The organism is Bradyrhizobium sp. USDA 372, from assembly GCF_053629095.1.
In genome coordinates this window covers 5020835-5136177 of the sequence record NZ_JBRJHR010000001.1, presented here as the reverse complement: position 1 = coordinate 5136177, position 115343 = coordinate 5020835, and the positions used below count along the sequence as shown (strand labels likewise).

87 protein-coding genes and 12 pseudogenes are annotated in these 115343 nt (G+C 58.2%); 29 read left to right on the top strand and 70 right to left on the bottom strand.

Features of this window, described 5'->3' with window-relative positions; genetic code table 11:
- The first annotated feature begins 770 nt into the window (after positions 1–770).
- Positions 771–3212, top strand: a complete 2442-nt coding sequence (locus AB7M16_RS24170) for a hypothetical protein (protein ID WP_453945379.1) — start codon at positions 771–773, stop codon at positions 3210–3212.
- Between the two features lie 329 nt (positions 3213–3541).
- Here AB7M16_RS24170 and AB7M16_RS24165 read toward each other — a convergent pair whose 3' ends face one another.
- The 11 genes from AB7M16_RS24165 to AB7M16_RS24115 are packed head-to-tail and all read right to left on the bottom strand — an operon-like array spanning position 3542 to position 11962.
- Positions 3542–4579, bottom strand: a complete 1038-nt coding sequence (locus AB7M16_RS24165) for an EscU/YscU/HrcU family type III secretion system export apparatus switch protein (RefSeq protein ID WP_036031186.1) — start codon at positions 4577–4579, stop codon at positions 3542–3544.
- Complete coding sequence (gene sctT / locus AB7M16_RS24160) at positions 4576–5397, bottom strand: type III secretion system export apparatus subunit SctT (RefSeq protein ID WP_453945378.1); 822 nt, start codon at positions 5395–5397, stop codon at positions 4576–4578. The genes AB7M16_RS24165 and sctT overlap by 4 nt, the downstream gene beginning before the upstream one ends.
- Positions 5398–5407: 10 nt before the next feature.
- Entirely contained in the window at positions 5408–5683 is a 276-nt protein-coding gene (locus AB7M16_RS24155; protein ID WP_036014823.1) for an EscS/YscS/HrcS family type III secretion system export apparatus protein, read from the bottom strand.
- Positions 5684–5685: 2 nt separating this feature from the next.
- Positions 5686–6351 carry a type III secretion system export apparatus subunit SctR gene (sctR, locus tag AB7M16_RS24150; protein ID WP_124163629.1) on the bottom strand — a complete coding sequence of 222 codons (666 nt, stop codon included), beginning with the start codon at positions 6349–6351 and terminating at the stop codon, positions 5686–5688.
- Positions 6344–7465 carry a type III secretion system cytoplasmic ring protein SctQ gene (gene sctQ / locus AB7M16_RS24145; RefSeq protein WP_453945377.1) on the bottom strand — a complete coding sequence of 374 codons (1122 nt, stop codon included), beginning with the start codon at positions 7463–7465 and terminating at the stop codon, positions 6344–6346. Before sctQ ends, sctR begins: the two co-directional genes overlap by 8 nt.
- The gene (locus AB7M16_RS24140) at positions 7462–7998 is read right to left on the bottom strand and encodes a hypothetical protein (protein ID WP_124163627.1); all 537 of its coding nucleotides are present in this window, start codon (positions 7996–7998) and stop codon (positions 7462–7464) included. The genes sctQ and AB7M16_RS24140 overlap by 4 nt, the downstream gene beginning before the upstream one ends.
- Complete coding sequence (sctN, locus tag AB7M16_RS24135) at positions 7974–9329, bottom strand: type III secretion system ATPase SctN (protein ID WP_036014832.1); 1356 nt, start codon at positions 9327–9329, stop codon at positions 7974–7976. The genes AB7M16_RS24140 and sctN overlap by 25 nt, the downstream gene beginning before the upstream one ends.
- Complete coding sequence (gene sctL, locus AB7M16_RS24130; protein ID WP_036031175.1) at positions 9326–9946, bottom strand: type III secretion system stator protein SctL; 621 nt, start codon at positions 9944–9946, stop codon at positions 9326–9328. The genes sctN and sctL overlap by 4 nt, the downstream gene beginning before the upstream one ends.
- Positions 9943–10575, bottom strand: coding sequence for a nodulation protein NolU (locus AB7M16_RS24125; protein WP_124163626.1), 633 nt, complete (start codon positions 10573–10575; stop codon positions 9943–9945). The genes sctL and AB7M16_RS24125 overlap by 4 nt, the downstream gene beginning before the upstream one ends.
- Positions 10576–10586: 11 nt before the next feature.
- Complete coding sequence (gene sctJ, locus AB7M16_RS24120; protein ID WP_453945376.1) at positions 10587–11453, bottom strand: type III secretion system inner membrane ring lipoprotein SctJ; 867 nt, start codon at positions 11451–11453, stop codon at positions 10587–10589.
- Between the two features lie 8 nt (positions 11454–11461).
- A complete protein-coding gene (locus AB7M16_RS24115; RefSeq protein ID WP_199752391.1) occupies positions 11462–11962 on the bottom strand; it encodes a nodulation protein NolB in 501 nt (166 codons plus the stop codon).
- A 184-nt stretch (positions 11963–12146) separates the two neighbouring features.
- Between AB7M16_RS24115 and AB7M16_RS24110 the strand changes: the two genes are divergently transcribed.
- The 3 genes from AB7M16_RS24110 (at position 12147) to AB7M16_RS24100 (ending at position 15230) form a co-directional block, all read left to right on the top strand.
- Positions 12147–12842, top strand: a complete 696-nt coding sequence (locus AB7M16_RS24110) for a secretin N-terminal domain-containing protein (protein WP_260374198.1) — start codon at positions 12147–12149, stop codon at positions 12840–12842.
- A 305-nt stretch (positions 12843–13147) separates the two neighbouring features.
- Positions 13148–14014, top strand: coding sequence for a hypothetical protein (locus AB7M16_RS24105; protein ID WP_245454656.1), 867 nt, complete (start codon positions 13148–13150; stop codon positions 14012–14014).
- Positions 14015–14804: 790 nt separating this feature from the next.
- A complete protein-coding gene (locus AB7M16_RS24100) occupies positions 14805–15230 on the top strand; it encodes a hypothetical protein (protein WP_225114932.1) in 426 nt (141 codons plus the stop codon).
- 660 nt (positions 15231–15890) lie between these two features.
- Here the strand turns inward: AB7M16_RS24100 and AB7M16_RS24095 are convergent.
- On the bottom strand, positions 15891–17336 hold the full coding sequence (locus AB7M16_RS24095) for a DUF1521 domain-containing protein (protein ID WP_453945375.1): 1446 nt from the start codon (positions 17334–17336) through the stop codon (positions 15891–15893).
- Positions 17337–18258: 922 nt separating this feature from the next.
- Here AB7M16_RS24095 and AB7M16_RS24090 point away from each other — a divergent pair.
- From AB7M16_RS24090 to AB7M16_RS24040, 11 genes and pseudogenes are all read left to right on the top strand, one after another.
- Positions 18259–18567, top strand: coding sequence for a hypothetical protein (locus tag AB7M16_RS24090; protein ID WP_036031147.1), 309 nt, complete (start codon positions 18259–18261; stop codon positions 18565–18567).
- A gap of 42 nt (positions 18568–18609) precedes the next feature.
- Positions 18610–18801 (top strand): hypothetical protein, encoded by a 192-nt coding sequence (locus tag AB7M16_RS24085; RefSeq protein WP_036014847.1) that lies wholly within the window; start codon positions 18610–18612, stop codon positions 18799–18801.
- A 115-nt stretch (positions 18802–18916) separates the two neighbouring features.
- A complete protein-coding gene (locus AB7M16_RS24080; protein WP_036031142.1) occupies positions 18917–19810 on the top strand; it encodes a SctD/MshK family protein in 894 nt (297 codons plus the stop codon).
- A gap of 33 nt (positions 19811–19843) precedes the next feature.
- Positions 19844–20380: a hypothetical protein gene (locus AB7M16_RS24075; RefSeq protein WP_036031139.1), complete on the top strand. Its 537-nt coding sequence runs from the start codon at positions 19844–19846 to the stop codon at positions 20378–20380.
- 2 nt (positions 20381–20382) lie between these two features.
- Positions 20383–20811, top strand: coding sequence for a tetratricopeptide repeat protein (locus tag AB7M16_RS24070; RefSeq protein WP_036031136.1), 429 nt, complete (start codon positions 20383–20385; stop codon positions 20809–20811).
- Positions 20812–20820: 9 nt separating this feature from the next.
- Positions 20821–22911, top strand: coding sequence for a type III secretion system export apparatus subunit SctV (gene sctV, locus AB7M16_RS24065; protein ID WP_124163623.1), 2091 nt, complete (start codon positions 20821–20823; stop codon positions 22909–22911).
- A 216-nt stretch (positions 22912–23127) separates the two neighbouring features.
- Entirely contained in the window at positions 23128–23532 is a 405-nt protein-coding gene (locus AB7M16_RS24060) for a tetratricopeptide repeat protein (protein ID WP_245333766.1), read from the top strand.
- A gap of 119 nt (positions 23533–23651) precedes the next feature.
- Complete coding sequence (locus AB7M16_RS24055) at positions 23652–24524, top strand: Effector protein NopP (protein WP_245333767.1); 873 nt, start codon at positions 23652–23654, stop codon at positions 24522–24524.
- A 454-nt stretch (positions 24525–24978) separates the two neighbouring features.
- Positions 24979–25218 (top strand): annotated as a pseudogene (locus AB7M16_RS24050) (hypothetical protein); the annotation flags it as partial.
- A gap of 927 nt (positions 25219–26145) precedes the next feature.
- A complete protein-coding gene (locus tag AB7M16_RS24045; protein WP_036031156.1) occupies positions 26146–26895 on the top strand; it encodes a P-loop NTPase family protein in 750 nt (249 codons plus the stop codon).
- A gap of 59 nt (positions 26896–26954) precedes the next feature.
- A pseudogene (locus AB7M16_RS24040) lies at positions 26955–27675 on the top strand (hypothetical protein).
- 461 nt (positions 27676–28136) lie between these two features.
- Here AB7M16_RS24040 and AB7M16_RS24035 read toward each other — a convergent pair.
- From AB7M16_RS24035 to AB7M16_RS24025, 3 genes and pseudogenes are all read right to left on the bottom strand, one after another.
- Positions 28137–28612 (bottom strand): annotated as a pseudogene (locus tag AB7M16_RS24035) (NEL-type E3 ubiquitin ligase domain-containing protein).
- Between the two features lie 63 nt (positions 28613–28675).
- The gene (locus AB7M16_RS24030; protein ID WP_050996249.1) at positions 28676–29254 is read right to left on the bottom strand and encodes a hypothetical protein; all 579 of its coding nucleotides are present in this window, start codon (positions 29252–29254) and stop codon (positions 28676–28678) included.
- A gap of 38 nt (positions 29255–29292) precedes the next feature.
- Positions 29293–29499, bottom strand: a complete 207-nt coding sequence (locus tag AB7M16_RS24025) for a hypothetical protein (RefSeq protein ID WP_050996247.1) — start codon at positions 29497–29499, stop codon at positions 29293–29295.
- A gap of 3360 nt (positions 29500–32859) precedes the next feature.
- Between AB7M16_RS24025 and modC the strand changes: the two genes are divergently transcribed.
- Positions 32860–33972, top strand: a complete 1113-nt coding sequence (gene modC, locus AB7M16_RS24020; protein WP_311740022.1) for a molybdenum ABC transporter ATP-binding protein — start codon at positions 32860–32862, stop codon at positions 33970–33972.
- Between the two features lie 980 nt (positions 33973–34952).
- On the opposite strand, the gene AB7M16_RS24015 is transcribed toward modC, so the two are convergent.
- Positions 34953–36428 (bottom strand): IS4 family transposase, encoded by a 1476-nt coding sequence (locus AB7M16_RS24015; RefSeq protein WP_124163619.1) that lies wholly within the window; start codon positions 36426–36428, stop codon positions 34953–34955.
- A gap of 210 nt (positions 36429–36638) precedes the next feature.
- Here AB7M16_RS24015 and AB7M16_RS24010 point away from each other — a divergent pair, with 210 nt between their 5' ends.
- Together AB7M16_RS24010 and AB7M16_RS24005 are read left to right on the top strand one after the other, a co-directional pair.
- Positions 36639–37193 carry a peroxiredoxin gene (locus AB7M16_RS24010; RefSeq protein ID WP_036031991.1) on the top strand — a complete coding sequence of 185 codons (555 nt, stop codon included), beginning with the start codon at positions 36639–36641 and terminating at the stop codon, positions 37191–37193.
- A 6-nt stretch (positions 37194–37199) separates the two neighbouring features.
- A pseudogene (locus AB7M16_RS24005) lies at positions 37200–37684 on the top strand (carboxymuconolactone decarboxylase family protein).
- A gap of 238 nt (positions 37685–37922) precedes the next feature.
- On the opposite strand, the gene AB7M16_RS24000 reads toward AB7M16_RS24005, so the two are convergent.
- The 7 genes and pseudogenes from AB7M16_RS24000 to nifH all read right to left on the bottom strand — a co-directional run bounded on the left by AB7M16_RS24000 (position 37923) and on the right by nifH (position 45783).
- A complete protein-coding gene (locus AB7M16_RS24000; RefSeq protein WP_036014950.1) occupies positions 37923–38219 on the bottom strand; it encodes a ferredoxin family protein in 297 nt (98 codons plus the stop codon).
- 38 nt (positions 38220–38257) lie between these two features.
- Complete coding sequence (locus AB7M16_RS23995) at positions 38258–39565, bottom strand: FAD-dependent oxidoreductase (RefSeq protein WP_036014868.1); 1308 nt, start codon at positions 39563–39565, stop codon at positions 38258–38260.
- A gap of 11 nt (positions 39566–39576) precedes the next feature.
- Complete coding sequence (locus tag AB7M16_RS23990) at positions 39577–40686, bottom strand: electron transfer flavoprotein subunit alpha/FixB family protein (protein ID WP_074448543.1); 1110 nt, start codon at positions 40684–40686, stop codon at positions 39577–39579.
- Between the two features lie 984 nt (positions 40687–41670).
- Positions 41671–42012: a nitrogenase stabilizing/protective protein NifW gene (gene nifW, locus AB7M16_RS23985; protein ID WP_124163612.1), complete on the bottom strand. Its 342-nt coding sequence runs from the start codon at positions 42010–42012 to the stop codon at positions 41671–41673.
- A 475-nt stretch (positions 42013–42487) separates the two neighbouring features.
- Positions 42488–43694: pseudogene (gene nifV / locus AB7M16_RS23980) on the bottom strand (homocitrate synthase).
- A 264-nt stretch (positions 43695–43958) separates the two neighbouring features.
- Entirely contained in the window at positions 43959–44750 is a 792-nt protein-coding gene (locus AB7M16_RS23975) for a nitrogen fixation protein NifQ (RefSeq protein WP_036032003.1), read from the bottom strand.
- Positions 44751–44898: 148 nt separating this feature from the next.
- Complete coding sequence (nifH, locus tag AB7M16_RS23970) at positions 44899–45783, bottom strand: nitrogenase iron protein (RefSeq protein WP_027571409.1); 885 nt, start codon at positions 45781–45783, stop codon at positions 44899–44901.
- Between the two features lie 569 nt (positions 45784–46352).
- Between nifH and AB7M16_RS23965 the strand changes: the two genes are divergently transcribed.
- Entirely contained in the window at positions 46353–46766 is a 414-nt protein-coding gene (locus AB7M16_RS23965) for an ArsC/Spx/MgsR family protein (protein WP_036032000.1), read from the top strand.
- A 460-nt stretch (positions 46767–47226) separates the two neighbouring features.
- Positions 47227–47970 (top strand): OmpW/AlkL family protein, encoded by a 744-nt coding sequence (locus tag AB7M16_RS23960; RefSeq protein WP_199763379.1) that lies wholly within the window; start codon positions 47227–47229, stop codon positions 47968–47970.
- A gap of 419 nt (positions 47971–48389) precedes the next feature.
- Here the strand turns inward: AB7M16_RS23960 and AB7M16_RS23955 are convergent, their stop codons facing one another.
- From AB7M16_RS23955 to AB7M16_RS23915, 9 genes are all read right to left on the bottom strand, one after another.
- Entirely contained in the window at positions 48390–48758 is a 369-nt protein-coding gene (locus tag AB7M16_RS23955) for a (2Fe-2S) ferredoxin domain-containing protein (protein WP_124163611.1), read from the bottom strand.
- A gap of 1330 nt (positions 48759–50088) precedes the next feature.
- On the bottom strand, positions 50089–50448 hold the full coding sequence (locus AB7M16_RS23950; protein WP_453945374.1) for a DUF3024 domain-containing protein: 360 nt from the start codon (positions 50446–50448) through the stop codon (positions 50089–50091).
- 14 nt (positions 50449–50462) lie between these two features.
- Positions 50463–50702: a nitrogen fixation protein NifZ gene (locus AB7M16_RS23945; RefSeq protein ID WP_124163608.1), complete on the bottom strand. Its 240-nt coding sequence runs from the start codon at positions 50700–50702 to the stop codon at positions 50463–50465.
- A complete protein-coding gene (locus AB7M16_RS23940; protein WP_036031967.1) occupies positions 50699–51013 on the bottom strand; it encodes a nitrogen fixation protein NifZ in 315 nt (104 codons plus the stop codon). Before AB7M16_RS23940 ends, AB7M16_RS23945 begins: the two co-directional genes overlap by 4 nt.
- Positions 51014–51351: 338 nt before the next feature.
- Positions 51352–51576, bottom strand: a complete 225-nt coding sequence (locus tag AB7M16_RS23935; RefSeq protein ID WP_036031964.1) for a 4Fe-4S binding protein — start codon at positions 51574–51576, stop codon at positions 51352–51354.
- A 10-nt stretch (positions 51577–51586) separates the two neighbouring features.
- The gene (gene nifB, locus AB7M16_RS23930; protein WP_199752381.1) at positions 51587–53140 is read right to left on the bottom strand and encodes a nitrogenase cofactor biosynthesis protein NifB; all 1554 of its coding nucleotides are present in this window, start codon (positions 53138–53140) and stop codon (positions 51587–51589) included.
- Between the two features lie 690 nt (positions 53141–53830).
- Entirely contained in the window at positions 53831–54052 is a 222-nt protein-coding gene (gene nifT / locus AB7M16_RS23925) for a putative nitrogen fixation protein NifT (protein ID WP_036031961.1), read from the bottom strand.
- A 5-nt stretch (positions 54053–54057) separates the two neighbouring features.
- On the bottom strand, positions 54058–55230 hold the full coding sequence (gene nifS, locus AB7M16_RS23920; protein WP_124163607.1) for a cysteine desulfurase NifS: 1173 nt from the start codon (positions 55228–55230) through the stop codon (positions 54058–54060).
- A 323-nt stretch (positions 55231–55553) separates the two neighbouring features.
- Entirely contained in the window at positions 55554–55874 is a 321-nt protein-coding gene (locus AB7M16_RS23915) for a HesB/IscA family protein (protein ID WP_036031955.1), read from the bottom strand.
- Positions 55875–56118: 244 nt separating this feature from the next.
- On the opposite strand from AB7M16_RS23915, the gene AB7M16_RS23910 reads away from it, so the two are divergent.
- Positions 56119–56709, top strand: coding sequence for a hypothetical protein (locus AB7M16_RS23910; protein ID WP_036031952.1), 591 nt, complete (start codon positions 56119–56121; stop codon positions 56707–56709).
- 8 nt (positions 56710–56717) lie between these two features.
- On the opposite strand, the gene AB7M16_RS23905 is transcribed toward AB7M16_RS23910, so the two are convergent.
- On the bottom strand, positions 56718–57113 hold the full coding sequence (locus AB7M16_RS23905; protein WP_036031949.1) for a Rieske (2Fe-2S) protein: 396 nt from the start codon (positions 57111–57113) through the stop codon (positions 56718–56720).
- Positions 57114–57918: 805 nt separating this feature from the next.
- Here AB7M16_RS23905 and AB7M16_RS23900 point away from each other — a divergent pair.
- A pseudogene (locus tag AB7M16_RS23900) lies at positions 57919–58768 on the top strand (hypothetical protein); the annotation flags it as partial.
- A gap of 1151 nt (positions 58769–59919) precedes the next feature.
- Here AB7M16_RS23900 and AB7M16_RS23895 read toward each other — a convergent pair.
- Complete coding sequence (locus AB7M16_RS23895; RefSeq protein ID WP_036014963.1) at positions 59920–60795, bottom strand: hypothetical protein; 876 nt, start codon at positions 60793–60795, stop codon at positions 59920–59922.
- Positions 60796–61874: 1079 nt separating this feature from the next.
- Here AB7M16_RS23895 and AB7M16_RS23890 point away from each other — a divergent pair.
- Positions 61875–62033, top strand: coding sequence for a hypothetical protein (locus AB7M16_RS23890; RefSeq protein ID WP_157786094.1), 159 nt, complete (start codon positions 61875–61877; stop codon positions 62031–62033).
- 23 nt (positions 62034–62056) lie between these two features.
- Here the strand turns inward: AB7M16_RS23890 and fdxB are convergent, their stop codons facing one another.
- From fdxB to AB7M16_RS23745, 29 genes and pseudogenes are all read right to left on the bottom strand, one after another.
- Positions 62057–62356, bottom strand: coding sequence for a ferredoxin III, nif-specific (gene fdxB, locus AB7M16_RS23885; RefSeq protein ID WP_124163606.1), 300 nt, complete (start codon positions 62354–62356; stop codon positions 62057–62059).
- 11 nt (positions 62357–62367) lie between these two features.
- Positions 62368–62568 (bottom strand): CCE_0567 family metalloprotein, encoded by a 201-nt coding sequence (locus tag AB7M16_RS23880; protein WP_036014914.1) that lies wholly within the window; start codon positions 62566–62568, stop codon positions 62368–62370.
- Positions 62569–62580: 12 nt separating this feature from the next.
- Positions 62581–63045: a NifX-associated nitrogen fixation protein gene (locus AB7M16_RS23875; protein WP_036032024.1), complete on the bottom strand. Its 465-nt coding sequence runs from the start codon at positions 63043–63045 to the stop codon at positions 62581–62583.
- 6 nt (positions 63046–63051) lie between these two features.
- Positions 63052–63447, bottom strand: coding sequence for a nitrogen fixation protein NifX (gene nifX, locus AB7M16_RS23870; RefSeq protein WP_036014919.1), 396 nt, complete (start codon positions 63445–63447; stop codon positions 63052–63054).
- Complete coding sequence (gene nifN / locus AB7M16_RS23865; protein ID WP_124163604.1) at positions 63444–64853, bottom strand: nitrogenase iron-molybdenum cofactor biosynthesis protein NifN; 1410 nt, start codon at positions 64851–64853, stop codon at positions 63444–63446. Before nifN ends, nifX begins: the two co-directional genes overlap by 4 nt.
- 9 nt (positions 64854–64862) lie before the next feature.
- The gene (gene nifE, locus AB7M16_RS23860) at positions 64863–66506 is read right to left on the bottom strand and encodes a nitrogenase iron-molybdenum cofactor biosynthesis protein NifE (RefSeq protein ID WP_124163603.1); all 1644 of its coding nucleotides are present in this window, start codon (positions 66504–66506) and stop codon (positions 64863–64865) included.
- A gap of 94 nt (positions 66507–66600) precedes the next feature.
- A complete protein-coding gene (gene nifK, locus AB7M16_RS23855; protein ID WP_124163602.1) occupies positions 66601–68157 on the bottom strand; it encodes a nitrogenase molybdenum-iron protein subunit beta in 1557 nt (518 codons plus the stop codon).
- A gap of 65 nt (positions 68158–68222) precedes the next feature.
- Positions 68223–69725, bottom strand: coding sequence for a nitrogenase molybdenum-iron protein alpha chain (gene nifD, locus AB7M16_RS23850; RefSeq protein WP_124163601.1), 1503 nt, complete (start codon positions 69723–69725; stop codon positions 68223–68225).
- 316 nt (positions 69726–70041) lie between these two features.
- On the bottom strand, positions 70042–70593 hold the full coding sequence (locus AB7M16_RS23845) for an aminotransferase class V-fold PLP-dependent enzyme (RefSeq protein WP_370137856.1): 552 nt from the start codon (positions 70591–70593) through the stop codon (positions 70042–70044).
- Between the two features lie 9 nt (positions 70594–70602).
- Complete coding sequence (locus tag AB7M16_RS23840) at positions 70603–70698, bottom strand: aminotransferase class V-fold PLP-dependent enzyme (protein ID WP_074448265.1); 96 nt, start codon at positions 70696–70698, stop codon at positions 70603–70605.
- Between the two features lie 59 nt (positions 70699–70757).
- A pseudogene (gene sufC / locus AB7M16_RS23835) lies at positions 70758–71072 on the bottom strand (Fe-S cluster assembly ATPase SufC); the annotation flags it as partial.
- 32 nt (positions 71073–71104) lie between these two features.
- Positions 71105–71737, bottom strand: coding sequence for a cupin domain-containing protein (locus tag AB7M16_RS23830; RefSeq protein WP_453945373.1), 633 nt, complete (start codon positions 71735–71737; stop codon positions 71105–71107).
- Between the two features lie 328 nt (positions 71738–72065).
- Entirely contained in the window at positions 72066–72269 is a 204-nt protein-coding gene (locus tag AB7M16_RS23825; protein ID WP_036014930.1) for a 4Fe-4S binding protein, read from the bottom strand.
- A gap of 733 nt (positions 72270–73002) precedes the next feature.
- A pseudogene (gene ald, locus AB7M16_RS23820) lies at positions 73003–74112 on the bottom strand (alanine dehydrogenase).
- Between the two features lie 381 nt (positions 74113–74493).
- A pseudogene (hypE, locus tag AB7M16_RS23815) lies at positions 74494–75541 on the bottom strand (hydrogenase expression/formation protein HypE).
- Entirely contained in the window at positions 75538–76680 is a 1143-nt protein-coding gene (hypD, locus tag AB7M16_RS23810; RefSeq protein ID WP_199752373.1) for a hydrogenase formation protein HypD, read from the bottom strand. Before hypD ends, hypE begins: the two are co-directional and overlap by 4 nt.
- Positions 76677–76913, bottom strand: coding sequence for a HypC/HybG/HupF family hydrogenase formation chaperone (locus AB7M16_RS23805; RefSeq protein ID WP_074448267.1), 237 nt, complete (start codon positions 76911–76913; stop codon positions 76677–76679). Before AB7M16_RS23805 ends, hypD begins: the two co-directional genes overlap by 4 nt.
- A 1-nt stretch (position 76914) precedes the next feature.
- Positions 76915–79170, bottom strand: coding sequence for a carbamoyltransferase HypF (gene hypF, locus AB7M16_RS23800; protein WP_036031286.1), 2256 nt, complete (start codon positions 79168–79170; stop codon positions 76915–76917).
- On the bottom strand, positions 79167–80114 hold the full coding sequence (hypB, locus tag AB7M16_RS23795) for a hydrogenase nickel incorporation protein HypB (RefSeq protein WP_158670227.1): 948 nt from the start codon (positions 80112–80114) through the stop codon (positions 79167–79169). Before hypB ends, hypF begins: the two co-directional genes overlap by 4 nt.
- Positions 80114–80455, bottom strand: a complete 342-nt coding sequence (hypA, locus tag AB7M16_RS23790) for a hydrogenase maturation nickel metallochaperone HypA (protein ID WP_036031281.1) — start codon at positions 80453–80455, stop codon at positions 80114–80116. Before hypA ends, hypB begins: the two co-directional genes overlap by 1 nt.
- Positions 80448–81539 carry a hypothetical protein gene (locus tag AB7M16_RS23785; RefSeq protein ID WP_158626802.1) on the bottom strand — a complete coding sequence of 364 codons (1092 nt, stop codon included), beginning with the start codon at positions 81537–81539 and terminating at the stop codon, positions 80448–80450. Before AB7M16_RS23785 ends, hypA begins: the two co-directional genes overlap by 8 nt.
- Positions 81540–81624: 85 nt before the next feature.
- Positions 81625–82482, bottom strand: coding sequence for a hydrogenase expression/formation protein (locus AB7M16_RS23780; protein ID WP_199763125.1), 858 nt, complete (start codon positions 82480–82482; stop codon positions 81625–81627).
- Positions 82483–83099: 617 nt separating this feature from the next.
- Positions 83100–83390 (bottom strand): HypC/HybG/HupF family hydrogenase formation chaperone, encoded by a 291-nt coding sequence (locus AB7M16_RS23775; protein ID WP_036031272.1) that lies wholly within the window; start codon positions 83388–83390, stop codon positions 83100–83102.
- A gap of 16 nt (positions 83391–83406) precedes the next feature.
- Entirely contained in the window at positions 83407–83991 is a 585-nt protein-coding gene (locus AB7M16_RS23770; RefSeq protein WP_124163595.1) for a HyaD/HybD family hydrogenase maturation endopeptidase, read from the bottom strand.
- A 30-nt stretch (positions 83992–84021) separates the two neighbouring features.
- Positions 84022–84717: a Ni/Fe-hydrogenase, b-type cytochrome subunit gene (gene cybH, locus AB7M16_RS23765; protein WP_199752369.1), complete on the bottom strand. Its 696-nt coding sequence runs from the start codon at positions 84715–84717 to the stop codon at positions 84022–84024.
- 4 nt (positions 84718–84721) lie between these two features.
- The gene (locus AB7M16_RS23760) at positions 84722–86512 is read right to left on the bottom strand and encodes a nickel-dependent hydrogenase large subunit (RefSeq protein WP_158670228.1); all 1791 of its coding nucleotides are present in this window, start codon (positions 86510–86512) and stop codon (positions 84722–84724) included.
- Positions 86513–86524: 12 nt separating this feature from the next.
- Positions 86525–87625 carry a hydrogenase small subunit gene (locus tag AB7M16_RS23755; RefSeq protein WP_124163592.1) on the bottom strand — a complete coding sequence of 367 codons (1101 nt, stop codon included), beginning with the start codon at positions 87623–87625 and terminating at the stop codon, positions 86525–86527.
- 798 nt (positions 87626–88423) lie between these two features.
- Positions 88424–89684, bottom strand: a pseudogene (locus AB7M16_RS23750) (serine hydrolase domain-containing protein).
- Positions 89685–89764: 80 nt separating this feature from the next.
- Positions 89765–90445, bottom strand: a pseudogene (locus AB7M16_RS23745) (molybdate ABC transporter permease subunit).
- Positions 90446–91570: 1125 nt separating this feature from the next.
- Between AB7M16_RS23745 and dctA the strand changes: the two are divergent.
- From dctA to AB7M16_RS23725, 4 genes are all read left to right on the top strand, one after another.
- The gene (gene dctA, locus AB7M16_RS23740) at positions 91571–92893 is read left to right on the top strand and encodes a C4-dicarboxylate transporter DctA (RefSeq protein ID WP_050996256.1); all 1323 of its coding nucleotides are present in this window, start codon (positions 91571–91573) and stop codon (positions 92891–92893) included.
- Between the two features lie 819 nt (positions 92894–93712).
- Complete coding sequence (locus AB7M16_RS23735; RefSeq protein ID WP_260374194.1) at positions 93713–96385, top strand: PAS domain S-box protein; 2673 nt, start codon at positions 93713–93715, stop codon at positions 96383–96385.
- Positions 96382–97065: a response regulator transcription factor gene (locus AB7M16_RS23730; protein ID WP_124163590.1), complete on the top strand. Its 684-nt coding sequence runs from the start codon at positions 96382–96384 to the stop codon at positions 97063–97065. Before AB7M16_RS23735 ends, AB7M16_RS23730 begins: the two co-directional genes overlap by 4 nt.
- 87 nt (positions 97066–97152) lie before the next feature.
- Positions 97153–97539 (top strand): response regulator transcription factor, encoded by a 387-nt coding sequence (locus AB7M16_RS23725; RefSeq protein ID WP_199752367.1) that lies wholly within the window; start codon positions 97153–97155, stop codon positions 97537–97539.
- Between the two features lie 793 nt (positions 97540–98332).
- On the opposite strand, the pseudogene AB7M16_RS23720 reads toward AB7M16_RS23725, so the two are convergent.
- The 3 genes and pseudogenes from AB7M16_RS23720 to glmS form a co-directional block, all read right to left on the bottom strand.
- Positions 98333–98779 (bottom strand): annotated as a pseudogene (locus tag AB7M16_RS23720) (kinase/pyrophosphorylase); the annotation flags it as partial.
- Between the two features lie 36 nt (positions 98780–98815).
- Positions 98816–99640, bottom strand: a complete 825-nt coding sequence (locus tag AB7M16_RS23715) for an Effector protein NopP (protein ID WP_124163589.1) — start codon at positions 99638–99640, stop codon at positions 98816–98818.
- A gap of 611 nt (positions 99641–100251) precedes the next feature.
- A complete protein-coding gene (glmS, locus tag AB7M16_RS23710; RefSeq protein ID WP_124163588.1) occupies positions 100252–102078 on the bottom strand; it encodes a glutamine--fructose-6-phosphate transaminase (isomerizing) in 1827 nt (608 codons plus the stop codon).
- 1239 nt (positions 102079–103317) lie between these two features.
- On the opposite strand from glmS, the gene gmd reads away from it, so the two are divergent.
- Positions 103318–104403, top strand: a complete 1086-nt coding sequence (gene gmd / locus AB7M16_RS23705) for a GDP-mannose 4,6-dehydratase (protein ID WP_124163587.1) — start codon at positions 103318–103320, stop codon at positions 104401–104403.
- Positions 104384–105328, top strand: a complete 945-nt coding sequence (locus tag AB7M16_RS23700; RefSeq protein ID WP_124163586.1) for a GDP-L-fucose synthase family protein — start codon at positions 104384–104386, stop codon at positions 105326–105328. The genes gmd and AB7M16_RS23700 overlap by 20 nt, the downstream gene beginning before the upstream one ends.
- A 365-nt stretch (positions 105329–105693) precedes the next feature.
- Here AB7M16_RS23700 and AB7M16_RS23695 read toward each other — a convergent pair whose 3' ends face one another.
- The 4 genes from AB7M16_RS23695 to AB7M16_RS23680 form a co-directional block, all read right to left on the bottom strand.
- Complete coding sequence (locus AB7M16_RS23695; protein ID WP_260374193.1) at positions 105694–108795, bottom strand: efflux RND transporter permease subunit; 3102 nt, start codon at positions 108793–108795, stop codon at positions 105694–105696.
- 692 nt (positions 108796–109487) lie between these two features.
- Positions 109488–110339, bottom strand: coding sequence for a pantoate--beta-alanine ligase (gene panC, locus AB7M16_RS23690; protein WP_453945372.1), 852 nt, complete (start codon positions 110337–110339; stop codon positions 109488–109490).
- Between the two features lie 13 nt (positions 110340–110352).
- A complete protein-coding gene (panB, locus tag AB7M16_RS23685; protein WP_124163216.1) occupies positions 110353–111225 on the bottom strand; it encodes a 3-methyl-2-oxobutanoate hydroxymethyltransferase in 873 nt (290 codons plus the stop codon).
- A gap of 3452 nt (positions 111226–114677) precedes the next feature.
- Positions 114678–114986: a hypothetical protein gene (locus AB7M16_RS23680; RefSeq protein WP_124163218.1), complete on the bottom strand. Its 309-nt coding sequence runs from the start codon at positions 114984–114986 to the stop codon at positions 114678–114680.
- Positions 114987–115343: the final 357 nt, after the last annotated feature.

The following is a 115343-nucleotide window of genomic DNA, read 5'->3' as shown; positions in this document are numbered from 1 at the left end:
CCGATCGATGCAATGCCCTCTTGCGCGAGCGCCACAGTTGCCGCGCGCTGGACGCTATGTAGGAGGCACATCGGATTAAGCCAAACAATAACATGGTTTGTCCTGGGTGTCTGAATGCACGCGGCTTCACAGGCTAGCGTTGCCTCTCAATGGCAACGACCGAGCCATCAGCAGTCAAAACGCGCTCGGCTGCTGGCTTCATGGATCAATGGCCCTCGGCAATCCCGCCCTAATCTGCCACCCAGCATGTCGGAGCGTGTGTGTTGAAAGTGAACATGACCACAAGGTGGTATACGAATGGCTTCGTTTCGCTTCTATTCTCGCAGCAGGCGACCACCAACCAGAGCTTGCGAGCTTTATTGAAAGCGCGCGTTCCTGGGAATGCTGGTCAGGAACGCGCAAGAGTGCCCTCAATTCTGGTGCCGCCCATACCGATATCTCGTTGGTTCAAGGAGCGAGCGCCCCGTCGCCGCCTCAGCCCGACCTCCGAGTAATCGAAAGCCCCCGGATGACCCGGTCCTCACGATCATACCGCCGTGAAGGGACCGAGATCTGAAGCGCTGTGGCGCATCACACCACCATTTCAGCTCAACACTTCAGTTGAAGACGCTGTTTTTTCTTCCGGCGCTTTCTTTTGCCTGCTCGAGCGATGCTACAGCGCACGCCGGCCATCATTCACATGTCATTCTACCTTTCCGCCGGCCACGTCAGATTTTGGAAAGCTAACGTGAGTAGCGAAATGGCGAAAAAGCGATGCCAGCGGACTGACCATGGACCGATTCAACACGATCAACCCAGCCGATAGAGAGTCCACTGCGTCAGATGCCAGCGTGGAACAGCCGCAACAGCCGCATGTTGCGTTTGAGCAGCACCTGGCAGGCGCGCGAGAGGCGGGCCCCGTATATCCTCACGCGGCATTGTATGATGTCACTGACGAAGACGATCGCCTCATCCAGGCGGCATCGGCCGCTGCTCTCGATCGAGGGCCACCGCCGAGTAAAACCACCGTCGAAATTTATGATCGTCGGCTTCGCAAATTCGCCGACGCACTGAAGAAGTCTGGCAAATCAATCTCTGGGCTGGATGACGACACGTTAGCCGGTTACGCTAAGAAGCTGCTGCCAGGCGATAAGGTCATTGCCCCAGCATTGTCAATGGTCAGTCAGTACCGCGAGCCTGACGCCGACGCTGGCCCCATCTCAACACATTATCGTCCTTCCAGGGAAGATGAGAGGGTCATCAGGAAGGCCGCCAACGCAGGTTTTGGTCGACGGATTGGCAAGAGAACGGCCGAGAGCTATGCGAGCCATCTGCGGAAATTGGCGGTAGCGCTCCGCCCCTTGTCCATGGCCGAGCTCAGTGATGATAGACTGCTTGGCCACGCGGACAGGTTGTTTCCAAAGGACAAGACGCTCATCGCCGCCTTGAACGGCCTCCGCGATTATCGCGCGACTACCCTGCAGAACAATTTAGGCGGGGAAGGAGGCAGCTCGCGTCAGGTCATTCAGCCGTCCGCGCCCTCGCCCATGCCCCCGGCCGATGGGCAGCCGATGGGGAGCGGCGCGGATGGGGGCGGCTCATTGCCGCCCGGGTTCGATGTTCCGCAGGTCAGGCATGCAATGGGTTTAGCGGCCCATTCTCCTATACAAAGTGTCGCCCAGGACGAGCTTTTCGATGCGGCGGATCGCGAGGTCCTCTTGCCGGCGACAACACATGCACCGGTGCCTTGGCCAACGACGAGTTCAATCGCCCCCTCGCCGGTGCAAAGTGTCGCTCAGGAAGGGCTTTTCGATGCAGCGGATCGCGAGAACCTCTTGCCAGCGTCGACCTTCGATGCACCGGTGCCTTGGCCAACGATGAGTCCAACCATCCCTTCCCCGGTGCAAGGTATCGCTCAGGAAGAGCTCTTCGATGCCGCGGATCGCGAGAACCTCTTGCCCACCCCAACCTTCGATGCACCGGCGCCTTGGCCAATGATGAATCTAACAATCCCCTCGCCGGTGCAAAGTGTCTCTCAGGAAGAGCTTTTCGATGCCGCGGATCGCGAGAACCTCTTGTTGGCCCCACCCTTCAATGCACCGGTGCCTTGGCCAACGATGAGTCTAACCATCCCCTCGCCGGTTCAAAGTGTCGCTCAGGAAGAGCTTTTCGATGCCGCGGATCGCGAGAACCTCTTGCCGGCCCCGGCCTTCGATGCACCGGTGCCTTGGCCAACGCTCAGTCCAATAATCCCCTCGCCGGTGCAAAGTGTCTCTCAGGAAGAGCTTTTCGATGCCGCGACTTGGCAGCCGAGCTCGCGGCAGCCGAATTCCGCCTCTGAAGACCACCCTGGACGGATGATGAACCAAGGCGCTGCGGCCCAGACCATGCTTGAGCAGACGGTCGCGGCAGCCGGCGACGCCTTTGATGCGTCTTTGAGCGTTCCCGAGGATTTCTCGCACGGCACCCAGGCCGCGCCCAATATGATGCACACGCTTCGCCGCTGGGGCCTCCTGCCGGATGCAGCACAGCGGATAAAGACCTACGATATTCGCGGTGAACGCTATATCGCCGTCTTGGGACCGGGAGGGCTCAATGATGTTCGGCTCGTCCATCTGCGGTCGCCCGCTGTCGGCGATACGTTTGATGTTTCGTTCGCCGTTCCCGAGAATTTTTCCCATCACACCCAGCTGGCCCCCGACATGATGCTGTCCACGTTGGGGGATTGGGACTTCTTGCCTGTTGCGAAACATCCAATCATGAACTACGAAATCGGCGGCGAACGCTACACGGCCATCTTGGGACCGGAAGGCCCCAAGGACGTTCAGCTCATTCATCACCCTCGGCCCGGTTTGCCGGGTGAAGCTACGCCTGCGGCACCGAGGACTTCCTCAGATATTTACGGCGGTCTTGCGCCCGGCTTTGATTGGCTGGCACCTTTCGAATCGCGTGAGGACCCTCCCTCGGCACTGGCACCAAGCCTTTCCCTGCCGTCTGCCGCACCGGCATCAGGTCATCAACCCTTCCCCCAAGTGCCTGAACTGGGAGAGTTGTTGGGCGACGACTGGACGCACGGCCCCCAAGAGGCTTCGCCTGCCGTGATCGACATATTGCAGATCCTTGGCCTTCTGCCGAGTCGCGACGTCCCAATGACCGTGTTTTTGATCCACGGTCAGCGCTACACGGCCGAAAGCCTAGCGGGAGGCGGCGTTCTTCTGTTCCATCGGCTATAATTTGGCTGAACGAGCGGCTCGTCGGCACCACAGGCCCGTTGAGAGCGTGCTCCAGATGGGAGCCGTCCTAGTTCATGATCAGCAGTACCGCGTTATCCGAGTGGCACCCCCTGTAGCTACGGTACAAGTCGACGTCCTCGAGGGTGCAGGCGCGGAAAGCACTCGAAATCGGCGAACAAGTTGTTGCGCTTGGCGCCGCAGCTGATCCAGTGATCCGGTCGGCGAGCCCGTGGCCCAGAGGCTATCTGGGCGAGCCTATCGGCCCGTCGCGCAAGATCCCAGCGTCCATTGGGCGCACTCTGCAGATCGCAGCGTCAGGACAGGATGATCTAGACTAGCCCCGCCGCATAGAGTGCTTTTGCGACCGACTCGAAATATTGCGAGGGAACGGGGTTGCCGAGCTTTGCTTTGCCGAGCAGCTGACGCGTCAGGACATCGTCATCCACAATGTTGAGGCGCAGCGCGCGCGCCTCACCAAGCAGCTGTGAAGCAGCTTCGCCCTCGCCACGGCAGACCAAGACCGGCACGCCGGTCTCGCCGCGAACATAGCGCAGCCCAATCAACGTTGCCGATCCCCGCAATATCAACGTGGCTCGACTGACGCCGACCGGAGCCTCGTTGGCCGACTCTTGCCGCAGACGCCGGTGCTCACGCTTCACCTGCGGATTGCCCTGCTGTTCCTTGTTCTCCCGCTTGGCCTCCGTTTCAGTCATGCGCATGTCCTGCATAAATAGCCAGCGCTGGATTAGGAGGTCAGCCAATCCGCCGACCAGAAAAGCTCCAGCGGCAATCCCAGTCAGCAATTTAACCTCGGTGAAAACGAAGCCAAAACAGCTCATCCCGCAGACTGGCAGGTACACCAGCGCTTTCCAGCTGGCGGTCACCGTGAGAAAGAAAGTCGCACTAAGCAAAACCACTTTAGCCAGTGTCTTGCCAAGCTCGATGGCCGAACGTTTCGAGGCGATGCGTTTCAAGCCTTTGATTGGATCCAGTTTCTCGAGCTTCGGCTTGAGCGGCTCCGAAGCAAACATAAAGCCGCCATTGGCCAGGACATTGGCGAGAAGAGCTGCTGTGACGGCAGCAGCGAGCAACGGAGCGACGGTGGCAATCGAAAGTTCTAGCAAGCCGCTGAGCGCTTGTGGCACTGCGTTTGTGAACGGCTGCTCCTGCAGTTTATCGACCAGTTGGACCGTCTCTTGCCACTTGTCCTTGATCGCACCCGCTCGCCACCACAGACAGCCGAAACCGGCACAGGCGCTGACGCCGCTCACCAGATCCGAGCTGCGGGCGCTCTGCCCCTTCTTGCGGGCATCACGCAGCTTCTTGGGCGTCGGAGGAAGCTTTTTCTCCTCACTTGTAGAGCTCATTTCAACAGCTTCTTCAGATACTCAAGCATGTTGTTCGAGGTCAGGATTTCAGCTCCGGCGTATTCAAGCAGATAGACGGCGTAGCTAACCATGATGACCCCGAATGCAAGATTCTTGATCATTGGGGAGAGATCGTTCAGCTTGAGCTGAGATGCAAAACGGCCGAGTATCATGACCGAGACATCGACCAGCAGCAGCAGGGCCAGCACCGGCCCGGCAACTAACAAGGTCGTCATCATGATGCGATCGAGAAGGGCCAGACATTCCATTGCACCCTGCGCTGTCACGGCAGGCAGAAACTGATAGACAGGCCACACTAGGTAGCTGCCATAAAGGCCGCTCACCATGGTCTGCAGCCCGCCGACCAGTACGAAGATCGTAACTGCCGTAACGCCGAGAAAAAGCCCGGTCCCGGACGCTTGGCTGTGCGTCGCGGGATCCTCCCCCGCAACTTGGCTCGAAATTCCTCGTTGAGTATCGATGATGTCGCCGACTGCCTGTATGCTCCATAGTGGAATACTGAGCAGGATGCCGAGCATAAGACCGACGAACACCTCCTTCAGGCCAAGCATGATAACGCTGACTAGGCGCGTGTTCGGGTCCAGGGTCTGCAGACCGAGCTTGATCTGAGCGAGGCACGGTAGGCCGATCGCAATCGTAAGGCTTCCCCGAACCAGACCGCTGATGCGCGGCCGGGTGAAGACCGGAAGCACCAGCATGATGCCGAGGGCGCGGGCCGCACTCAGGCCGGTTGCGGCGACGAGCTCGATCGTGCCCTGAACGAGAGCTTGCGCCTCCGCGGGTGACAGGCCAGCCATCCAAGCTCTGCTAATATCTTGCGGTGAGTGCTGGAAACTCGCTGAAGATGTGCTCGGCCTGGTCGATCAGAGGAGCGCTGAGCACGGGAGAAAACCCGGCGAGCACGGCTACAACAACCAGAAGCTTGACTGTCAGTGGCAAGGTTTGATCCTGGAGCTGAGTTGCCGCCTGGATGAGGCCAATGATCAGTCCAGAGATGAGAGCTGCGAGCAGCGGCGGCAGAACCCAGATCATGAAGAGCACGAGCGATTGACTCAGGTGCGTAAGGATACTGGCTTCGTTCATGGTCAACCTCCTGGGGTCGTGTAGCTTAATACCAGCCCGTGCATGAGACGTGACCAGCCGTCGATCGTGACGAACAAAAAGAGCTTGAAGGGGACAGATATCACCGTGGGGGATACCATCGACATACCCATGGCCATCAAAATCGTCGTTACAATGAGATCGATCGTGATGAAGGGAAGATAGAGAAGAAAACCGATTTCGAATCCACGCTTGAGTTCGGAGATCAAAAACGACGGCACGAGAATCGCAAAATCATCTGCCGTGACGCTGCCGCGCATGTCCTCCGACCAGACGTGTTCCGTTGAGGACAGGAAGAAGCGGCGTTGCTCTTCATTAGTGAATTTCTTCAGATGAGCTCGGAGCGGCTCCTGTCCCTCCTTGGCGGCCGTCACCCAGTCATCGAAACTTTGGTAGCGAAGTTGCGGATCGGTAAAGCGGTTATAGGTCTGCTCGAAGACCGGAGCGCTGATGAAGACGGTCAGGATCAGTGCCGCTCCGTAGAGGACGATGTTCGGCGGTATCGATTGAGTCCCCAGCGCATTGCGCACGAGGAAGAGAACAACGGAGACCTTGATAAAGGCGGTCGTTGTCACGACAGCAAAGGCCAGCAGGCCAAGGCCGACGGTAATCGCAAGAAGCGCAAGGATGCTGGGTTGAACCTCAGTCATTAAGCGCCAACCTGCCGCGCAGCCTGACGGCCAGCTCGTCCCCGATCCGCACGATGTCGCCCTGGCCGATACGTTGGCCGTTGGCAAGGATATCAACCGGCCCATCCAGAGGCCGGCCAAGTTCGAACACGTGGCCTTCGTTGAGGGTTCGCAAGGTTCCCAAGGGCATCGGCCAGCGGCCACATTCGAATATGAGTGTGATCTCGATGCTGTCGATATCCGCCTCTGACGGAGGCTGCTGTTGCACCTGGTTTTGGGGCATTATATCTTCACTCGTTAGGGGGTGGGATCGCAAGCGGAATGGTCCTCGCAGCACCAGCTTGTCGCCGCCAATCTCTGCAGGGGCCCACAATCGGTCTGCAGCGAGAATGATCTGTCCTCGCGCGAGTGGAATTACGTCCGGGAGCAGCGCGTCGCCTTGCTCTGCTCGGCGAAGAACGCCGATCGCGACGCGAAGCGAACCGACTTGGCCTGCAACGATGACCGGGAGTTCGGAAGGCAGCTTGGCCGTCTGTCGCGGTAATCGGCCGAGCAGCTCGCCGAGGGCGGTGAAGGCCGGCGGAACGGGACCGTCAAGCGGCGAGAATAGAAGCAGCCGCGCCTTGCTGGCGAGCTCACCAAAGGCGACGTCAAATTCAAGATAAGGCCTCGTATTCGGCGCTTCCTCGGTGCGAACAAGCTGCAGATTGCGCTGCGTCATTCTTTCCAGCGGAGCCAGCAAGGGTTCCAGCGCAAGTTCCAGGACCAGCGAACGCGTCGGCTCAGAAGGTAAGGTAAGGCCATCCTGCAAGGTCCCAATCAGCGCTTCCGCAAGCGCAACTGGCAAGGACAGGATCAGGGTTTCACCATTTACTTCGAAGACGCAATCAAGCATCGACGTCGCAGCCGGCTCCGCCTGCCAGACGGTTCGGCTCACGCGCACAGATAGCGGCTTCTCGCCGAGGAGGGTTTGCAGAGGCGCACGCAACGCTGCGATCTCGTTAAGCCACGAGGTCACGGCGTGCGAGAGGATCAGCGTCGGCGTGAAGGCTGCGCGTTCAGCCGGCCGATATGGCGCGGATGCGGCTTCCGCGTCGCAGGCCCCTAGCTCGCGCGGGAGAGGATCTGCAATCATGTTGGCTCACCTCCCGTCTGCCCTGATCGGCCTCGCCGGTAGCGGAGCAAGACTTCATCATCGGCTTCGATTTCGGCGGCAGCCTCGAAATGTGCATTCGTGATGCGCCGAACGTCGTGATCGATCTCACGCCATTTCTGGCTCGCCGCTGAACGCTTGGTCCAAACGGCTCGGGCCTCAAGAGCCGCAGCCTCAGCTTGCTCTTGGGCAGCACGGGCCTTGTCAAGAACGCACTGCGCCGCTGTGATCTCGTCTGTGAGTCGCCCGATGATGAGATGATAGCGTCGCTGCAGTTCGCATACAGATATCGCATCGGCCGCTAGCATCTCCCGATAGAGCTCCGCCTCGACCTTTGCGCGGCGCTCTTCGGCATGTGCAAGATGCTCGCACGCTTGTTGGACAGCTTGAATCGCGAGGTGGCGCTTGGCTTCCATGTTGGACAATTCACGAAGGGCGCTTCGTTCCCGCATGTCCTTTACCAGCCGCAGCTTTGAGGCGTGAACGGGACTTAGGCCGTCAGACGCGATATCCATGCGACCGTCTCCTCAAAGCTGCACGCCTCACCCTGCCCCTGGCGCAAAAAGGCCCGCAGCTGCTCGATCGAGGCGATTGCTCGATCGGTCAACGGATCAGAACCTTGCTTGTATTCACCGACCTTGATCAAGAACTCGGCCTCAGCGTAGCGTGAGAGCAGATCACGGAAGAAGGATGCGGCCTTGCGATGCGGCACCGACACGATCGCATCCATGACACGGCTGCGGCTAGACAGCACATCGATAGCCGGAAAATGCTCTCGAGAGGCCAGCGCGCGGGACAGAATAATGTGGCCATCAAGGATGCCGCGTGATTCTTCCGCTATTGGATCGCCCGTGCCATCACCCTCGACAAGCACCGTATAGAAGGCCGTAATGGAGCCATGCTCGCCCATGCCGGCGCGCTCCAACAAGCCCGGCAACAGCGCAAAAACGGAGGGCGGAAATCCGCGCCGGGTCGGCGGCTCTCCTGCGGCGAGGCCGATTTCACGCATGGCGCGGCTAAAGCGCGTCAAAGAATCCATCATCAAAACGACGCGAAGGCCCTGATCACGAAAATATTCCGCCAGTGCTGTCGCCATGTGGGCGCATTGGGCCCGCTCCATCGCCGAACGGTCGGAGGTCTCCACCACAACGACGGAACGGTGAAGGGCTTCGCCAAGATGACGTTCGATGAATTCACGCACCTCTCGACCGCGCTCACCGATCAGCGCAACGATGGTGACGTCGGCCGCCGCGCCTCTTACGATTTGCGACATCAGCGTCGACTTGCCGCAACCCGCATCACCATAGATTCCGATCCGCTGACCTTCTCCACATGTCAGAAGGCCATCCAGGACACGAACGCCTAGCGGGAACGGCTGTTCAATTCCGCGCCGTTTCATCGGATTGGGCGCCCTGCCGCGCAGCGGTCTGGCTTCGCCGGCTTTTATCGGGCCCTTGCCGTCGAGCGGTCGGCCAAAACTGTCGATGACGCGGCCGAGCAAACCGGGGCCGACAGCCACTTCCTGCATTCGCCCGGTCGTCACCACCTCCGCACGATTGGACAGCCCCACCATGTCCCCGATGGGCGTGAGTAACACCCCGTCCGGCAACAGGCCGATCACCTCCGCCTCGAGCGACCATCCGCTACGAGGATCCTGCAATAGGCATAGCTCTCCGACCCGGGCCTCCGGCAAGACGGCGTGCAGCAGCGTGCCCACCGCCCGCGTGATCCGGCCGCGGACGGCGCGTGTATCGATGTGCCTGGCGGAAGATCTCAAGGACGAGAGTGCGGCCTCTACACTTCCTTCTGCGGCCTCGGCATCATGGGTCGCTCGTTGCCCGGTCACGATTCAGCTTCCTCTGACAAGCCAAACCCGAGACGCAGCGCGCGCAGCTGCGCGGCAAGTCCAAGATCGACATTGCCAAACTCGCTCCACAAGACACATTGGTCCGCACTCAGCGCCGGATCCGCCTCAATCCTGACCTTCGGCCGGCCCTCAAGTCCGTCATAGTCCTTGAACTCACTGGCTAGCAGGTCGGCCTTCAGTGGGGAGACGTGGAGGCAAACCTCCGTGTTCTTATATCTTTGCTCGATGGCATGACGAACGCCGTGGACCAGCAGCTCACCGGGGTCAAACGCGCCAAGCAGATCGCGAACGATCTCGAAGACCAGTTGCGGCAATTCCCGCTCCAGAGCCGCCTTGCGCTGGGCCAGTTCACAAGTCGCCTGCGCAATCAGCCGCGCCATTTCCTCTGCGCCAGCCTTTGCACCCTCGGCGCGGCCCCGCGCCCGTTCCCGCTCATAAGCCTGGCGTGCCCACCCGCGAACCCGCTGCAGATGCCGCTCGGCAGCGGCTCGCGCCCGTACGGCATCGTGCCAGATCTCAAGCTGCGCAGCTGGGATCAGCGGTCCAAGTGGCCGAATCTGCGGGGCCGCGGGTGATGCGGGATCATCGGCCGTCATGCTCCGGCAGCCTCTGCACGCAAATGCGCCATGACGAGGGAAAGCAGCGGGCCTGCTGCGCTACGGTGTTCAGCAGTTGGACTCTCGGCGGCCGTCCCAACAGGCAAGCGTAGAAGCACGCGGATACGACCAAGCGATGAAGTCTCTTCGAGCCAGGCGCCGAGACAAGCGTGCCCGTCATATTCGATCTGTCGCGACAATTGCTCTGGATCGACGATCGGGGTCGTTGCGACGGCACTGGATAAATGCCGGACTGCGAAAGCATGCGCTTCGGCACCGATCAACTCCACCAATATCGGCAGATCGTGCCTGGAAACCAGCTTGAGGATAGAGCGTGCATGCCAGATGCTGCCCGCGAGCAGCGCAGCCCGCCGCGGCTCATGCCCCAGGAGAGCATCTTCGTTCCAATCGGCGCAGCTCACCTCGACCTTGCCGCCCAGCAGCAGTTCGGCGAGCCTTGGCTGCAGCCTGGAACTCTGCTGTAGCCGAGCCAACGTGGAAGGCGAAAGCAGCGGGTCAAGAAGCCCAGCAAAACGACCGGGATCGACCGAGGCAGCAAGCTCGCGCAGCCGATCGGCTGGGAGCGTGAACGAACGATTGGGTTTTGTGGATGACATTGATGCCGACATGAGCGTCCAGACTATGTCGCATCAGCAATCAACTTTTTGTCCGACTCCTGCTCAGCAGACACACGCGAGCCCCTACCAAACACGCTCAGCTTGCGCGATGATCGTCCAAACTGACGCATGCGCGGGCCCAGCAATACGCAAGATACGATGCCGAATAGCGCTCCGGCGCCTCCCACAGCAAGCGCAAGTAACGGGGCTGAGCCCGCTCTTGCTGACTGAGCCGCAGGAACTACCGGCGCGGCAGACTGCTCGATTGTAGCGCGCTCGACCGGCACGAAGACGACCGCGACCTTGTCATAGGACAGGCCTTCAATGCTGTTTGCGACGAGCATCTTGATCTGCGGCAACAGTGCCGAGAGCTTCGCGCTGGAGCCATGGCGAATGAAGACCGAGGCGGAGGACGGGGTCGCATCTTGTCGCAACAAGTCGTTCTTCGGCAGAACGACGTGGACGCGTGCTGAAAGGACGCCATCTATATCGCTGATCGTGCGCGACAATTCTTCGCTTAGAGCATAAACGTAACGTGCCCGCTCCTCGATCGGCGAGGCAACGAGGCCCGATCCCTTGAACACCTCGCCGAGATTCTTGAAGGATTGGCGCGGCAACCCTTCGACATTTAGCAGGTCAATCGAATAAGCGAGCTGCTTTTCCTCGACCTGGATTGTACTGGTCCCGTCCTTGGCGACAACACGGACAGCATCAACGCCCTTGCTAAGGAGAAGCGCGAGCATCTCATTAGCCTCGCGCTCCTGAATTTTGGTGTAGAGATCAGCCTTACAGCCGATCAGCGAGAGGAGAAGGGGCATCGCGAGACACACGCGAAGCCGCCGCCACGATTGACGGCCGCCACAGCTAGCCCTCTTCATATCGCCAGTCATCAGCTTATTCAGCCGGCCGATAGCAGCTTGTTTAGCGACGAGCTGACAGCGCTGGTGCCCTTAGAGACGAGGGAAACCTGAATAACGTCCCTGTATACGTCTCGCAGATTCGTCATCATCGACTCAAAATCGGCTCCAACCGGTTTAACATCCGCATGTGCACCGACGTTATCCGTCTGCAAAAGCGGCTGCGTAGCCGGTCCAGGCTGTACATTAGTCACGGCAGCCGACGCAACCGCCGGAGGAACGGCGCGGCCCTGGTACATACTGGAAAGGGTTTGGAGGATTCGGTCACCCGGCGGACTTGCCAGCACATTCGTGCGCTGGACCTCCAATATCGGCGAAGCCGCTACGGGCCGATCCGCAGGCGGGAGAGCAGATCCCTGATTTGCAGATACTTGCGCTAGGGACTGCTCAAAGCCCGCCTGCTCGCCAGCAGCTGCGGGCGAGCAGGCACTGGAAAGACAGTCGGCAGGACTGGGAGAGATCGGCGTTGCGCCTAACAACATGGAATGAGTCATTGTGCTCGTGTGGTGAGACCTAGGCGTTAACCGATGAACCGATCAAGTTCATAGGCTGGCGAGCTGACGAAAACCTGACGGAGATCGGTCTGACTACGTCATCTAAAGATCACTTTTCGCTTTCAAGCTAGGACCAAACTCCAACTTGATGATGAGCGGAAGGCGTCCGGGAATGCTCGCGCGATCCACGATCGTACATATTCTAAAAAGAATTTTTTGTGCCGGCGTTTTTGTCTGTATCGGGATAATGCGCTCGTCTGCTGCATCCCTTTCGCTGCCGTCCGCCCCTTATAGCTACACTGTTCTCGATCAGGATCTTCCTGCGGCGCTGCAGGAGTTCGGCAACAATCTCAATATCAGGGTCAATGTCAGCGCCGAGGTCAAGGGCCGGATTCGCGGACGAATGCCGGACCTGCCGCCACGAGAATTCCTTGATCGTTTGACTAACCTGTACAATCTTCAGTGGTATTACGACGGGCTCGTCCTTTACATCTCCGCCGCCCACGAGGCGCAAAGCCGGCTCATCGTATTGAACCCGATCAGCTTCGATGCGTTCACCTCCGCGCTCGACGCGCTCAACATCTCGGATGAGCGCTATATCGTGAAACCGGCTCCGGGAGAGGGCCTCATCCTTGCTTCTGGCCCACCCCGATTTGTTGCGCTGGTGGACCAGACCCTTAAAGGCCTTGTGGCGGAAGCGCAGGCCCGGCGCGGCCCCGTCGCAGCCGAGAGGCCACAACGCGAGTCGGTTTTGATGTTGTTTCGCGGTTCCTCGAGCACGGTCTTGCGAGACGGGCGGCCGGAAGGTTCTCCCGAAACGCCGCACCATGAGGGCACTTTGCGCGAAACCGGTCCAGGCCAGAAGTGAGGTCGAAGATGCAAAACCGCTCCGAGCAAAGTCGGTCCGTCCGGCGTACGCCTATATTCATCCGATCGTCAGCTTTTCGAAAGCTACGGTCCCCAGCATGAGCCTGCGAGGTCTGGACGGCTGCCTTGCTTGGGGCAACCCTGATAGAGGGATCAGAGACCAGGCGCTCAAGGGAAATTAGGTAGTGCTGTCTTTGCAGGCGGCGCGAGTATTAAAAATCAATGTGGGCCTCCGCACGTGTGCTTCCGAGCTAGCCGAGGCTTCGCGGAACTCGATGCGCGTCATCAGTTGGAAGGAGGAACAGGGTGGATTTCAATGCAGTCGCCCCGGCGAATACGAGCCCGGAGCCCGACGCAGCACGGACGGCTTCAGATGCAACCGAATTCGACCGGCAGCTCAGCGACGCACAGGCTCCCGCTTTGGCGCAGGGCGTCGCCCATCCACTGCTGCAGGGCGAGGCTTATTCACCCTATCTGGACGCGGGCCATCCCTACTCTCCATACTTTGATACCGGACACCTGTATCCGCCTTACGAAGATTTAGCGCATCCCCATTCGCCAGACTCGGGTTGGCAGGATAATCTAAATGCCGCGCCTGCGGCTGTCGCCGCGCCTGAGCCGGAAAACGGCCGGCAGCATCTCTCGCCGCAGACCATCGCTCAGGCGATCGAGGAACATCCCGGCTTCGATCAAGATCTGATATGGCAGAATCTGGATGTCGACCCGTCTGATGCCGAGCCACGGCACAGTGAGCCACAAGCGGGCCCATCGCATGCAGGACCATCGCACACCGCCCCTTTTCAGGGTGAGCCGTCGCACGCCGGCCCCTCCCATGCCCGGCCATTGCAGGCGGGACCGGCCCAACCTGGGTCTTCCGCAGCTCCGCCAGAACTTTCCGAGTTCCGTATGTGGGACGGACATCTCGCCAAGGACTATTGGGTGTTTACGCCTCAAACAGCCACCGGCGCTCAGATGGACATGCTGGAGCGCAGCGGAGTGAAGCCAAGCAAAGACAACCCGACAACAGTTTTCGCCATTCTCGGCGTGCCTCATACGGCCGAATGGAGAGAGGAGGACTTCATTCGTCTCACACCTTCGCTAGATCCGACCCTTTGGCCTGAAGAGGGAGGGCAAGACCAACCTCTAGATGCGGAAGATCCGCCCATCCCCTAACGGCTGCAGCCGTGCAACGGAAGGGCGATCTCCGCGGGGCCGACAAAGACTCAGAGATCGCAGGACACCTGGTAAGAGGCGAGCTTGCCGGCGGGTATTCGCGGCCACCCTTCTCTTTTCCGGCCACTCCTAAGTGCCAGACCAGCTCGCGAGGGGTAGCGGCCAAATCAAAGACCGCGCGAGCCGAATGCGTGAAACAGTTCTCAATGGTTCGCTGAGAACACAATGGCCCGCGGAGAAGAACATCGCAATTTAGCTGCGAAATCAGGTCTGGCGCGCCGGACCCGCGAGTACGGTGCGATTTAAGAGCACCGCGAGACGTTCATGCCGTCGAGATGAGGGTAAGGGCGTTCCGGATCAGGAGAGTCAGGGTATGACCGACCCCCTGAGCACCTTCAACATCGAAGTGCTTGCTCTGCCGCTTGTCCGCCGTTCCTTGGCGAACGATTGATCATTCGCAAAACGAGGACTCTAGCATCCGGCGGTAACGGCCTGCTGATAACAGCTCTCAGTGACGTATGCCCGCGGATCATCCAAAGCATGATCATCAGAGATCGACGGATTGATCCGCGAAAACTCTGTTCGGCACCCCAAGGTCTCTCATCTCCTTTTTGCAGCCGGGCCAAAGCAGCCACTTGCACGCGATGGCCTGTTTCAGAAGTCGGGCAAGGCGCACCTCCGTCGATAGCTTTTTAGCTCGTATCGTGAGACAGAGGCCAGCTCTCTACGGCAGCCGAGCGCAGATGCCCATCCGATCCACTGGCCCTCAGTCGCGCCTGGAGCCGGACCGATGCGCGCCGATGTTCCTGGAGACAACAGCGGCCGAATGATTCGAACCGGCACCGTCCTTTGCGCATCAAACTCCAAAGGCGCGGAGCCACCCGAGATCACTGAGCGCAGGAATCACAGCATTAATCCAGCCTCACTCTTCGTCAGCTTCTTGCAAGCTGTCCCTGCTAGAACGGCGGGAATAGGTCATCTCGCGGCGCCGCCGCTATCTGGGTTTTATGACATGGACACAGGCACAGCCGATATCGCAGCAACGGCGCCAGAAGCTGGCACAAACACCGACAACGCCGCGAACGGCGGCGACAACTCGCCCGCAGCATTGTTGCAGCGAGCCTTCGAAAAGGCTCTGGTTGCCGTCGCCACCCAGGTCATAAGCGATTCCCAGTCAGATATGGATGACGCTATGAGCGAGCTAGATGATGGGTGAAGGCCCGGATTATCAGACGCGCACAGGGAAGACTCTTCGGAAGGCAAGCCGAACCGAGAACGACCGGGCGAAGCAGCCGACTTGGCAAACCAGCCGCTAGACGCGTCTTAGGTGGTCCTCCAGGTTGGCGGTGCGGCCGGTCGCAATCCGATCGCACTGGGAACTCTCGGAAGACGCCGCAGCGTCTAGCTAGGCGGGCATACGCCACACTCTTCGATGCGGATTCATCGAGTGCTTTTCAGTCAGCAGGTTTCAAGCGGAACCAACCGCTTCCCCATTGATGATCAATTCCGTCAGCTGGCTGTCCTAGATCGGTTCTGGAGCCGCCCGCGAAATTGGGCGTCAGAGAGACCCTCTGAGATCATAAAGTCGGCAGCTTTGGCGCTCGCTGCGCGCATACCAGCACAGCTCCTGGACCGCTGAGACCAGCATCGAAAAATGTTGCGGGTACCTGATCAGTGAGGTCATGGCGGGTCTGTCGGTACGATTGGCGCCCAAGCTTAGACAGCCCCGATCGCGAGATGAGAGCGGCGATCCAGATCGATACGCCGCCGCACCTACTATCTTCATCTGCCTCGCCGAACACGAAAAGCGGGCGCTAACGCCCGCTTCAGTGACTTACCCACAAGCTGAGAACGCTTCGCCAGGCTTGCGGCCAACTCAAGCGTCCGACGGTGTGCCTGGATTCTCATTGCTGTCGATGATCGCCTGGTTAACCTGGCGTCCAGACCGATCGACCCAGCCCGAGCCTGGTTGTTCATAAATCGTCTGGGCTCCATCCGAAGTCAGCTGATCAAGCGTACGGCCCGCATTTGACTGCGTCACCTTAAGGTTGTTCTTACCGTCGAAGCGGTCTCCAAGACCTTCGACGACCATGGCATTGTCGCCGTTGGTAATGGTCAGCTTCGATGCCATCGTTTTGCCGTTGCCGATATCAACGGTGTCGATGGTAATTTTCGTGCCGTCGTCGAGCTGGAAGGTCATGTTCTTTTTGAAGTCAAAATCGATCTTGCCGTCACCGTCGGCATCGACGTGGGGGTCGCCGTGGATCGCTGTGATCTTGCCCGTTTGATTGTTGCGAATGAGCACCGTTCCGTCACGTTCGTCCACCAGCATCGAATACTTATCACCAAGCTTGATCTCGGCCCTGCTGCCCCTGACCTCATGCGACCAGACTGGCGCCGGCTGAGACGACTGCGTCGGTGCCTGGGCGGCCGCAACAGGCACCATCGCAAGAGGCGGCGGCGGCGGAGGAACGAAGAAGACGGGGGCGGTAGAGGCAGGCGCTGCGCTTGCATACTGGTAGTTACCAGGCCCGCGCCCTTGTTCGCCTGCATCGATGCTCGCCTGATTCACCGCGCGTCCGGCCCCATCGACCCAGCCTTGGCCACTCTCATGGATCGTTTGGGCACCATCGGACGTCAGCTCGTCAAGCGTCATACCAGCATTGGACTGCGTCACCCTTAGATTGTTTTTGCCATCCTTGTCGTCGCCGAGCCCCTCGACAACCATCGCGTTATGGCCGTTCGTAATGGTAAGCTTTGAAGAGATGGCCTCACCATTACCGTAGTCGACGTTATTGACAGTAATTTTCGTGCCGTCGTCGAGCTGAAACGTCATATCCTTCTTGAAATCGAAGTCATCTTTGCCGTCTCCGTCGGCATCAACGTGGGGATCGCCATGAATTACCGTGACATGACCAGTCTGGTTGTTGCGAACTGTCCAGGTGCCATCCTTTTCATTGGCCGTAATCGTGTACTTGTCCCCAAGGTTGATCGTGGCCTTGCCATCCTTGACCTCATGCGTCCACACCGGATCCACAGCAGGCTCAGAATTTTGATTCAGCTGGCTCATCAGCATGGTGGGAGGAGGAGGCGCCATCATGTACGCTTGGGTCGTAACGACGGCTGGCGTCACGACGACGGGAACGGCGACCGAACTGACGAGGGCTGGTGAGGCCACCGGTAGGTACTGGTAGCTCGCCGGAGCATACTGTCCCAACAAGGCGTTGAAGGCGGGAGTGACAACCGCGCCTTCTGGCACCACTCCATTCATCGAGTCGGGCGCGCCCACCACCGGAAGACCGGCCACGGGAAGATACGGCATTTAGTTTACTCCTGTTGCATAGACGAAATCTGTAAAACTGCGAGCGCTACGCATAGTCAACCAAGGTACGCAGCTTCGATTTGCATGAGAACGCACCATTAGCTCATCCGAACGAACGACTGCTTCTCTTGCCAGAACCACCAGCCCTAATGAGATCTTCCTCTCGCCGCACCACGGTAACCGCACGATCACATCACCGCATTTAACTCACAAAGACTGTAGCCCGAATACCTGTCGAAAAGCTGACGACGATGAGCGAGCGAAGCCGCACGCACTTTGACATCGATCGCATGTGCGAGACGCATCCTTCGCTAAGCTGTATCGCAAGCTTCAACGCACCTGTCCGCAAGAATCGTCTGGTACCAGATGTGCCCCTATGTCTTCGCGATACGCCACGTCTGCCGGTCATCAACCAGTCATCTCATCCTCCCCGCGCAATCAGCGCTCCCGCCGGTCGTGCACATCATCTGCGAGCAGCGATCGATCGGTTGAGCACGCGCGCGCACCAGTCTCTCCGGCATTAGGATCTTCACGGAACCTGATTTTTCGCAAGCCGCCCATGTTAGCCAAGCGAGTCAAGCGCGGACTGAGACCCGCACAACTCTATGACCTTATCCCGCTTCCGCGCTCTATCCGGCAGGCCACGCGCCTGTGCAGGGTCCGCAAGGTAAACTCATTCCTGAACGCGCAGCTAAGCACCATCCAACCCGGCCTTGAGCCAAGCCGATTATAGGCGGGGCTGGGAACGCCCGGGCGAGCCGGTGATTGCGAGCAGATGCAAGGCTGCCGCAAAAGATCAACCCACTCGCCTCAACATGAGGCTCGTCAGCTTTTCGAAAGCTAGCGCCCCTAGCATGAGGCCGCTGAAATCTAGGCGAGCAGTCGTCTATTGAGCGCAACAAGACGAGGATAGGAGAATGCGATGATCGGAGAAATGATCGGAAGCGCTGCCGGCGGATACCTTGGCGGTCCTGCCGGAGCGGCCATTGGTTCGGCACTGGGCGGGACCGTGGACAAGGTCTTTGACAAGGTGGTCCACACCTCGGTGCCCGACGAGGGTAACCACTATAAGGCCGCAGACGACAAAGACGCCGGCGACAAGAGCGAGGTACAACCCAAGTCAGATACTCTCAGCAAGAGCCCGGAGCTGAACCTTGGGCTCAGCACGCTCGGCGGTACGCCCATGTTCCTTTCGATTCCTGCGATCATCTCGCCGGCCCACAACTCGTAACAAGTCAGAACCAAGGTTATCCTAACAGAAAGGTAAGTAGACATGGCAGTTGACAATGTTGGCGGAAATGGCGGCGCTGCTGGTGCCCAGCCGACGGGCGATACGGGCTTCCAGAACCAGATGGCTGAATTCGAGCGTGTTAGCCAGAAAGTTCAGGCCCAGGCCGTGGCAATGCGTCGAATCACGACCGAACTCTCGTCCGAGAAGAAGGTCGCCGACGAGCGCGTTCAGTAGTTCTGCAAGACGGGTGGCTCACCGCGTTGCTACCGTCGCCGCGCTGTGAATGACGAAATCTGGATGAGCCGTACGGCACTGCCGTACGGCTTCTCTCGTTATTCAGGAGGTTATCGTGAACGACTCTGTTTCGCTCGAGTTCGAGGTGCTTTCGGGGCTCTATACCGGGCTCAAGGGAAAGGCAGCGGGCGGCGAAAGCATTGTTGGCAGCGGCCTCGATGCCGACATGATCTTCGTTGAACAAGGGCTTGAACCGCATCACCTTCGGATCATCGCGCAGCGCGATTCGATTGAAGTCGAGGCGCTCGCCGCCAATATCAGCATAGACGGCCTCGCGAGCATCACTTCAGGTGAGAGCGTCAGAGTGCCCCTACCCGCGGTCATTCATGCTGGTGCGATGTCCATCCGCTGGTCGACAGAGGATGTCCAGCCAGTTGCTTCGAGCAAGCGCTCTCGCAGCTCGATCATCGCACTCAGCCTGGTTCTGCTCAGCTCTGTCGTGATCGGCACCGTCTCAATTATCCTCTCCCCCGGCGATAGGGCGGTGGTGCCAAGTACCCAGTCGTCGCGCGCCGTCGAGATTGCCACTAAGCCAACCGTCGATCATTTCGATCCGAGAGCTGCTGATGAAATGGCCGTATCGCTGCGGCAAGAAATCGAACGAGCGGGCCTTCTTGACGTTAAGATCGGGCGCGGCCCCGGCGTTGTGACCGCGGAAGGCACAATTGCGCCGAACCTCGTCGCAAAATGGAAAGAAATCCAGCAATGGTTCGATCGCCAAACCAACGGTACCACGACCCTTGTGAATGCTGTCACGGTGAAAGAGGAGAAGATGCCGTCTTCGATTGCTGTCCAAGCCGTCTGGCGCGGAAGCGAACCTTATCTGCTTATTGCCGGACAGAAGTATTTCGTCGGCGCGCTCTTAAGTAATGGATGGACCGTTGATCGAATTGAGGATGGACGTGTTCTGCTCAGTCGCAACGGCCGATCTGCTGCTTTGCCATATTAAAGTCTCTACCCTGCAAGAAAGAAGGAGAAGGCGATGGCTAGGCTGCCCCAGCACTCTGTAGGGCCCGGCACCTCATCGCAGGGATTAGATGCGGGCCAGCACGCACCGGTCATCGGCTCGCCTCCCTCGCGAGGTGATAAACTCGAAGTCGGAGGCGTCCATGCGGATAGCGGCACGAAGCGCGCGTCGTGGCGGGATGCGGTTACGCATGATCTGCCAATTGATGGTGCGAGCGAAGCGGCGCTCGAGGTCAACTCCGTCGGCGCCATCCAGCGCGTCACTCTATTCGAAAGCGAAGCAGGGGCAAATGAGCTAGATCCGCGCGCGGTATTGGCTTCGCTCTATGGTCCCAATCTGTCCCGCGGACTACTCTCCTTCGTCGTTCCACGCCTCCGTCATCCGGACGTACTGCGCGCCGACAAGCATGGTGTTCTTCTGGAGCGCTTGACGCGAACGTTGGAGGCGACGCCGAATGACAAAACGGCGCGAGAATGTTTGGCAATCCTGCAGCAGGAACTACAGCGGCTATTAATGCTCCGGCAAAATCAAAACAGCTTAATCAAGGGCTAGCCATGGCCGATCCTGATGGATTGCAGCATGTGCCCGCTCCCCTGGAGCCAGAAGTCTCCAAATCCGGCGATATTCTGTCGATCTCCGGGCCGGAGCGCGACCTGCTTTGTGCGCTCTCGTATGTACATCTCGCGTGCGGGCAGAGCGCACAGAGTCTAGCTCTGTTGCGAATTGCAGCTCGCGAGCATTCCAACGACGTCGGTTTACTCCGCATCCTAGCTTACACGCTAATCTCCGAGGGCCTTGGCGACGAAGCACTCCACGTGTTGGACCGGCTGGACGCACTCGATACGCAACCCTCTTCCCGCATACCGATGACCCTGTTGCGCAGCCACGCCCTGCGTCACGCTGGCCGCATGCCCGAGGCTCGCGAGGTCTTCCAGCGCTATGTGTCACTGCGCGCGGGCAGGGCCCTCATCAAAAAGCAATAGGGATCTATCATGGCCAACGTCTTGCGTGACTTCATCGTGCGCGCTCCGGCCCACCCGGATTTCATGGTTGCCTTGATGCTGCTTCTGGCGATCGGCATGATGATCATGCCAATCCCAATCATCGTGATCGACATGCTGATCGGCTTCAATCTTGGGTTTGCCATATTGCTGCTGATGGTTGCCCTCTATCTCACCACACCGCTTGATTTTTCGTCCTTACCGGGCGTCATCCTGATCTCCACCGTATTCCGACTGGCGCTAACGATAGCAACAACGCGGCTGATCCTTGCCGAGGGCGACGCCGGCAGCATCATTCACACATTCGGCGACTTCGTCATTTCAGGGAATATCGCGGTCGGAATCGTCATATTCTTGATCGTGACCATGGTGCAATTCATGGTTCTTGCCAAGGGTGCCGAACGCGTCGCAGAGGTGTCTGCGCGCTTCACCCTTGACGCGCTACCAGGCAAACAGATGGCGATCGATGCGGAACTGCGCAACAGCCACATCGATCAGCACGAAGCACGTCGCCGACGTGCCGCCTTGGAGCAAGAGAGTCAACTTCATGGCGCGATGGATGGTGCCATGAAGTTCGTTAAGGGAGACGCGATCGCCGGGCTAATCGTGATCTGCATCAATATGCTGGGCGGAATCAGCATCGGTCTGCTCTCAAAAGGTATGTCGCTCGATGAGGCGCTGCATCAATATACGCTTTTGACGATCGGTGATGCGCTCATTTCGCAGATTCCGGCGTTGCTGCTGTCAATTACCGCTGCGACCATTGTCACGCGCGTCAACGGGCCCTCCAAGCTCAAACTCGGCGCCGATATCGTTCACCAACTTACCGCAAGTACGCAGGCGCTTAGGCTAGCCGCCTGCGTCTTGGTATTCATGGGGCTCGTTCCCGGCTTTCCTTTGCCCCCGTTTTTCGTGCTGGCCGTCCTGTTCGCTGCGGCAAGCTTCGTCAAGGTCGGCAAAGGCGACAAGCCTGCCGCTAAAATAGGAGCTAGCGTCGCTGCTTCGGCGCCGGCACCCGCAGCGGCCCAGAAGCAGCCGGTGCATGCGGAAGCACTTCCGATCGCGTTGTTCCTTGCACCGAACCTGACGGATTCGATCGACAAAGACGAGCTGGAAGAGAGCATTTCGCGTGTTTCAAGGCTCGTCTCGGCGGACCTTGGCATCACCATTCCGCGCATCCCGGCCCAGATCGGCGAGAGCTTGTCCTCGTCGCAATTCAGGGTGGATGTCGATAGTGTGCCAGTTGAGCGCGATGTGATCAATCCCGGGCACCTGGCGCTCAACGACGATGTGGCCAACATCGAGTTGAGCGGCATCCCCTTTCAGCAAGACCCGGAAACGAATCGGGTCTGGATCGAAGAACGGCATGCAGCGGCCCTCAAGGCCGCCGGAATCGGATATCATCGGCTGAGCGAAGTTCTTGCCTTACGTCTCCATTCCACATTGACACGCTATGCACAGCGCCTGGTGGGTATCCAGGAAACCCGCCAATTGCTCGCCCGGATGGAGCAGGAATATCCTGACCTGGTGAAGGAGGTGCTGCGTACGGCCACCGTCCCCCGGATCGCCGAGGTCCTGCGCCGATTGCTCGATGAAGGCATTCCAATCCGCAATACCCGCTTGCTCCTGGAGGCATTGGCAGAATGGAGCGAACGCGAGCAAAACGCCGTCCTGCTCACCGAATACGTTCGTGCTACCTTAAAGCGGCAAATCTGCTTTCGGTATGCGAACGCCCATCGCGTCGTGGTCGCCTTTATCATCGAGCGTGAGAGCGAGGAAATCATCCGCGGCGCAGTACGGGAAACTGCCGTCGGCCCATACCTCGTTTTGGATGAATGGCAGAGCGAAAAGCTGCTTGCACAATTTCGTCAGATCCATGCGACCATCGCGCAAAGTAAGAGCCAGCCTGTCGTCCTTGGGTCGATGGATATCCGGCGTTTCGTACGCGGTTTTCTCACGCGCAACGGGATCGACCTGCCTGTTCTATCGTATCAAGATCTCGCCGCCGACTTCACGGTCCAACCGATTGGATCCGTCAAGCTTCCCAAGGCGCCTTCCTCGCTTCTCACAGCTGCAAACTAAGAATGGGCAGCGCTTCCTCGTGACTAACCTATGAGATCAAATAGAATCAGGTGCCGCCGGTATTTGTGCTCCGCCAGTCCAGGGCCGCGGCCGGCTCTGCTTGCGATGCTGGCTAGTGTGCTGCTCGCTGGCTGCGCTGCCCCAGATAAGCATAGCCTTTCACCACAGCAGACGTCCACATCTGACCTCGCACACAGCGAAGAGATCGACCCTGCGGTGCGCGAGCGCATTTCGCACGCGCTCGGCCAAGATCCTGATGAAGGAGCTCTGCGTGATGCATTGAAGCAACAGCCGAACAACATCGATGCGGCGATTCCTCTTGCGCGAGCCCTGCTGGCAGGCAACCGTCCGAATGATGCGCTCGAGGTGCTCGACGGCGTATTATTGGCAGCCCCTGGCGACCTGCGCGCATTGAATGCCAAAGCGGTTGTTCTCGATCACGAGGGCCGCCATCAGGAGGCCCAAGAACTATACCGCCAAGCTCTCGCAGCGGAACCCGCAAACCCGATGCTGCGCAACAATTTCGGACTGTCCCTCGCCCTTGAACGCAAGACGGAGGCCGGCGATGCCAGCCCAGCACCGCAGGCGGGCGGCCGGCACGCATTGGCTCGTTCAAGATAGCGTGGCGATAAAGAGCGGGGCGGAATAGCGAAGTGATGCTCAGCTTGCCGACAGCTGGGCTTACTATGAACGCGGAACCTCAACCAGCGCAGCCCCCGTCGATACAAATAGAAAGTGTTATGTTTCAGCACATCATCAATCTATCTAGTAGCGAACGTGCTTCCGAGCCCGATGAAATGAGAACGAGCGCGACCGATGACTCTTCCTCCTACACGGATCGCCAAAGGTTCTCGGATGTATTCTCTAGTCTGAATTTGGCGCCATCGATCTCCTCTCCTGATGCAAGTTCGCCGCCAGTTCCGCCATACGCGCTGGTTGAAGAGCCGCCGGTCGTTGAAATCTCAAGATCTTCATTCGAGAGGAAGCTGGTGGACTTTTATGGAGCAGACATAGAGGATATTGCTGCTAATCCGCAGAGATACTCTCGCTGGGTGTCTCAAAAGGCTCAACGCACAGCGGACACCGCGTTTCGCTTCGGCACCAAGTCTATTTCGGAGAAAGCGCGATTTTTCAGCTATCAGCTCGCGAATAAGAGCGTCGGGCTTCTGAGAACGGAACCCGGAGGTCGCATGAGTGAGCTGTTCAAGGGCAACGATGATTGGCGCAAACAATTTCCTGGGCGAGATCAAATCACCTCAACGACAGCTTTCAGGGTTACTCATCCGCTCGTCGATAACGCGGGCGATATCTTGCTTGAACATCAGCTCCAGATCGATGGTAACAAACCGCTTGTTCTCTCCCACTCTTCCAATCCGGAAGCGAAAGCCCGCGCAGCAGCGTTGGGCTTTCTTGAGGTAAGCGACTCGATGATGGTGCTCGATCCCACCAAGCACGAAGACAAATGGAAGAACAAAGAAGGCAAATGGCAGCGAGCGGGTAAACCGCCTTTGTATCTTGCCGCGACTGAAGACAATAGCAGCAATGCCACGTGTACCGAAAGTATGGCAAAGCCCGCGAACGATCCGTATGATGATGACTATGACTTTATGTAGAGCGTACACGCACCACATGAAGAGCGATTGGCCAGATCAACTTTGGTGAGGTCAGGCTCGCACTGGATAACCTGATCCGCGCGACCGATAATCTACGCTATTCTGGCACCTTCGTCCTGGACTACTTCGGCGCAGTGTACTCCGAGGAGCTGCTCGCCGACTTCCAGCTCGCGTCCATGAGAAATATTGTCAAGCTACTCATCTTCTAGAGCGAGATGTGTGAGGGCGAGCCTGCCGGGTGTTGTGCCGGCGTCATATCGCGCTCGATTGACCTGAAGTCTCCATTGGGCGAAGTTCTCCTGACGCGTTGTGCGCAACGTCGCTGTGTGCCGTTGCGTACGCGAGGCCGGCGATTGGTCCGGTTTTCGCTCCACTGTTTGCCAAGACGAGACACGGCTCCGTGCCGTGTCGGATCTTCTACCATAATGACAACTATGGAGCGAAAGGCGATGCCATGAAGAACCGGCTTTCGGTCACCGGCAAGGCGGCAGGCACCGCCGCTGAAGCCTCGGAGTCGAGGACGCGCACCGCCCCGGCGGTCGAGCGCACAACGGAGAATGGCACCGACTTACACCTTCCTGACGAGGCTAGCGTCTCTGCCGGCACGGTCAAATCAGATCGACCACCAAACTTCACGCTGCGGAACGGCCTGCAGGTCGTCGTGATCCCGGATCATCGCACACCCGTCGTGACTCTCGAGGCCGCTTTTTGCGCAAACGCGTTTAAACAAGGCGACAATCCGGGTTGGATCTTCAGGGTAATCAAAGTGGGCGCTTTAAAACCGGAGCGTACACTGTCTGCCGCTTCAAGGAAGCGGCCACCGAGAGTACGCACCGCCATGGCTACCGTTCATTCCAATAAGTCCTTCTCGATCCATAGGACGTCGCTCGGCGAACTCTGTGTCCAAGACAAAGATCGCCGTGCCGGCCACCAGACGCGCGCTTCTTTCGGACGCCCGATATCGCTTCCCCACCGATGCTGCGCCGTCCGCCGGCGCCCCGCTCCGGATTCGATCTTGTTCTCCGTGGCCCGATAATCTCGCCGCAGAGCGATGCATGGTTGCTATTGCGTCACCAACGCGCTTCAGCCTTCGCATATCCCGACATTCATCACCAGAGTGAGAGTGAGAGCTCGGTCGTTCAGGGTCATCTTTCAGGAATTTACCAGCCGCTTCTCTCTCCGCCGAAGAGACGACCATCTAATCCAGCAGGGCTTTGTGGTCTGCCAAGCCATAGTCGCACCGCGTCGCATCCCGAGCTCGCAATCTGACGCTACGTTAGTTTCCGTCGCTTCATGAAAAGTAGATAGCGGCAGCGACGGCATCCATAGATAACCTATGGCATCACAACGATCACCACAGGCGGACAGTTGATTCTTGGCCCGCGCATTCCAGCTGCCCACAAACCTCACGTAGATCACCAATACAAGTGATTACTTCCATTCTCAGGCCTGCATCATCGGACCACGTCACTCGCTTAATGTTGAAAACGTTTATCAGTTGCAGAGCTCCAGCATCGAAGGTTCATTGCCCCTTCTTTCTGCCATGATCGCGCCCAAAGCAGAGACGCGCCGATTGCGCACCTTGCGCGCGGCAATGGCGAGTGTCTCAGGAGATGTTTCTATGGTGAAGCCAGTTGTAATTGTGGTCGGCGCGGACAAGGGAGGAGTCGGCAAGACGACCGTATCACGAACGCTACTGGACTACTTCAGCGTCAACAACGTGCAAACACGCGCATTCGACACAGAGTCGCCCCGCGGAACGCTGAAGCGCTTTTATCCCGAGATCACTGAGATCGTCGACATGACCACGACGGCGGACCAGATGAAGATCTTCGATACCTTGAACTCAGGGCTATCCGTCACTGTCATCGATGCTCGCGCAGGACTACTGTCTTCTGCGTTAGCTTCCTTGCGCGACATCGGCTTTTTGGACTCGGCACGGTCTGGCCAGATCACATTCGCCGTGTTCCACATCCTGGGATCATCCATCGCTTCGCTAGACGAGATCGCGGAAACCGCGACTTTCATGAGCGGCGCAAAGTACTACCTCGTCAAGAACTTCATCAACGACACTCAATTCTTCCAGTGGGATCAAGCGACTTATAATTCCTATTTTCACCGCATCAAACATGCGACTGAGCTGACCATACCGAAGCTCAACGAGATGGCCTATGAGCAGGTGGAAGTCGCATCCATCCCATTCATAGACTTCGTGGCAAACAAGGGACGGAACGATGAACCTGCGAACAACTCCTTCGTCCTGCGCGGCTATGTCCGGCACTGGCTGGCAAATGTCTGGAGCGAATTCGATCGCATCAACTTGACGGAATTGGCGGGGGCCAAGTCCGCCACCCGGGCCGGCGAAAAGTAGCGGCATATCCGGCGAGCTCCGGTCGGGCCTACGTACGGAACGAAATTGATCTGCTGGCTATGTTAGCGACCCCCATCTACATCATCTGCTCTCCTAGCCCGCAGGTCGGTAAAACCCTCATCGCTCGGGCTATGAGCGAGTTCTTGCTGCTGAAAAACGGCGCAACGCTATCGTTCGATGTGAACTTGAAAGAGCCGTCATTGCTCGACTACCTCCCCAACATCACGGAGACCGCGGATGTGATCGACACTTACGGCAAGATGCAGCTGATGGACCCTCTGATCATCCACGATCGGGTACCCAAGGTAATTGACCTCGGCTTTCACGCCTTCGACGAATTCTTCAAGATGTGCGAGGAGATAGGCTTCATGAAGGAGACGGCGCGCTGCTATGTCGCCCCTATCATCCTCTTCGTCGCGGGCGCAGACCGCATCTCCTTTCGCGCTTATGAAATGCTGCGGCGGCGAATTCCGCCGGGCGTCGCTGGTCACCGTCCACAATGAATTCGTGCTGCGCGGCGAATTACCGGAAGCGATGGATCACGAGCGGGTGATTCGGATTCCCGCACTTCCGCTGTTCCTCAAACGATATATAGACCGGCTTAGCTTTTCCTTCACTGGATATCTGCGCAACGAGAAGGACTGGTCCACCGAGCTGCATCAATGGATCCGACGGAATTACAGCCTGTTTCGCGATCTGGATTCGAGTGTGACGCAGCGAAGGTCCGATCGTCGGCGGGGAACGGATATCGATAGCCTACGTTGCACAAGGGCCACTTGAAAGTTCGCTCTGATCCGCATCTATTCGTCCGGCCTATGAGTGGTCGTTGACCGCTGACTTCAATGGCGTTCGCAACGCGAACGCATGAATTGCGGTATACGACTGTTCGCTTGGATCTCCACCTTACGATCGTGCGCACGGGCAGCGCGAGGGCAATTGACGGCAGATCATTCGCCAATGGCTGATGCAGGCGGCCCGTCCAAGCAACGATAGCAGCCTTGGCTGGTGAGCGGCTAGGCGGATCGAAGAGGTCTTCCTTCGGGAGCCGCTCATAGCTTCAGGTCGAATTCTCCGAGCACCTGATGCATGACCGCGCCTTTGATCTCGCGGGCGATCTCGTCTCGTGTGTGGGCGCCGAGGACCCGCTCGGCATCGGCGTCGCCTGTTAGACCATGCTCGGCCAGTCGCTCAAGCGGGTTTCAAACTGTACGCTCATCGCCTCGACGAGCCGCTCCTGCATTTCAGCATAGTCTTGGGGTGCGATGCGCCTCACCACGCGTTCCTGGTTGCCAGCACGCTGCCAAATAGTCCGGAAATTCCGCCGCTTCCTGCTCCCGCACCGATGCCTCGGCCCTGGCCACATCGCCCTCGGTCACGTGAGAGACGTTCATGAAGCGCATGTCGGGAGCGGTGTGCCGCAGCTCCAGCGCGTCGCGCAGCCGGGTCTGGTAGGTAAGGTAGACCTCGATCTCATCGACATCTGCGTCGGGATCGGCACGACGAAGTGAATTGCCCTCTCGCGCGCGATCCCCTCAAGCGCTTCCGAGCGAAACATGACGCGGCCGTTCTGGAGCAGTTCGCCCAGTCGCCCGTCATAGACGCCGTCCTCGATATCAGCGTTCAGGCGTGCAGTCCGCATGCCGTTCCAGACCAAAGTAATGCGATCTTCGCAGCTCGCGTTCGCTCCCGAAGCCATCTCGAAATACTGCTCGCGCAAATGCGGCCTGAAGGCTGCCTGCCGCAGATCTTCGGCGACCGCCTGGCGGAACGCCTCATGATGTTAGTTCACGGTGCCCCGGAGCCCATCGAGGAAGCGGTGCATAGTCCGCGGCCCCCGCCTCATGGGCGAAGTGCTGCCAAGTGGCCATTGCCGTGGGCTCGCCCTCGAGCCAGTCCGCGGCGACCTCTTGTAGCGGCCGCGGCTGAACTTCCACCGCTCCAGCGGTGATCGAGAAGAAAACCTGAGGGCCGGCATAGTGTCCGGCATCGCTGTTGCCTGGCCGGCCTGCACCCAATCGGCGAGCGGATTATTCTCCAGATTAACGCTCGACTCACGGCCTAGGTGCGTCAGCAGGGTCTCGCGCACGCTGGTCAGCAGATTGTTGCTGGCACCGAACCATAGCAGCTGGTGCGAGACGGCCTCAGGCAGGCTGGTCAGCCGGTTGTGGCTGGCGCTGAGCCATTCGAACTCGGCCGGGAGAGGCTCGGGCAGGTCCGCCAACTGATTGTACTCGACGTTCAGACGCTGGAGCCCGGCCGGAAGCCGGGGCAGGTGGGTCAGGCGGTTACCGCGCGCGTCCAACTCCTGAACCGTTTTTGAAGGCGTCGGGGAGGCTTGCCAGCTTATTGTTGTCGACATTCAGGCGGCGCATCCCGGTCAGAATGGCCGCAGACAGCCTAACACCACGACCCTCCGGCGCGGATTTCCTCGAAACTCGGCAGAACTTTAGATCGAAACTCAGCCTCCGCCTTTTGCTGGAACATCGAATGGTCCACGTTGCGCAGTTGCTTGTCGCGCGTGACCACCACCGTTGAGAATTCAACGATGTCGCTGGCGCGATCGCTTTCGCCTAGCGCCCTCGCGAGGCTGGTCTGAACGGACATGAGACCTCCCAAGCTGTCGCCGCAGCGCTCGTGCCGCTATCAGTGCTGCCTGTCGCCGCCTCTGGATAGATGAACCGTCTGCTGGAGTACTTTGCTCGCGAGCTGGCTGTTCACCCAGCGCGTTTTCCCTGCACCAGCTAAGGGGTGGCTAGGCTGGGTCAGACACATCCTATTGCCCGCATCATTCCATCATCCACGCTATCTCGCGGCTCCAACCGTCAAGTTGTACTTGACGATGCCGGCCAGGCGCCCCGTGCCGACCATCGAAATGGCCTTCCTGGCCATCGCCCGCAGGCAAGAAAACTGGAAATCAACAGGTCGTCGCCGTGATCTCCACTTGCGATGGGACGTCAACGCCTGCCAACCTTTATCTGTGGCGCATCAACAACGCTAAAACCTGGCGCAGCGTGGGATTCAAGCTATTCAATCGCTCTTCTGAGGCGTGCACAGCCGATGTCGATGGCAATGACCGTCTGTGGAATGCTCAATTGGCTCGACACTGCGTCCATCGACATTTTACCTTGTATTACCAAGATCGCAACCGCGTTCGCTTCTTGATTGGCTGGCGCGTGCCGTGGATCGCACTCAGGCTGGTTTGCGTTCCTCACAATTCGTTCTCATGGCTTTCCCATGTTGTGGATAAGCTCCACCTCGCCCATGGATTAGTTATCGGGTAAGCGATTGTGAATGCCTATAGCACGCCGGATCTACTTAACTGCTCGTCGGCCAACCAAGCTTGTGGAAGCGCTGAAATTATGCAGGACACACGATCGGGGCGCCGTGAAACCGCGAAAATCCGCCGCGATTAGTCGTCACACGCGCGGTGTCGGGTGATATTGATTGGTAAGAGTTGCACACATCTTGCTCGGGGACAACGGGCGGAAAGTCGTAAGTCCTCAGCTCAACTATTCGGCAGAAATGCGGAGCCAAGCAACGGCCGCTCAGACGATCGCCATGCTTGATACTCCAGGGACGAATATCAGTGATGACTTCGATTGATGATACATTAAGTGAGATCAGATGGTTGCGAAACGAAATCTGGCGCTGCCGTCGATTACTTGGCACTGGTCTGCTTGGCGCGGAGCGGGAGGCCGTGGAGAAGCGTCTGCATGAACAGCTTTCTGCCTTTCAACGACTCGTATCGACGGCCTTCCCTTTAGCCCTGAGCTCTGAAGTGTATTCTTTCAAGAGTACCACGTTCGGGCGAAGCGACTCCCCTGGAGCGCCCATCGAAAACGCCGCAATGGCATCAAGCGGTTGCCTCGAGAAGTCGATCAGCGGCTAACAAAAGATGTTTTCCTAGCGCACTCTATTACCTTGAGCCCGGCAGTCCAGCCCAAGGTAGTTCCAAGCTGAGAATCTAAGGGAAACCAACTCCAACGCTAATATTCCGGCGAATCGTCTGCCCGTCACTACCGCTTAGCTTACCTGCCCAAAAACACCTAGTCGCCGACCATAACGGTATAGATTGGTGAGCAGTACGGAATTCCTGCATATGTCAGGCCATTCCCTCCTCAGCTTACGCAGTTGTCGTTCGGACCCGTTACAGCGAACCCATAGCAACGTCACGTAAGCCTCGAAGTCGCCGTATGGCTGCAGCGCTGTTTGAAGCGCAACTGCTGCCAATCGATCCACGGATCAGTCCTCAGATAGTTGAGCTGCGCGAGGCAGGCTGATCCTTCAGTCCGATCAACTTGCAGCCACCAAGCTGGTCAAACCCCGGGCCCGGTCAGGCTGAACACCTCACTATCGTTCGAGTTCGCAACTGCCGTGCCTCACTCTGGATGAAGGCCTACTGGACGCCTGTTGAGAGATTGTCTCGACCGGTCGCTTTTGTCCGCGGCGGCGGTAGGCATCATGCGTCGGCATTCGCGGCGTAAGTTTTTGAAGTTTTCCGTAAGACAAAACATGGCCACATCAGCATCGTTAGGGCCTGTAAAGCGGTCACAGAAGCGGATCACGTCTGGTTTGCACGACACCAAGACTTCCTCGGCCCGACGATCTCGCGCGCGAGCATATCCTGTGCACCACGTCGCTGCGATCGCGATCGCAGCGAGGACGGCCGAATAGCGATGCGCATTGCAGGTCCAGCCCATTCGTCGCTCTTGATTCACCAAACCTCTCAACTGTTTTTCTTTGCCCCGCGAGGCTGATCTGTTTACCGGATTCGAGCGCTTCGGCAGCCACTGGCTCACTGTTCCGGGCGCCGCAATGATAACGGCGCCCCGAATCATCGTCCCGCTAGGCGCAACACGCATTGCGAGGACCGGGATCAAACAGAGATCCGGCCGTTTAGCGCTTGTGTGCCGATGTTGGCTCCCAATATGGCGTTTTGCTTCGCAATGCCTACATCCTGACGTTACGGGCGATTCAAGCACTTTGAGCGCGCGGACAGCGCATATCATCTCATATCAGCGCTTTTTCGAAGAGAGGCTGCCAACCTTCTCCTTCGCGCAGATCGGAAGGTGCGCCAGCCGGAGGCAGCGACTTGTGTATCACTGACGCGTTTTACGGCCGCACATTCGCCGAAGCACCGTCTCCAATGCGAGAGGCATGGTTTCACCCTCAGGTGCCATCTCATAGCTCCTGCATGTGCGGTTGGCGACGCGAACGTCCAAGGTCCTACAATGCGGCGATTTAGGACGCAGGGTGGAGACCGATGCAAAGCCTCCCTTGCCACTAGCCGGCCAGGTATTCCTTAAAACGGCACGCCGATTGCTGGGTAAGGATAAAGCTGCCGCGAAGGAAGCGGTCGCGGCGGAGCCGGGATTCCAATGAAGTTAATTCGATTCATCATGATCGATCTAGCTTTGATGCTACTCGCACCTGAGAGTGCAAAGGCCACCATTGTGGCGACGGACGCAAACTTCGAATCGGCTCGCGAAGCTGTGGGATCCGTAATGCCGAGTTCTGGCCCCGAGCCAGTATTCGGCTCTGGCGTGATCGGACAGCTTTACCGCCAAGCCTCTCAAGCCGCGCTATTCGAACATGCGCTCGGCCCGCCAAGCAGACTGACAACCTTGCGCTGCTGGAAGGGCGCTTACCTCTCAATGGCAAGTGCAGCGAGCAACGTCCGATTGCCACAATCCTAGCGGCGCGGAGCTGCTCAACAAGACTCCGGTCTTGATACCAATCTGCAGTCCGCCCTCTACCCTAGGCCCTCACGCGAGCAGAAAAGCCCGTGCTGCCGCGGGATAGAGTGGATCGTCGGAAGCATGGCGATCAGCTCCACTGCAGCCATTGGCCTCCTGACTTAGCTGAGAAGATACAGCACATGCTAAGGTTCATCAGAGAAGCCAAAAAGGGCTATATCGAAGTTGCCTTCAACGGCTCTCTCGGAAGCATTTTGCTAGATACGCAATTCAGCGTACAGCCAAAGGCGTCACAGCGATTCTTGGTCCGCCCGGGTGCGGCAAAACTACACTCGCGCGCTGCATCGCTGGCGTCCAGCGCCTGCCGAATGGATTCTGTGCGATTGATGGGGAGATTTGGCAGGATGAGACTACGTTTCGACCGACTCATCTTCGTCACGTCGCATTTGTATTTCGCCTACCGATTCTCTCTTCTCATTTGTCTGTACGACACACCGTTTTATACAACGCGTCCAAATCGGAACAGGCACTGATCGATTTTGATGGTGTGGTCGAATTGCTCGCCTTGGCGCCACTGCTCGAGCGTTTGCCATCAGATCTTTCCGGAGCGGAGCGCCAGCGACTCGCCCTTGGCCGTGCGCTGTTGGGCCAGCCTCGGCTACTCTTGCTGGACGATCCACTCATTGGGCTCGACCGCTCCGCCAAATGCGAGATCCTGCCCTTTCTCGAGCGCATGCGGCAAACGCTTCCATTGCCGATGATTTACTTCGGCCATGACATCGCTGATATCGAGCGTTTTGCCGATTATCTCGTGATGATGAAGGGTGGCGCCGTGACTACGGCCGGTCCGCTCAATGTCATTCAGAGCGATGCGGCGCTTGCCAGGCGGGGCGAAGCGGCAGTCTGTCTTGATACTACGGTCGGCGGGTATGACGGGCGCTATGGGCTGATCATGCTCCGCCTCAAAGCTGTGCGCTTTCTGATACCTGGAGTGCCGCTTACACCGGGCGCGCAGCTGCGGCTGCGCATCGCTGCCGACGACGTCAGCATTGCGCGCGAACCTCGGCGCGCAAGCTCTATCCTCAATGTTTTTCCAGCACGCATAAAAGCCTCTCTGCCGCACGGCGAGGCTGAGGTCACCTTGGTTCTGACCCTTGAAGCCGGCCGATCTGGCGTGCCGCTTTTGGCGCGCGTCACACGCCGCTCCTTTGATGCGCTACGGCTTAGCAATGGAGGGCAAGTATTCGCGGAGGTCGCGCGCGCCGTTCCGCTCGGGCTGCCGAGCGGTTGCTTGCAACGCCTACCACATTCGCAGGAGCACCTTCGACAGCTATGCCCGATGCGAGAAAAACACCAACAAGATCCCGGCCGTGATCGATAATCTACATGAGATCGATCCAAATAGTGTTCCGGGCAGTTCTCTACCCTCCAAAAGACGAATAGGCTACTGGCCGATGTGGCTCAGGATGTCGGGCACCAATGCGTACGCATCGGCGACAGGTGCAGCGACACTCGAGGCCAGCAAATGGGCACGCACGTTATACTCGCAATCGATTTTGCGAGGGGAGAAAAGATCTCGATTTCGCAACCACTCGGCAGCAGGTGCCCTTTAGTCTTGATATAAATGGGCTTGCCGAGCCCGCAGCCGTCGGACCGGCCAGCTGTTTCTCGTTCTTTTAGCGAATTTGCTGATCGCGAGGAGATCGATCTTATTGCGAAGCGCGCGGGAAAAGGCCGACCGGCGAGCCTCACCGCGGACTTGGCAGGCTGCTGCCTTGATCGTGGCGCGCAGCCGGGCCCCATCCGAGCTGCGGTGCTTTGGTTACAACCGGACGACCTGAACGCGACAGTGGGGCTGCCGAGCACGTCGGCTCCGCAACCGTCCATCAGAATTTTTGCCATCTCCGGAAGCCGCCTTAGCTCTAGCGTCCGCTCCTGCGTCACATTGATGTCTTACGAACGCGCCGATTGTGGACCCTCAACGGCGAGACGTCGCAGTTCGACCAGCTGCGCGCGCTAAATAGCGCAAGCCGACATCAAGCCCGTAGCTGGCTTTGCGGTACCTACCGGTCGATGACGAGACTGCTACGGTTCGGGTCTGACGTCTTCCCGCCAAGTCCCTGACCAGCGCCCGCGTGCCGTCGAGCTCAAAGGCACCCTAATCCTAGCCATTCCTCTGCTGGGGTATGGCGGTGTTTTATAGTTGGCTCCAACGCCTTGTGAGAGCATTGGTGCTCCAGATGACCGTCAGCTTAGTGCTGATCGAGGCACCAAGCGCGCGAACATGCCCGGACCCAAGCCGCGGGGCTGGTCTTGTTGCGCCCATTCCAGACCTAAGAACGTAACCGTCCGGTGAGGCTTTCAATTACCCACATTTCCAGCCGTTGCGATTTCGGCGCCAAGTTCGATATCTGTGAGTCTTGAGAGGCCGCGCCAGATGACAACATTTCCAGGCGGCGGATCGCCCGCCCTGGCCAGGTAGCCACCCAATCGTGCAAGCTTGGTGAGATAAAATGCAAGGGTTCCAGGGCGACATCGTCGATGGCTGGCGCCGCTGATGAGTCGATCGAGCAATGCGATCTCGGTATTCGTCAGTGCGAGCTTCGGTGGCGCGTCCGGGGCGATGCGATTGAGCATGGTGAGCCAGAGGACGCGCCAGCTGAGAATGCAGAAGACCGCCATTAGATTGGCAAGTCGCTCCGCGGTCCGGAGTTTTGAGTCTTCCGCCTTGCAGCCCGATTTCAGGATCTTGTGGAATACCTCGATCTTCCACCGCATGGCGTACCAGTTGATCTTCTCGATTGCTTCGGAGCGACTGCGGACGGCTAGGTCAGTGATGAGCTTCCACTCAATTGGTTTACGGTCCTTTGGCGTACCGCGCTCGGTGGCATGGATTATCGTCAGGTCGAGGGCCGGATAGCGTTTCTGCTTCCCGATGGGCGGTAAGACCACGATCCGCTTGAACTTGATTTCCAGCGCGGCCTTCGTCGCCTCTCCCTTGTCGTTGCGCACGTCGATGTAATGCAAGCCTTTGACGCTGGTCTCTTCCATCTCGGTTGCGATCGTATGACCGCCATCGCCTGCCAGCCGGTCGACGCAGGCGCGGACAAGGAAGTGGGCGCCAAGCTCTTGCGTCAGGCAATATAATTCGTAGATGTCGCTTTCGCGGTCGCCGATATGAATGCAACGCGCCGGCTGTCCGAGCCGCTCGATCGACTGCCTGAGATTGTCGAGCCAGCGAACGCTTTCCTTCTTCTCAATCGGAACGCGGGTCGGGTTGATCTTCTTCTTGAGCTGCGCCGTGCCTTTGAACTTTTTCCGTGTCCAGAACTTCACCGCCGCCAATCCCAGCGGTAGGCCCTCGACAGTCACGGCGAGACTGGAATGCATCAGCATTCCACAGACCGTGTGATGGCGCCAACGGCCGTCCTTGTCCCGGCCGCTGTTGACGCTCTTGGTCAGGCCAATAGCGCTCGTGTTCGCGCGCTGGTAGGAGAATTCCGTAGTGTCCTGAATAAGGAGGATCGGGCCTCTACAGTCATCGTAACGCGCGCGGGTGGCGGCGAAGTGACCGCTGAGGATGTCGGCTTCCTCCACGCGATCATTGGCGAAGAAGCGGTAGGCCGCTTTCGTGTTCGCCCAGTCCTGGCACGCGAACGGTATGCTCCCGCCCATGCCGTCACCAATTTGCTTCAACAGCTCGCTAAATCGTTGACCGAGACGGGCATCCTTGAACGCTGTCTTGTCGATCTCACGCTCCGTCCAATGTTCGACGGCACTTTCATCACCATCATCCGGGCCGGCCGACCAACGACACGTCGTTCCGCTTGAACACATCAAGGCACCTCGCCGTCGCGATTCAGGTGCCCGACAATGAATCACAAGCGATTCATCCGATTCAAGAATTTTCGATTAGGACTATCGCAATCGAATCAAGCATTTGTGGGTAATTGAAAGCTCCACCGGAGGCTTACCTAAGAACGGGTGGCATATAGTTTGCTCCACCAGTGAGGTCACGATCTACAAAACGAAGTTTGTGAGGACAGCATGCTCGGAATTGGAAGTCAGTTGCCGCCATTCGACATCACAGGCGTGAAGCCCGGTTTTCAAGCGCACGAAGAAGAGGGGCAGAGTGCATTTGAGACGCTGACCGAAACGAGCTTTTCGGAAAAATGGAAGATCATCTTCTTTTACCCCAAGGACTTTACATTCGTCTGTCCGACAGAGATCGCTGAATTTGCCAGCCTTTCCAAGGAATTCGCTGACCGGGATGCGGTTGTACTGGGTGGTTCGACTGACAACGAGTTCTGCAAGCTTGCTTGGCGGCGTTCGCATGTCGACCTGCACAATCTACCAATCTGGCAGTTTGCCGATACAAAGGGAACGCTCGTCGATGGCCTTGGCGTGCGTTCACCCGAAGGGGTCGCCTATCGTTGCACCTTCATTGTTGACCCCCAAAATACGATCCAGCACGTTTATGCGACCAATCTCAGTGTGGGGCGCAGTCCTAAGGACACGCTCCGCGTTCTGGACGCGCTGCAAACCGGCGAGCTCTGTCCCTGCAACCGCGAAATCGGCGGCGAAACCTTGAAAGTTGCTTGAGCCAGCATGTCGTGGATCGAACAAATAAGGATTCCCGATTTCGCGAAGGATGTCCGGCTTAACGTGATCTCCGTGGTGACCGATGAGACGTTTTCGCTGCAGAGAAAATACGGGCTGCTGCTGGCGCCGTGATGACCTCTGTAGAGATCGCCGCAGCGAAAGCCGCCGCCACTGTGGAGGCGATGAACAACGTCTACTACCGCTTCGCTCACCTTGTTTCCGACCCGGAATACAAGGCGATGCCGCCACGGCTACGTATGGACGTGATCGGCAATCACGGGGTGGACAAGACAGATTTCGAGCTGTGGTCGCTTGCTGTCTCCGTCATAAATGGTTGCGGTGTCTGCATTGATGCCCATGAGAAGACACTGAGGGCCGCGGGCGTTGATTCCAGAGAGATACACACCGCCGTGCGTTTTGCTGCGATCACGCAGTCAGTGGCGGTCGCTATCGAGGCCGCTGGGTCCGCCCCCGCTCAGGCGAGAGGCTGATTTCTACTCTGCCATTCGATCAACGCAGTTGGGGCGCCACGCAGTGGCACCACAACGAGGCCTTTGCGGCTCTCGTACGAGCTGCACGACGGGTCACGTCGGCAAGTCATGTTGCGCAGCGTCCTCATGAAGAGCGTCGTGGTCGAATTCCCGCCGTCCCGCATATGACACGCAATGCGCCACGGATAGGATGAGTTCCCACGCCTCGCCTCGGTCGCCCGGCGGCCTTCGTTCACCATCACCCAAACTTGAACAGCACACCATACCCGCCGCGCGGATGGCTCCATTGGATGTCCCCGGTCGGCTCAGCGATAACGCGACAGGTACCGCACTCGATGCAGCCGTCCACCGCTACCTCGACCTGGCCGCCGTCGTTGAGCTCGTAGCACCGCGCGGGGCAGACTTTCAAAAGTGAAAGTAGCTGCGGCGATGGCGTTGTGTGCGCACGGACCTTGACGTGAGGGTTTCCGACGTCGACAAGATAGCGGTTGTAATACAGCTTGTCTTCGACGCGCACCGCGGGTTCGGAACTCATGCTTTAGCCTTCCATTGTTGGACTTCACACTGTTGCGGTCAGCGCCAGGCCCGCGCAAGACGACAAGCATCCCCAAACAGACCTGACCATGACCGCGCCTTGACAAAGGATTTCAGGCTAGCTTTCTCCTTTTCAGCCTTGGGCGTACCATCGACGCGCACAAAGTTCTGCATCGCCTTGGAGATGAGCTGCGGATAGGTGAGAAAGAAGTTCTGGGAGTGAGTATGCATTAGGGGCGGCAAATCCTTGTACTTCTTCAGATCTTTGATGACGAACGAATCGTCCAGCATCTTCTTGTAAATTGACAGATTTGTTGCACTCATCGGTTCGCCGCGTGATTTAACCAGACCGATCGCTTCCGCGGCGATACGGCCGGAGGTCATCGCGAGATTGGAGCCCTCACGATGAATGGCATTGTTTAGTTGGGCTGCATCGCCCACTACGACCCAGCCTTCCCCAAAAAGCTGCGGGATCGACTTGTAACCGCCTTCGGGGATGAGATGCGCCGAATATTCCTTGACTTCGGACCCTGCTAACAGGGGCGCCACAGAGGGATGCCTCTTGAATTGATCGAGCAGTCCGTACGGCGTTTGGCCAGTGCGCTGGAAGTCGGCGACAAGACAACCGATGCCAAGCGAAATGCACTCTTTATTGGCGTAGATGAAACCCATCCCGGTCATGCCACGAGAAATGGTGCCGGCCGCCTCGATCACGACGCCTTCATCGCCCCTGAGATTGAAGCGCGCCTCGATAGTCTCGCGAGGCAGGAAATGCATTTCCTTAACCGCGAGCGCAACGTTGTCGGCTGTCGGGCGCGCGCGTAGGCCTGCACGTGTGCCGAGCAGGCCATTGACCCCTTCGGCCAGGACGACGACGTCGGCATGTATTTCGCCGTCTCTGCGATCTGTACGAACACCGACGATCCTTTCACGATCGTCCCGTACGAGCTCGGTGACGGTGGTCTCGCACAGCACGATCGCACCAGCTTCACGCACCTTGGAAGAAAACCATTTGTCAAACTGAGCGCGTATGATCGTATAGCGGTTCGGCCGCTCCTCGTTGAAGTCCTCCGAACGGTAGTGCATGCCGACATGGGAGCGGTCGTCCATCATCCAGAACCGCTGTTCGATCAGGTGGCGTTCGAGCGGCGCCTCCTCTCGAAACTCGGGGATCAGCTTTTCCATCATATCGGCATATAGGATGGCGCCCTGCACATTCTTCGATCCGGGATATTCGCCCCGCTCGAGCTGCAGCACCTTCATGCCGCGTTTGGCCATCGTCAATGCCGCCGCATTTCCGGCCATACCGGCTCCGACCACGATCGCATCGAATTTCTCTTCAATCATCCTCATCTCCTCTAGACCGCGATCCGGGCGCGCGACTCTGGCAAAAGCCGCGCGCGGAATGCAGCCGTCAGCGTAGGTAGCAATTGAATGGCATCACTGACGATCGCGAGATGGGCGAAGTCGAAGATCGGAGCGTTCTTGTCAGTATTGATAGCGACGATCAGATCCGCGCCCTCGACGCCAACCCGGTGCTGGATCGCACCGGAAATGCCCGCGGCAATATAGAGCTTCGGCCGGATGGTTTTGCCTGTCTGGCCGATCTGCCGGTCAGACGTAACCCACCCTTTTTGCACGAGAGGACGCGAGCAGCCATATTCGGCGCCAAGCAGATTTGCGAGCTCGCGCACCAACCGAAAGTTCTCAGGCGATCCTAGCCCTAGGCCGCCCGCAACCACGACATCGGCATAGGCCAGATTGGACGTTTGTGCATCGCGGTCGGGCAGAAATGACAATACTTTTGTGACGATATCGTCTTCGAAAAGGCCGAGCGGATGAACGACGATACGAGCGGCATCGCGGTCGACACGCTCAGGCATCGGCATGACCCGCGGGCGGACGGTGGCCATCTGCGGACGATAATTTAGCGTGTAGATCGTGCAGAGCAGCGAGCCGCCAAAGGTCGGACGCGTCGCCGCAAGCGAACCATCGGCGTCCACGTCCAGCGCGGTGCAGTCGGCAGTGAGCCCCGTCGACAGGGTCGTGGCCACAGAACCTGCGAGATCGCGACCGAGCGTCGTCGCACCCAACAGCAGGATCTCGGGCTTGTACGTGTTGACGAGTTCGGTTAGCGCCTTGGTATAGGATTCGTTACGGTAATCCGACAAAACATTGTCGCTCACGAGATAGGCCAGATCGGCGCCATAGCAAAAGGCTTCAAGCGCGGCGTTACGTGTGTGCTGCCCCTCCGGACCGATAACCACAGCGGCAAGATTCACTTTTAGCCTGTCGGCAAGGCCGCGCCCTGCACCCATAAGCTCCCAGGAAACGGGATGCACCTGACCACGCTCAAGCTCGACGAAGACCCAGACGTGCTTGTACGACTTAAAGCGCTCCGGCAGCTCTTTTTTGGCTGCTGCGCGGCCGGCAGCCGCTGGCATGGCCGTTCTGCTGACGTTGCTCATAGTTTCAAATTCCTCCTCAACGATAGGGGCGCCGGCGCCACGGGTTGCTTTTTCGCTTCGTCAACTGAAGATCACTTTCGGTTAGCAAGTGGCTGGCTGCTCTGCCCCGCCTGCGTGTTCGGACCGGCCACACAACAACACAGGTCGTCGCAATAGACGCACCCGTCCGACTGGATTTGCAGAGGTCTTCCAAACTCGACCGTTACCCGTCGGGTTCGACGAGCGCCACCGCGGCTCGCCAGGGCGCTGTGGTGATTCTAACCGATCGCTTCGGCGCCTGAGTGGGCGAGTTCGTACGCTGCGCAGTACCTGCGACCCAGTTCGGCCCAACGACTCCACATTGGCGGTGCAAACGAGGGCGATCCTGGCAACACTTCTGTCACGCAATCCATCCCGGCCATCAAACGAAAGCACTCCGTATGGGCCGAACCTGGCGCTCTTCGTGGCACCGTTCCCATCCGCCATGAGATGGGCACAAATCTGAGCGGGATCGGCGACCGATTTGATGCAGATGATGTTGTGCATACGGAGTGCAGGAGTAACGCGAAGCGAAGACTTATCCATTGACCAGCATCTCACCGACGTTACGGAGCTTTGATCGCGTCAAAACCGGTTTCGAGGGGAGCTAACGCGATTATGCGCCTCGAAATGGTAGCGCAGGTCTCAGCAGGTAGTAAAAACAGCATCATAGGTCCTCCTTCAAACTCATCGCGGTCGACTGCCATCTGTCGGCACCGCTGGCAGGACAACAGCAAGTGTCGTACCAGTTGCAAAGACCATTGAAAGCCAGTCGGAAGTAATGGCCTGCGACACAATTCAAACAACCCCTGATACCGTCGACACGACCAGTCCAGACATGGGTCGGGAATACGACAGCCGCCGCTCCGGTGATGGCTGCAGATACTTGAGCACAAAGAGATGGCCCCAATATCGGATTGCCTCGGCGCCGGCCGGTCGTAATTCGCTTTACAGTGAAACGCTAAATCACTTCAACTCGCTCAACGGGACAAAGGCCCCGGCCTTCTTACGGTCCGCGACGGCATCCTTCAAAACCTTGAACACTCGCTGATCGATCGGTGACGATGCCACAAAATCTGCATAGGCTTGCTCCAGCATCGCCTTGCACCTCGCTCTGATTTCCGGCTCTTCGGCGCCAGTAAATTGCTCTTCGGTAAAATATTGTCCCATGCGCTTTAAGATGTGAAGGCGTGCGACATTTACGATCTTGGGGTCGTAATCGACGCCAAGCAGCGAGAAAAAATCCTCTGCCGACGAGGCCTTGCTGAGCCGATCCAGGATACCGGCTGGCGTGGGTGAGCTGATCATCGAAAATTCTCCTTCGGCTTAGCTCTGGACGGTCAATGAGATGGGGTGGCGCCTGTTGACTTCTGCCGTCCTGCCTCGCACAGCTGGTCCGCATCGCCACAGCCTGAGTCCCGAAAGCGGCGGTCTCAACTTCGCTGCCCAGATCGGCAGGTCCGCCGGTGACGAAGCCAGTCCCGATGAAGATCCGGGATCAATGGCCAAACCACGATCTAGGTTGACGCTCGTCAGGAGGTCGTCGGACTGCAAATCAGCCGCGCGAGAAGATGCCGATTGGCGGTCCGGGGACGGCGCGTCGTTGGGTAGGAGATCACAGCTTGTATGGCGGAACGGGAAGTAAGATCTGGAGGTGAGATCGCGCAAGGGGATCTGACGTGCGAAAGCTGGACGCCGCTCGCGCCATCAGCGACATCGGACACTGTCCTTGCAGCGCGTCGGTTTGCGAAGAGTCGACGCAAACGTTGCTGGACACGGCTTTTCACGCGGGGTAGGTTGCCAAGCATCCGCACACGTCGCGCCAGAATCGCCGCCACGGTTTCGCGCTCGACCGGCAGCTTGTGCTCGATGGCATATTTGCGGACTTGCGACAGGATCTGCCTGGCTTGATCGTCGCTGGCGACGAGCTGCAGTTCATCGAGTAACGCGGTGATCGCCGCAAGTCCGGAATGCTTGCCGAACACAAAGCGGTTGCAGCGGCCAAGCAAAGCGGGATCAAGCGATTGATAGGTGCACTGATCCTTCAAAAGGCCAGCGACATGAATCCCGGATTCGTGCGTAAATACATGCTGTCCGACGATCGCCTTGTTCATAGGAATCGCACGTGCGGCCGCGGCTGCTACCACCGTGGCGACGTTCTCGAGCTCCGGGAGTATGATGCCGGTCTCGCGCCCGTAGAGCTGCTTGAGTGCGACCGCGATTTCCTCGAGCGGTGCATTTCCGGCCCGCTCGCCCAGCCCGATGACGGTCACTGAGGCGTGGCTCGCGCCAGCCCTGATGGCGGAGAGCGTGTTCGCGGTTGCGAGTCCTAGATCATCGTGACCGTGAAATTCGAGTTCGAGATCAGTAGTCGCACGCAAATTTCCGACCAGCGCGTAGGTTGCGTCGGGATCGAGCATACTGAGCGTATCTGCAATACGAAAGCGACGCGCGCCCGCGGCTTTTGCAGTCGCCATCAGTCTAATGAGAAAATCAATGTCGGCGCGGGAGGAGTCCTCACCACCGACGGCGATCTCAAGTCCGCGCTCACAGGCATAGCCTACCACTCGCTTCACCCGTTCTAGCGCCATGTCGCGATGACCACCTAGCTTGGCCGCGATCTGGACATCGGAGGTCGGGATCGACATGTTGATCATGGACACCTTTGCTTCGATCGCCGCGTCGACATCAGATTCCCGCATCCGGCACCAGCCTATGGTGGTCAGCGGAGGATCTGCTTCGACAATGGCGCGGATGGCGGCGATCTCCTCGTTGCCCATCGCCGGCGTTCCCGCCTCGATCTCCGTGACTCCGGCCCGCGCCAGCGCCTGCGCGATCCCCAGCTTTTCCTCTGTGGTGAACGCAACGCCAGGTGCCTGCTCGCCGTCGCGCAATGTCGTGTCGTTGAGCACGGTGGGCCTCGCGCGCACCTGGTCGGACCAAGACGATTTGGCGGCGGTGCTGGCGGCGATCACGCGAGAGCTCCTCATTCTTTGACCTACCTACGCTTCAGCAACCAGCATGCCAGCCTGCCGTCCCGGCCAACCCATTGACGACTCTACCGCTTCCGCCCTCGACCTTCTTGAGCAAATGATTGTCGCAAATGCGACAGGTCATGACGCGGACGCATTGCCTGTTGGAACGTTAGCAATTGCGGCTCGCCAGGATGTGAGATTGTTGCGGAGCACTTGGGGGCCGCCGCGGCCTTGAACACATGGTCACTCGCTGGCATGGAAACGGCATCAGCCGCGCTCTCAACGTCGCGCGCGGCTTACCAAATCCGGCGAGGCCTTCTCGGATGACTGGGCGATAGCGGCCCCTTGTGGCACTTCAGATGGCCGGTGGCCGGCAACCACCGGCCGAGCCGCCTGCAACAGAAAATCGGGCCGGCGCTCGGCCATCCGGCTCTCACCGCTTTCTTCACCGAAGCAGATGTTGAAGTCGTGACATTGATTGCACACGGGTGTTGTGCACATCACGAGGCCTTCATTCTCACAAAGCATGCGGTAGAAGAAGCGCTTCCAGCGCATATTGTTGAAATTGCGCGCGGCGAGCGGCGCGAAATGACGGCTCAGCAGCCGAGAGAGTTCGCCGCGATTGCGCAAGCCGAGAGCTTCCCACAGATGGCCCGGCTCAATGGCGCGGCGCGCGATCATCGCAGCCAGCCAGTGGCCGATATCCCCTTCCGTCGATCGTTGCTTGAGCAAGAGATCGCGCAGCATTGCGATCTCGTCGTCCTCTTCGCACTTGAAGGCCGAAAGCTGCTTCGCGAGCTTGATCTCAAGCGTGGGAAAGTACTGCTCCAGCAAGGCCACCAGTTCAAGGCCGGACAGGCCCGCCTTCTCGGTAAGGGAGCCACCATCCATTGTGGCAGCCGCCAGGATAGACGCCAGGACATGGCGATCGAGATTGCTGTCAATGGTAATATCGGCATCTGCAGGAGACACACCGGTGAGCATGCGGTAGGTTGCAATTCCCCTGTGCATCTGGCTGTTGATATCAACGGCACAAGCAGCCAGCGACGGAAGGAAGTGCGCTTCGGACATAATTTTGCGGGTCTCCACAATGGTCAGGTTTGCGTGCCGCATCCTGGTTTTGATCAGGGTCGCTCGTCAGATTGCCGGCCTCCCGGCATGGGCCGTGAGGGAGACCGGCATCCGTCGGGCGCCTTTACAAGGCCGCGACTCGCGACCTTTACGAGGCCGCGAGTTCAGCGGCGGTCTTGCCGATGATGGATTCGTCCACGGGCTTCATAATGCCATGCTCCATCAGCATGTCCTCGAGCTCATCCATGGAGATCGGGGTCGGGATGATGCCTTTGCCGCCATTATTGTGAACCTTGGTCGCAAGATTGCGATAGTGATCGGCCTGCTTGGAATCGGGTGCATATTCTAGCACCGTCATGCGGCGCAACTCGGCATGCTGCACCACGTTGTCGCGTGGCACGAAGTAGATCAGCTGAGTGCCTAGCTTCTTGGCCAACGCTTCCGCCAGTTCCAGCTCCTTGTCGGTCTGCCGCTCGTTGCAGATCAGACCGCCCAGCCGCACTCCGCCAGAGTTCGCGTATTTCAGGATGCCCTTGGAAATGTTGTTCGCGGCATACATCGCCATCATCTCACCGGACATCACGATATAGATTTCCTGCGCCTTGTTCTCGCGGATTGGCATCGCAAAGCCGCCGCAAACGACGTCGCCAAGCACGTCGTACGAAACATAGTCGATGTTCTCGTAGGCGCCGTTCTCTTCCAGAAAATTGATCGAGGTGATGACACCGCGGCCGGCACAGCCGACACCCGGCTCGGGACCACCGGACTCCACGCAACGAATGTCCTTGTAGCCGACCTTCATTACGTCCTCGAGTTCTAGGTCCTCCACGCTGCCTGCGCTCGCGGCAAGGCTCAAAATCGTGTCTTGCGCCTTCGCGTGCAGAATCAGGCGGGTCGAGTCCGCCTTCGGATCGCACCCTACAATCAGGATTTTCTGACCCATCTCGGCTAGCGCCGCCAGCGTGTTCTGCGAAGTGGTGGACTTGCCGATGCCGCCTTTGCCGTAGAACGCGATTTGTCTTAGTGAAGACATGTTGCTCTCCATCAACCAATTTGCCAAAAGTTACGCGCTTCTTGTGCGAGCTTGGTTCTCTCACAGAAGCGAGGGCACACGGGTTCAAGGGAAGGAGCGCATCGCTCGCCTTCGGCGTCGGCGTGCACTCAGCCCTCACTCAGTGTTGCTGCAGCTCATTAGCAACAGCCGTGCCAGCGCCTGACTCCATACATTAAGCCTCTGATTATGCTTACAAAGGCCAACCAGCCGGCGCGTGATCGTTGGTTATTTTGGATGTGACGGGATCTGCGCGGCTGTCGGAAAACAAACAAACAACCACAAACATCAACGCCAAAAGCCGGAATCACGGGATCTATTCCGATCTCTCCAGTTGTGGAACGGAACTTGCTGTTCCTCTCACAGGCCGAGCGATTTCGGGAGAATGAATATGCCGGACGGGCTCGAAACCTGGCGGACCAGCGGCGAGTGTTGCAAATGCGATACGGCGCTTGGTGCGCAGATATCGGAGTTGACCGGCAAGAACTTCGAATGGGCTCGCGGCAGCGGCTTGCCACACATTCAGCTCAGCATCCATACATAGGTATGCCGTGACGACAATCATCGTTTATCAGAAGCCCGGCTGCGCCAATAACGCGCGTCAGATTCAAGCGCTCAAGTCCGCCGGCCACCACGTGGTGGTGCAAGACATCTTGAAGCAGCCATGGCACGCGGACGAATTGCGCAGCTTCTTCCGCAATATGCCCGTTAACTCCTGGTTCAACCGAGCCGCGCCCCGTATCAAGTCAGGCGAAGTCAATCCCGATTCTATCGACGCGGCAAGCGCACTCGCATTGATGGTAGGGGATCCGCTCCTGATACGGCGACCGCTGGTCGACGTAGACGGGACACGAAGTGCCGGACTCGATCGTGAGCCAGTGCTGTCGCTGCTTGGCGGCAAGACGCAAGATAATCTCGAGGTATGCTTGCACGAAGCACACCGCACGCCCTGCCGGCAGACGTGAAGACGCTGAGCGTCTCTGCCAGCCATAAAGCGAGGCAAAAATGACATTCTTCACTTTTGGCTTGCTTCACGCGAAGTAACCGCGGAAACCTCCGCCGAGACGGCCCGAGCGAGTGATTGCTCGTAGCGGGGCATCGCCGGTATTGCACTGGAATGCCGCGCTTGCCGCTTTGTAACGTGTGAGAGACGTAGCCGCATTTGCTACCTTTATCACGCGCGACCTCCGCCGCCCGCATTGAATCGGAGCGCCACGCCGAGAGGCAGATTCTTCAAAGGATTTGTTTAGATTGACTACTAGGTTGAAACACGATCAGAACAGAACACGTTTCGCGGCCGTGATCCTAATGCAACTTAGCGGGACAATTGTGCTAACCGTCGCTTCGATTTTGATTGGTATCAAATACTACTCCGTTCCTCATGTGTGACAGAGATCTCGCGCGGCTGCTCGCGCGAATTTTGGAATGGAGACTTCGATGAGAGTACTAACAGTTCTGGCGAGGGCATCGGTCCTCGCGCTTGCGAGCTCGTTCGCCAGCAATTCGGTACGAGGTGCGGATCTGGGCCCGGCGCCGGTCTACTATAAAGCGCCTCCAATAGAGCCCTCCAGCCCCTGGATGATCCGCCTGCGCGTGCTCGGCGTTTTGCCGGATACCGCAGGTAGCTCGGTAAACGTTGCCGGAACGCCATCGCTGTCGTCACCGAGTTCAGGGCTTTCGCTCAGCGAGCGAGCCATACCAGAGCTCGATATCACCTACTTCTTCACAAAAAACGTAGCCGCTGAACTCATTCTCGGCGCGACTCGCCATCACATCAGCGGCAATGGCGTACTCACTGGCCTCGATATCGGCACCGCCTGGCTGTTGCCGCCAACACTAACCCTGCAATATCACTTCACCGATTTCGGCCCACTGAAGCCGTATATCGGCGCGGGCATCAACTACACTGCATTCTTCAACCAATCGGCAGCCAATGCGTCGCTATTCGGCCTTGCCGTCACGGATCTACACATCAAAAACCAATTCGGCGCGGCGGTCCAGTTCGGCTTCGATTACATGCTAGACCGTCACTGGGGGCTCAATTTTGACGTGAAGAAGCTGTGGCTGCGGCCGGAGTACTCCGCGACCGTAAACAATGCGATTGCTGTCACCGGGCGCGCCAATATCGATCCATGGCTCGTCAGCGGCGGCGTCGCTTACAGGTTCTGAGGCAGAACAGGGTCAAGGAGACACCGTTTGATCAACTCGGACGCTGCGAGCGCATCAAGCGCATCTCCTGCCCTCACCGTCTGCAGTGGGGAGCCGGCTGACGCCTCATCGACGCGTCAGCTGGCCAGAGGCAGGAAATCATTCGCAGCATTTCTATCGCTGTGAGCCACGGATCGCGCGGCACGTAAGTGACGATACACGAACAGATCGGCGCGTTATAATCATATTACTGCTTCGCCGCGCGTTGCAAAGGAGCCACTTTGCCTATTTGCCTCACAAGAGGCGGTGCGCCGCGCCCATGTCAATGACCCACTGTTAGCGACCCGGAGCTCGAGTTGGACGGTCACCCTCAGACGATCCGAGCTCCGAGAGGCCGGGCAGCTCATGGACGAGCACGCCGTCCATGCTTGCTGGTCCGGTCAAGTGGTCGCCACGACGCCTCTAACTTCGCTTGAGCACATCACAAGGCGGTCGACACGTTTGCCCTGCTTGAGGTGGGATTTGACGATCTGGTCAACGTCCTCAGGCGTGGTCACGCGGTACCAGATTCCGCCGGGATAGACGACCAGCAAGGGACCAGAGTTACAAAATCCAAGGCAGCCCGCCATCGTGAAACCAATATCGTTGAGGCCTTGCGCTTCGATCGCCTTGCCCATTCGGTCCCACAGGGCTTGCGCGCCTGAGGCGCCGCAACTGCCGTGGGGATGGTCTGGCGGACGCTGCGTGTTGCAGGCAAAGACATGATGCCGATAAACCTGAGGGAGCTCCATTTCTCTTTCTGAGTTCATCCGCCTATCCTCTGATAGTGCTGAAGGGATGAGGTGCGAGCACATCATGCCCAACAGTCTCTTACTATTGAACGTCCCATGATTCCCACCCGCGCTTGCGAAACAGGCGCAATGAGCGGGCGTCATAGTGGTTGTCGTCGCCAAAGATGAGCGATAGATACCTACGCGTCCGAAGCCGCCTCCTGATCAATTCCAACCTCTTCTCCTGTCATCTCGATCTGTTTATCCACTCATCGCTTATTCACGATCCAAATTCTTTAAGGTAAGTTGCACACCAGATGCGCAACGTTCGCTGCTGCAACGATCCTTCGCTTTGGACTGCGCGCCTCGCAATTATTGCCGAAGCAGGGGCAATGTCGTTCGCTTCTCGCTTCTATCAGCGGTCCCCGACAGGCTAAGAGCCCATGGCCTCGTTCAGCTCAATGGCATCGGCCGGAAAGACGGCAAAACCCTCGGACCTATTCACTCATCAAATCCCGCCAGGTTTTGTTCGCTCATCTCGGCCTCGCAGTTTCCTGCTTGAAGATATCAACCGCAGTCCGGCTCAGCCGAAAAATCCCGCGGCCACGAGTGAGCGGCCGATAAGCCGAGCTGGCACGGGTGTTGAGGACATCAAACCACTGGTCTGGCGTGAGCTTGGCCGGACGCTCGCTGATTTGTATCACCCTCCCGTTCGGGGCGAAGCGGACGTGGATGACGATTTATTGCGAGTTCATACGATTCCTATTTTGGTAACATTATCGATCACGGGCCGAAGAGACCGACGATCTCGGTTATAACGTGCTTGGCTTCGGGCACTCGGCGCAGGCCTCAAGCCGAGCCTTGGACGCCGAGACTTTTTATGATTGAGCAGACCTCTTCCGCGCTCGCCTGGAACATTTCTTTTCCCTTTCCTGGACCAGTACATGTCGCCGGTGGCATCCAGCGCGCTCCTGCTTTTTTTGTGGATCACGATGTACAAAGCACGTCTCCTAGGTCCGCTTGCTCATCTCTTGCGATGATAGGTGTGCGCTCCATCCAGCTAAAACTCTGCTATTTCAGTGCCCGCACACCGTTCCTTTTGGCCAAAAGGACGCTAGTCGGTCGAGTTGGGTCGGGCGTAATCTGCACGCAGCGATCCGATCGATCGAGCATATGAAGATCGACTCGGAACGGCTGATCCGATAACTCTGACGCATGACAGCGGTCCCAAGAAAGCTGCGGCAAACGGCGCCGCAGCCTAACAAACGGACCCATGTCGGCGCCATCCGCAGCAAGCGGTCGTTCGATTTCGATCAATTCTTTCGCGGTGAGCGCCATCGTGGCTTCTTTTCAATTAAAGGGTGGTCCCTTATTGCCAGAACAGACGCTCAGGATCCGCGTTCAAGTCGTCGATTGCAGAAGGCAAGCGGAGGTAAAGGCTGTAAAATTCCCAGACTCCCTGGGCATGATTCTTCCGAAATAGCTTCCAGATCCCGCTCACGGTATCATAAAGAATTAGGGCGACATTGATGAGAGCGCCATCCGTGTCGATGTTGTGCGAGCAACAAGGGCTCTCGACGAGGTAGCCGCCCCTCACCGGCCCCACTTTCGGCGAGACGTAAAGATAGCGCTTGCGCGCGCTCAAGCCCCGCTCAATTCGTTTGCGATCGAGCTCGTTTGGGTGAGGCAGCAACCCCGCCTTTGCTTTCCTCATCAGCGCGGCATTCATGGCGAAAGCCTCCTTCAAAGCACTGTTATTTCTTCTTCAAGACAGCCGATGAGCAGCTCCTCACCAAAATCGACAATATAGACCGGCACGTTCGCTTCGGTGTGGATAGCGACCTTGATGATTTCGCCGGTCGCTCCGGCGGCGAGCAAAACTCCCTCGGGCTCCGCGTTCGGAAATGAGCTGTCGTTGGTGAGGTCGACTGCGGCTTTGACTCGCTGGCCCCGTCGATATTTCGGAACGCCTTGCTGAGTCATGACTCCTCCGGTAACGGCAGATCATCGATCTCCTCACAGGTCTCCACCGGCTCTAGCTCCTTGCGTTTCATGCCAACGCGGTGGCCGCTGTCCAGAAATTCCACACCGTAGATGTAGAATTGCTGCAAGAAAGTGCCGATCGAGACGACGTAACCCACCTCCCCCTTCTTAACTAAGAGGTCGCCAATCTCCTTGCCGGGATAGGTGCCATCATTTCGGATGGTGCGATTGGCTCGAAGCTTTTGGCCAAAGCTAAAGACGGGCGGGCCGCTGAGCTCGACGATATCGCTGTCGCGAAGAATGCTGTTCATCTATCCCCTCCTCATGCGCCGCTCCCTCTAGAGATGCCGAGAAGCCGCCTAGCTCACGCGGGCAACACTCTGCATCATTTCGTGCCCACCCGCCGTATCGTCAATCACATCGACGATGGGAGGGCTGCCTTGGAGGCCGCTCTCGTACCACGAAGCGCCCTCGGAGCTCCGAGATGCCGCCAGGCCGTGCTGCCGACCCAACAGCACGACCGCAGGACAATGCAGAGCAGTCGCCGTAGGGTACGAACGCCCGCGCCTGCAACGCCGCCAGCCCGAGGGCGACGCTTGCGACGGATTCAGCACTAGGTCCTGGCATGCCGTTCATGAGATCTCACGCTTTAGCCTGGCGCTTGATAGCGGGGCAAGGACGTGTCAACCACGCAGGTATTGTCGACCGGACAGGCGGCTACACATTGCGGCTCGTCAAAATGGCCGACGCATTCGGTGCATTTCGTCGCCTCAATGACAAAGCTCCCCTCCTTCTCCGATATAGCAACGTTCGGGCATAAGGGTTCGCAGGCAGAGCAGCCCGTGCACTGCGAGGCGATGATTTTGAACGGCACACATTCCTCCTTATGCCGCAGAGATCCGAAGCGGAACCGCGGCGTCGCCGCGCTCCCCATGCTGGACTTCCCCGCGCCTCACCTTGTCGAGATAGGATCTGAACCAAGCGATCGCCGACTTCTCAATGAACTCATAGGCGAATTGATCGACCGGCTCGATGCCCGCCTTGATCAAATTGCTTTTGGGGCCGCCGCCAATCTTGGCCACGAAGACCGCATGGCAGTCACGGATGCCGCGCACGATGGTGGAAAGTCTATCTTCCTCGCCATAACCGCCCTGGCAGTAAACCTCCACGCGGCGTACGCCAACGAATTTGGCGCCGGATGTAGAAAGCTCGTACATTTGGAATTCTTTTGCATGCCCAAAGTGCTCGTTGATCAACCCCGAGCCCTTGGTTGCCACAGCCACCAGAAGAGTGATCGCGCTGATCTCTCCGGAAAGCTTCTCAAGCTCCTTTTGGCAGGCCTCGGCTTTGGAGACGCGCTCATTCTCTACTCTTTTCTGATAAGCCTTGCGCATCTCTAAGTCATACTGGACGTCCATTTTCATCACCTGATCAGTGGTAAACTCTGGGCCTCGATCGTCCCCGAGTAGACCAACCGCGTCGGCGCGGCACTGGCGACAATGCCGCATCATGTTTATCTGCCCTTCACAGGCATCTTGCAGCGCTTTCAATTCTTGCGCCGTCGGGCCGCGCTGACCGTTGCGGCCAAATGCTGTGCCATGCTCGGGTGCGGAGATCAGCGGCATGATATTGTGAAGGAAGGCACCGCGCGACGTGACCGCCTTGTTGACCTCCACCAAGTGGTCATCATTGATGTTGGGGATCATCACCGAGTTTATCTTGCACAAGATACCCCGCTCGCTAAGCATCTCGAGGCCTTGCAGCTGGCGATCAGTGAGTATCTTTGCCGCCTCGATGCCCGTGTATCGCTTGTGGTTGAAGAAGATCCACGGATAAATCTTGGCTCCGATTTCGGGATCAACCATGTTGATGGTGATCGTGACGTGGTCAATCTTGGACCTGACAATGGTATCAACATAGTCCGGCAGTGCGAGTCCGTTGGTTGACAGACAAAGCTTGATGTCGGGAGCCGCCTTGGAGACCAGCTCGAACGTTTCGAACGTCTTTGCTGGATTAGCCAGAGCATCGCCCGGTCCAGCGATGCCAAGCACTGTCATCTGCGGAATGGTGGTCGCGATCGCGAGCACTTTTCTCACCGCCTGCTCAGGGGTGAGCTTCTCGCTCACCACGCCCGGACGCGATTCATTGGCGCAGTCGTATTTTCGGTTGCAGTAATTGCACTGGATGTTGCAGGCAGGCGCGACCGCGACATGCATGCGAGCGTAATGATGGTGCGCGTCTTCGCTATAGCAGGGATGGTCTTTGACCTTTTCCCAGATTTCGGTTGGCAGATCGCCTTGGCCGGCCTTCGAGCCGCAGCTCGCCTGCCCGGTCTTGGCCGAAGCGCAGCAGCCCTTATGATCGGTGGTGGGCTGCATCATCTTGCCGTGATTTACTGCAGCTTTGACATATGTTCCGCGTCCGACGACCGCGTTCATTCGCTTTTCCCTGGAGACATCGTCGCTCTCCCAGGACCATCCTTGAGCGAGCCTCATAAAGCTGGGTAGCAACTTGCATGCCATGGCCAGAATGATGCAATCGCAGCCGCAGGCCATCGAGTTGGCGCGACGTTAGCACTGGCGCATGCAACAACAGCCATGATGAGCTTGTTAGCAAAACGACAGATACGTCGCCATTCTCACCCAGAGCTTTATGCCTTGCGCATTCATTCTCGCGCTAAGCTCCCCCGAACGCCGCTCCATCTAACGCGTTTGCCGCGTTGCGGCTCTCGCAAGCCCGATACACGCGGGGGGATCCGGGCTCGACAAGGCCAGTAGTGGCTACCACGGATCCTGCTGGACGCCCAACGACCGGGAGCAGGATGGAGTGTAACCGCCTCGGCTCAACTGAGCGAGCGATTGTCTGCGTCATCAATTCCGTTGCGACAGCGATATGTTTGCTAATTTGGATATACTGGGGTCGCCCCTGACCGCATTGCCCGTAACTCGCTGCGGCGGCGCAAATTTGCTGGCGAAGAAGCCGGCCAATGCGTCTGGCGTTGTCGGCAGAACGGATCTGCGCCATTCAGCGTGGCCAGGACGATATGGAACGATACTCGGGGCCCTCAAACCAACGAGAGCGCCCCATGCAGCCGCCGCAACGACAAAGTCGATCTGCGGGGAGTGTCTTCAGGGATCGTGCCCGGTCTCGTCCCGCTTTTTCGCATTGATTGTGATTGGCAACCGGGTGTCGCTCGCCATATCAGGCAAATCGAACACCCAGCCATTAGCCACTTTGATCCAGCCGCCCCACAGCGTCTCGTACTCGGATTCCACGATTTGCTCTTCGAGATCCTTTTTTGGCACGTAGATGGACAGGCCCTCCGGAGACCGGCGGATCATGATCTTCACAAGGTCTACTCCCTAACAGTGGCGCCGGAGATGGCGCGCATGCGAGCCACAATGTCGGACACAGCGCACACGACCTCATCGACCTCCGCCAACGAGGTCTCACGCGACAGAGAAAAGCGCACGGCGCCGTGCATCCGCCACGTCGGCACCTGCATGGCACACAGAACATGCGATGGCTGCATTGAACCGGAGTTGCAGGCTGATCCGAGCGACACGGCTATGCCCGCCCGATCGAGATGGTGGGCGATGGCTTCGCCTTCGAGGTGGTCGAAGGCAATATTGGCCGTGTTCGCCAACCGATTGCTGACGTCACCGAGCACAACGCACTCCCCATTGCGCAAAACTCCATGTTCAAGGCGGTCGCGCAAAGCGCCAATGCGAACGCGCTCGGGTTCAAGCCGCTCCGCCGCAAGCCCGGCAGCCTTTCCCAGGCCGACGATCCCGGGAACATTCTCGGTCCCGCCGCGGCGCCCTCGTTCCTGTGATCCGCCGCAGATTAGCGGCCGGAATTTAGTCCCTTTGCGCAAATACATCGCGCCGACCCCCTTGGGGCCGTGCAGTTTGTGCGCGGATAGCGACAGCATGTCGATCGCGCTTTCCTTTAGGTTCAAACGCAGCTTCCCAATTGCCTGGACCGCATCTGTGTGAAACAGCGCGCCCGCCTCACGGGTCAATCCGGCCAGAAACTCCACAGGAAACAGCGTTCCGGTCTCGTTATTGGCCCACATAACGGAGGCAATGGCTGTGCGTGGCCCAAGCGCGCAGCGAAACGCCTCGATGTCGAGCCGGCCGCAAGCATCTACGGGTACTATGTGCGTCTTGACTCCCCTTGCCGCCAATTGCTGAGTCAGCGCAAGTACAGCGGAGTGCTCAACCGAAGTAGTTACAATTTCGTCTCGCTCTTCCTGCGTCGCCAGAGCAGAGAGGATCGCGGCATTATTGGCTTCGGTCCCTCCCGAGGTGAAGACGATTTCATGATCGTATGCGTTACCTAACAGGTCCCTCAGGCTTCGCCGGGCCTGCCTCACAGCAACTGCGACGTCGTTGCCAAAGGCATGCCTGGATGAGGCATTGCCGAAGTTCTCAGTGAAGAACGGCAACATCGCTTGCACGACGGACGGATCAGTCCGTGTCGTTGCATTGTTATCGAGGTAAATCGGCGCTCGATCTTCGCTCAATCCACTGCCCCACCAGTACCAGCAACGAGGATTTGCCGACTAAATCCGCGGATTTTAACAGCCGCGCCTGTACGTCCCACGCTCGCCCTCGAAAGCTTACACGACGTACAGCCACCGGCCAGCCTAGCCATAAACAGGCTGCCATCGATGCCGATCAGCTGCCAGCCGCCACCGTGGAGTTGTAGAATGAGGCATGATATCTTCAAGCGCGTCGCGAATGCGACGCTCCCGCTTTGTCGTAGTGGACGACGATTGCCTCAGTTGTTTTGGCTCGGCCGGCGCGCTTCGATGTTTTCTTCTCATCACCTGAACAATGTTTTTCATCAGCAGAACGATTTCCCGCAGGAGCAGTTTGCGGTGGCGTTCGGGTTGTGAAAGGTAAATCCAGAGCCCTCCAGCGCCACGACGAAATCGATGGTCGTACCGACTAGATGATCGCAGCTCTTGCTATCGACGAACACCTTCAGCCCATCGCATTCGATCACGGTGTCGTCAGGCTTCGGTTCCTCGGCCAGACCCATCTTGTATTTGAATCCACTGCAGCCGCCTGCTTCAATCATGACGCGCAGACCGCCGGACGGGCGCGTGGACGATGATATCGCACTCTTGATCGCATTCACTGCGCTATCGGTCAGGTTGATCACGTCTTTCCCTCATCAGCTTGAACGTCGCTAAGAGCAAGTCACGTGCCAGCGCGCAGACACTTAATGATGCGCGCCTTCGCACGTTGGCTTTGGAACAGGTGTCGGATTGCTTACATGAGGCGGTGCCAGCCAATGACACGTTTTCTTCTTAGGTTGCGCTGCTACGCTGCGGCGGCAGGCAATTTGCATCGCATCTGGCACCGACCAACGGGTCGGTGAAGAGCTTAGATCGAGGACGATTTTAATGACTGCAATCGAGAACACCGCACTCGGCAGATTTGAGAAGGAGGGCCGCCTGCTCAACGCCGTACTCAAAGGCGCGACTACCAAGCCGGGCCGGTTCGGCTTTCGTGGCGACATCGCACTGAAGTTCCAGACTCAGGTCGCCGACGAGAAGCGACCGCCGGACTATTCGATCGAGCAGGTTCTGACGATCGCGCAGGACGGAGAACGCACTTTTCCAGTGCTGGCCGGATACCTACACTCCTTCGCGTATCTTGCTGACGTAGCAACCGTCCTTGACGGCGCCTTAAGCCCAACCGGAAGCTACTTCATGTTTTGCAACAACATCGATTTGCTGGCGAAGTACAGAGTGAAGTTCGGCGATATTAACTTCCACGTCTTACCCTGCGATGAATCCACCGTTTGGAAGGAGATGATGGACCTGGTCGGGCTGAACAAGGACGACATCAAGAAGCTCGATCCGCGCGGCAAGCTTGATTACCTCCTCGATGCCGCAAAGGATCTCGATCTGTCCTATGAGGAGATCTCTTACGACGGCGGGCTAAAGAGGATGGAGCCGGTGAAAAACCGCAACGAGAACCGCCCGGTCTGAGGCGGTCTTCAGTTGTCTGGCGATGCATCGTCTTCGACAAGACGCACGCCGAGGACACAGATATCACCATCCAGAACTGCCAACGCGATCGGCGTGAGCGTTCTACCCTCACATGGACCTTCGACACACCGGCCGGTGCCGAGTTCGAAGGTCGAACCGTGCTTGCCGCACATCAGTCGGATACCGTATGGGTCCAGGAATTGGTTCCGCTCCCAGTCCAAATTGACGCTGTTGTGAGGGCATTGATTGACATAGCCAAGTACCTTTTTGCCCCAGCGCACCACAATGATGGACCACGGTCGGTGATTGCCATTATCATCGACGACCATAAGATGGAATCCCATGGCTTGGCGGCTTGGAATGTCGTTAAAGCCGCAAATCGTATAGATGGAATTTGGCTGCATTCATCGCTCGTTTATTGCAAGGCGCTTTTCATTGTCGTTGTGCAATCAACGTGCAAAAACTGTACAAGTGCCGGCGCGGATCGCGTCTGCGGTAACAACGCGCAAGCCCATTTGCAGCTCACCCCATTACTCACGCATAATTCAGAACAATTCGCAGGAGCATTGAGCCTTGCTGCCCTTTCCTGCCGGGCTGCGCAGCTACAGCTTTCGCGCTCCGACCTTTCTGGACCATTTGCCGGACCGCTAAACTCGATGGCTGGTTGCTGCTCGCTAATCGTCACGCTGCGGAAGGCCCGGTTCCGATGCCCTGCGACCGTATTCATCGCGGCATCGCAAGTGCCTTTCCAGAAAGTGAACGCTCGCTCCCCGCCCGCGAGAGGCGCACGCGGCGAACGTGCGCCCCTTTTAGGCTAGCCCTTGCGCCCGCGCGTGGAACGGCGAAATGTCCGTCATTTCCGGCCCGCAGCTGCTGTTGCAGCCACTTTACTCCAGGAAGAGCCCTACTAAGAGCGCGCTCCAAGTAACATGAAGGCTCATCGTCTGAGGAATCCGACTCGAACCTTCCCTCAGTATCGATACCACCGCCTTCAGCTTTCGAAAAATACTTCCTCGTCAGTGAAGAACGGCTAAGCGAACGAGTTAGAATCGCACTTTGTCGTTGTGGACCGGTTTGCAAATGCGGGGTTTTAGTGCACCGGGCATCGGAGCCTTGGAATTTCATTTTCAGTTCCGTCGAATCGTCGCCAGCCATAATTCCGTCGTCGCACGAAGGTGGCGATGCGGCCGAAGAACGTGTTTCCAGTAATTCGCCGGCGAAGAGTTCTTTCAGCACGCCTCCCCGCACGAGCGCTGGGGACCTGAGCCACTGGCGCAAGCGGCCGAGAAGCTGGCGGTGTTGCAGGCCAACCGCCTGCGGGTGGCGCACGAGGACGGCACCTTATCCAATCAGGACCTCAAGCGGGTCACGGTCGACACTACTGTGCAGCGAAGGCCATCACCTTCCCAACCGACCAAGCTGCTGCCCCCGGGAATCAAGGGGATCAGCCGCCTGGCGAGCAAGCCCGGGGTCGAGCTCCGGCAGTCCTATCTTGGTATTGCCAACACCGCGGCAATGATGGCTTCTGGCTACGCCCTTGCAAGCAATTCAAGCGGCAGCACCGGCAGCTGCGCATCCTGCGCAGCCGGCTGGGCCGGATCATCCACGAGATCCGCCGCAAGATCGAAGGTCAGTCTGCGCTCGAGAACGCGTTCACCCTTCCGCTTGGAAGGGCCACGCAGATTCGCGCGCAGCGGCAGCGCCAGCGCGGCTGCAGCTGCATTCTTTCAACGCCTCGGACGTGGAGTGCCTCGGCGATGGAGGGACGCCAGTGCACCTGATATTTCGGTGCACCCGCGTCGCGCCTTCATCTCCGGCCAAAAGCACGGGGTCTTCGGCATCATCAAACGCGAGCTGCGCCGCCCCTCCGCCATCGAACCCGTCATAGGACAACTGAAGGCCGATGGTCACCTCGGCCGCTGTTACCTCAAAGGCCGCGCCGGCGGCGCCGACAATCACCCTCTCCGCCGTCGGCCACAACTTCCGCCGCATCCTCACCTGGCTGAGTACTCTTTGGCGTACCACCATCATTGTTGCCCTCAGCGGCCATCACCGCTGAAATCGGCTTTCTAACGGACGACCAAGTATGCGTTCAAGAACGAGGACGGCGTGACCCAGGCGCCGGCACCAGCCTATATGATCGCGAAGAAACCGCCTCGCGGAGCCTGGCTCCCGGTTCCCGATGTCGAAGAAGGCGGCTGACTTATTGGCCGATGCCCGAGATGACCGAACCTTCGAGCTTCGCTAGACTATGCGGGAATGTGAGTGATGACGGGCCTGAGATAGGTTGCGTATCGAGGCGGTTGTCGAACGCTGCCAAAACCTCTCGAGAGAAGAGCGATACGCCATGAATGACACTACCAATACTGTTACATCAGGCGCGAGCTCCTGATCGACATCAAGCAAATCGCGGGTTGCAGATCGGCCCGGAAATTGCGTCGGCGACGGCGCGCTCGGCTTCTGGAAGGCTTGCCGTCACCCGACACCCGCGCTGCTAGGTGCACAACACCGTCAATATCCTGGACAAGGTACCGCTCTCGGTGCAAGCCGCCAACAGAGGGATTCGCGCCAAGTCTATTTGGCGTCGAATCGGACGTCCGCCCGCAGCGGCAATCGACGTCTTTGCGAACAATACCGCGCCAGATGCGGACGGGCAGACGAATGATCGCCGCAATCGTCTCACCATGAAGAAAAACGCTAGTCTATCTCATTCGTCGTTCGCAGTTGATCGCAATGCTCGGCAGGGAAGTCGTAGAAGGCCAGCAGGGTTTCGGGTTCTTGACCAGGCTCGCGGCCAAGTTTGACCGTCCCGCAGAGAGACCATATCATTTCCAGGTTGCTTATTCTCAATCGGATTCATGATCACTTCATGGCTCTCTTTGAGCGCCGTCGCCGCTCTTACGGGCTCTGCTTTGGTGCATTGACGATGTCGCCCACTGTATCAAGATGCCCCACTCAAGCAGGATTGGTCGGTAGACCGCCGCCCTAGCCAACCGCGGTGGGGGAGCACCGGGCTGCGCAGCGCCAGCGCAGGCAGCTGAGGGCTAAGCCGCGTTGGCGGCGAGCGGCCCAGAGCTGATCGGGCAGCACTCTGGGCGCGATCACGCCGCCTGACGCAAGCGCGTGTTGAAGTGGCGAGCCATTCCTGCAGCAACATACTCAATGACCACGAGTAGCCACCGCTTTCAGGCCCGACCTCGTAAACAGCAACTATTCGGCAGCCGACCCCGGGCCTAGATTGAGGCGCTCGAAGTACCAAGACGTGTCATCGCCTGACGACTCTGTCTCATCACTTGCTTCACTCGAAGCTCGCTCGATGTTTGCCTGAGCACCACTACTCTCGGCGGCAAGATATCCTTCAGGTTTGCCTACACGTTGCCATTTACCTTCGTCGTTATGCGTCCACTTGTCGGGATGCTGGTGAGGATCAAGTACCCAGTGATTCTTATCACTCACAGGAACAAAGCCCATCTGAGCCAGACGGGACTCGATGCCTGGGAACGCAGGTTTTGACATTATCAATGCTTGTTCGCCGTCTTGCCGAAGCTGATGTTCAAGTAGAATATCGCCAGCGTTCTCAACGAGCGGATGAGTAACCCGAAGATCTACTTGGGATGTGACCGCGTTGCGACCGGGAAACTGGGCGCTGAATCGCCTTCCTCCTACCCGAAGTCCGCCTTCTGTCCTCAGAAGCCCGACAGTTTTGTCACCCAAGCGATAGGCGTAATATCGCGCCTGGTCGGTATCTTCGTCGGTGTGACCATAGGTTCTAGCAATGTTTGCCGCGCGCTCAGCTTTTGTGGATATGAAATCCGAGTACTCCAGTGGACGCTCGGCAATGTACTTGATGTCGTCGCCATAGAAGGCCTTCACTTCTTCCCCGAACTCATCACTGTCGATCTCTTTGATCGGAGGTTGGGAAGTTACAGAGTACGGCCGTGTCGCTGCCTGAGACGAACTTGGGCCAGCATCGGGCGCCATGCCTGCAAGCCTTTCCGCAAAGCCCTCGTCATCTGAATGCCTTGCTTCATCAGCCTGGGTAGCGCTTGTGGATTGGCTAGATGAGCCAACAATTCGGCCATACATCGGATCGCTCTCCTGTCGGTACGGTTTGGGGGTCAGAGCTCGCGTTGCTCGAGCTCTACCGAGGATGGTAAGATGTCTAGCTGACCACGAGCTGACGCGCCGAGGTTGAGCATCTGTCGCCGGCTCTTGTGAGAGGAAGCTAACTCCTCGTCAGTGAAGAGCGGCTAAAGCAAATGAGCTAGAACCGCATCTCATCGTTGTGGACTGATATGCGAAGGCACGGTCTTGGTGCATCGGGCATAGGAGTCTTGGAATTTCATTTTCTGGATTCCCTCGAATCGACAGCCATAATTCCGTCGCATCGGAGGTGGCGATGCGGCCGAAGAAGCACAGGACGACGGGGATCGGGCAATCTGTTCCGGGCCAGGCTGGACCAGATCGTCAATATGAAGCACGCGCGGTTCAGCTCGCCGGCAACGTCGATTGGGACTGGATCGACATCCGCCGCTGTCCAGCGAGAACGGCCGGCGCGCCGCACGTCCACGAGCTTGTTTCGAGCGGGCAGGATCGAGCCACACAACCTGCGAATGCAACGCCGCAAATTGCTCGCCACGCTCGGGCACCGGCAGTTGGGCATCCTGCGCGCCTAGCTAAAGACTCTTTGGCGTCTCTTCCTGACCGCCGATGGCACTGAGTTCCGGCCAGAGATGCGCGCCGCATGAGGCAGTCTTAAACGCGCCAGATGCGCCTTCGGCGGAACAAGCGTCCCTGCCGGGACGAAGGTGTTGGCCATCTTGAAGTCGTGCCTGCGGGCTTTACACGCCGCACGCTTCACGTCGAGATGCAGACCTCTTGAACGCGATCATGCGGCGGCTCCCTGTGGAGACGACCGCGGAAAGAACCATGAACCCGGCAGTGGATCACGTTTACTATCGGGGTTGACACCGTGCCTGCGAAAAGAACGGACGACTACCTCGTGGGCCTTTCGACCCGCTTCCACTTGTCGTTCTCGTTCCTCGTCCACACTTCGGGGTGCTGGTTAGGATCAAGCACTAAATGGTTGCGGCCCACGTGGACAACACCCATTTCCGCTAGACGGGCTCCATGCCTCTCCTGGCAGGACGTGACAAGACCAACGGATGATCGCCGTCCTCTCGCATTTGATGTTCCAGGAAGATATCGCCCGCGTTCTCGACGCGGATGAGCACCTGAAGACCTACCACAAACGTGATATCGTTGCAGCCCAGCTGTTCCTGAAGATGCTCTCCTTTAAACCGAGCCGGACCTGCTGCTCTTAAAGGCCGCGGAGAGCTGCCTTCGCTCATGCAGTTTCGGCTGCAGCTGAAACGTGGGTCTGGCAGTCGGCCGGGCAAACCCTGGCGCACGCACCGCAGCCGATGCAGGCACCCTGATCGTCCAGGACCATGATCTTCTTCTCGATCTCCTCGTCGTCGTCATTGTCGAGCTCGATAAGTTCGCCTTCCTCGTTGATTCCTTTCAAGGTCATGACATCTCGACCGCACACCTTGAAACAGCGGCCACAGCCGATGCATTTCTTTGCATCGATCGTGATCAAGTATTGTGGCGTCCAGTCGCGTCCGTCTCGTGTTTGAAACGACATGCATTGCCCCTCTAGGTATTCTCCAGCGCCTTTAAGGCGAGGCTCTTGCGCTCAAGTTCGGCATAAGCATCGTACGCCTTCTGCGCGACCACCATGATCGAGGTCCAGTTGATGGGCAGTTCTTCCGAAAGGTCGTGCAGATCCATCTTGGCCTGTATCGCCTTGGCAGACACTTTCCTAAGTTCGGCCTTCAGTGTTTCACGATCGCTCATGAGTGTGCATCCTCAATAGTTCGCCACGTCGGGGAATTTCCGAATCAGGTCAACTCCATCCGTGACATATTTATCCCCCTCCTGAGCCAGCTTGACGAAACTGTCGAAACCGAAGCGATGCACGTCGCGCAGCTGCTTGTTTACGGCGACCAACCGCCCTGCGATGAGCACTATGCGCCCGAAGCCTTCATGATGCAGCTTCAGAATCGGCTGAATCATAACGCCGGTCTCCCTCTCTACTGACAGCGCAACTGCATTGAAGAACAGCTCAAGCCGCCACAGTGTCTTGGCATCGGGATCACCAATAATCGGCAATGCGCGCCGCTTCTCCATGTTCAGGATATAGGGTTCGAGCAGATCACGATCGCTCTTCCCTTCCCAGGCTCCGTTAGTATCCTGAGCACGCCAAATCTTGACCAAATCGATGAGGAATGGCGCGTCGACCGGGCTGGCCTGCTGCTCTATTTTTTCGGTCATATCACCTCATTCATCAAACTCGAACGTTCTCCCCTGGTCCTTTGCCATGACCTTGCGCAGCCAGGGAGGTGGTGTGCCCTTCAGCACCCGCTCGAGTTTTTCTAGGAGCACTAGAATGTTTTCCGGTTTGCTCACCTTGATAGGATGGATTTTGTTGGCCACCACTCGCGCAGCCGCTGCACCACCAATGGCAGCGACGTAAAGGATTGCGCAATCCTTGATAGCCTCGATCTTTGGCGCCAACTTATCATCGCTGCCGTCTTCCTTAAGATCGCCATCAAACTCGATCGCTTTAACAAACACGTGCCCGCCAGGAGCGACATCGTAGATTGCGATATTCTTTGCCCAACCAAAATGAGCATCGACGCGTCTCAGGTCCTGAGTGGCAAACGCAACTTTCATGCAACCGACCTCTCAGTCGCGACGGTGGAGCTGCGATGGCCCGCGCATCGTGGCAGTACGCGCCCAGTCCGCCACTTATCGGGCGTAGGCTGATCGTTCTCGTCGCGATGCGCAATCACGAGATTCGCGATTTCGAAGATCACATTCCGCGTACCACGGTAGCCTACCGATAGCTGGTGTCCCGCGCCAAGTCGATCGAATATCGGAAAACCTGCGCGATAGAACGGCACCTTCAGCCGCGCCGCCGCTTGCCTTCCATGCGAATGCGTGATCAGCAGGTCACAATGCCTCTCTTTGGCAAGGTCTTCCAGATCTGCGAGATCGCCAATGATCACTTCATTGGTCTTGATCCGCTCGATCACCTCCGACTGAGTCGTCGTCACGGCAACGGTCACCTGCGTGCCCATGTCGCTCAGCATGCCGGACAAATCGAGCAGAAGATCTGGCTCGGCACCGATTGCAAGTTTGCGACCGCCAATATGGAAGTGCGCATCCAGCATAGCATCTGCGAGCTGACTGCGCTGGCGTCGATATTTCAAGGGTATCGGGCGGCCGCTGATCTCGCTCAAAAACGTCATGAACTCATCATTCGGACAAAGGCCACACAGCCGCTCGAAGACACGAAAAGGCACGCCGGTCTTTGCCTGCATGACCTCTGCAGCTCGCCGCATCTGCGCGCCGATTGCAATCGTCCACCCGGCGCGGCCCATATTCGCAATTTCGCCGACGTCGATGCCGCCGACGGTCGTTGGCGTAAACTCATCGGGGATATGCCCATCGAGCGATCCCGCCAGGTCAGGGAGGAAGGACGGAGACAACCCGAAATCCTCCAGTATGACACGGAGTTCATCAAGATCGCCGGGCGTGAGGTGACATCCCGGCAGAACATTCACCCTCGATGGATCCCTCAGGCGACTGGCATTTGGCCCATCCACCAGCACCTCCACAATGCGCGCGACAGCCTTCTCCCAGCCGTCCTGGAACGCACCCTTGAAATCAGGTGTCGAGACGTAAACGAGCGGCAACTTTGCGAGTTGCGGATGCTTGCTCCGGATCAGCTTGAGGTAGGCATCCACATCGTCGCCGTTGGTCTCGGTGACGCCAGTCGAGCAGATTCCGATGATCTTTGGCTTAGCTCGCTTGTAGATGTTCAGTATCGCCTGCTCGAGATTCTCATAACCACCCAGTACAGTCGTGACCTCACTCATCGCGGTGGTCTGCAGCGGTACAGCCTCTTTGAAATGCCGGACAAAGAGCGTGAGCCCGAAGGATGTGCACCCCTGGGAGCCGTGCAGAAGCGGCATCGCCCCGCCCAGCCCCATGAAGGCGAATGCGCCGCCGATCGGCTGGCTCATCTTCAGCGGGTTGACAGCGCAGGCTTTTGTCGGCGTCGTGACGATGGCCATGACGCCTCCCTACTCTGCGGCCTGTCGCATGGCAGATGGCTCGGACACCAAGATCTCGTCGATACGTCTTTGACAGCAGCCACCGACCGCATTGGTATGCTCCCTGACCGCTTCGACGCTCCTCAGGCGATGCGCGTAGATTGCATCCTCGATCGTGCCCAGATCGACCCTGTTGCAGATGCAGATCTTCCTGGCGCGGCGCGACTTTTCGGCGAGCGCCGGGTCGGCGAGCGCGGTCGCGGGCGATTGCATCTGCTCCATCGCCTTAGCCAACGCCTCCCATGGCGCAGGTCGACGTAGCTGCTCCCACATCGGACTGGAGAGCGACTTATCGATCTCCTCCACCAGCTTGACCATTCCGACATAGCCCATATAGGCGTGGCAACGCTCCTGGTTGATATCGAGCCAAGGCACCGCCGCTTTCAGCGCGACGAACTGCGACTTGCCGCCCGATAGCATGATGTCCGCTTTTGCGCCCTTCAGCATCTCGTACATTTCGCGCGGCGTCATATTCTCGATCATGTTGGCATCATGCCCCATGAGCTCCTTAATGCGCTCCTTATCTTCCTTGGTCGATTTCTTTACGCTGGTGCCGACTAACTCAAGCCCGGCTTCCTGGAGTGCCGCAACGACCGACCATGACTTGACGCCCCCGGTCATTAACAAGGCCTTTTTGCCTCCGAACCGTGGCTTATACGGCTCGATCGCACCCCAGGCCCACGCTTCCTCGCGCGCGATCAACGCTTCGGTGCGCCCGAGCAGATCTGTCGGGGCGCCGCGTTCAACCAATAAGCGGGCAATCTGCCGTAGCGATTCGCTCGAATCTTGAATACCGTAGAAAGAACCCTCGAAGAATGGAATCCCGTAGCGTTGCTCCATTTTGCGTGCGACGTTGATCATGGACTTTGAGCACACCAACATAGCCGCCCGTGCGCGATGAGATGAAGCGACTTCGCGATATTTGCCGTCGCCTGAGATGCAGCAGAGAATTCGTACTCCAAGCTCGTCTAGTAATGGCTTCACTTGCCAGAGCTCGCCCGAAAGGTTGTATTCTCCGATGAGATTGATGTCGTACGGGGTGGTGTAGTCCGGTTCTCGTGTACCGATCACATAGTCAAGCAAGGCCTCGCCGGCCAGCTTGTTGCCGAGATTCTTCGAACCGACGAAGCCCGGAGAATTGATCGGGATCACCGGCTTTAGAAATCTTCGAGATGCCGCCTTGCAGACTGCGTTGATGTCGTCGCCGATCATCGCTGGGATGCAGGTTTGATAAACGAAGATGGCGCACGGATCGTACTTGTCGATGATCTCCTTGATCGCTTTGCAAAGCCGCTTCTCGCCTCCGAATACAATATCGGTTTCGCTCAAATCGGTTGTGAATGCGGTGCGCCACAGATCCGAGCCGGACGACACCGCACCCCGATTGTCCCAGGAATTGCCCTCGCACGCGATCGGACCATGTACCAAGTGAGCCACGTCGGTGAACGGCTGCAACGCAACCTTGGCGCCATCGAAAGCACAGCCGCCGGCAGCACTACCCGGCTGCAGCTGTTTGGTGCAGCCGTTCCTGCGTTCAGCCTCTGACTTACTGCCATTCTTGGCGCAGCCTGGCTCGTCGAAGATATTCTGGACCGTGGCCGCTAGTGAACTCATCCTGTTTCCTCTCAGGGCGAACAAATTGCAAACTCAATGACCATGTGCTCGTGCCATCGCCCATTGCCTGGGCGATGGCACGCGCAGTCGCTCATCAGCGAATGATGTCGAAGCTGTAGTCCGTTTTGCCAAGAACGTTGGTGTTTTTGTCGATCTCGTCGAAGATCTTGTCCAGGATCTTCACCAGCACATTCAGGCCGCCCTGATAGCCCCATAGGGGGGAGCGGTGATGGTGATGCCGATCAAAAATCGGAAAGCCGATGCGGATCAGTGGCGTTCCGGTATCACGCTCCAGGTACTTCCCGTAGGTGTTGCCAATCAGAAAATCGACGGGCTCAGTAAACAGAAGTGAGCGCATGTGCCAGAGGTCTCGGCCGGGATAGGCTTGGCAGCCCTGTCCAAATGGCGAGCTTGCAAGCAGCGCCTGCATTTTTTCCTGCCATGCCTTGTTGCCGTTGGTAGACAGCACATGGGTCGGTTCGGCGCCAAGTTCGAGCAGAAACGCAGCCAACCCATAGCAAAGATCCGGATCGCCATAGATCGCGAACTTCTTGCCATGAACATGCGCGCTGGAGTCGGCGATGGCGTCCACCAGGCGGCCACGTTCTCGCGCAAGTTGCTCGGGAATCTCCTTGCCGCTGAGGCGTGACAGCGCGACGATGAAGTCATCCGTTGCAGATAAGCCCACCGGGTAGTTGAAGGATACGACGTCCTGGCCATGCTCCGCCACGAATGCCAGCGTCTTTTCCGTGCACCACTGTTGCATGGAGATAGTCGCCTTGGCATGAATCGCGTTCGCCGCATCCTCCAGCGTCGTACCACCATCATACATCCGGAATTCGCCGTCGGTCGGAGTATCGAACACTTCAGAATTGTCGGCGAGAACCGTATGCTGGATGCCCATCAATTCCAAGATGCGCTTGATCTCGCGAAGGTTCCCAACGGTATAGCCATCGAATCCGCCAATGATGTTGATCGCCCCATTCGGTTTGCGCTCAAGCTTCGGCGCTGTTCCGGCCTTGCCGTCCCAAAAATGCTCCAGAATGCCCTTGAGCGCATTGTCATAGCCGGTGACGTGGCTGCCGACGAACGCCGGCGTGTGGGCGAACGGCACGTCGAAATCCGCCGGAACCGAGCCTTTTTCTTTCGAAGTCTTGATGAAGGCGTTGAGGTCATCGCCGATCACCTCGGCCATGCAGGTTGTGGAAACCGCAATCATCTTGGGCTTGTACATGTTGTAGCTGTTCGCCAGCCCGTCGGTCATGTTGTTCAGACCGCCGAATACGGCAGCGTCTTCCGTCATTGACGAAGAGACACAGGAGCTAGGCTCCTTGAAGTGCCGCGACAAATGACTGCGGTAATAGGCCACACAGCCTTGCGAGCCGTGGACGAAGGGCAACGTGCGCTCAAAGCCAACAGAGGCGAATACGGCGCCAAGCGGCTGGCACGCCTTGGCCGGATTTACCGCTAGCGCCTCCCGCGCGAAGTTTTTTTCGCGATATTCGGCGGTTTTCGTCCATTCCTTGATACGTTCGACCTCGGCGGGATCGCGAGGGTTCTCGAATATCTTCTTCTTGGCCAGCATCTGCTGGTATTCTGGACCGCGGAACAGTTCGACATGATCGATCACGTGCTCGGCACTCTGCGCCATTGGTGAAATCCTTCACTATCGTCGAGATTGGTATCGCCCGGCTTTCCCAAGCGAGATGAGTTGCTTTATTCCGCAGCCTGGAGCTTGGCCCTCGAAGCTTCCTTCCAGGGGGCCTTCGTTTTCTTCCAAATCGGCGAGTTGATAGCCATGTCCATGTCGCGCGCAAAGATCGCGAATCCGTCATAGCCGTGATATGGACCCGAATAGTCCCAAGAGTGCATCTGCCGGAACGGCACACCCATCTTTTGAAAAACGTACTTTTCCTTGATACCTGACCCGACAAGGTCAGGCTGGAGCTTTTCGACGAAGCGCTCGAACTCGTAGCCATTGACGTCATCGTAGATAAGCGTGCTGTCCTTCACGTAGTGCTGAGCTGTCCGCTGATAGTCATCGTTGTGACCGAACTCGTATCCGGTGCCAATGACTTCCATCCCCAGGTCCTCATATGCGCCAATCACATGACGCGGACGGAGCCCGCCGACGTACAGCATCACCGTCTTGCCCTCCAAGCGAGGCCGATATTTTGCGATCACCGCGTTCACGAGCGGCTGATACTTCTCGATTACCCGCTCGGCCCCTTCCTTGATCTTGTCGTCGAAATAACCCGCAATCTTGCGCAAGGACTCTGCGATCTTTAATGGTCCGAAGAAATTGTACTCGCACCACGGGATACCGAACTTCTCTTCCATGTGGCGTGAGATATAGTTCATCGAACGGTAGCAATGCAGAATGTTGAGCTTTGCCTTCGGCGTTGCTTCGAGCTCAGCCAGTGAGCCATCGCCGGACCACTGCGCGATTACCCGCAGGCCCATCTCCTCCAGCAGAATTCGTGATGACCAGGCGTCGCCCCCGATATTGTAGTCTCCGATAATCGCAACATCGTACGGCGTCGGCTCGAACTTGGGTTTGCCATCGCCCTCGAGATGCCCGAAAATCCAATCTCGCACCGCATCGTTCGCAATGTGATGGCCCAGTGACTGCGACACGCCCCGGAAGCCCTCACAACGGACCGGCACGATGGTCTTGCCGCCATATTCCTTGGATTTCGCTCGTGAGACGGCTTCGATATCGTCACCGATCAATCCGATCGGGCATTCCGATTGGATCGTGATGCCGTTGTTGAGTGGAAACAGCTCTTGGATTTCATCAAGAATTTTGACCAGTTTTTTGTCGCCGCCGAATACGATGTCCTTTTCCTGGAAGTCGGAGGTGAACTGCAGGGTCACGAAGCTATCGATACCTGTGGTGCCAACGTAATAGTTGCGACGCGAACCCCACGAATACTGACCGCAGCCGACGGGGCCATGGCTGATATGAACCATGTCCTTGATTGGTCCCCAGACCACCCCCTTTGAGCCTGCATAGGCGCAGCCTCTGATCGTCATCACGCCAGGTATGGATTTGATGTTGGACTTCACGCCGCAGTCTGACTTTCCGGCCTGGTGAACATTGAGGTGCTTGGCACGCCGTTTCGCTGTTTTCTCCGGATAGACCTTCAGCACCTCCTCGATCAGCTCTTTGTTGCGAGCCCTGATTTCTGCGATGCTCTGGGTCGTGGCGAGGCTCATCTGATGTCCTTCAAGGTTAGCTGTTGCGAGGGCGGCTTCTTGACCAAGACTTTTGCAACCAGCATGCCAGCGTCTCGTGAGCACCAAGACCGTAACAATCAAAGCTACTTAGCGCGCCTCGTGCGGTGACACGGGCGTTGTTGCGAATCCGACATCCCGCTTTCGCAGAGAACTCTTGGTGTGGCCCCGTTCGAAATGGAACAAGGCGGGCTCTGCCTGAAATTCCTGCCCAGTTCTGACAGGCTTGCCAATGCTTCTATACTTACTGAAACCTACAGATGCTGCGAAGAGATCGATGTGCCCGTGCGTGCCCTTATCAGGCCGTGGCAACTGCTCGCGTGACCTGGCGAGCGTAAACGAGGCGACGCAGCTCGCGTTGAGCTCTGCAGCATGGGATCGTGCACGTCATCATCATCGCAGCAGGTGATGTCGGCCAGCCCGCTTGCGGCCGACTTCCGCCTTCAATCGCAGAGCACTGCAGTCGCGGTGTATTGTAAAGTCCAAGGGACACACGGCACGTCGCCAGCAGGCTGAAACACTTGAGCAGCGGCATCGCACAGTGCGCCCCCGTCCGAACGGCTACACCGGCGCGGTCGAGCATGGCGGTAATATCATGCGCATGTGTTCCCTTCACTTCAAACGAAATGATCGGCCCTTCTCGGCCGGAGTCCCGATCATGCGCACGAAGTTGATGGCCTGAGACTCCTCCGGGTAACCGAGCAGTATTTTCTCGTGCGTGTGGTTCTGCACCTTGCCTATTGAATTGATGTAATCGACAGCGGCGCCTAAACCGATGGGCTTCGACGATCGGCGGCGTACCCGCTTTGACCTGGTGTGGCGGATCGCCGTAAATGACACTGGAACGCAACCTCGCGAATCATCTTCCGGTTGAAGGGCGACATCGAGGCCAGTGCTCAGACTTGCCGTAAAGTACCCCGACCCCAGTCGGACTGTACAGTTTGTGACCCGTCATGACTTAGAAATCGCAATTGATCTCGCAGAAGTCGGCGTTCAGATGGACGCATTCCTTGCGAGCCGTCGACCCGGCGAACGCAAGCCGTTGATTGCGTTGGCGACGATACGCAGCGCGTCGATGTCGAGGCCAGCATCGATCTCGTCCAGGCCGCACAGGCTCGGCTCGAACAGCGCCATCTGCAAAACTTCGTTGCGCTTCTTCTCGCGACCGAAGAAGCCGACATTGAAGCCGCGCTTGAGCATGTCCTGGGCGAAGTTAAGCCAACCGTCTCATTTCAGAAATTCGCGGGTGTAGAATTCCTGCTCGCCGCGCGCCTTGCGTCGGGCGTTCAGTGCGGCCCGCAGGAAGTTCATTGTAGTCACGCCGGAAACTCAACGGGATACGGAACACCCCTTGGCGCGCCTCAAACCGCAGGCGAATCGGTCTGGCGCAGCGTCGTCACCCAGATCACGCGCGCCACCTGCTGGGTCGGGTTGTCGAACATGTGCGGCACGACGCTCGGAAAACGAAAGCTGTCGCCGGCTTCCAGCACATGGGCCTGGTTGTCGAGCCACAGCCGCAGGCCGCCCGAGAGGATGTAGCCCGCCTTCTCGCCGGTGTGCTGCAGGAAGTCGGTGCCGGAGGAGGCGCCGGGATTGAGCGTGAGCTCGTAGAGCTCGAGCTGGCCCTTGCCTTCCGGGGTCAACGCTTCCTTGACGACGCCGCTGGCGGTGAGCCGCAGCAGCCGCCGGTTGGTCTTGCGCACGATGTAGCGCTGCCCGTCGGCGGGATCGCTGCTTTCGAAGAAATAGGAGATGGGGACATCGAGCGCGATGCCGAGCAGGCGCAGGGTGCGGATCGAGGGCATCGCGCGTGCGCGTTCGAGCTGGCTGACCATGCCGGTCGACAGGCCGGTCTTGTTGGCGACGTCCTGGATCGAAAGGCCGGCGCGCTGCCGCAGCAGCCGCACGGTTTCACCCAGGCGCTGGTCGACCGCATCGTCAGCTTCGATCGTGGAAGCGTCCTTGGGGCCGTTGCTATCGCCGCGACCATCCATGTCGCTCTCCCATGCATCATCTCAGCCTCGGGCATCGAGCCCGCGGCTTCAGTCAAGGTAAAAAGCTGACGCATTTCAGCAATGCGGTGACTGCTGTATTTAGTCGTGATGAAATTTTGCCAGAAAAATTTAGAAAAACTAAAGCTCACTCCTGTCCCTTTGCCGGGGTCTCGGGGCGGTGCGCTCGTTCCGCCGCAAGCTCTGCGAGCGGCTCGCGTGAGTCACCACGAGCTCGCGGCTAGCAAGTGAGAAAAACAGGAGACGGTTAGGAAAGGCGGCGGTGTCGAGAGCGTGTTCATTATGTTCGTGCGGGAGCTCCTCTCGTCGGCTACCCTACCTTTGCCGGCACGCAGGTATCGGGCACCGGGCAAACGACCGCGCATTGTGGCGCGTCAAAATGCCCTTCACATTGGGTACACTGGGACGGATTGATCACATATATGTCGTTCTTCAGGCTGATCGCAGCATTGGGACACTCGAACTCACACGCACCGCAGACGGTGCACTGGGATGCGATTATCTTGTAAGCCATCACTGCGATTCCATAAGCAAGGTGCGGGACAGTTTCTTGCTATCAAGTCTTGTGCCAGACAGTTTGAGCTTGATTCGTCTGGAGTAATTTCGATAACGCAAATCGCCGCCTCGACACGCTGTCGCAAATCCTACAAGGGGCGTGGCGGCTTGATCTCGATGCTTTGATTTGCGCATGGTTGATTCACAGCAGTCAGATCAGGTGAACCACCTTCTCCAGACTCAGGGGGGACGATCTGAGATCCTCCCCAACGCCTTCGTGCCGCGGCTAAGATCGATGCGTCGCGCGGCATCACGAAGTTCTCCGCGGGTCCAAACCAGAGCGCATCTTGTTAATTCCACTCACCGGGACAGCCGCGGCTTACGCGACAGCATCACGGGCAGCAACCGGCAGGTCCTCACCAGTCCGCCTCGCCACAGCCAGTCAGAAGGTCACGGCGGTCGCTCCAGATACAGTCACACCCGTGATGCGCGTCCCTCTCAGGGCCCGCGGAACGCATTTTCAGTTGCCCCGTATTGCGGGCAGAACCGGCATTCACATCCGCTGTATGGGGCAAAAGTACACTGTCTCCCCCTCGTGCGGGCGACTGAAGCCAGGTGTTCGTTTGGTGATCCTACCTACGCTCCGCGCTCAAAATAGATGCCGGCGGCGTCAGTCGATGGGTGTAGCCGAAAAAAAGCCACCCCAAAGGGTGGCTTAGTCACGGAGGAAACGCCCATGAGGGCCTTTGGGATCAGGCCGCAGCCTGTTCGATCGGTGAGAAGGGCAGCCCGAGGCTTTCGGCCACCGCTTTGTAAGTTAGCCGGCCCCGATGGACGTTGAGGCCTGCGCGTAAATGGGGATTTTCGAGCACGGCGGAAAAACCCTTGTTGGCCAGAGCCAAACCAAACGGCAGAGTTGCGTTATTCAGTGCTTGACTCGAGGTCAGCGGAACGGCGCCGGGCATATTGGCCACACTAATGAATGATGCCATCTACTTCGTAAGTTTGATCCGCGTGAGTGGTTGGGTGTGATGTCTCAAAGCAGCCGCCCTGATCGATAGCGACGTCCACGAGTACCGCCCTCTTGCGCATCGAGCTCAGCATGCTCCGGCGGACCAGCTTCGGCGCGCTCGCACCTGGAACGAGCACGGCACCAATCACCACATCCGCCGCAAATACCTCTTCCTCTACAGACTCGAGTTGAAAATCTGGTGCGAACGCGTCCTTCGAATAGCTCGTCCAGCTCGCGGAGCCGGATTATCGAACGATCGATGATGGTCACTTCTGCGCCCAGACCGACCGCCATGCGTGCCGCGTGCGTACCGACGACGCCACCTCCGATCACCACGATTCGGGCAGGCTGAACACCGGGCACCCCACCGATCAGCAGCCCTCGTCCGCCTGTACTCCGCTTTAGGGCGCTACCCGCCGCTTCGATCGCAAGCCTACCCGCGACCTCGCTCATCGGCGCCAGCAGTGGAAGACCACCATGCGCATCAGTTACAGTCTCATAGGCGATCGCAGTGCATCCTGATTCCAGGAGGCCGGTAGCCTGGTCCAGGTCGGGAGCCAGATGCAGATAAGTGAAGAGGATGTGATTCTCACGCAGCTGAGACCATTCGGGACGGCTGAGGCTCCTTGACCTTTACGATCATCTCGGTCAAGGCGAATACCTCAACGGCGGAAGTTAGAATCGTTGCGCCAGCATTGCGATAATCGTCATCGGTTGCACCAATGCCAGCGCCCGCATCGGTCTCGATCATCACGCTGTGGCCCGCTGCCACGTATTCGCGGGCAGCTCCAGGAGTAAGGCCCACGCGATATTCATGCGCCTTGATTTCTTTTGGGACTCCGACCTTCATTTGATAACTCCCTGCCTGACGCGGCCTTTCTTATCGGAAGCGAGCAGCGATATCGCGACGCAACCGACCGAAATGGCGCAGGAATTCAGCGATATTTGACAGGCTTCGCAGGATTTCAAACCCACGGGTGCCGAGCGGATCGTGTGACCTTGCTCGCTGAGCTTAACCGTCGACACTGAGCGATAGGCGATAAATAGTTCCGAATTGCGGTCTCGGCTCGCAGAGAAGCTAACGACCGAAATCACAGCCTGCCGAAGTTCGAAAGCAGTAAAGATGGCGTTTCGCGTGTTTGGCAGGATTGCCTATCAAGCGATAGCGCTCCAGGAGTTGATGGCCAATGACCACTGATGGCTTCCAGAAAATCGACACTGCGTACCCTGTTCAACAGATCCGAGGCAATTGTTCGCCCCACAGCCAGTCGACGACGCGTCGACCGCCGAAACCGGTGGTCATCTGCACAAACTTGTGATCGTCAGCCACCGCCTCACCAATATCAGCTGCATCGGTCGCGAGCGGGTGCGCTTTCATGGCAGCAAGCACGGCATCGGCCGAATCAGGCGCGACGATCGCAACCAGCTTGCCCTCGTTGGCGACATGGATCGGCTCGAGTCCAAGCAGCTCGCAAGTAGCCGCAACCGCAGGCTTCACAGGAATGGTTGATTCCTGCAGATGGAACCCAAGGTCGGATTGATGTGCAATCTCATTGAGAGCCGCAGCTAGCCCGCCGCGCGTGGGGTCGCGCATCACCCGGATGCCGCCACCCGCCGGCGGCAATCATGACCGCTACGAGATTATGCAACGCTGCTGAGTCCGAGACGATTTCGGTCTGAAAAGCGACGTTCTGACGTTTTGACATGATCGCCACCCCATGGTCGCCGAGGCTTCCGGACACCAGCACACGATCCCCGACCCTTACCTTGTCGGCGGACAGATCCAGCCCATCGGCCACAAGCCCGATCCCGGCCACGGAGATGAACAGACCGTCTGCCTTGCCGCGCTCGACGACCTTGGTGTCCCCGGCAATGATGTAAACGCCGGCCCCGCGTGCTGCCGCGCCCATCGAATCCGCGATCGTCTTCAGATCCGAAAACCGGAAACCCTCCTCGATGATAAAGCTGGCTGACAGATAGAGGGGACGCGCACCGGACATCGCCACATCATTAATCGTGCCGTGCACAGCCAATGACCCGATATTACCGCCGGGAAAGAACAGTGGTGTAACCACATAGCCGTCGGTCGTCATCACCATTCTGCCTGCCGAAACGTCAAACGCCGACTGATCATTGCAGCGGGCGAGCCATTCATTACCGAAGGCTTGGTGAAAAAGGTCGGAGATCAGCTGTGCCATGGCACGGCCCCCAGATCCGTGGGAAAGTTCAACGCGCCCGTTCTTTACGTCGAGCTTGCGTGGATAGGCTTTCACGCTCATGACCTCTGCCTCACCCGTTCATCGCGAACTCGGCCATAGGTCCAGTACGCCGCGCAAGCCCCTTCTGATGACACCATGCAGGCCCCTATGGGCGTTTCCGGAGTGCAGATGTTTCCAAACAACTTGCAATCGACCGGCCGTTTGGCGCCACGCAGGATCGCACAGCACTCGCACGCCGGATTGTCTGCGACAGGCATGTCGTGGATCGCAAAACGCGTCTCGGCGTCGAATTTTGCATACGACCGCTTCAGCTTCAGTCCGCTGTTGGGTACGAGTCCAAGCCCCCGCCATTCAAACTGATCACGCAGTTCGAATACCTGCGACACCTCGCCCTTGGCGCGCCGATTGCCTTCGCGTGTCACTGCACGGCTGTATTGGTTTTCTACCTCATAGCGGTGTTGATTCACTTGCCGCACCAGCATCAATATAGCTTGCAGCACGTCGAGGGGTTCAAATCCCGCAACCACGATCGGCTTCTCGAACTGTTCTGCCAGCGGCTCGTAAGGCTGCGTACCGATAATGGTGCTGACATGTGCAGGCCCGATGAAGCCGTCAATTGGGACGCCGCCGGTGTTGCGGATCTTCGGGTTCTCGAGAATGCTGTGCATCGCAGAGGGTGTAAGCACGTGATTGCAGAACACGCTCAGGCCCTCCATCCGCTTGCTCTCGGCAATCCGGATCATGTTCGCCGTTGGGGGTGTCGTGGTCTCAAATCCGATGGCAAAGAAGACCACCTCGCGGCCCGGCATCTGTTCGGCGAGCCGGATAGCGTCGAGCGTCGAGTAGACCATCCGAATGTCAGCGCCCAGCGCTTTGGCTCGCAACAGGGACTGTCCTTGCGACCCGGGCGCGCGCATCAAGTCGCCGTAGACGCAGAGAGTGACCTCTGGTCGGTCGACGAGCCGGATCGCCATGTCGATTCGGCTTGCGGGCAGAACGCAGACGGGACAACCGGGGCCGTGGATCATCCGGACGTTCGCGGGCAGCAGATCCTCGAGGCCATAGCGGGAGATCGCATGAGTGTGTCCGCCGCAAAATTCCATGAACCGATAGGCTCTTTGCGAACTGACCTCAGCGTCAATCGCACGCGCAAGTCCCTGCGCGATGATCTTGTCGCGAAATTCATCAGAATATTTCATGACCGGCATTCCTGCGCGGCGCTGCCCAGCTCCTGCAGGAGCTCCAGCGTGCGTTTGGCTTCTGTCGGATCGATCTTGGCGAGCGCGTAGCCGACATGGACGAGGACGTAATCGCCGACATCGAGCTCGTCGACGAGGGCAATCGATATCTCCAGGCTGAGGCCATCGATCGACACGAGAGCCATGTCGTCGGGTAGAATTTTCGCGATCTTCGCCGGAACCGAAAGACACATGTCAGGCAGTTCCTCCCCTGGCGGACGACTGTTGAGCAATCTGTAGAGCGGCAATCCAGGCTTGACCAAGGCTCAAACCGCCATCACTGGGCGGCAGCCGCCGCGGCACCAACGGTGAAAGACCGGCAGCGCTGCAACCGCGCGGGATCTCGTCCGCCAGCACCGCGTTCAGGAAGCAGCCGCCGCTCAGAACGACGGTATTGACGCCGGTTGTCCGCGCGGCGCGCGTGACCCAGTCGACGCAGGCGGCGACGAAAGTGCCATGAAACAGCCCAGCTCCGCCTGCGGCATCGATGTCATCAGCAATCAACCGCGAAAATAGCGGACGAAGCGACAGCACGCCGCCATCGATCGTCCAGCCGGCTTCGAGAATCGCTGCCCGCCGCACCAGCGCTTCGAGCTTCATCGCTGCTTCGCCGTCATAGCTCTGCAAATGCGCAATCCCCAGCAGCGCCGCTGCTGCGTCGAACAACCGTCCCGCACTGGTCGTGGTGGTCCCGCCCGGCTGATCGAGCAAGTCCGACACACACCCGGCTTGCCGTTGCGCCGCAAAGCGCTGCCCGATTTCGTTACCCCTGCCGAGCCCGTGTAATACTGCGCCCGCCATGCGCCACGGCTCGCGGGCTGCACGATCTCCACCAGGCATCTGCATGGGCGCTAAGTGCCCGATGCGTCGGGACCACGTCCCTTCGCACAACAATAGTTCGCCACCCCAGTTACCGCCGTCGGAGCCGAAGCCATGGCCATCGAGCACCAGGGCAAGCGCTGGTCCCACATGGCCATGCTCGGCGATCACTGCGGCAGCGTGTGCGTGGTGATGCTGGACCGCGATCAGCGCGCGAGCATTTTCTTGCGCAAAGCGGGTAGAAGCCATATCGGGATGCAGATCATGGGCGAAAGCGACAGGTTCCACGTCAAGGCTCGATGTTAGGTGTCGGATCGTCCTCTCAAACGCACGGATGCCTTCGGCCGTATTTAGATCGCCAATATGCTGAGAGACGAACGCTTGGTTGTCCCGGGTGATGGTGACGGTCGATTTCAGTTCGCCGCCAACGGCGAGCACGGGCGGGACGGCTCTCGCAAGGCGGATCGGCTCGGGAACATAGCCACGGGCACGACGAAGGAATTGCGGCCGGCCAGCCACCACCGAAACCACGGAATCATCAGCACGCGTCAAGATATCGCGATCATGGGTCACGACAAGATCGGCGATTCCGTTGAGCCGCCGCAATGCCTGCGCGTTATCAATCAGCAGCGGTTCGCCGCAAATATTGGCACTGGTGGCCACGATGACGGGGCTAGACCCCGCACGTGTACCTGGCGAGCGAAGCGCATGGAAGATGAGGTGATGCAGCGGCAGTACGGGCAGCATGACACCCACTCGCGATAAACCAGGTGCTATGGCGGGCGCCAGATTGTTGCGTGATGGCAGGAGGACGATTGGACGTGCTACGGATTCTAGCAGCGCTAGCTCGGGCGCGTTCGCCGCCGCGATCTCGCTGACGCGCTCGACGGAATCGACCAAAACCGCGAACGGCTTCTGAAGGCGGTGCTTTCTCCTGCGCAAACGCTGCACGGCGTCCTGATTACGCGCATCGCAAAGAAGCTGGTATCCGCCCAGCCCCTTTATCGCCACGATCTGCCCCCGCGCGATTGCCGCGACAATATCGCTGATCCCATGGCTAAGCCGAGGACCGCATGCTGGGCACGCGATCGCCTCCGCGTGAAACCTGCGGCTTGCCGGATCGGCATAGTCAGCCGCGCACGCGGCGCACAAACTAAAAGCCCTCATCACAGTGTTGCGGCGATCGTACGGAAGCCGTTCGGCGATGGTGTAGCGTGGACCGCAATGGCAGCAACTGATGAAGGGATAAAGGTAATGCCGATTTTCTGGATCGAATAGCTCTTTGAGGCATTGCTGGCAGACCGCGGCGTCAGCGACGATCTGCGTTGACAATTTGCCGGCTTCGCTCGTCCCGATCGAAAAGCCCTTCGCCGCGAGCGCCGTAGTCTCGCGAACGCAGATGTCGACTATGCGTGCCAATGGAGGCGCCTCGAGCGGCAACGTGGCGACAAACTCCGAGGCACGGTGGCCCTCAACCTCGATGATGACGCCCTCAGGGCCATTGATGACAAACCCCGCCAATCCGTACCGAACGGCAAGTCCATAGACGTAAGGACGAAAGCCGACCCCTTGCACTGCCCCACTCACGACCACGCGCAGCCGTGTTCGGTCGCAGGTGGCTGCGGCGCTCATCGCCCTTTGTCCTCGAAGGCGCGCCTCTGACGGCCCGCCTGTCTATCGATCCAGGCGTAGAGCGCGGCAAAGCCTTCGCCAGTCCGAGCCGAAACTACAATCACGTCGATCTTTGGGTTGACCCGTCTGGCGTATTCGATGGCCTTGCCCACGTCGAATTCGAGCAGCGACGCTAGATCAATCTTGTTAATCACCATGAGCGACGAAGCGGCAAACACATCAGGATATTTGAGCGGCTTGTCTTCACCTTCAGTAATCGAGAACACTACGATCTTGCAGGTTTCGCCAAGATCGAAGGCAGCGGGACAGATCAGATTACCCACGTTCTCGATGAAGAGAATACCGCCCGAGAGCAGCGGCAGGCGGCGATAAGCGTCGCCAATCATTGCAGCGTCGAGATGACAATTCTTGCCGGTATTGATTTGAACGGCTGGCACGCCGGCGGCCTGAATACGTTTGGCATCGTTCGAGGTCTGCTGGTCCCCTTCGATGACCCCGACCCACCGGCTGCACTTGAGCTCGGACACCGCGCGGACGAGCAGTGTCGTTTTACCGGCACCGGGGCTGGACAAAAGATTAAATACAAGCAGGTCATCGGCTACGAAGAGCGCGCGATTGTTCGCCGCAATTCCATTATTCTTGTCCAGGATATCGCGCTCAATCTCAACGAGCCGCGTTCTGGTCATGCCACAGCCCCTCAAATCAGGCGGATCGACGCCGCTCGGAAGCGCCTGCGCGTTATGCGCCTGGTGATTGGCTGAGCGAGGACAGCGCTTATAGCGATCACCAGCGTGGTTTGACTGCGGCGGCCGTCGGTCGCCCGGCGGAAGGGCAGAATGGCAATCGCGATCGTCCTGAAGGGATCGCTCATGGCTCTCCGCATCATTCGCCTCGGCGCGTTTTGTGGACGGCGTCCCTTGGTGGCAGCCGCAAATGGTACACATCAATCGATCTCCAACTCTTTCACGCGCATCTGTTCGCCCGCGGTCACCTGCAAGTGATAGCTGCCGCAGCAAGGGCAGCACTCACCGCGCCGAGCAATTTCGACGCTCTTCGAACAGCTCATGCACCAGGCAACGCCGGGCAGTTCGACGATATTAAGAGCCGCGCCCTCGGCAACGGTCCGCGTTGCAGCGGCAGCAAAGCAGAACCTGATCGCTTCAGGCGCCGCATGACTCAGCGCTCCCATCTCCAGACAGATGCTCCGCACCCGCGAAGAGGATCGCTCGTGTACCTTCTCCTCGACGATCTGAATGATGCCAAGACAAATCGCCATTTCATGCATCGCGAACTTCGCTAAGGTTGAGGGTGAACGCGACGCACGGATCGAGCGATGCAATCACCGCATGGACTGCATCTTCGCGTCTTCGAGCCGTCAGCACCGCGCCTTGCAGGTTCCGAACAAGCGGTCCGCGCCGGTGGAAATTCCACTCCGTCGGCGCAAGGAATTCGAAGCGGGATATTCTGCCCTGAGCATCGAGTTCAACCGCGTGGTAGAGACGGCCCCTGGCGCATTCGACCGCGGCCGCTGCACGGCGCGGCCCTAGCTTATATCTTTCGATAATCCCATGCTCCGCGGCTCCAATCTGAGCGCCGGCCTTGAGCCAGGCACATAGCCGCAGGATTTCATTAAGTCTGGCCATCAGCCGCTCGGCCGCACCGAAGGGTCCCAGCGGGACCCCATCCCGGCTGATCTGGCGCGCCCATGGACCCGTCTCGGGCACATGTCCGTCAACATCGGGAGAATAGCAGAACGTCGAGTCATCCCCGAGCAGCCGTTTCGTGATGTTGGGGTCGTCAGCAACAGACAAGAATGAGTGCCCCGCCGGAATTGACTTCACGTCGACGTCATTAAGCGCCGTAACGCGAAGCGCCAGCGGGCTACCAGACCTCAGCGCCTCCCCCTCATATAGACCGAGCGCGGCCAGCGCAGCGACAATCCGCGCGGTCGCTTCGCGTTGAGCGGAGCTCCAGGTTGGCTGTGCGGAGCGGACAAACGCTGACAATTCCGACATCAGGGAGCGGATTGCCGCCGCACTGGCGACATCTAACGTAAGATGTCCGACAAAAAGGCTCCGTGCCAAATCCGCGATGCGCTCAGTAACGATAAGTGCAATACGCTGCTGCCTTGTTGCGCGGGTGATCACTTCGTCGCGGGCCGTCTCGATGGCGGACAATAATGCAGTTTGCTGCGCAGCGACACACAACGCGAAAAGCCGCGGCAGCACGTTGAGCACTGTCGAGGGCTCCTTTCCGGCGAACGCGCGCGCCAGCGGCGGCCGGACTCGCGGCAGGATCTCGACCGAGGCGACTACGTCGGCAGCTAGCAATATGCGTACATCGATTTTGTTGCGGGCAACAAGGCTCATGCGCAACACTCCGCCATCGTCCCGCGCAAGCTATAGTCCATGCGCATGCGCCGTCTGCGGGATCGCACCCGATGCGCCGACGTCTTCATGTGAAATACGCCTCGATAATTTCCTGCATGCGCTCGGCTGAGTCCTGGAAATCCTCATCAGCAGCCAACGCAACAATCGGCACGCCGCCGACCTCCAGCGTATCAAGGATGATGTCGTCCGTAGAATTGAAGAACTGCACGGACCAGACATTCCTGATCCCGGTCGCCTGCACTCGGCAGGTGCTGTAGCCGTGCAACATGAGTTGGACCGGTCCATTGCCCAAGCTTTGCTGTAGGAATGCCAAGTCGATAATGCTCATTGGCAGTGACGTCAGATTGATGACATAGGCGTGCATGCCTAATCGCCAGACCCTCGCCCGCTCGCGTATTTCGGCCAGCACCGGTTGAACGTTCATCGCGCCATTCGGCGGCGTGCGGATCACAAGATCGGCGGACGTCAAGTCAGTTGCGGCACGCCGCACAATCTGCGGAATCGACCCGACCTCAACATATTCATGCGCAGGCTCCGCGCCGATGCGCACGCGCCAGATTCCCGCGAGCACGGACTCCCGGATTTGCGCCAAAGAGCCATCTGGCAGCGCAACCACGCCGGCCACCTCACCTTCTCCGAGCAATTCGTCAATCAACTTGCGTTCGCCATCGCTGAGATTTGCGAGCCCGTAAAGTTGTGTCCGAGCACCGCTTCTCTGACCGCGAACGGCAGCAGCGGCGTTTGCTAACAGCAAGGTGGCGTTCGGATAGTTCCTTCCACGCTCGTCCGCATCGCCCCAGGCGCGGCGGGCGAGCACACTCATGGGGCCGGTATGGAATACATCGAGACTCGCAGGGCCAGTGGCGAGGTCGCTCGTCGCCCGCTCAGCGCCGCCGGATACAGTGGGGATCGCCGTTTTCATGATGCGATGTTCCGCTGCCTGTACCGAGAGGCAATGCACTTGCCGACCCAAGTGCTGGCGGCGTGTGCCCGAATGATCGGTACGGAGATGCGGTTGATCGCGAGCAAACGGCCCGATCTCTTGCCGACCAGGCAGAGTTCATCGTGCCTAGCGCATAGGCTCGGCGTCGACGGTCTACGTCGGCCGAGCCTGCCGACTCGTGTGCCATTAACGATGCGGGACACCACTGCGCCTTGCGTGCCTTGTCGAAACTTCTTGACAACTTTAGGAAGGAAGAACGCGAGCTGGATGATCCGGAGTTCGGCCGCGGACAGCGGCATCACAGTCACCGTCGCTTGAGCGTGCACGGCTAGGCGCGCATCGACGCTGACGCCCTCCACGTCGAACGGAGGGGGTCGCGCTGAACCATGCTGCTCCGGCTGCAATTTCATCAGACGCCTTTCTCATATTGTTCGCTTCTGCTAGCAGGCGGTTAGCAAGGCGCATGCCAATCATGCTCTGGCCGCAACTCGCGCTCGGAGCAACGGCGAAACGCCTGATATTTTCCAGGCAAACGTTACGTGCGATTGGAATTCGAATTGTGAGATCCCTTCAGTCGGCGCAAGTGAGCGGAACGGCTAGCGTAAGTGCTCCGGCAATTGTGGCTCGTGACCGATCAAGTCCGCAAAGAATCGATCGATGTCCTGGCCGTTGAGGCTGGCCTCAAGCCCGTCAAGTGCTTCCGAGATCAGCCTTGCTTCATTGTCGTCCAAAACCCGCACCGCGCTGTCGATATGAACGAGCACCTTGGCGCCGACCGGTACATCGGCGAGCAGCATGACCGAGACGCGCCGCTGTTCATTGCCATACTCGCACAGCGCCGTGATACCGTCGGTCTCGGCAATCGTCATTGGCAAGCCAAGGCACATTGTCAGTCTCAGGCCGCTAGACGGGCTGCGCCCTCATCTCATAATTCGCATGGTCAATATTGTTCGCCAACAGCCGTTCTGATGCAGGCAGCGGCGCGCCCCGCGGTTTTGCCGGCGAGCCCCACTGCGCTAGGAGCTTACAAGCCAGTTCAATCGCAGGCCCAATCTGAAAGCGCACCGGCGCGGTCAGAGGACCGCCCCAAGTCTCCAGGTCCAGTGGCTGACAGCCGATGAGAGCGAGCTCTCGCGGGCGGCGGCCAAGAAAATCGGCCGCGCTCAAGACCTCCTGAAAACCGGTCTGATGCAGGCTCACTTTCTTGGCACCAGTAAACTTTGGCACTTCGTCATCTCGTACAAGCTCCAACTGGCCGGGCGGCAATCCATAGTCGATGGCATCGAACACGACCACGCAATCGGCCTGTTCAAGAAAACTGACGAGGTAGAGTCCCTGGGTGCCGCCATCGAGGACGGTGACATTATTATCGACGGCGTAGCGGCTATGAAGCTCTTCGACCACTCGCACGCCGAAGCCCTCATCGGCCCACAGGATATTGCCGATGCCGAGCACGAGGATTCGTTTTTTGTCTTTCGGATTGAGCATTCGCTTCCCGGTCAATCGCCAAACCCGCGCTCAGCCGATCTTTTTGGAAAAGAAGCTGCGCCGCGATATGATGTCTTCCCGGATCACCGCGTAGATGTGGACCAGCGCAAACATCACGATGACCCACAGGCCGAGATGATGCAAGGTGTGGACGTCCTGACTGTTCGGCCAGATTGAAAACAGCCAGCCGAACACCTTGTACTGCCAGCTGTCAGTACCGGCACCTTGCCCATAAAGTGCAAAGCCAGTGACGACCATGAACGTGATCGTCTGTGTAAACATGAAGAACATTGCGAGCTGAGCAAGGCGATCGTGCCCGGGGCGCCTGTCAGGATCCCCTGTAAGGAACGCATACCAGAGTATCTCCTGATACACCTCCCGCCAGAAGCACCCGCGCCAGAGCGGCACGCAAAAGATCTGGATGGCATGCGCATTTCCCATCAAGGCCCAGTAGATGCGCAGAAGAAAGCCAACGCTGGCCACATATCCCGCCGCGAAATGGGCAAAGCGGATATAGCCGAACAGGAAATTGCCGCTTGCCTCTCCCTTCATCGCTGGTGTGCCGGTCCCAATAAGGTAGCCGGTTAAACTTAGTACCAGAATGGCCGCCGCGTTAGCCCAATGCCACAGTCGCACCGGCGCATAAACGTGGGCGACGCCACCGCCAATGCTGCGATCAGTCGGTGCCGCATCGTCGGCGGTGAGGAGCTTCCCCCTATCCAGCATGGACCTAACGCACTTTAACTGAAGCCATTTCTTGGCCCTCAGGACTCATCACGTGGGTCGAGCAAGCCAAGCACGGGTCAAAGGAATGGATCGTGCGCAAGATCTCCAGGGGCCGCTGCGGATCGGCCATCGGGGTACCGATCAGCGAAGCTTCAAAAGCGCCAATATTGCCTTTGGAATCCCGAGGAGAACCGTTCCACGTCGTCGGAACGACACATTGATAATTGTCGATCTTAGCGTCCTTGATCTTGATCCAGTGGCCGAGTGCACCGCGAGGCGCCTCAGTGAACCCGTAACCCTTGGCCTCCTTACGCCAGCTTTCCGGGCGCCACCTGCTAACGTCGGCAGTTGCCGTATTGCCTGCCTTGAGCTGGACTACGAGCTTATCCTGAAAATAACGCATCTGATGCGCCGCCCACTGGCATTCGAGCGCCCGCGCCGCTGTACGGCCAAGGGTCGAGAACAGCGCAGTCAGAGGCAGATTGAGCCGCTTGAGCAGTCTCTCGGCGGGATCCTTGAACTCGGCTTTCCCTTGCGCATAACCAATGATGTATCGCGCCAACGGCCCGACCTCGACGGCGTGGCCGCGCCAGCGCGGCGCTTTGATCCAGGAATACTTGCCGCCTTCGTCGAGTTCCTTGATATCTGTCTTGCTGCCTTTGAATTCTGGCCCCAGTTTAAAACTCGGCTCGGTAATGCCGTCCCAGGGATGCAGCCCACCGCAATCGCTGGGGTATTTATACCATGAATGCGCGACGAATTCCTGGATCTGCTCGGGATCACCATGGTCGATCGGCAGTATCTCCTTGAGATTGCCATTAAGAATGACCCCGCGCGGCAGCTTGAGACTTTTCGCAGAACAGTCATTGGCGTTTTCGGGGATGTCGCCATAGGACATCACGCTTTTGCTCGAAAGACCACCGCCGTGGAGCCAGTCCTTATAGAACGAGCAGATTGCAGCAATGTCGGGTAGATAGACCTGCTCGACAAACTCGATCGAGCGGGCGATGATCGAGGACACGATATTCAGTCGTTCCATATTGATCGCGCCCACCGCACCGATTCCGTCGATGTTGATCGCGCAGGGTACGCCGCCGACCAGCCAGTTCGGATGCGGGTTCTTGCCACCATAGATAGCTTGGATCTTGACAATCTCCTTCTGGAAGTCGAGCGCTTCCATATAATGAGCTACCGCCATCAGGTTTGCTTCCGGTGGTAGCTTGTAGGCCGGATGCCCCCAATAGCCATTCTTGAACGGACCGAGTTGCCCTGACCCGAAGAATTTGTTGAGCCGGATCTGAAAATCTCTGAAATAGCCGGGGGATGACAGCGGCCAAGGCGAGATAGACTGCGCCAGTGCGGAGGTCGACTTGGGATCGGCGTTGAGCGCGGAAACCACGTCGACCCAATCCAACGCATGCAAGTGATAGAAATGTACGAGGTGATCATGCACGAGCAAGCACAACTGCATGATGTTACGGATCGAATTGGCATTCTCCGGAATCACGATTCCTAGTGCATTTTCAACCGCGCGCACGGAGGCGAGCGCATGGGTGCCGGTGCAGACCCCGCAGATCCGCTCGGTGAACGCCCAGGCGTCGCGCGGATCGCGCCCGCGCAGGATGACTTCGATGCCACGCCACATTGTCCCGCTTGAGACCGCATTGCGGATTACATTGTCGGAATCGAGATTGGCTTCGACGCGCAGGTGGCCTTCGATCCGCGTCAGCGGATCGATGACGATTCGCCTGCCGGAACGATCGAGACTGAACCCGTTCGGCGTCTGGACGGCCACCGTCGTATCTCCTCAACTCGGTTTGCCTTTACCGGCCGCGCGATCCGGCTTGTGGGTCAACCGCTTCACGGCGGTGACCGCCGCATGGGCAGCAACCGTTAGCCCGAGCACCCCGGCAGCGGCCATGCCGATCTTGTCGGCGTTCTCCTCAATGCCGAACTGCTTGATGGTTGTAAGTCGGTCGTAAAATGACCCTTTGTCCCAGAAGCCGTCCTCAGAACAGCCGAGGCAGCCGTGACCGGATTGAACGGGAAATGAAACGCCGCCGTTCCACCGAACGGCCGAACAGGCATTGTAGGTGGTTGGCCCCTTGCAGCCCATCTTGTACAGGCAATAGCCCTTGCGGGCGTACCTATCGTCCCACTCTTCGACGAATTGGCCAGCGTCGAAATGGGAACGCCGATAGCACTTGTCGTGAATGCGCTCGGAATAAAACATACTTGGACGTCCTTGGCGATCGAGCTCCGGAAGCTTTCCGAACGTGACGATGAACGTCACGAGACCACTCATGATCTCTGCGATAGGAGGACACCCGGGCACCTTGATGATGGGCTTGTCGGTGATCACCTTATCGATTGGCGCCGCGCCAGTCGGATTGGGCTTGGCCGCTTGCACGCATCCCCAGGACGCACACGTGCCCCAAGCGATGATTGCCATGGCCCCTTCTGCCATCCACCTGAGCTTCTCAACGAACGGTTTGCCGCCGTCAATGCAGAACATGCCACCCTCCTTCAACGGCGGATTGCCTTCGACTGCGAGCACATACCTGCCTTTGTACTTGGCACGGGTTTCTTCCAGGATGGCCTCAGCCTGGTGTCCAGCCGCCGCCATGATCGTATCGTCATAGTCGAGCGAAATCATCGACAGCAGCGCGTCTTTAATCAAGGGATGGGCCGAGCGGATAAAGCTTTCCGAGCAACAGGTACACTCGAGCCCGTGCAACCAGATGACGGGCACACGCGGTTTGGTTTCGAGGGCATGGGCAATATTGCTTGCGGTGAGCGAACCAAGTCCCAAGCTCGCGGCCGTCACACTACAGAATTTGTGGAAACTACGGCGCGTGATACCCTGACGTCTGATCACGCTGTAGAACGTTTCCGTTGCATCATCCATGAAACCTTCCAAGTGAGTAGTCGTGGCCGTTACGAATTACTGACGTTTAGCAAGAACCAGGCCAGCGAAGCGAAACACTTAAGACATCAAGCGACCGCCGAAATTTGCGCAATTGTGAACCCGGCCACGTGCCAGCCCCTTTGCCATGGATCTGTCATGCTGATGGTGTTCAGTTTTGAAGATGTGAGCACTTGAACAAATCAGCAGGAAGGTTCACCACTGCACGGGGACTAACCTACAATCGCGACACTCGTCAGCCCGATTGTCGAATAGAATTGGCGCAGTGGACGGGCACCGCACTGCCCGCTCCCAATCAGGCCTGCCGATTGCTGACCAACGAGGCGTTCAAGCTCTCATGATCGCGACTGCACAGGCAGCCCGTCCAAAAGCGGCCGTCGAGCGAGGAAGAGAGGCCGCAATGGACCGAGCCGCGATGCGCCCCGCTGACGTTGCTTTGGGAGCTGGTCAACTCGATCTGATTTTGGTAAAAGCGCCTCCTCGCACCTCATCGCAACGGCGCTGTGGGCAAGAGACCGGACGTTTAATATCATCTAGGAGCGTTCATCGCACAAGCCAATCGGTGGCAAGGCGCGACGTCGCGGCGCATCGCGACACTCACCCGCTTGCAGGAGCTTCTTCGCGACAGCGGAGGCGATCGTGTCTTGAAGCATTGGTGCGATCCATCCGACGCGGATAGAAGGCAACGGCGCCTACATTCAGTCGACATCGATCCGTATTAGCAACACTGCCTGTCTGCTACCCAAAACGGATCATCGAGCTTTTCGAGGGAAAGTGAAATCATCGGAGTATCGCGGCATAGACGATATACTGGACTTGTTCGCGGTAGTACTTCCGGATTTCCCCGGGCGCCGCCGTTCCGACCACCACGACCAGACGCTCTTTTGGGTCGCAGAAAAATTGTGTGCCGTAGGCGCCGGTCCAGGTGAACTCTCCTGGATTGCCCGGAACCGCTGAAAGCCCCCCGGCTAGCCGTACAGCCACTCCAAGCCCGAACCCGAAGCCGGCACGGTGCGCTTCCACATTGGCGACTTTATTTTGATTCCTGGCCCGAGGTGGTTGGAGATCATGTGGCGCACCGTCCTCGGACCAAGAATCCGCTGCCCATCGAGCTCCCCGCCGTTGAGCAGCATTTGTCCAAAGCGCACGTAGTCACCGACTGTCGCAAATGCGCATGCTCCCCCGCGGTCAAACTTCGTCTGGCTTTCGAGGAGTTCGATGTCTTGCGGCTTTCCCGTCAGCGGGTCCTCCGAAAAATGGACGCGCGAGGCGCTCGCGTTGCCATTCCGACAAACGGAAAGTGGCATCTTGTATTTTGATGGGCTTCCATAGATTGCGGATGAGATAGTCGCCCAATCGCTGTTCGCTGACCCTGTTCAATGACAGCTCCCAGCACATCGGTCGAGAAGCCGTATTCGAATTCCGTCCCCGGTTGGTGCGCTAGCGGCAGCTTGGTAATCGCTTCGATGAAAGCCTGCTTATCGCCCCTTAGGGGCGGGTCGGCGAAACCGGGATAGAGACGCGCCACTTGGTCTGAGCTGTCGGGCGCACCGTAGGTGAGTCCGGTTGTGTGGCGATAAAGATCGTGGATGTAGATCGCAGAACTCTGCGTTTGAAATATTAATGATCCGTCATGCTGTGGCACTGCCACCTTCATGTTTGCGAATTCCGGGTAGTAATCCGTAAGCTTGGCGTGTAGAGGAAGGCGACCTTCCTCCATAAGGATGAGCCCAGCAACGGCCACCATCGGTTTGGTCATAGAAGCAAGCGCGAAGAGCGCATCGAGCCGCATCGGGCTTCCTTTTACGGGGTCGAGTTGGCCGTACGCTTTGTAGTGAATCAGCTTGCCGTCTCTCGCGATTGCAATCACCGCGCCCGGCACGCGTTTGCTTGCAATCTCGCGAGCGAAGAACTCGTCTAGCTTGGCAAGGCGCTGCTGAGAAACGCCGACCTCATCGGCCGCTGCTTCGGGCAGAGGCGCGGAGTGCACCGAATTGAGAGCGAATGCAGCAGCTGCCGTGGCTATAGCAAGCTTGTTCATTGTACCCTCGGAAGGATGGATGGGCCCAGTTTGCAAGACTGCCGCCCGCATTAGGATGTCGGGCGGCAGTCCTAAGACGATTAGGTGCCCCTCCTGGCACAGTGTCTGTCGATGAGCGCTAAAGTGAAGATTGTCGTAAAGGCGAACATCACCATACCACCAGCAATCACACTTGCCTCACGCCAGCGCGACGCTTGGACGTAGTCTACGACGTAGGCCGACAACACCTTAGTGCGCCCAGGAATATTGCCGCCGATCATCATCACGACGCCGAATGTGCCGATCGTATGAGAAAAGCCAACCACGGCGGCTTTAACAAATTCCAATCGCGCCAGTGGCGCGGTGATGGGGATGAAGGCATACAACGGCGAAACGCGCCCGGTCGTCTCCAAGGGGAAATCGCCTATCGCAACAAAGGCGTTACGGATCGGCTACACGACTAACGGCAGCGCCGAGAGGACCGATCCGACCACGATTCCGGCGAAAGTAAAGGCCAGCGTGCGCTCGCCCCAGAAAGAGGCGAGAACGCCACCCGGTCCGTGGGGGCCGAGCAAAACGAGGACGCAAAAGCCGAGAGCCGTTGGCGGCAGCACCAGCGGCAGGGCGATCAACGTGGCCACCGCCTCGCTCGCAAAGGTCTTTGAGCGCGCTAGCCACCAAGCCAGGGGCACACCAATCAAGAGAAGGATCACGGTCGTCAAGCTGGCGAGCTCAATCGTGAGCGCAAGGGATTGCGAAATCTCTGCCCAAACCACATCCATCTGCGTCAGCCCGCCAGGGAGCGCGGGCCGACGTATCCTGACAGTGATGGCCTGCACGTGCGGCTCACGCGGCGCGGTGGCGCGAATCGCCCGTTGGTCGCGCGGCAGCTCGTGGCGGCCGCCAAATTCACGCGCTTCGTTTGTGCAAGCAAGAGCGGCATTGCAAGCCTCATCGACAACTCCTGTGGCAGGTCCGCTTCGGTTCATATGACGGCGGCAACTTCTCATTTGTCATCAGCAATTCCTGTGCCGGGTACGAACAGTGGCAGCTCTATGCTCAGCGAGAGAAATTCGCGTGGACGGCGACGTCACTTTGGAGTGGACCTAACACTCTGTTAGGTTTCCGGCACCTTTGTTTCCGAGCAGACAGCGACGGCCCTGCAAGGAAGCGTTAGAAATTGTCAGCCGAAGAGATCCCTGTGTGGTTGGTCGACGGCTCGCCGCGCCGGTAGTGGAGCGGACCGCAGGAAGCCCGTCGTTTGGCAGCAACAGGAACGGGTAGCCGATAACTCGTTGTAAGCTGCTTCTGCGACGGCGCAAAAGGCGCGAGGGGCCGTGAGCGAAGCCGGCCTCGTGACCGCCCTGGCCAATGCGGATCGTCAGCACAGGCCTGGAGACAAACGCCCCCGTGCACATCGAGCTTTGCCGGTAGTTCCTACATCAATGGCTTTTACGAACAATCTTGTTTTCCAAGCCGCGCTTCCATCCGGCAAATGCGTGCAATCCAAACTATCGATTTTACCGATGCCACGTGTTGTTGCATCGATCTCAGCACTGTGTGCATATCGAGCACGCTAAGGCTCCCAGTCGAGACGTAACTCCGCCAATGCGCGCTACGCTGCAATTATTTTTTCGACCTTGCGAATGCGGTCCGCGCTCGACTCAGCCAATCCCGCCCAGGCAGACGACTTGTCCACGACTGATCAATCGGCCGCCGCTTAGGCATCTGGTGCATATCTTGCTTAACGAGAATGGACAACGTAACTACACGCCTGCCTTTGGAAGGACGCGCCGGCTCCCGGAACCGTCTTCAATCGGACACGGCTAAAATGATGAGTCTCGTATGACGCTGCCGCCTCTGAAGCGCGGCGGCTCACATTCGAGTATATTCGGGAAGGAAGCGTCATGACCACCATGGCAACTGCGGCGCCTGCACGCGCGTCGCAAGCTTGGTATAAGATACTCTACGTTCAGGTGCTGATCGCGATCTTTATGGGCGCCGTGGTCGGCTGCCTCTGGCCATCTCTAGCCACCAACGACTGGATTAAGGCCCTCGGTGACGGGTTCATCAAGCTCATCAAGATGGTGATCGCGCCGATTATTTTCTGCACCGTCACATCTGGTATTGCGCATATTCAGGATGCGAAGAAAGTGGGGTGCGTCGGCGTGAAGGCGCTGTTCTATTTCGAGATCGTGTCCAGCTTTGCCTTGCTGTTGGGGCTTGTTATGGGCAATCTCGTCCAAATCGGCCATGGCCTTGCGGTCAAGCCGGATGCTGCGGCGGTCGCCAATTACGTCAAGCAGGCGGAAGCTTCGAAGACCGTCGACTTTTTTCTCAACATCATTCCCGATAGCGTGGTCGGCGCCTTCGCTCGCGGGGATGTTCTGCAGGTTCTACTGTTCGCGATCCTTTTCGGCTTTTCTCTGATGGCTCTGGGAAAACGTGGGGAGCGGCTGCGCGGCATGATTGACGACGTCGCGCACGCAGTGTTCGGCGTAATCGCTATTGTAATGAAAGCGGCCCCGGTCGGCGCCTTCGGCGCCATGGCGTTCACGGTCGGCAAGTTTGGGCCGGCAGCACTCGGTAATTTGATCGGTCTGATCGCGCTGTTTTACGCAACAGCCGCGCTGTTTGTTGTGGTGGTGCTCGGCCTGATCGCGCGCCTCGTCGGTTTTTCGATTTTCAAGTTTCTTGTCTATATCAAAGACGAGATTCTGATCGTGCTCGGTACGTCATCCTCCGAAAGCGCGCTGCCGCAATTGATGGAGAAGCTCGAGCGGCTGGGCTGCTCGAAGACGGTCGTCGGACTGGTGGTGCCAACTGGCTATTCCTTCAACCTCGACGGCACCAACATCTACATGACACTTGCAACCTTGTTCATTGCCCAGGCACTCGGGGTCGATCTCTCCTTTAACCAGCAGCTCACGATCTTGCTCGTGGCAATGCTAACGTCGAAGGGAGCGAGCGGCGTCACCGGCGCTGGCTTCATCACCCTCGCTGCGACATTGTCGGTGGTAAACCCAGCGCTTGTGCCGGGCATGGCAATCGTATTTTCGATCGACAAGTTCATGAGCGAGGTGCGCGCCCTGACGAACATCATCGGCAATGGCATCGCAGCCGTGTTCGTATCCTGGTGGGAAGACGAGCTAGAGCACGGAACGCTGCAGGCTCGGCTCAACCAGCCCACAGTTTCGACCACTATCGACCCTACAAGCACAATGAAGTAGGTCCCGGATCTTAACCGCCACCATCCGAACACGAATTGAATGCAAGAGACACATTTCTCGTACTTCGAATCGGCCAAGCCGACTTAAGGCGAGCCGGCACTGTCTCGTGCGCTCTCCAGTGCACAGCTCTTGCTCCGCGTCGCCGCCAGGCAGCTGCCCCTGAAAAGCACGCGATCAAAGAACTAGGGGCTTCTTCAAGGCGCCTCCTTGGGTGGTCACGGCTACCGTCCATCTGAATGCGGCGAGTCGTCCACACCGTCGGTTCGGTGTCATGTCGGCGCTCGATGCCACCGAAACCAATTGGAGACGACTCCTCCGCAGCTAGGCGTGATGGCCTAATCGCCAGGTGGTTCGCGCAACTTGGCCTTCCTGTCTCGGCACATGAACGTTGCGCTTTCCTCCGCAGAACCGACTGTGCCGGCGAGATGAGTGGTTCGCCCGCTTGTTTCTGTTCGTTGCCGGTCCGGAGACCCGCCTGATCGTTTCGCTTCAACCTCTCGGCTGAACAAAAACCGCTGTCCTCGTCCGCGGGCGTAAAGGGGGTGCATCGGCTCGCAGGCTCGAGCGACTGCCGGCAAGGCTATCGGCAGGGGAGCAAAGCAGAGGTTTCAGCTTCGACTGCCGCAGGGTCAGCGACGCCTCATCGAAAAATTTAGGACAACTATACGTACGTTTATGATGCGTTTTTTCCCCGCGCGTGCTGAGTTCGGCCGCAGGTGATCAATCTCGGACACGCTCGATCCAAGCGTCGAGGATTGCCCCATTTTTGCCTAAAATGCTATAGCTCTCCCGCCGGAGAACAGGCCGGACGGTCTCAAAATGTCTATCCAGATCAGCAGTCTTAAACGTTCAGCCCCTCAGTTGACCTTCGGCGGCATAACCTTAGCCGCTGTTACACTGAGTTGCGTGTACCTTAATGCCCATTTCGCCGCGACGGCGTTCGCCTATTTGTTAGTAGTCTTGCTATTTTCGTTGATGGGCAGCTTCATCGCGTCATCCGCGCTTTGCATCATGGCAATCGCTGCTCTCGCATACTACTTTGCGCCGCCGGCGTTCAGCCTACAAATCGATGACCCCCGCGATCTTCCAGTGGTTGTCGCATTCTTTATTGTGTCAATCGTAGGAACGTACTTGATCGGAAAGCTCCGCCAGGAAAGAGAGGCTGCGCGTGTGGCTGCGGTCAAGCTTCAGCGGAGTGCGGCGGATTTGGAGGATCGTGAAAAACGGTGGCGAGCAATCTTCGAGCACAATCCGGCCATGTACTTCATGGTCGACGAAGCCGGCACTGTCCTTAACGTCAATACATTCGGCGCGACCCAACTCGGCTATGCTCCTGCAGAACTGATCGGCCACTCCGTGCTCTGCATATTTCTTGAGGAGGATCGCGCATTCGTTCACAAATGCATTCGGGCGTGCCTTGAGGATATTGGACAATCGCGCACGTGGGACGTCCAGAAAGTCAGGAAGGACGGCTCCGTATTGTGGGTACGTGAAAACGCCAAGGCCATGCTTTGGGCCGACGACCGGCCTATTGTCCTTATCGCCTGCGAAGATGTCACGGAGCGAAAGCAGACCGAACTTGCCCTGCAGCGGAGCGAAGCGCATTTGGCTCAAGCGCAGGAGTTGAGTCATACAGGCAGCTTCAGCTGGAACGCCACCACTGGCGAGGCGTTCTGGTCAAAGGAAACATTTCGGATTTTCCAATTGGATCCTCAAACGACTCCCTCGCCGCAGCTTGTCGTTGATCGCACTCACCCAGATGATCGGGCTTCGGTTAAACAGGTTATCGATGGAGCGATGCGGGAGTTGAGCGATTTCGAGCACGAATATCGATTGCGGCTACCAGACGGCTCTGTGAAGCACATCCATGCGAAGGCACGGCTTACGAGAACCGCTTCTGGTGAAATCGAGTTTGTTGGGGCAGCTACCGATATTACGGCAGCGAGGAGAGCAGAACAGCAGTTGCGTCGCAGCGAGGCCTATCTGGCCGAGGCCCAGCATCTCACCCACACAGGCAGCTGGTCTTGGGACGTCCACGGTCTAGATTTCGTTTATCGCTCCGCGGAAGTTGATCGACTGTTTGGCTTTAACCCGCAAGAGCCGGTATCGATAGAGACCATTCGCTCGCGCATCCATCCGGAAGACTTGCCGCGGTTACAGGAGGTGCAGCGCCAGGCGAGAGAAAAGGAGCAGGAGCGGTTCGAGTATGATTTCCGTGTTCTTCTGCCAGATGGCGGGATACGGCGTATACACTCCGTTGCGCATGTTGTCGTCGCTAGCGATGGTAAGGTCAGCGAGCTGATTGGAACACATATGGATGTCACCGATCAACACGCAGCTAGGGAACGCCTGGAAAACACACTTGTCGCGCTGCGCGAAAGCGAACAGCGCTTTCGCGACTACGCCGAGACAGCTTCCGACTGGCTCTGGGAGACCGGTCCAGATCATCGGGTCACTCGCTTATCCGAGCACACCAGCACTGCAGGAATTTTGGCCACAGGATTGATAGACCTGCTTCGCTGGGAGATTGCGTGCGACGTCGAAGACGAGCCCGAAAAGTGGCGGCAGCACCGGGCGACGTTGCAGGCGCATCAGCCGTTTCGGGATCTGGTCTACCGCACGGTGAATAGGACGGGATCTCCGATCTACGTGCGCACGAGTGGCAAACCTTTCTTCGACGGAAACGGCAATTTTCTGGGTTACCGTGGCGTCAGCACTGACATCACGGCCATTATTCGCGCCGATCAGGCCGAACAAGACCTGCGAAAGGCACAGGCGGAGCTTGCCCATGTGACGCGCGTAACGACGTTAGGAGAACTGACAACCTCCATCGCGCACGAGATAAACCAGCCACTCGCCGCTATTCTCACCAACGCCGATGCGTGCATCGGATGGATGGCTCGCGAAGCTCCTGATCTTGCCGAAGCGCGCTCTTCAGTGGAATGGATCATCGAAGACGCGATCCGGGCAAGCGAGGTGATCCGTAGTGTTCGCGCACTCGCGAAGAAAGGCGAGATTGAGATGGTGCCGCTCGACATTAATGATGTCGTCAGGGACGTCATTGCGCTGATAACACGAGAGCTGGTGAGCCACCGGGTGACGTTGCGAACCGAGTTGACGGCCGTGCTGCCTAGGATCCTGGGTGATCGAATTCAGCTACAACAGGTGATCATCAATCTGGTAATGAACGGAATCGAGGCGATGGACGCAATTACAGACCGGCCGCGCGAACTTCTGATTAAATCATCCAAGGACGATCTGGGGCGCGTGCAGCTTGCCGTGGCCGATTGCGGCGTCGGGATCGCTGAGAAGGACGCTGACCACGTCTTGGATCCCTTCTTCACCACCAAGTCGAGTGGCCTTGGAATGGGACTTTCGATCTGCCGTTCTATCGTGGAAGCTCACGGAGGGCGGCTATCGTTTCTTCAGAAAGATGAACCGGGCGCGACCTTCCAGTTTGTCCTGCCCGTGCATAAGGAGGCCATCCAGTGACAGGACCATTTGACTCGCCAAGTGAGGGTAGCAGTGCCGAGGCCTCGACGAAGGCGATCGTCTTTGTCGTTGAGGATGACATCTCAGTGCGCCGCTCGCTTACTAATCTCTTTAAACAGGTAGGATTGGAGGCCGTTGCGTTCGGATCGGCCCGGGAAATGCTGCAGAGCACAATTCCGGACGTCCCAAGCTGTCTAGTTCTTGATGTCCGGCTGCCGGGCCTGAGCGGCCTTGACTACCAGACCGAGCTGGCCAGGTTGAACATACAAATCCCCATCATTTTCATCACCGGTCATGGCGACATTCCCATGACCGTCAGGGCCATGAAGGGAGGTGCGGTCGATTTTCTCAGCAAGCCCTTCCGCGATCAGGAACTGCTTGATGCTGTGGTTGCGGCGACCGAACGCGATCGCAAAAGACGGGAAGCTCAGCGGACCGTCGCGAACCTGCAGTCTTTATTTGAGACCTTAAGCCCGCGAGAGCAGGCGGTGATGAAACTGGTCACGGCCGGCCTGATGAACAAGCAGGTAGCCGCCGAACTTGGGCTCGCCGAGATTACCGTCAAGATCTACCGGGGTCACGTCATGAAAAAGATGCGTGCCCGGTCGCTCGCCGAGCTGATCAGAATGAGCGAGACGCTGGGGCTCCGCGCAAATCGTCCCGAACAAACGCAAGTATGATTTTACAGCTTCATCTCTCCAGCCCATCTTTCGCCGAAGGTGGCTAGTGCTTTGGCAGCCGCTGTTCCCGCGTCAGGAGGGCTCATCTTGTCCACGCCTTTGATTTCCGTCGTTGACGACGACGCCTCAGTCCGTGCGGCGACAGGGAACCTCTTAAAATCGCGTGGCTACGTCGTGCAGATATTTGCTTCGGCCGAGGCGCTCCTGCAGTCGCCGCAGTTGAACGAGATATCCTGTGTCATTACCGATGTGCAGATGTCGACTATGAGCGGGCTGGAGCTGCTGGAACAGATGCGGACGCGTGGTTACGAAGCACCTTTCATTTTCATTACCGCTTTCCCCAGCGAGCGTGTGCGCACGTCAGCCCTGGACGCGGGAGCAATTGGCTTCCTCGCCAAACCATTTGGCGGACAAGAGTTACTTAAGTGCCTCGACAGCGCACTGAAGGCATCTGGCGCCCGAGGCGATATCTGATTCCAACCTGCAGCTTGAGTTCATGTCCGATCTAAACGCTCGTGGGCGACAATCACGCCACCTGGCAACGTCTTCGCAGTCCGAACCCGGGCTTACTATAAATATGCTAGCGGCCAGCAATTTCTTGCCCGTCCACGCTTTACGGACATGGGAGGCTGCAGAACAGTCTATCCTGCGAGAGACGCTGGCACGCCAACTCGACTGATTCCACGCCAACGCTCATCGTAAGGCTGACCCAGAGCCGTCGTTGCGCTAAAGCACTTCTTAGCTCCATCTGGAGCGAGGCTATATATTCCATTGCAGAGTGCCGAGATGGCCCGGCAAGCACGAGATTGGCTGTGCAGCCCCACAGCGGTGACGATGACAACGGAGCTTCGCTCAGCAGCCCCCCCATGTATTGGGCATCCCTTTTCTGGTGAGAGCGTTCTGCACTATGCTCGTGCTCACCGCATCGTTACGTCCGTTGACGCTTGCGGGGCCCGGCTTGTCCGTTGGGCGGCCGCTTCGCTGTACATTGTTGCGACTGACTATCGTCAGGCGCCCACGCCGTTATTTCTTCGCGAGCTTCATCTGCGGAAGAGTTGTGGTCCCAGCCGTCCAACGTGCTCGGCGCCACACGTGCCGGCCAAACGGCCGGCCCCGGGGTCACAACAGGTCGTCGCCGCAGGCGAGCATTCTCAGCAATAGGCTTGTACAAGAAGCCCTACTTCCCAGGCGCGAACAATCAGCAACTGCTAAGCCAAAGGAGAACTGAGGAGAGAGCATTCTGAGTCAAACGAGGAACTCTGAGCTAAACGCCGCCGCCGCCGCAGAGAAGTGCGGAGCAGGCTAGAGAGGTGCGGGACACGCCGACCAGCACCACGTCGGCCTCGTCGAGACCTTCGACGTGCTGACCATCGTCGTGAATCATCGTGTAGTTCAAGGTGTCGATGCGCTTGAAATATTCCGCATTGAGCACGTGCTGGGCACCGACTCGGCCGGTGGTCGCCGCGCCCAGATAGGCTTCAAACAGCTGCATCACCGGACCGATGATCGACAGGCTCAGAACGTTGATCTGCTTGCACTTATCCTCGAGTCTCGCGACCAGATCCTTCTCGAGCAGGGTGAACAGCACGATCCCGGGCGCTTCCTCGATCTCATCGAGCACGCGGTCGAGCTGCTTCTGACTGCGCACCAGCGGATAGACGTGCTCGACCGGCGTCACGTTGGCGTATTGGGCCGCAACCGCGCGCGCCATCGATTTCTTCCACGAGGCCAAATGCCGGCAATTCCATGGTCACATGAAATCATCCTCATAATCGTATGTTGAAGCACTCGCTGGCATCTCGACTTTACGGTCTTGGCTGTCGTCAGCTTTGCGAAGATACCGCGAAGCGGTGCCTTCTCGCTGCCACTTGCCGTCGCCATTCCTCACCCACTTGTCTGACTTCACTGGGTCGAGAACCATGTTATCGGCGTCAACCTCGACGAACCCCATCTTTGCAGCACGGGCTCTTGCCTCCGGATTAGCCGGACGCAAATTCAGCAGTGGCCGTTCACCGGCCATTCCAAGTTGATGCTCGAGCAGAATATCGCCGGCGTTCTCGACAAGAGGATGAACGACCTGGAGATCTACAGTGGCGGTCGTCCCAGGTCGCCCGGGAAACAGCTCCTGCCACTTTTCCACGTCAAAATTCGTCATGCTGTCGCCCCCTTCCATTCGAAGAAGACCGACACTCTTGTTTCCTAATTGATAGCTGAAGTATCGCGCATTTACAGAATCTTGAGTTGTTCCATACTCCTCAGCAACCTCTGCAGTTCGCGCCGCTTTCTGAGAGACGAAGTCCGAATATTCTTGTGGGTTATCGGCGATTTTCCTGATTTCGTCGCTGTGATAGCCCTCTGCTGCTTTTCTGAACGACCTCTTATCGATCTCTACGACAGGCGGGCTTGAATCAAGCCAATAGGGCCGTGCTGCCGAAGTCGAAGTACCGCTGGAGTTTGGCGGGGCTAAGCGCAGTTGCCGAAACGCATCCGCGAAAGTGTCTGCGTCGTTTTGCTCATCAGCCTCGTCAAGGGGAGAGGATGTGAAATAAGACGAGCCATTGATCCGATTATACATGGCAATTGGTACTCCGGTCGGACATGCAGTTTCCACGTCTAGTTCAGGCTTGCTAGGCCATGCGGCGCAGATAGGGACTCGGGCTTACCAAAACCTGACGTGATGCTGTTGGCCGCCCTCACGTTAGCGGACACAGGACCTGCTTCTAATGGAACGGCGGCGCGCTCGCCCACTGCCATTCACTAGGTCGGATGAGAAGCGAGCAGTGCGAGGATCCGCCTCCATTGGGAACGGTCGATTGACCATTCACCTGCGGACGCCAATCAGATCCTTCCCATAGATCGCGATACTATGCAGAACGGCATTGTAGAGCGCGTGCTTCATGACGACTGCATCGCGACCGTTCAATCCCAGATACGGCTTGGAGCATCATTAGGCCAACAAGCCTGGAACTCTTGGCATCCTGTGGCGGATTGCAACGCCTCCTGAACGGCTTCGCCAGCACATTGCAAGCCCAGAGGCATCCCGCGCCGCCGCTAGGGTGACCAGTCCTACTACACCAAGGCGGGCTGACGGTAGTATCGGTTGAGGTTGCACGACCGCACGGCAGCTACCAGCGACTTCGGATTGGGAACTCGTCGAGATCCATCTCGATACCCAACACTGCAGCCTCATTCCACAGTGACCGATTTTGCGAGATTACGCGGCTGATCGACGTCCGCGCCGCTTACGACGCCGGTATGGTAAGCCAAGAGCTGGACCGGAATGGCATAGACCATCGGCGTAAAGCTTGCGACCATTGTCGGCAGAACGATGGTCACGAGCGTGTCCACCGTCGCTTCCGAAGCGCCCTTCGCATCGGTGATCAGGATGATCTTGCCGCCCCGAGCCGCCACTTCTTGCATGTTCGAAATGGTCTTCTCGAAAACGCCGTCGTAAGGCGCGATCACCACCACAGGCATAGCCTCATCGACGAGTGCGATCGGCCCGTGCTTGAGCTCGCCGGCGGCATAACCTTCTGAGTGGATGTAGGAAATTTCCTTCAGCTTGAGCGCGCCCTCCAACGCCAGAGGCGCCGATGTGCCACGACCGAGGTAGAGTGCGGCCCTAGCGCCGGCGATATAGCGCGCGAGCTTCTCAATCTGCGGCTCGACCAACAAGGCCGCAGCAATCAACCGCGGCATCTCGATGAGCTCTTGCACGAGCTTCGATTCATCGATTTCAGACAGCTTGCCTCGCTCTCTCCCTGCTGCGATGGCAAGCACCGCCAGTACCATCAGCTGGCAGAGGAATGCCTTGGTGGAAGCGACGCCGATTTCTGCCCCCGCCAGCGTCGGCAGAACGGATTCGCTCTCGCGCGCAATCGTCGACGTCGGGACATTAACGACAGATATCGTGTGCAGGCCCTGGCCCTTGGCGTATCGCAACGCAGCTAGTGTGTCGGCGGTCTCGCCCGATTGCGAGATGACGATCGCAAGATCGCCCCGGCGCAGAGGCGCCTCCCGGTAGCGGAACTCAGAGGCTACATCTATCTCGACAGACAAACGCGACAGCCGCTCGAACCAGTATTTCGCGATGTGGCCGGCGTAGCTTGCCGTGCCGCACGCAGTAATTGAAATGCGCTCAATGGAATTGAAGTCGAACGGCAACGCGAACGGCAGCGCTACCCGTTTGGCCGCCAGATCGAGATAATGCGCCAATGTCTTGCCGACAACTGTCGGCTGCTCGTGGATTTCCTTAGCCATGAAGTGGCGATAATTCGCCTTGTCCGCAAGGAGAGACGATACATCAGACTTTGATGTTTCTCGTGGGACGACAGAGCCGTCTGTACCATAGATCACGCACGTCGCGCGTGTAAGCACGACCCAGTCACCGTCCTCAAGATAAGTAATGGTATCGGTCAAAGGCGCGAGCGCGAGCGCATCAGATCCTAAGTACACTTCACCGTTACCATGTCCGATCGCAAGGGGCGACCCTTTGCACGCACCGATCAAAAGGTCGTCGTGCCCCTTGAAAAGGAATGCCAACGCGAAGGCACCGCGCAAGCGCGGCAACGACGCCTGCACCGCATCCTGCGGTGAGTAGCCATTTTTGAGGTAGAATTCGACGAGATGCACCACAACCTCGGTGTCCGTCTCTGAGTAAAACTCGGCTCCATTTCGTTCCAGCTCCGCTCGCAGCTCGCGGAAATTCTCAATGATCCCGTTATGCACGACCGCGACATTTTCCGTCGCATGCGGATGAGCATTGCTCTCGGTCGGCTTTCCATGAGTCGCCCAGCGGGTGTGACCGATGCCGCTTTGACCTGCAGGGGGACTGTAGCTCAACTGCTCCTCAAGGTTTCTCAGCTTACCTTGAGCGCGGCGGCGCTCGATACGGAGACCTTCTAGAGTCGCGAGACCCGCTGAGTCGTAGCCTCGATATTCCAGTCGCCTGAGCGACGCAACTAACTGCCCAACGACCGGACCACGTCCCAAAATGCCAATAATTCCACACATATTAATCCATGCAGCCCAAGTTCGAGGAGTCCGGCGTCCGCGCTATAGGAGCCCGTGATAGAACTCGCTTGCCCGATAACAACGGGTTGTTCGGAATCTTCCGCGGCCGTCTTTATCGCATCCCCATTCGCCCGCGTGATTTAGATCTCTTTCAGCCATCATTGTTCGTCGGCTTCATTCCACCCTTTGGCTATCTAGTCGAATGACGCTGCGACGGGATCGCCAACACCGTGACCGCCTCGACGAGAGCCAAACGTGCAGTTGCGCATGCAGGGCGACATCCAGCTTGGCACAAACAGCCTCCCCCTTACTGATGAGCCATCTCACGACTCTCACTTCTAAGTCTCCAAAAAGAAATGAGCAGCGATACTGGCCTACCGGATGAAGTTGATCCGGCAACAACTGCGTCGATGCTCAGGATCGACTCCTCGATAGGGGTCACGTTTCGTCTCGGCTTCTCTCCATTTCAGGCAGAAAAAAGAACGCTGCCCACATCCTCTACATGGTCCGCTGGTGATATACCTGCGCAGCGGCTCTAGCTTGAATTATCCAGTTCTCCCGGGAACAAATTTCCGGCGCGGACTTTAAGAGACTTGTCATACTCGGACTGAGGCAACTTACGTTCGGTCAAGATTAAAAGATCGGCGTCGAAGCTCCATTGTACTAACGTAAACTTTCGATATCGAAACGTTCGACGGTCTATACCAACGTTTGCCAGTCCCTTTGTCTTGCGTCGGCTGTGCATCGCCTACTGCAAACCTGATATTAGGGAACGGCGTGGATTATAATTTTATGCCGACAGATAAGACGGGTTCTTCTATTCGGAAGCCGCAACCCCGCCGCTCCTCTGCGCCCCGATGAGAGCGCGCGGATCCATACATGCTCGTGAGGATCGATAAGGCTCACAGATGGACGGCATCTGTCTCGTTGGCGACATAGCCAGGCGGCAAGCGCGCCCGGGCGGGCGTACCGGCGCTTACAATTCATCTCACCTGCCTCGGATCATCGCCGTTGCGACGTGGCCTGATTTTCATCTCTTAAGATCGATGTGTCGGAATAAGTCAGTCCACCTATAAATCAATGTATATGGTGTGTATTTCTTCATGAGGTGTATGACAGGGGCTAACGATCGCGCTCCTTTAGTTAAGATTGTAGCGCGCGTGCGCATCTCGATTTTCGGGAAGCGACTAGGCAACGGTTCTTCAGAGCGAACTCTTTCCGGCGCAACGAAGCGAGATCATGGCGGCTCACAATCCAAACCGGCGCGTGGCGATGATCACCGGCGTCACCGGGCAAGATGGCGCATATCTCGCCCAGCATTTGCTAGGTCTCGGCTACACCGTGCATGGGGTCAAGCGCCGGTCGTCCTCCTTCAACACCGCGCGCGTCGATCATCTCTACAAGGACCCGCACGCCGCCGATGTGCCGTTCCTAATGCACTATGGAGACATGACCGATTCGTCCAACCTGATCCGGCTTGTGCAGCAAATTCGGCCGACCGAAATCTATAATCTGGCCGCACAGAGCCACGTCCAGGTCGGTTTCGAGTGCCCGGAATACACCGCCAATGCCGACGCGATCGGTGTGCTGCGCCTGTTGGAAGCTATCCGCATCCTCGGCATGGAAAAGGAGACGCGCTTCTACCAAGCCTCAACCTCCGAGCTTTACGGCCTCGTGCAAGAGGTGCCACAGAAGGAAACCACGCCATTTTATCCGCGTTCGCCCTATGGCGTCGCCAAGCTCTATGGCTACTGGATTACGGTGAACTACCGTGAGGCCTACGGTATGTTCGCGAGCAACGGCATCCTGTTCAACCATGAGAGTCCCATCCGCGGCGAGACTTTCGTGACCCGCAAGATCACCCGCGCAGTCGCCGGCATCGAGGTCGGCCTCGAGAACAAGCTCTATCTCGGAAATCTCGACGCCAAGCGCGACTGGGGCCATGCCCGCGACTACGTCGAAGGCATGCACAGGATCCTGCAGGTGGACGAGCCCGGTGACTTCGTGCTTGCGACCGGCCAGACGCGGTCTGTCCGCGAGTTCGTCGAGCTGGCGTTTGCCGAGGTCGGGCGCAGCATCGAATGGCATGGCAAGGGCGTCGAGGAGGTCGGCGTCGATAAGGCTTCTGGCAAGACCCTGGTACAGGTCGATCCGACCTATTTCCGTCCGACCGAGGTCGATCTCCTGATCGGGGACGCCAGCAAGGCGCGCGCGAAACTCGGCTGGGCGCCGAAAACGTCGTTCTCGCAAATGGTGAAGGAAATGGTCGCCAGCGATCTCGTCCAAGCCAGACAGGACGCAGCAAATGGCAAGCGCGGCGTTTGAGCTGAAAGGCAAGACGGTTTTCGTCGGCGGCCATCGCGGCATGGTCGGCGCAGCGCTGATGCGCCGGCTGGCACGCGAGCACGTCCATCTCTTGACGGTGTCGCGAAGCGAGGTTGACCTGCGCGACCAAGCCGCGGTGACTGCCTGGTTTGGAGCGAAGAGGCCGCAGGCCGTGTTCCTCGCCGCTGCCAAGGTCGGCGGCATCGTCGCCAACAACACGCTGCGCGCCGAGTTTCTCCACGACAACCTCGCAATATCGAGCAACGTGATCCAGGCGGCCCATGCCAACAGATGCGAGAAGCTGATGTTCTTCGGCTCCTCCTGCATCTATCCACGCTTGGCGCCGCAGCCGCTGCGAGAGGATTCGATGCTGACCGGCCCCCTGGAACCGACCAACGAGCCCTATGCAATCGCCAAGATCGCGGGCATCAAGATGGCCGAGGCCTATCGCAGCCAGTACGGCGCCGATTTCATCAGCGTGATGCCGACCAATCTATACGGCCCAGGCGACAATTATCACCCACAATACAGCCACGTCATGGCCGCGCTGATCCGCCGCTTCCACGAGGCCAAGATTGCGGGCCGCAGCAACGTCGTGGTGTGGGGTACCGGCAAGCCGCGCCGCGAATTTCTCTACGTCGACGATCTCGCTGACGCCTGCATCCATTTGATGAAGACCTATTCCTCGCCAGAACCGGTCAATATCGGCACCGGGGAGGACATCAGCATCGCCGAGTTATCACTCATGGTTGCGGCCGCCGTCGGCTTTCGCGGAGAGATCAGCTTCGACACGTCGCGCCCGGACGGAACGCCGCGCAAGCTGCTCGACGTCAGTCGGCTGTCCGGGCTCGGCTGGCGCGCCACCACCTCGCTCAAGGACGGCATTCAGCTGGCATACCGGGCCTTTCGCGCTGAGAGCGATTGACGGCACAAGAGTGATCGGCTTGTTCTCTCGAAAAGGAAGCCTGCATCACGGATTAGAGGATCCCCACCAACGGTCCGAATGGCAGGCCGAGCCCTTCGCGATGATTGGTAAGTCTACCTTTTTATCAAGAGAGCACCATTGTGTTTTGCCCCCTCCCCGAGGTCGAGCTTGGTTCCGAAGCCGTGAATTTGCGGCGCCGCTTCGCCTGAGCAGCCAGCAGCGGACCACCGACGTGTTCTTCTCAGACCAGATGAGGCGCCCAGCTCGGCACCAAGTGCGCGAAGATCTCGATGCGCCAGGAAACGTGAAGCGGTCCTAGGCTCCTTCGCGCGCCCCACGGAGCAAACCCGGATTGATTTGATGTGTCATTGCCTGGCCATCTCGGCATCAGCAGCGCCGGTGAGGTCGAGCTCGGCGAGGTTCGCGCAGTCGGCGCTCGCGTCGCCACGGTGATCGGACGCGATCGCGACATAGAGCGCTGGAAGCACGAATAGCGTGATCAGAGTGCCCACAGACATGCCGGCGGCGAGGACGAGCCCGATCGAGAAGCGGCTCGCCGCGCCAGCTCCCGTTGCAGTCAACAAGGGTATGAAGCCCGTGACCATCGCCGCCGTGGTCATCAAGATTGGGCGCAATCGGACGCGTGCCGCCAACTCTATAGCCGAGCGACGGTCAAATCTCTCCTTGAGCTGCAGCTCATTGGCGAACTCAACCATTAGGATGCCGTGCTTAGAAATCAACCCAACAAGGGTCAACAGTCCAACCTGGGTGTAGATGTTCATGGTCGCCCAGCCGAAGAATGGCGGAATCAACGCGCCGACCATTGCCATCGGCACGCTGATCATGATGATGAGCGGATCGCGCAGACTTTCGAACTGCGCCGAAAGCACCAAGAATATGATGATGAGTGCAAATGCAAATGTAATGGCGAGTTGATTACCCTCTTGCACATACTGGCGCGCGTCGGCCAGGAAGTCGTGGCTGAAGCCTGCGGGCAGTTTCTTCGCCTGGGCTTCCAGGAAATCCACAGCCTGTTCGATCGTGACGCCGGGCATCGGCACGGCCTGAAAAGTCGCGCAGTTGAGCTGGTTGTAGTGGGTGAGCGCGTTCGGATCGGTGGCGGTCTCGACGGAGACCACGGTAGACAGCGGAAGCATTGAGCCGGTCGCGGTCTTTACGTAATAGCTCCCGATTGCCTGCGGCACCAGGCGTTCCCCTCGGGGAACCTGCGGGATCACCTGGTAAGAGCGGCCCTGCAAATTGAAGCGGTTGACATAGTTTCCCCCAAGCAAGGTGGCAAGCGCATTGCCTATAGTCTGCATGGTGATGCCAAGCTCGTTAGCCTTAGATCGATCAACCTTGATTCGTACCACCGGCTGGTTGAACTCGAGGTCGGAGTCGCTCACCATGAACAGGCCGCTCTTACGCGCGGCATCCTTCAGCTTTGACATCTGCTCGTAGATGGATTGGAAGCCAAGGGTCGAATTGATCACCATCTGCACTGGTAGCCCGTCCGAACCGCCCGGAAGCGGAGGCAAGCTAAAGGCAAACGCGTTGATGCCTTCGATTTTTGACAACTCGGCCTGGACAAGGGACTTCAGTACAATCGATGATCGCTTGCGCTCGTCCCACGGCTTGAGCAACATGCCGGCTAGGCCACTCTGCTGGCCGCTAACGCCATTGAGCACGAAGCTCAAGTCAGTCTCTGGAAATTTCTGGAACGCGTTTTCGAGCTTGGTGCCGTAATAGTCGAGGTAGTCGATATTGGCGTATTTCGGCGCCTTCGTTAAAGCGAATACGATCCCTTGATCCTCCTCGGGGGCGAGTTCTTTGGAAGTGTGCATATAGAGAAAGCCGACGAGGCCAAGCATGGTTAGCGCAAACAGGCCCGTAACCGGTCGATAGTCAAGCGAGCGGTCGAGCTTGCGGCCATACCACTGTGTCATGGCGCCGAACCCACGGTTCACAAATCTTGCAAACCGTCCCCCCTCGGCGCGCTTCAGGAGGAGCGAGCACATCATCGGCGATAGCGTCAAAGCGATCACGCCCGAGACGATCACCGCTCCCGCTAGCGTAAACGCGAACTCGCGGAACAGCGCACCGGTGAGGCCGCCCAGAAATCCGATTGGGGCATATACCGCAGCCAAAGTAATCGTCATGGAAACAACGGGGCCGACGATCTCGCGCGCTCCCGCTGTGGCAGCCTTTCGGGGCGTTGCACCTTCTTCTAAATGGCGGTGAATGTTCTCCACCACCACAATCGCGTCGTCGACTACGAGACCGATAGCGAGAACCATTGCAAGGAGGGTCAAGAGATTGAATGAAAACCCCAGCAACAGCATCATGCTGCAGACACCAACGAGCGACAACGGAATAGTGATAATAGGAATGATGACCGAGCGCAGCGAGGCCAGGAACAGGAAGATCACTAGCACAACGACCACGACGGCCTCAATGAGCGTCTTCTCAACTTCATCGATCGATGATTGAATAAATTTGGTGGAGTCGTAGGCTACTTTCATCCTCAGTGACGGCGGCAGGTTACGCTCGATTTCCGGAAACAGCCCTCGAACGCCTCGCGCTATGTTTAGAGGATTTCCTTGCGGGCTCGCCTGCACGCCGACAAAGACCGCGTGCTCGCCGTTCATCGCGACACTAATGTCAGCAGTCTGCGCGGCAAGCTCCACTACCGCAATGTCCTCCATGCGCACAAAGCCACCGTCATTGGCCTTCACGATCATGCGCTTGAAATCTTCAACACTCCGCAGATCCGTATTTGCCGTGACATCGGAGATAGTGAAATGGCCCTTGATCTGGCCCGCCGCGGCCTGGAAGTTGTTAGCGGCGATTGCAGCCGAAACTTCAGCCGGCGACACGCCGTGCCCAGCCATTTTCGCAGTATCGAGCCATAGCCGCATCGCAAAACTCTGGCCGCCCAGAATGTCTGCCGCAGCAACGCCGTCGACCGTTGAAATAACCGGTTGCACGACGCGTGAGAGATAGTCGGAGATCGCACTTGCCGCCAGTTCCTCGCTGGAGAAGGCGATGTACATGACAGCAGTCTTCTGACCCGTCGACTTCGTGACGACTGGATCGTTTGATTCCTTCGGGATCAGGTATTTGACTGAGTTGACCTTGGAGAGCACCTCCGTGAGCGCTTCGTTGGGATCGAAATTGAGCTTGATGTAGACTTTGATGGTCGAAGTACCAAGCACAGACGAGGAACTAATGTAGTCAACGCCCTCGGCGGACGCGACTGCCTGCTCCAGGGGAGAGGTGATGAACCCCTGGATCATGTCGGCCGAAGCGCCAGGATAGGAAGTCGTAATATTGACGACCGTATTAGATAGCTTGGGATATTGCCGGATCGGCAGTACGGTGGCCGCGCGCAAGCCGATCAGCAAAATCAAGGAACTGACGACGATAGATAATACCGGACGTTTGATGAAAAGCTCGGTAAATGCCATATCGACTCATGTTTCAAGAGTGGGATGCAAATTCGCCGCAACTTATAAAGCGGCAATGATCACCAATGCTGCGGCTGTGCTAGAGCCCCCGGTATGAGGGACGCGCTATCGGCTACTCTAAGATCTCACGTGCTCGCGGATGCGGACGCCCTATCCTTCGCTTCCATGTTCGTCGCTCGAGTGAATGCGCTCTGATGGCTGATCCCCATCTCAGTGATGGGCACCTGCTATAAAGCCCCTCGTCTTCTTAAGTGCAATCGGCCGAAGGTCCGGACTCAAGACTCGTCGCAACACCTGATTGGCACTCAACGAATTATAGCGAGGCAGCAGCTCAGGTTTCGCACTGACCCGCAGACCAAATGATCGAGGTTCGACGTCGAAAGTACAGACGACCTGACGGGTGCTCAACTCTACAAAGGTAAATGGGTGATATAGTCTGGGCTGTAAAGCACTATACCAAGGTTTGTCGAATTGATCGCTGATCGCCGTAGAGCAAAACTCGTGATGTTGCCGGACACAAAGTTTAGGTCCCACAATATTCCGTACGCACCTGCCACCTATCGCTTCGCTAAGTCGCTGAACAAGATCGCCTCGGAGTCGGCCCTCCGCTACCAGCTCGACGCGCCTTTCGGAGATGCTTTGAGCATTTCTTGCCGCTCAATATGCTGCGAACCGTTTAGCCACGCATTGCGCTACCGAGTTGGCAACCCCAGTAGGACGTTGTCGATCAGCCGCGTTGAGCCAACGTAGGCTGCCGCACAAAGCGCCGCGGGGCGCCGCAGTGGACTATCGGCAGTTTTGAGCGTGTCACCGTCGACAAGTTCAAGATACTGCAGTCTGTCAACCGCCTCTAAATGCCCCTTGGCGACCGCAATCAGCTTTTCTACGTTGCGCTCTCCCGAGCGAAATTCGTCGAGCGCCGCGGATAGTCCACGATTGATCGCAAGGGCCCGCTGACGCTCTTCTTTGCTCAGATAGCGGTTGCGACTGCTCATTGCGAGCCCATCCTGTTCGCGAACGGTTCGTACAGTGACCATCTCGATCGGGAGATTGAGATCAATTACCATGCGACGCACGACTGCGCATTGCTGAAAATCCTTCTGCCCAAAAAACGCGACATCGGGCTGCACCATGTTGAACAACTTGCATATGACGGTCGCGACACCGCGAAAATGTCCAGGCCTGAAGACTCCGCACAGAGGTTTGGCGAGGTCGCCCGGTTCAACGAAGGTTTCGAAATGGCTCGTATAGACCTCCTGTGTATCCGGCGCGAAGAGGATCGCAACACCGCCATCACGGCACAGTCCCTCATCACGTAAAAAGTCGCGCGGATAGCTACTGAGATCCTCGTTTGGTCCGAACTGAGTGGGGTTGACGAAGATGCTGACGACGGTGACGTCGCATTGCGCCTGGCTCGCCGCGATCAGCGCCAAGTGGCCATCGTGGAGATAGCCCATTGTCGGCACCAATCCGACCCGTTGATCGGCACCGCGGGATTTTGCGAGAGTACGGCGAAGTTCAGCGACCCTCGTGATTGTTTGCATGTGGAGCTCTATATCAAGTTGGGTTGGAGGGCGCCCAGTTGGTAATTGCTTCTTCGACGCCTTCGGGAAGCCTATAGGACTCTTGCGGTCCCGGGAATGCACCACCGCGGACATCCGCGGCCCAGCGCGAAAGCGCATCATGCAACTGCTGAAAGCCTTCTGCATAGGCGCGAACGAATTTGGGGCGATGACCTCCAGTGAGGCCCAGCACGTCGTGAAACACGAGTACCTGGCCTGAACAGTCCGGGCCGGCGCCGATCCCGATCGTCGGTATTGTCAAGGATTTGGTTACTCGAGCAGCAAGCTCGGCCGGAATGCCCTCCAATACCAAAGCGAAACAGCCGGCCTCCTGCAGACGGTGAGCGTCATCGAGCAAACGCAACGCTTCATCCGCTGTCCGACCCTGCACTTTAAAGCCCCCCATGACGTTGACGCTCTGGGGCATAAGACCGAGATGACCCATCACAGGAATCTCGCAATCGACGAGGGCCCGTACCATCTCGATTCTCTTGCCACCGCCCTCGAGTTTCACCGCAGCTGCGCCTCGCTGCAGGAATCCGCCGGCATTGCGTATGGTTTCCTCGACGCTGACGTGGAAGCTAAGAAATGGCATATCGGCGACAAGTAAAGCACGAGGCTTGCTGCGTACCACGGCTTCCAGATGATGGTTCATCATCGCAACGCTCACTGGAAGCGTATTTTCGAATCCAAGGCAAACGTTACCCACACTGTCGCCGACGAGAATGATGTCGACGGACGGATCCGCGATACGCGCCGCAACCGCGTCGTAGGCAGTCGTCATGACGAGACGCCGAGCGTCCTGCTTCCACTGCTGCAGCATGGGAATTGTGATGCGATCGATCGGCTGCTCGGAAACGTGGCTCATTTGGACCTCAGTTCGATTTTGCGGTGCGAATGTGGCAAAGCTTGAACTCCGCTTAACTCGCCGACGATTTGGAAGTCATAGCTACCCACACCGTTCGAAATGATCGAATATGCCGGGCGATCAGTAGTCTGGTTGCTGCGAAACGCAAGTGAACCTCTTCCGCTTCAACTCAACTAATTTGCTGCTCATCCAAGAAGGAGAACAGCAAACAATGAGTTGGTCACGGGATTGGCAGATCCGCGCAACAGCAGCGTTGAGAGCACAGCAACGCGAGCGCCTACGCTGAGAAATGCTTAGCAGCGTATACTGTTCTCATTTGAAGAACGTTCAGCCTTCCGCACACACGGTACTTCCTTACGGAGCGTGGAGGAAAATTGTCAACTTGCGGAAGAGAAAAAGAAATCGACGGCTCAAAAATGGCCCGCGGATGGATGAAAATCCCTTTGGTTGCGCCATCATCGCCGGGAGACTTACTTGGGTTGTCTGTTGGGTATGCGGGCGTGGGTCGGCCTCCGCCGATTCGCCGACCGGCTGCCGCGGTCGGCGACCTATCCGGTCCGGTCTAGAGCAGCTCATCGGCTGGATCGACGATGTGCAGTGTAGAATTCCTTGAGGTCCGCCGAGGTGACGCAATACTGCGGCGTGACTAAGATCGTGTTTCCAAGCCAGCGCAGCAGCAGATCTCGATCGCTAAAGAGCCCCTATGAAGCTTGGTGCCGATTTGCTCGAGGCCCAGGCGTTCGCACGCTTTGCGGGAAGCAGAGGTTCGTAGCAGGGTCCGTTGTCGGTCGTGACCTGCTGACCTTGACGCCGATGCTTGTGGCGTCGCCGCCTTGAGGAGGGCCGCGGCGCAGCCCTGCCACTCGCTTCGCCTCGCTGAACGTATTTCGGGAGGCATCCTCGTTCAGACGTCAACATAATCCCGGCCAGGTTCTTCGCCGCGTACCCGGAGGCTGCTCTTTCGAGTCCGACCACCATTGATCGATGGTCTACACGGTTGGACTTGCCCATCTTTTTGATAGCGACGTGTCAGCTCACCGGGACGTTCACGTCCATAGCGCCGCACCGGCTCGGCCGGGTCAAGCCGCGCAATCGGCGTGGCGCGGCCGTCGCACTCCGAATTCGGCGCGTGTGGCAGGCAGAGCTTGGCGTTGAAAGAGCCTTGTAGAGCGATCACGCTCCATCGACGCCTGCCCCTGCGGAACGCTTGACCCACTTGGTGACGGTCTTGGCCGAGCTATTGAATTGCAGCGCGGCTGGCCTTTGTCAGGCCACTACGACCCCCCTCGGCACCATGGCTTCCCGATCTTTCGGCGTCAGAGCCGCGTCCTTATGGGTGCCTATCGATCCTCCACGAGCGGGCTAAAGCTTCGCCAAGTTCAGCTTCCTCGTTCACGAGAGGTTGGACCACTTACCGAAAGCTCACACTAGTGGTCTCACAGACATGCTACCCGAACCGGCTGACACCCATGCGCCCCCTCTAAAAGCGCGCGTATGCGCGCAGCGATCTGCCGTGCTTCCTTCGGCCGCAGGTCGGGTTTTATGCAATCGAGTATGGCTAGCATTGCCTGAACTTCATCCATGTTCAATGTGGCGAGCTTGCGATCTGATAGTCCCAGAGACTTATCGGCGGCACGGACCTGATTGGCTACAAGCACCGCAAGCGCTTGCGACCGCAGGGACGTGATATGCTGCTCGAATATGTGCATTTTTGCCCTGTAGCTGCCCTATGGGCATGGTGTCGCAAGCGCTGGTGGCCAACCCGGTCACAAAGACTGGGGCTGGCCACCTTTGCTCCCATGAGGCTCAAATTCTCAAGGGCGACCTAGTTATATCTTCGAGAAGCAACGAAGGGCACCTACCAAAATAGATCGGTCCCATCTCATCGGCGATTCTTTAAGCTGGGTCTTTACCTTGAACCAATTGGAGACACCAGCATGACCCGACACGTGGGCGTTCCTAGAAAACCGTGCATAAAAAACAATGACAGGCCAAACGCACATGAGAGGCGCAAGAATGTTGGCAGAGTAAGGCCAGACGAAGCGCGATAGAATCAGTCCATTGAGAAGATTATCCGAGACCTTGAAAGCCGCGACGGGGAGCACCGCGTTGAAGAATCGGACGACGCTGTCGGCATCGTCGTCGCCACACACGGCAGACACAATTGCATCAAGACAACAGCGGACCGGATTTAGCCAGGCAATCTCCTTTCCCTTCCTGAGTGTTGGCGAAGATTGATCGGAAGCAGTGCGGGCGCGACTCGGCGCCGCTTGGTTGCGCTGGAGCAGACGCTGTCCCTACCCCGCCCGCACTGCCAGTTGAACTTAGCAGAACTTCAATCAGCGCTTTTCCCCGACGCATACACAGGGGCAGCGCTTTCCCTGCCACCCAGCTAACTGCTCCAAACTGAGCTTCAAGCGGCGCAAGAAGCTGATTGCTTGCAGAACGAGCAAAATCGGCAGAAGGAGAACTAACCCGCGAGTTGGAAGCATTGCGGGCGCGCTCGGCGCCTGGGGCATCATGAGGCACTATCCTGCCGCATCCGCAGTGCAATGAGCTTAACGGAAGCGTGACTCGGCACATGGTGGTCCTTCAGCTCATGCGCTGTCCCTGCCACGCCCCCGTTAAACCCAACGATTCTTTATCGGGGCTGGCTTACCGAAAGCTGACAGACCTGCACAATTTACAAAACGAAAGGCGACCCATGTGGGCGGGCCGCTTGCCGTTGGCAGCGATATCGCCGTTTACGCCTCAGATAACAGTCATTCGGCGCGCTTGCGATCAGCGGCACCCGCATTGAGACTACGCGCCGGATTGACACTCAGCCAATCCACTGCACGTTTGATGACTGATCGGCCGTATGACCTCACGCCCCCTGGCTCGTGGGCTCTTCGACCATGCAGGATTGGCCATTCGGATTGCGCATCAGTTGCTCTCGAATTTGAATACGTCGCGCCGCTTACCGGCTCGTGCTCCACGCTGGGTTCGCGTGGGGAGGACGATTGGGCTCCGATTCGTCAAAATGCTTAATGAGCTCGATCAGCCTATCTCCCAGTAATGCGCGAAAACTAGACGCAATTAGCGAGTTCGAGAGAAAGCAGCGCGGATGCGACTCGGCGCCGATGTCCACCGGGGAGGTGGATAAATGCGCTATCTGCCGCATCCGCTTCGCCGGAACGCTAGTCAGCCTCGGGGATCACAAGGCTAACCCGCCCGGCTTTCCCGTGAGGCCCGCCGCCTCAGGGTACAGTGGGACTTTAGCGAGAGAGCGGCCTCGGGTGACCTACCAGCATTGGTAGTCATGCACAGCACGGCGGCGCAAATGGGCAAGCACACCACGTTGAACCACCTTGCATGAAGGCAGCACGCTTCGCGCCGGGTTCGGCGGTATCGGCCGCTCCGTAACGCCGTTATCCAGAGCGTCTCTGCGGATAAGCACTGGAGCTCCCTCACTACGCCGCGGCCTTTGTCGGGCCGATATAGCTCCCGGCGCTGTTCGCCATTCTGGCGAGCTTCTCGTTGCCCAGCGCCTCTACGCGCCCCTTGCTTTGCGAGAGACCAAGGTGTGGCAACCACGGCTTCCGGCGGCGAGCGTTCGCTTCGAGGCGTTTGTCCCTCGGGCTAGCGTCTGCGGCAGGCTTCCTGCTGTTTATGGAGCGCAGTTGCGCGATGAAGTTCGCGGCGAACAGCTCGATGTCAGGCAGAGCCTTTGATTTTTTAGAGAGGCGCAAGCGTCTGCATGCTTTTCTTTCACTAAGCATCGGTCAATTCCTTCTCTCGCGAGCGACCAAACGGGTTCCCGTTCCCAAAGATGAAACCACACGAGCAACGCCATGACGGGCTATGCGTGCCGCAATGCAGTCGCGCCTTTCAGTCAGCGCGTGGCTCCGAATTCCCGCAGGATCCTTCGCGATGGACCCCGAGAATTCGCGCGGCCTCAACCTGTGAGGCTGCGAGGCGATCAGCGTTGATGTTATCTGTGCTCAGCATAGCTTTGAAATTCGCGTCTGCCGGTTCGTCAACGGCATGCCACCATTTTGCTTCGCCGAGACACGGCGGAACAACTCGCAACATTGGAAAGCGTGAATGTGCGGGATCGGCTGCGAAAATACGCGCGG

What these genes read in the sequence shown, in the direction of transcription:
- sctT (WP_453945378.1), bottom strand. Translation starts at nt 5,397, where the DNA reads ATGGCTGGCCTGTCACCCGCGGAGGCGCAAGCTCTCGTTCAGGGCACG.
- AB7M16_RS24070 (WP_036031136.1), top strand. Translation starts at nt 20,383, where the DNA reads ATGGCCGATCCTGATGGATTGCAGCATGTGCCCGCTCCCCTGGAGCCA.
- AB7M16_RS23715 (WP_124163589.1), bottom strand. Translation starts at nt 99,640, where the DNA reads ATGTATAATCGGATCAATGGCTCGTCTTATTTCACATCCTCTCCCCTT.
- AB7M16_RS23875 (WP_036032024.1), bottom strand. Translation starts at nt 63,045, where the DNA reads ATGACCGAAAAAATAGAGCAGCAGGCCAGCCCGGTCGACGCGCCATTC.
- glmS (WP_124163588.1), bottom strand. Translation starts at nt 102,078, where the DNA reads ATGTGTGGAATTATTGGCATTTTGGGACGTGGTCCGGTCGTTGGGCAG.
- panC (WP_453945372.1), bottom strand. Translation starts at nt 110,339, where the DNA reads ATGCAAACAATCACGAGGGTCGCTGAACTTCGCCGTACTCTCGCAAAA.
- AB7M16_RS23880 (WP_036014914.1), bottom strand. Translation starts at nt 62,568, where the DNA reads ATGAGCGATCGTGAAACACTGAAGGCCGAACTTAGGAAAGTGTCTGCC.
- AB7M16_RS24095 (WP_453945375.1), bottom strand. Translation starts at nt 17,336, where the DNA reads ATGCCGTATCTTCCCGTGGCCGGTCTTCCGGTGGTGGGCGCGCCCGAC.
- AB7M16_RS23990 (WP_074448543.1), bottom strand. Translation starts at nt 40,686, where the DNA reads ATGAGCAACGTCAGCAGAACGGCCATGCCAGCGGCTGCCGGCCGCGCA.
- sctJ (WP_453945376.1), bottom strand. Translation starts at nt 11,453, where the DNA reads ATGACTGGCGATATGAAGAGGGCTAGCTGTGGCGGCCGTCAATCGTGG.
- AB7M16_RS23995 (WP_036014868.1), bottom strand. Translation starts at nt 39,565, where the DNA reads ATGATTGAAGAGAAATTCGATGCGATCGTGGTCGGAGCCGGTATGGCC.
- AB7M16_RS23805 (WP_074448267.1), bottom strand. Translation starts at nt 76,913, where the DNA reads ATGTGTCTTTCGGTTCCGGCGAAGATCGCGAAAATTCTACCCGACGAC.
- AB7M16_RS23840 (WP_074448265.1), bottom strand. Translation starts at nt 70,698, where the DNA reads ATGACGGGTCACAAACTGTACAGTCCGACTGGGGTCGGGGTACTTTAC.
- sctQ (WP_453945377.1), bottom strand. Translation starts at nt 7,465, where the DNA reads ATGATTGCAGATCCTCTCCCGCGCGAGCTAGGGGCCTGCGACGCGGAA.
- nifN (WP_124163604.1), bottom strand. Translation starts at nt 64,853, where the DNA reads ATGGCCATCGTCACGACGCCGACAAAAGCCTGCGCTGTCAACCCGCTG.
- AB7M16_RS23735 (WP_260374194.1), top strand. Translation starts at nt 93,713, where the DNA reads ATGTCTATCCAGATCAGCAGTCTTAAACGTTCAGCCCCTCAGTTGACC.
- AB7M16_RS24170 (WP_453945379.1), top strand. Translation starts at nt 771, where the DNA reads ATGGACCGATTCAACACGATCAACCCAGCCGATAGAGAGTCCACTGCG.
- AB7M16_RS24100 (WP_225114932.1), top strand. Translation starts at nt 14,805, where the DNA reads ATGCGCGCCGATGTTCCTGGAGACAACAGCGGCCGAATGATTCGAACC.
- panB (WP_124163216.1), bottom strand. Translation starts at nt 111,225, where the DNA reads ATGAGCCACGTTTCCGAGCAGCCGATCGATCGCATCACAATTCCCATG.
- fdxB (WP_124163606.1), bottom strand. Translation starts at nt 62,356, where the DNA reads ATGTCGTTTCAAACACGAGACGGACGCGACTGGACGCCACAATACTTG.
- AB7M16_RS23960 (WP_199763379.1), top strand. Translation starts at nt 47,227, where the DNA reads ATGGAGACTTCGATGAGAGTACTAACAGTTCTGGCGAGGGCATCGGTC.
- AB7M16_RS23905 (WP_036031949.1), bottom strand. Translation starts at nt 57,113, where the DNA reads ATGCAGCCAAATTCCATCTATACGATTTGCGGCTTTAACGACATTCCA.
- nifK (WP_124163602.1), bottom strand. Translation starts at nt 68,157, where the DNA reads ATGGCGCAGAGTGCCGAGCACGTGATCGATCATGTCGAACTGTTCCGC.
- AB7M16_RS24045 (WP_036031156.1), top strand. Translation starts at nt 26,146, where the DNA reads ATGGTGAAGCCAGTTGTAATTGTGGTCGGCGCGGACAAGGGAGGAGTC.
- nifW (WP_124163612.1), bottom strand. Translation starts at nt 42,012, where the DNA reads ATGATCAGCTCACCCACGCCAGCCGGTATCCTGGATCGGCTCAGCAAG.
- AB7M16_RS24015 (WP_124163619.1), bottom strand. Translation starts at nt 36,428, where the DNA reads ATGTGTTCAAGCGGAACGACGTGTCGTTGGTCGGCCGGCCCGGATGAT.
- AB7M16_RS23950 (WP_453945374.1), bottom strand. Translation starts at nt 50,448, where the DNA reads ATGAATGCCGCGCTGATGAGGAAAGCAAAGGCGGGGTTGCTGCCTCAC.
- AB7M16_RS23695 (WP_260374193.1), bottom strand. Translation starts at nt 108,795, where the DNA reads ATGGCATTTACCGAGCTTTTCATCAAACGTCCGGTATTATCTATCGTC.
- AB7M16_RS24085 (WP_036014847.1), top strand. Translation starts at nt 18,610, where the DNA reads ATGGCAGTTGACAATGTTGGCGGAAATGGCGGCGCTGCTGGTGCCCAG.
- nifX (WP_036014919.1), bottom strand. Translation starts at nt 63,447, where the DNA reads ATGAAAGTTGCGTTTGCCACTCAGGACCTGAGACGCGTCGATGCTCAT.
- AB7M16_RS23890 (WP_157786094.1), top strand. Translation starts at nt 61,875, where the DNA reads ATGATCGCCGTCCTCTCGCATTTGATGTTCCAGGAAGATATCGCCCGC.
- AB7M16_RS23755 (WP_124163592.1), bottom strand. Translation starts at nt 87,625, where the DNA reads ATGGATGATGCAACGGAAACGTTCTACAGCGTGATCAGACGTCAGGGT.
- sctR (WP_124163629.1), bottom strand. Translation starts at nt 6,351, where the DNA reads ATGACTGAGGTTCAACCCAGCATCCTTGCGCTTCTTGCGATTACCGTC.
- AB7M16_RS23770 (WP_124163595.1), bottom strand. Translation starts at nt 83,991, where the DNA reads ATGCTCAATCCGAAAGACAAAAAACGAATCCTCGTGCTCGGCATCGGC.
- AB7M16_RS24115 (WP_199752391.1), bottom strand. Translation starts at nt 11,962, where the DNA reads ATGTTGTTAGGCGCAACGCCGATCTCTCCCAGTCCTGCCGACTGTCTT.
- AB7M16_RS23955 (WP_124163611.1), bottom strand. Translation starts at nt 48,758, where the DNA reads ATGAACTCAGAAAGAGAAATGGAGCTCCCTCAGGTTTATCGGCATCAT.
- nifE (WP_124163603.1), bottom strand. Translation starts at nt 66,506, where the DNA reads ATGAGTTCACTAGCGGCCACGGTCCAGAATATCTTCGACGAGCCAGGC.
- AB7M16_RS23785 (WP_158626802.1), bottom strand. Translation starts at nt 81,539, where the DNA reads ATGAGCCTTGTTGCCCGCAACAAAATCGATGTACGCATATTGCTAGCT.
- AB7M16_RS24090 (WP_036031147.1), top strand. Translation starts at nt 18,259, where the DNA reads ATGATCGGAGAAATGATCGGAAGCGCTGCCGGCGGATACCTTGGCGGT.
- AB7M16_RS23700 (WP_124163586.1), top strand. Translation starts at nt 104,384, where the DNA reads ATGGCAAGCGCGGCGTTTGAGCTGAAAGGCAAGACGGTTTTCGTCGGC.
- AB7M16_RS24000 (WP_036014950.1), bottom strand. Translation starts at nt 38,219, where the DNA reads ATGAGTTCCGAACCCGCGGTGCGCGTCGAAGACAAGCTGTATTACAAC.
- AB7M16_RS23975 (WP_036032003.1), bottom strand. Translation starts at nt 44,750, where the DNA reads ATGTCCGAAGCGCACTTCCTTCCGTCGCTGGCTGCTTGTGCCGTTGAT.
- AB7M16_RS23910 (WP_036031952.1), top strand. Translation starts at nt 56,119, where the DNA reads ATGACTGCAATCGAGAACACCGCACTCGGCAGATTTGAGAAGGAGGGC.
- cybH (WP_199752369.1), bottom strand. Translation starts at nt 84,717, where the DNA reads ATGCTGGATAGGGGGAAGCTCCTCACCGCCGACGATGCGGCACCGACT.
- AB7M16_RS23780 (WP_199763125.1), bottom strand. Translation starts at nt 82,482, where the DNA reads ATGAAAACGGCGATCCCCACTGTATCCGGCGGCGCTGAGCGGGCGACG.
- AB7M16_RS24155 (WP_036014823.1), bottom strand. Translation starts at nt 5,683, where the DNA reads ATGAACGAAGCCAGTATCCTTACGCACCTGAGTCAATCGCTCGTGCTC.
- AB7M16_RS24010 (WP_036031991.1), top strand. Translation starts at nt 36,639, where the DNA reads ATGCTCGGAATTGGAAGTCAGTTGCCGCCATTCGACATCACAGGCGTG.
- AB7M16_RS23830 (WP_453945373.1), bottom strand. Translation starts at nt 71,737, where the DNA reads ATGGATGGTCGCGGCGATAGCAACGGCCCCAAGGACGCTTCCACGATC.
- sctL (WP_036031175.1), bottom strand. Translation starts at nt 9,946, where the DNA reads ATGACGGCCGATGATCCCGCATCACCCGCGGCCCCGCAGATTCGGCCA.
- nifB (WP_199752381.1), bottom strand. Translation starts at nt 53,140, where the DNA reads ATGAACGCGGTCGTCGGACGCGGAACATATGTCAAAGCTGCAGTAAAT.
- AB7M16_RS24055 (WP_245333767.1), top strand. Translation starts at nt 23,652, where the DNA reads ATGTTTCAGCACATCATCAATCTATCTAGTAGCGAACGTGCTTCCGAG.
- AB7M16_RS24165 (WP_036031186.1), bottom strand. Translation starts at nt 4,579, where the DNA reads ATGAGCTCTACAAGTGAGGAGAAAAAGCTTCCTCCGACGCCCAAGAAG.
- dctA (WP_050996256.1), top strand. Translation starts at nt 91,571, where the DNA reads ATGACCACCATGGCAACTGCGGCGCCTGCACGCGCGTCGCAAGCTTGG.
- AB7M16_RS24125 (WP_124163626.1), bottom strand. Translation starts at nt 10,575, where the DNA reads ATGTCGGCATCAATGTCATCCACAAAACCCAATCGTTCGTTCACGCTC.
- hypD (WP_199752373.1), bottom strand. Translation starts at nt 76,680, where the DNA reads ATGAAATATTCTGATGAATTTCGCGACAAGATCATCGCGCAGGGACTT.
- AB7M16_RS24025 (WP_050996247.1), bottom strand. Translation starts at nt 29,499, where the DNA reads ATGTCCGTTCAGACCAGCCTCGCGAGGGCGCTAGGCGAAAGCGATCGC.
- AB7M16_RS23680 (WP_124163218.1), bottom strand. Translation starts at nt 114,986, where the DNA reads ATGCTTAGTGAAAGAAAAGCATGCAGACGCTTGCGCCTCTCTAAAAAA.
- AB7M16_RS24140 (WP_124163627.1), bottom strand. Translation starts at nt 7,998, where the DNA reads ATGGATATCGCGTCTGACGGCCTAAGTCCCGTTCACGCCTCAAAGCTG.
- nifH (WP_027571409.1), bottom strand. Translation starts at nt 45,783, where the DNA reads ATGTCTTCACTAAGACAAATCGCGTTCTACGGCAAAGGCGGCATCGGC.
- hypB (WP_158670227.1), bottom strand. Translation starts at nt 80,114, where the DNA reads ATGTGTACCATTTGCGGCTGCCACCAAGGGACGCCGTCCACAAAACGC.
- AB7M16_RS23940 (WP_036031967.1), bottom strand. Translation starts at nt 51,013, where the DNA reads ATGAACAGCATTCTTCGCGACAGCGATATCGTCGAGCTCAGCGGCCCG.
- hypA (WP_036031281.1), bottom strand. Translation starts at nt 80,455, where the DNA reads ATGCATGAAATGGCGATTTGTCTTGGCATCATTCAGATCGTCGAGGAG.
- AB7M16_RS24110 (WP_260374198.1), top strand. Translation starts at nt 12,147, where the DNA reads ATGCTCGCGCGATCCACGATCGTACATATTCTAAAAAGAATTTTTTGT.
- nifD (WP_124163601.1), bottom strand. Translation starts at nt 69,725, where the DNA reads ATGAGCCTCGCCACGACCCAGAGCATCGCAGAAATCAGGGCTCGCAAC.
- sctV (WP_124163623.1), top strand. Translation starts at nt 20,821, where the DNA reads ATGGCCAACGTCTTGCGTGACTTCATCGTGCGCGCTCCGGCCCACCCG.
- AB7M16_RS23825 (WP_036014930.1), bottom strand. Translation starts at nt 72,269, where the DNA reads ATGGCTTACAAGATAATCGCATCCCAGTGCACCGTCTGCGGTGCGTGT.
- AB7M16_RS24075 (WP_036031139.1), top strand. Translation starts at nt 19,844, where the DNA reads ATGGCTAGGCTGCCCCAGCACTCTGTAGGGCCCGGCACCTCATCGCAG.
- AB7M16_RS24030 (WP_050996249.1), bottom strand. Translation starts at nt 29,254, where the DNA reads ATGTCGACAACAATAAGCTGGCAAGCCTCCCCGACGCCTTCAAAAACG.
- AB7M16_RS23775 (WP_036031272.1), bottom strand. Translation starts at nt 83,390, where the DNA reads ATGTGCCTTGGCTTGCCAATGACGATTGCCGAGACCGACGGTATCACG.
- AB7M16_RS23895 (WP_036014963.1), bottom strand. Translation starts at nt 60,795, where the DNA reads ATGTATGGCCGAATTGTTGGCTCATCTAGCCAATCCACAAGCGCTACC.
- gmd (WP_124163587.1), top strand. Translation starts at nt 103,318, where the DNA reads ATGGCGGCTCACAATCCAAACCGGCGCGTGGCGATGATCACCGGCGTC.
- hypF (WP_036031286.1), bottom strand. Translation starts at nt 79,170, where the DNA reads ATGAGCGCCGCAGCCACCTGCGACCGAACACGGCTGCGCGTGGTCGTG.
- AB7M16_RS23945 (WP_124163608.1), bottom strand. Translation starts at nt 50,702, where the DNA reads ATGACTCAGCAAGGCGTTCCGAAATATCGACGGGGCCAGCGAGTCAAA.